Origin of the sequence: Staphylococcus microti (assembly GCF_000934465.1) — a bacterium.
GTDB lineage: Bacteria > Bacillota > Bacilli > Staphylococcales > Staphylococcaceae > Staphylococcus > Staphylococcus microti.
This window is the reverse complement of record NZ_JXWY01000033.1, coordinates 1-115,343: the sequence shown is the minus strand read 5'-3', so window position 1 is coordinate 115,343 and position 115,343 is coordinate 1. Positions and strand designations below refer to the sequence as shown.

Genomic DNA, 115,343 nt, shown 5'->3' with positions numbered 1-115,343 from the left:
GTTCGTCGATTATTTCAAAAACCTTGGCGTATCGCAATAAGTCTTTGCTTTATTTTAGCAATTGCGATGATTCTCTTTACACGTTATAACGCAACGTTCTATCAAACACCTATCGGAGAAGTCACACAAGTGGTTGACCATCAAAGTAAACATACGGTAGATGCACAACACAATCGAGATACACATTATACAGACAAACTCGCAATCAAACTTTTAAATACGTCCAAAAAAGGCGAAACTGTTCAAGTAGAACATCAATATAATGCTTCTCATACCGAGGCTCAGCCTTATCACAAAGGCGATCGTCTGTTACTACACGTCAATGCATCTAATGGCGACGCTTATATTGTTGAGAAAAAGCGAGACACACTTGTTGTAACAATTGTCAGTGTGTTCTTACTTTCACTATTGATTATTGGCGAACGCATTGGCTTACAGTCCATCGTCTCACTTCTGATGAACACGGGGGCTATTTTAATCGCTGTATGGTTATATAACCAACACCCGAACTTAAACTTATTTTTATTAATGAGCCTTGCCGTCACACTCGCGACAATATTGACACTGACGCTCGTTATCGGTTGGCAAACACGAACTGTCGTGACTGTTATCGCAACGCTACTCGGAACGTTTATTTGTGTTGGTATCGCTTGGCTCGTTATTACCTTTACAAATAGCCAAGGTATTAAATACGAAACGATGAGTTTCTTAACTGTTCAACCTAAAATGATTTTTCTAACATCCGTTCTCGTTGGGACACTCGGCGCCGTTATGGACGTGGCAATTACAATATCAAGCGGTATGTATGAAATTTTGCAACGCACGCCAACGATTAGCATGCAACGCTGGCTAAAAGCGGGTCAAAATATCGGTAAAGATATTATGGGAACGATGACAAACATCTTGTTGTTTTCATATTTAGCAGGTGGCTTACCGATGCTGTTACTGTTTTTAAAAAATGGTAATACCCTCACATATAGTATTTCTATGAACTGGTCATTAGAAATTTGTCGTGCACTGACAGGTGGTATTGGCATCGTGTTAACCGTTCCATTAACGATTCTCTTTATGCGCTTTTGGTACGAATGGAAAGGAGGTCGCGTACAATGAATGCACTCTTTATATTGACGGTCATCTTATGCGTACTGATGTGGCTTTTTGGTGGCAAAACAGGGATGGTTTCCTTTCTGACACTGTTTTTGAATTTCGTCATTTTATTTGTTACTGTGCTCTTCATCATGTTCGGCGCCCCTATTTATGTAATGAGTATTATTTTCTGCCTATTGATTGCTGCGGTGAATCTGTTTTTACTCAATGGTTTCAATATTAAGACCATTGCGGCGTTTATCGCCAGTTTAGTAACAACTGTTCTCATGCTTGGTGCCATTTATTGCTCCGTACATTTCGGACACTTACAAGGATTCACGCCTGAAGAACAAGACGAAACCTATGTCTTCTCATTAAATATTGGTATCGACATGACACAATTTATGATTTTCACCGTTATTTTAGCAGTGATTGCTGCAGTGATTGACTTAGCCATTACAATCAGTTCTCCTGTTTATGAGTTGCAGTTGACGAATCCGACGTTAACACAGCGTCAACTGTTCATTTCTGGCATGCGTGTTGGTAGAGAAATTCTCGCAACGTCTGCCAACACGATTTATCTGGCATTTTTAGGTGGCTCTTTGACGTTGTTATTTTGGTTTTTCAACTTAGATTACAGTTTCGGACACTTGATCAACGCCAAACTGTTCACACAAGAAGTCATTACAATTGCACTTGGCGGAATTGCGATTGCAATGTGTATTCCGATGACCGCCTTTGTCACGGCATGGTTACTCAAACGCAGTGCACATTTGCCTTTCCTACCTGCGCACGCCTCTACGACTTCTGCACAAAATTCAAACGAACATTAATATTATCCAAACATAGTATAAAGCGTGTCGTTCAAATGGTTCGACACGCTTTTTTATGTCATCATTTCATTTGATAACGATATAGATTATTATCCAAAACCTTGACATAACAAGTTATTTTCACAATGCCACTTCTTGCACGCTATTTGTTTTTTGAATACAATAACTAGAAAAATAATTTTTAAACAAAAGTAGTATTGCAAGCTGTACAACTAATTGGATATGATATAATTACAAGTGAACGATTCATATTATTATAGGAGTAACACATTATGTTATCAATTAAACAAATTAATTCTATTCTTAATGGTAGAACGATCAACGTTGATGCACACAATGAAGACAACATTATCAATGACTTTGAAACGATTTTTCACTACGTTAACTCTAAACAAACCGCATACTTTTCACCTAACAGAGAAACGTGGTCACGCTTTTTAGGTCGTGGTAAAGGGGCAGCCGACGGAAATGACATGATTAACCTCGAGCAGGAGGACATCGGACTCATCATTACGGAAAAAGAAGTGCAAGGGTTGAAATACCCGATCCCACAAATTATTATCGAGGATTCTGTCGCTTCTTTAAAAACATTAGCGATTTATATTCGTAATCAATATACGAATCCACTCATTGCCATTACAGGTTCAATGGGTAAAAGTTCGACACGTATGATTACCGCATCCTTATTACAAGATTATGATGTATTAGAAAACCGCGGGAACAATAACGTTCGTGGTGCGATTTACTCTAATATGTTGAAATTAGTGAAAAACCCTGACTTTGCGGTAATCGAAACGTCATTAAATGCGATTAACTATATTGAAGACACCGCTGTAAACTTACGCCCAGACGTTGCAGTTGTGACAGGTATCGGTGCTGCACACTTTTCATCATTCAAAAGCATTGAAGAGATTGCCAAGCTAAAAGCCAGATTGTTTAACGGTTTATCTGAAGATGGCATTGCGATTATTAATGGCGACACATTATTTGTAGACTTTCTGAAACAACAAGCGTCAGAAAAAACACAACATGTCTACACATACTCTATTGCGACATCATCAGACGCAGACTTAACGCCTGAATTTATTCAATATCAAAAAGGTGTTGTCCGCTTCGGCATTCAAGAAAACGACACGCTACAAACATATGAACTCAATACAATCAGTTCGGGTATGATTTCTAACACACTTGCTGCTCTACTTGCATTGAAAAAACTAAACGTGAAAGTTAATGCGGAACACTTAAAAGACTTCCAACCATTCACAAAAATACTGAATATGAAACCGGTGCAAACACAGACACACCAATTAACATTGATTGATGATACACATAACGCGTCGTTACCTGCGATGATCAATGCGATTAAAGTATTCGATACACAGACACGCTTTTTCAAAGGCAATAAAATTATTGCTCTTGGTAAAATTAATGACTTGGGACACAAATCTCGAGAAATCCACCAAGAGTTAGTGCCAGTTTTATCAGAATCGAATGCGGACTATATTTTATGCTTAGACAACGACTTGCGTCCGGTAGTTGGCAATATTAAAAACAAACACATCACTTGGTATGCAAGTAAAGAAGTCATGATGAACGACTTGAAATTCTTATGTAACGAAGATTCTGTAACGTTAATGAAGTCTTCAAGTGGTGGGACGGACTTCCCAGAAGTTGCACGTAAGTTACCACATGTGCTATCAGCAAATAGAACAAAGTATGAACATGACGAACTATTTAATGAAATGCGCCGCCTTGGACAAAGTTATTTAATTGTCGATAACGAAACATTGGAAATTGACAGAGCAGTCAACGATAGAAACTCTATGACGGTAGATGGCTTAAGCCCTCTCATTTTCTATCTCTATGCGGCTGATCAAAAAGTGACAAATACATCACGCCCACTGAAAGAATGGGGTACGAACAATAAAACATTCTATACGGGCAGAGAGATGACGATGTACGAACTGTTGAAGCATGTTACACAAAGTCCATATCCATCCGTATTGTATGAGTTATCCGATCGTCTCTTTGAAAACTTTGCGAATCGCAGTAAATATACACGTGCGTTAATCGAAAAATATGATTTTGATCCGTGTGTAACGGTCAATTTAACAGGACGTTTTATGAAGAAAGAACGCCAAACTTATTCTGTGCATGACTTATACAAAATATTGAAAGACTATCAATATGATCTCTTCCGTTTTGGCAATTCATTTATTATGGGTGGCGATTTCAAAAGCGGCTATATAAGAGGTCGCGACAAAACCATTATTTTCACATCTTACAAAGATCCAGAATCACTCAAATCACTGATTACGTTCTAATAACGACGAAAACACCCCAACACGTCAATAAAGTGGCCCCTATGTCAAGGACACTTTAAAAAAAGACCATTAACTAAATAATTAACTCCCACTATGATGGTGTCATAGGAGGAGTTAAGGCAATGTGAGCCTGTACTCAAAACTAAGAGTATGGGCTTTTGTTTTAATAAATAAAATTATGAAAATGATTAGCTTTAATGAGTTTACCTTGATGCACATCAATAGAACGGTACCTAATTGGATGGTTAGATACTATAGTGACGCAGATAATGCCGATATGTGGGCATATTTTGAGGCCTATAATACACTCAGATTGATTTGTTTATCCGAAGCTTACTTACATGATGCGCTTAAGTTTGTTCTGAAGAATCGTTCTAATAATCTTAATTATGGCTTTGATGTCTTTCTTCAGAAGCCATACTGATATATGAATAAATAAAAATTAGAAAACAAACTATGGAACTCAACAACAAGGTCCAAAATGAGTTATAATTTTCTAACATAATTCCACCCAGGAACAACCCTACTGGTCGAGAAGTAAATACAGCAGTTTTAAAGACACTATTTACTCTACCTAAATAATGTTCTGGAGTTGATTCTTGTCTTAATGTTATTATTGCGATGTTTAATATAGCCTGTGTAAAATAGGTAAAAGCTAAAAACAAAGATAGGAAATACACATTAATACTGAATGGTATTAACATTCTGAATACAAAGTCTGTAAATAAGATAAGAATAATCATTTTTTTAAATGACAATCGTAGTCGAAGATAATTTATTGCTAGAGAACCCAGTAATGCACCTAAAGAAGCTATTCCAAATACAATCCCTAGAGTTTCACTACCTTTATCTAAAATTTCTTTAACAAATAATACAATATAAAGATAATATGGGCTAATTATTAAGTTAGAGATTATTAATATTACAGCCATATTTTTAATCAAAGTATCTTTAAATATGTAGCTAATTCCAATTTTTATATCCTTTAAAATCATACTAAAAGATATTAATTTAATATTAGAAGGTTTAACATATTCAATAGTTATTAAACTTAGACTTATGATGGAGATTACAAAAGTAAAAGAATCTATGGCAATTAATACCGAATAACCTGTCAAAGAATATAAAACACCACCAATTATGGGACCTATAAACTCTGCTATATTTTGAGAAGCATATATGTAACTATTCGCCTCTGTAAGTTGGTTTTTTTCTACAATTTTAGGGATTATGGAAATTTCAGATATACTATGAAAAACAAGAGCTGTACCTGAAACCAGTGAAACGATATAGATGTGATATATACTTAAATCTCCAATATAATCAAAAACTGGGATAGAAATATATGTTATTAAACGAATGAAATCAGCATATTGCATAATTTTTTTCTTATTGAGTTTATCTATTAAAACACCTGCAGGTAATCCTAATAATGCATATGGTAAAAATACTAATGCAGAAGATATACCTAAATGTACAGGGGAATTAGTGATTTTAAGAATCATCAAAGGAAAGACAAAAACTGTGAAAGCATTGCCTAAATTTGACAAAAAAACACCTATAAAATATATAATAAACTCTTTGTTTTTCATTACTGAATTATATTTCATGAATCATCTCCTCCAATTTTTATGTGACGAAACGAATTCTATTCAACATAATTTCGTGATTTACTACGGTTACTAGTCTTACAGTATGTAAGTCATGACCCATATTAGAAGCTAAAGGAACATCTAAAGTAAATGCTTCTGAACTTAGAACCTCTAATATTTTCGTCATTATGTATATGATAATATAGCATAATAAAAACATTTAAACTATTTTGTATTATATTCAATTCTTGAATTAAATCATCTATGTTTTTAGTTAAGCGTGTCATATGAATACTTCTTGATCCTTTAGAGTACCCTCGCTTATTAAACACTGCTAAAACTAATTCAAAATCTTTTTCATCTTTTTTCTCACGTTCCATACGCTTTTCTTCTCGTTTTTCCACGCGTAAAGCCCAGATTTTGAAACTTGGGCAATCTTACACAGCCAAGATATATTAAGTAAGTTATTGTCTCTTGAAATCAAGCTATTTATCAATTCGAATTTTTCTTGCGCATAGCTTTTGAGGCACGGCGATTGATAGAATTTGCTTTTTTTAGCGCTTCTATTTGTTGATTTTGAAGCGCAATTTTATGTTTTAAGTATTCAATTTCTTCTTCAGGTGTCATTTCTGAGAATCTGAGTCTACCAGAGCTATCTTTTCTCGTATCTCGTAATCCTTCAGGTCGTTTTTTCATTGCGAGTACACGTTTTTTGAAACTTTTAACGCGCTCTCCTAAGATTGTTGTATCAAAGCCAGCTTCTCTAAAAATTTGAGAAGGAAGTTTGCCTTTTTCATATTCTTCTACAAAGTGTTCTCTGAATTCCTCTGTATATGTGATTGCTTTAGGTGTTACATTTTGTACAAACTTATTTAATTTTAAATCAGCTATTTCATTTTCAGTAAATAAACGTTTACTTATCAATTTGCACCTCTCAGTCATTAGAGTAGTTACTCAAATTATACATTAAAATAACCCTATAGACCGACGCTTTTTTAAGTGTCTAATCTATAGGGTCCAGTTTAAAATGTGTCAGGGTGTTTTTTAATAATTATTGGCCATCACGAATTTTCTTATTAATAACGATAGCATCGCCTGGGAAGAAAGAAATTTGTGTTGTTTCAGCATCATAGAACGCTTCTTTGTTCACGTGTGCTTTAATATCTTTTTCATTGTCTTTTACTTTATCAATCAATAAGACTAAATCAACAAGCTGTCCGTCTTCACTAAAGCCTAAAACGACATCGTTCTTTTCATAAAAAGTAATGCCATTTTCAGCACCGACAACTTTCAAGTTTTTGCCAAGCACTTTATCTGCATCAGCTTTTGTTGATTTTCCAACTTGTAAGCCTTCATATTTAAAATTATCAGCCGCTAATGCTTGATAGAAGTATTTATCTTTCAAAGCATCGTTATCTTTATGGTTAAACACACCTTTGTAGCTGTAATGTGCTTTTTGTGGTGCTTTCGTCTCAGCCTGTGCTGTTTGATCAGTCGCACCTACTGCAGACACGCCACCTAATAACAAGCCTGCTGACACACCTGTTGCAACTAAAGCTTTGATATATTTATTCATGCCACTCACTCCTCATATTTGTATTAACACTAAAATTTATGTCGTCTCTACCACCTAAAAGGAAGGGTTGCTGTTATATTACTAAAGTGCCGAGTACATTCATCGTTGTCATACTGTCTTAATCACAACATTTCTAAATGCGTCATTATCAAAATAAAATAATAACACCAACGCATATACTTCACTTATTATAGTAACAAACTTCACACAACTTTACATCTTTTAGGACATACACGTCACAAACAACCTTATGTTTTGTGATAAAGCGCCGAGATTCAATAAAAATTTTCAACTTCTATGTGTACAACCGTAAAAAAAGGATATATATTATACTGTATCGACAATTATGAACGTATTAAGGAGTGACGTTATTATGGCAAAAAAATCTAAAACAGGATTAAGTGTCCTATCTACATTATTATCTGGTACAACTATTGCGATTGACGGCTACAATCGTTATGTGTACCGCTCAAAAAACAAAAAATTGAGTTACCTTTCATTAGGACTTGGCGCAGCTGATATGTTGTTAGATTTCTATCTCTCATTAGGTGCAAAAAGCAAGTTTGTTAAAGTATGGTCATTATTCTCGCTTGGCCGTCAGCTCCGTTCACAAGCTGAAAAATTCAAAGCCATTCAAAATCAATAATTTAAATTTAAAAGCAGTAAACACCCTGTCAATCAAGGTATTTACTGCTTTTTATTAATGGATATATTTGTATGAATATACGCTATAACTCGGTATCGTACGGTATGTTTGAATACCTACACCACCGTTGAAATTCATTTCTGATACAAGCAAACTACCGTCTGCGTTGATACGTTCTACATATGCCACGTGACCGTAGTAGCCAAGGTCTGATTGTAAAATTGCGCCTACAGCTGGTCGGTTATTAACTGTATAACCATCTCTTAACGCATTATCATCCCACACATTCGCATTCCACCAGTATGTGCTGATTGGACGGCCTGCTGCTTGACGCTTGTTGAAAACGTGCCATGTACATTGACCCCAATCATATAAGTTCGAATGATTAAATACAGGTGAACTATAACTTGTTGATGGTGTGTTCCATGATTGCGTTTGTGTTTGCGTTGACACCGCTGTACCACTCACTTTTAACTTTTGACCTGGGTGAATTAAGAAACCACTCAAGCCGTTCAAGTTCATAATGTTTTGATATGTTGTCCCATATTTTGATGCGATAAGTGCCAATGAGTCCCCTGGTTGTACTGTGTAATACGATCCAGTGCCTGTGCTAGCATTATTCGTCGTTTGTTGTGTCGCTTGATTTGAAACTGCTGTACCACTTACTTTAAGTTGTTGTCCTGGAAAAATTAAAAAGCTGTTCAAACCATTCAAACGCATAATATTTTGATATGTTGTCCCATAGCGCGCTGCAATCGCTGCTAATGAGTCCCCGCTACGTACTGTATATGTAGAGCCTGATGTTGTTGTATTTGTATTACGCACAGGCGTGCTACCACCTGATACTTGTAAAACTTGATTTGGGAAGATCAAGTTCGAGTTCAAATTATTCAATGACTTCAGCTGTGCAATGGATATATTATGTTTCGTGGCAATTGACCATAACGAGTCGCCTGCCTGCACACGGTATGTCGCTGCATCTGCATCACTCGTTGCAGCAACTGCTGAGATTGCTGATGTACCGATGACGGCCGCAATTACTTTTTTTCGCACGTCGTCCCTCTCCTTAACTCTATATCTATTCTTTACATTTTTTCATTATACACGCAATAGATGTGAAAATATATACCTTTTATATAACATTCTCATTACAAAACATGCATCGTTTTGATCGTCCACACAACTATGTCGCACACAACGCAACAGTGTGAAACACAACTTGTGATACCCCCTGTCATGATAGGTACGAGATACATTGTATTAAATCAAAGCCACACAAATGCATTCCTTTTTATGTCACAATCTTTATTTTATAAAAATAGTATTGATTAATTAAAAAAACGCTGAGAAAAGCGAATCACTCCCTCTTCTCAACGTTTAATATGCTTCATTATTTATGTGACGTTAACGTATCTAATGCTTGTTGTAAATCTGCTACTAAATCCTCAGTATCTTCAATACCTAATGATAAACGAACAAGACCATCTGCAATGCCTTCTTTAGCACGTACATCAGCTGGAATAGACGCATGTGTCATCAAGCTAGGGACAGAAATTAAACTTTCTACAGCACCTAAACTCTCTGCCAATGTGAAATAACGTGTTTTCGTTACAAGTGCTTTCGCTTGTTCAACATCTGCCACTTCGAATGATACGATACCCGGTGACCCCTCTGTTTGCGCTTGATGCACGTCGTGATTTAAATGGTCTTTTTGACTTGGGTGGTATACTTTCAACACATTTGGATGTTCTTGTAGCATAGACACCATCGCTAATGTATTCTTTTCAATTTGATCTAATCTCAAGCCAAGCGTCTTCATACCACGTACAACTAAATAGCTATCTTGTGGTCCTAAAATACCACCTGTTGAGTTTTGAATAAATCCAATACGTTCAGCAAGTTCATCATCTTTGACTGCAACAAGTCCTGCGACCACATCACTATGCCCACCTAAATATTTCGTCGCAGAATGTAACACAATGTCTGCACCAAGTGTTAATGGTGTTTGGAAGTACGGTGTCATAAATGTATTATCAACCACTGTTAAAATATCGTGCTGACGTGCCAAGTCACTGACCGCTTTAATATCTGTCACACGCAGTAATGGGTTAGACGGTGTTTCGATAAAAATCATTTTCGTGTTATCAGCGATTTTATCAGCAATGTTTTGAACATCTGTCGTATTCACAAAGTCGAATGAAATACCATAACGTTGGAATACTTTTGTCATCGCACGATACGTACCACCGTATACGTCCGAACCAACGATAATATGGTCACCTTGATCCAACAACATAATGACCGCACTAATCGCCGCAACACCAGAGCCGAATGCAAAACCATGTTTCCCATGTTCTAAATCTGCAATCACTGACTCTAATGATGAACGTGTTGGGTTTGCGGTACGTGAATATTCAAAACCTTGACGTAATGAACCAATACCGTCTTGTTCGTATGTACTTGTTTGATAAATAGGTGTTGTTACCGCACCTGTATATGGATCTGTTGTTTGACCACCGTGAATTAATAATGTCTTTTTCTTCATAATTTAAACGCCTCCATATTGAAATATCTGTTTTGACATATAGCGATCACTACCATCTGGAAATACGACGACAATATCACCTTGCGTAATACGTTCAGCAACACGTAATGCTCCTTCTAACGCTGCACCTGATGAGCTACCGACGAGTAAGCCTTCGTTCTTAGCCAATGCTCGCACATGGCGAAATGCGACATCATCTGGCACAACTTCGACACGCTCGATCCAACGTTTATCTAAAAACGGTGGCCACGCTTCCACGCCAATACCTTCTGTGTCATGCGCCCCTTTCACACCGCCACTTAAAATAGAGCCGACCGGTTCCACAACGACAGATTTTACACCGTGTGCTTGCATCACTTCTGATACACCTGAAAAAGTCCCACCAGAACCAGCACCTGCCACAAAATAATTTATTGTCGGCAGTTCTCGCAGCAACTCTTGTGCCAATGTTTCTTTATATGCCCCAGGATTATCGTCCGTTTCAAATTGATTTGTATAATACGCACCTGTCGAATCGGCATAGTCTTGTGCTGCACAACGCGCGCCAAGCATACCTTCCGTCTTAGGCGTACGATATATCGTCGCACCGAGTGCACGCATAATCTCTATTTTCTCTTCAGCAAAGCCTTCTGGTGCAAAGATGACACAATCAATATCGTATTGTGTCGCAACAAGTGCAAGCCCAATTCCTGTATTACCTGCTGTTGCTTCTACGAGTTGCCCCCCTCGTTCAAGTGCCCCTTTCTCTAGCGCACGTTCAATCAAATGCTTACCAAGACGGTCTTTGACACTACCACCCGGATTATGCATCTCCAGCTTGGCATAAATGCGTACATGCTCTGTACTATAATGTTGTAACTGTACGAGCGGTGTATTACCTATTAAATCAATCGTATTCACAGCATGAACCCCTTTTATAAAACCTAGTTAATCAATAAGGATTATATGCTATATTTATAAATAATTCAATCTATATACTTTATATTGCGTGTTTTCCTTTTTACAATAGAGTTACATCTATACAATGTACATAGAAAGAGGTGAACATGATGACACGCGTTCAAACAAAGCTTGGAACAATTCGTGGTAGTCGACAGAATAACTATGACGTCTTTAAAGGCATTCCATACGCCCAACCGCCCATCGGTCAGAACCGTTTCCGACATGCACAACCTATCACACATGCTTGGCTAGGCGAACGGGACGCTACACAATTTAGTCCAATTCCAATCCAGCCCGTCAACACGTTAGAATCTTTCTTCTCTGTTAAAAACCGTGTACACCTCCAAGATGAAGACTGTCTTACTTTAAATATTTGGCGCCCACACAACATTCGGAGCGACCAACCACTGCCTGTCATTTTCTACCTATACGGTGGCAGTTTCGTTAATGGTCATAGCGCCCAGGATCTTTATCAACCTGACGCAATCGTTCAACAAGAACCCGTTATTGTCGTAACATGCAACTATCGACTCGGTGCACTCGGTTTTTTAGACTGGTCTGCTATCTGTCCGTCATGGGATGCCAATAATGGCCTATCCGATCAACGATGTGCCTTACAATGGATCCACGACTACATCGCAGCATTTGGTGGTGACCCTACTCGTATCACATTAATGGGGCAGTCTGCCGGCGCAATGAGCATCCAAGCATTGCTACAACAGTCAGATGTCGCACCACTCGTAAACAATGCGGTCATGCTGAGTGGCACTTTACAGCCTGACACCGTTGAACAAGCACGACGAAAAGCACACGAATTTCAAGCACTGAAAAGTCGAATGTTTCCTGATATACCATGGGAGGCTTTGTCGTCCGAATCAATTTTGACGCTGATGTCAGCGCACCAAGAACAGTACGGTAAATCCAAAGGACTCGAGCTGTTGTATCAACCGACAGCAACACCGCAAATGCCAATGACACCTTATGCCGTTTTACCATGCCCGGTATGGATGGGAGTTACAACAGCTGAAGGTGATATTTATATTAAAAATGAGCATAAAAAGTTAACACCTACACAATTTCAAAAGGTCGTAACACGTGCAGGGCTTAAAGTACTGAAAGCTGACGATATTGAAACAGCACAACAACAGCGAGATTATATTACGCAGCATTATTTTCTCGAACCATTCCAAACCTATGTGAAGACGATGCAATCCCACACAGACTTGTACACCTATCAATTTGATTGGTCACATCTCACACACCCTTTGTACGACAGTGCATATCACATACTGGACGTGGCATTTTGGTTCGGACGTCTCGATATTATCGCAGCGCAAGGCGCGGATGTTAATGCTCATGAATATCATTTAAGTCAACGTATGATTCACGACTTATGTACGTTCGCTTATACAAGCCAACTCCAGTCCCTACACATCGAATATCGCTAGCAAAACAAAAAAACACTTTCGCATAGACTCGAAATGAATCTGACGAAAGTGTTTTTCTTTATGAATTATAGTAATTGTAAAATAAAAACAGCTAAAATAACGAATGGTAACACATATTTGACTAAGGCATACCATGGATAGAAAAATTTAAAGCGGTCTTTACCAAAGCCTTGGATTAATAAATCTTTATCTAAAAATTGACCGACGACTAATGTTGTTGCCAACGCACCGAGTGGCATTAATAAGTTAGAAACTAAAAAGTCCATATTATCAAAAATCGTTCCTGCACCAAACTGTACATGACTCAATGAACCGAATGACAACATTGCTGGAATACTAATGATGAGTACCGCAATACTTGTTAATAATGCGACACGTGAGCGCTTCGTATTATCATTACGTGTTAAGTTTGACACATTTAATTCCAATAATGAAATAGAAGATGTTAACGCCGCAAATAAGAATAAAATTAAAAAGACGACATAGAACAATGTTCCGTAGTGCATTTTATCAAACACTAATGGTAAAACTTTAAACAATAAGCCCGGCCCTTCAGTCGGCTCGTATCCAAACGCTTTAAGCGCTGGGAAAATCGCCAAACCAGCAAGAATGGATATAAAGATGTTCATCACAACAATGCTAATAGCTGAAGACTTAATCGTCATTTCTTTAGGTGCATAACTTGCATAAGTAATCATCCCGGTTGTTCCGAGTGAAAGTGCAAAGAATGATTGACCTAGAGCGAAGAGCATCGACTCCATCGTAATATCCGAAATACGTGGTTGTAGCAAGTAGCGTACACCGTCCATTGCGCCATCTAATGTTAATGCTTTCGCAACAATGATGAGCAAGAAAATAAACAGCAAGGGCATCATAATTTTAGATGCTTTCTCTAATCCTTTTTGTACACCTAACATTACGATAACACATGTGAGACCGATAAAAATAAACTGCCCCATAATTGTGTAAACTGGGTTACTAATGATCGCTTCAAATTGGATATCTTGCAAGCCCGATGGTAACACGCGCAATAATTGCATCAATACGATACCGATGTAAATAACAATCCAGCCACCGATTACACTGTAAAAACCGAATAATACAAATACCGCAATATTACCGTTCCAGCCGATAAGATTGAGCCATTTCTTTCCCGTTAACTTACTGTAAATCTCCGTTGTATATGTACGGCCGACCTTACCAACTATAAACTCCATAATCAGGAGGGGTAATCCGACAAGTATTGTAAATAATAAAAACATCAGTAGGAATGCGCCGCCACCATACATACCTGCCATGTATGGGAACTTCCACATCGCACCGAGGCCAATTGCAGAACCAGCACTTGCTAATATAAATCCTGTTGACGTTTTCCATTGCGATTCTTTCAGCAATCTTTTCACCCTTTCTACTTTAAAGCGATAAAGTATTTTTAATAGTAATTGAATAGAACTATAACATACTATAAAGAAGCAATCAATAAAGTACAATTCTTTTTTCTAAAAAATATTATGAAAATTCTGTGTAAACATTGAATATCTTGCTTCTTTTGGTATGATTAGATTGAACAAAGAGGTGAAATGATGACACAAAAAATGAAAGAACGTTGCTATCTCATTGCAATTATTATTAGTACACTGTGTGCTTTATCGTCTGTATTATTCAATTTAAGTCCTGCGATCACAGCTACTGTCACTTTTGCATCTATCGTCGTATTCGCAGTCCTTTACTTTGTCGTACCAACAACAGACAAGCGTGGGAAACGTGTTCAGTAAATAAGCAGTCAGACTATTAAAGAACAGCGTGTTTCAAGAAGGGCACTATGCATCATGCCTTTCTAATAGAAACACGCTGTTTTTGTGTATTCAAATGTTAAAACTCCTATGACTTACCGAATCACTACTTTTGTAAAAACTTCTCTATATAAAACGCAGATTCCTCAATCGAACGATATTCTGTATTAATAACCGTTGCGTTCAACTTCGCAAATACTTCTTCTGCATATGCCAGTTCTTTCTTAATACGTGCCAAGTCATTGTACGTTGCCTTGCCCGAAATACCTAGCACTTTCACACGTTCCGTTCGGATGTTCATAATATATTGCGGACTCGCCGTCAGACCGAACACTTTCAGATTTTTTTGCTTAAACACTTCATCTGGAATACCTACTTCAGGCACGAGCGGGATATTCGCAATTTTATAGCCTTTATTCGCCAAATACATGCTGAGCGGTGTTTTAGACGTACGAGACACACCGAGAATCAGCGCATCTGCTTCGCCAATATCTGTAAAATGCTTGCCGTCATCATATTTTACGGAGTATTCAATTGCTTCGATACGTTTGAAATAATCATCATCGAGCTTATGAATCATTCCAGTTTCTGCAACAGGTTCGACGCCCGTTTTTTCTTGGACAAACCCCATTAATTCAGACATGTAGTCTACATATGGAATTTGATGGTCTTTCGCATACGCTTTACCCATCTCATTGTATTTAGGAGAGACAAGCGTCGTCACAACGATTGCCTCTTTTTGTACTGCCAGTTCAAGTATCGTACGTAAATCTTGCTCGCTATTAATAAATGGGAATTTCTTAATTTGTACTTGATCCAAATTCGGAAACTGCCCCATTACGGCGTGTGTCATGCGCTGGGCGGTTTCTCCTAGCGCATCCGACACGATAAAGATTGTTAACTGTTGCTTGCTCACTACTATCTTCCTCTCTCAGCCTCACTTTGTGCCGTCGCAAGAATCGCACCTGGCACACGGAATGGTGAACATGATACATAGTCAATCGCTAAGTTGTTGAAGTATCCAATTGATTTTGGATCGCCACCTAATTCACCACAAACACCGATTTTAATGCTTGGTTTCGCTGCTTTTGCTTGTGTTACCGCAATATCAATTAACGCACCGACACCGTCTTTATCAATTGTTTGGAATGGGTCTACTTCTAAAATTTGATTTGTTACATATTCGTTGATGAACTTACCAGCGTCATCACGTGAAAAACCGTATGTTAATTGCGTTAAGTCGTTCGTACCAAAGCTGAAGAAGTCACATTCCTCTGCCAACGTACCCGCTACCATACATGCACGTGGTGTTTCAATCATTGTACCAATCAAGTACGTTAATGATTGACCTGTTTCTTCCGCAAGCTTGTCGATACATTCAACGATTTGCGCTTTCAATAATTTAAATTCTTCTACTGTTGAAACAAGCGGAATCATAATTTCTGGCTTACAGTTTATACCTTCTGCTTTTAAGCGTGCCACACTGCCCATAATCGCTTCAGCTTGCATCACGTATAATTCTGGGTACGTAATCGCAAGACGACAACCACGGTGACCCAACATTGGGTTTGTTTCGTGTAACTCTGCGATACGTTTATTTAATTGTTGCTCAGAAATATTTAATTGTTGTGCTACATTGCGCACTTCATCATCGCCTTTTGGCAAGAATTCATGCAATGGTGGATCGAGTAAACGAACAATCGTAGGACGTTCACCTGATAGACGGAAGATTTGTTCAAAGTCCTCAGTTTGATAGTCACGAATTTTGTTCAATGCTTGAATACGTGTTTCTTGATCCGATGATAAAATAAAGCGACGCATTTCAACTAAACGTTCCGCACCGAAGAACATATGCTCCGTACGCACAAGGCCAATACCGATTGCATCGAATTGGTAACCCGCTTCAATATCAGGTTTTGTCTCCGCATTCATACGCACATCAAGTCTCGCAACGTCTTTCGCCCATTGCATAAATTGATCAAATGCTTCACTATTTTCCGCATTCGTCGTCTCAACCGCACCTACATAAAGGTCACCATTCGCACCATCTACAGATACTTCATCAAGTTCACGGATTACGTTACCACCATATGTCACCGTTTTATTAATTGTGTCGATATCTAAGTCCGAGCAACCTGTTACACAGCATTTACCCATACCACGTGCCACTACTGCCGCATGTGATGTCATACCACCATGCGTTGTCACAATCGCTTCACTCGCAATCATACCTTCAATATCTTCAGGAGACGTTTCTGGACGCATTAAAATCACTTTTTCCCCTTGTTCAGCGCGCAACTTCGCATCTTCAGCTGAGAACACAACACGTCCTGTTGCCGCACCCGGACTCGCTGGTAAACCTGCTTTAGAAATGACTTCCGCTTCTGCCAACGCTTCTTCTTTAAACGTTGGGTGTAACAATGTATCAATCGACTTCACATCAACTTTTGTCACAGCTTCTTCTTTCGTTAATACACCTTCTTCAACAAGGTCTACCGCTATTTGAATCGCTGCTTTTGCGGTACGTTTTCCGTTACGTGTTTGTAAAATATAAAGCTGTTCATTTTCAATTGTAAATTCAATATCTTGCATATCTTTGTAATGCGCTTCAAGTTCTTCAGACACTTTCACAAATGCTGCATGTACATCTGGCAACTGTTCTTTCAATGTTGCGATGTCTTGCGGCGTACGAATACCGGCTACAACGTCTTCACCTTGTGCATTCAACAAGTACTCACCGAATAATTTCGCTTCACCCGTCGCTGGGTTACGTGTGAATGCAACACCTGTCCCACTCTTAGGACCACTGTTACCGAATACCATTTCTTGTACGTTAACCGCTGTACCAATGTCGTGTGGAATATCATTTAAGTCACGATATACACGTGCACGATCGTTATCCCATGATTTGAATACCGCTTCAACCGCTTCTAACAATTGATCAATCGGTTCTTGCGGAAATGGTTTATATGCATTTTCAACATAGACTTCTTTATAGTGGTTACAGATTTCTTTCAAGCCCTCTGCTGGAATGTCCGCATCGTTTACATAACCATGTTCTTTCTTATAACCGTCAAAGTATGTATCAAAAGCGGTCATAGGAATGTTGTAAACAACCTCGCCAAACATTTGAAGCAAACGACGATAACAATCATAAGCAAAGCGCGCGTCATTTGTTTTCTCAGCTAACTTTTCAACATTTGCATCATTCAATCCTAAGTTTAAAATCGTATCCATCATACCAGGCATTGAAATTTTAGCCCCACTACGTACTGACACAAGCAATAAGTTATCTTCTGAAGAAAAAGCTTTACCCGTACGTTCTGAAAAAGCTTGTAATTGTTCAGTCAACTGTACTTTAACTTCATCTGATAATGATTGACCACGACGAAGATAGTCGATACACGCCTCAGTTGTAATTGTAAAACCATCTGGCACAGGTAAACCTAAACGCTTCATTTCAGAAAGGTTTGCCCCTTTACCACCTAATAAATCTTTCAAGTCCTTATGTCCTTCATCAAATGCATATACTAATTTCGACATACATGTCACCTCATCATTTTAATGTGTCATACTAATAATAAAAAGTATGTCATATTTAATCGAAAATGACAATCAAAAATATAGCGGTTTTAAAAAAGTTATGATTTTCGTCAAAATTAGAACCGGTCACAAACATCGTTTTTGCGGCTTTAAACAGCTATATTACGGCAACAAAAAAGATGCTACAACCCTGCAAATAAGGTCATAACATCTTGTATTGGTATGTCATATTTTATAGTTAAATCAATGCCAATATGTTTTTGATGATCAACATCGCGACAATGAGTATGATCACACTCGACACTTTATTCAAAATGACAATGTACTTTCCTGTTTTATCAATGCGACCGAGTTGTTTGCCTAAAAATGCCAACCCAATAAACCATAACCAAGAAACCGCAATCGTTGCACAGGCAAACGCAACTTTTTCACTCCCAATGTAGATCGAGGCACTTGTTCCAATCACACCAATCGTATCCATAATCGCATGTGGATTGAGCAAGGACACGGAAAGCGCAAAGCCAATTTGCTTACGCGCTGACATCGGCGGCTGCGTCGTCGCCTGACTCGGTTGTTCTTTCCATAGGGACCATGCCATATACAGCAAAAACATGAGCCCTACTAGATAGATTACTAACTGTAACGACGGATACTGACTCAAAATCAATGAAACACCTAAAATCGCAAGCAAGATGAGCAACGTGTCGCACAACCCCGCCGTAATGACGACAGGCAATACTTTCTTAAATGATTTATGATTTGCCCCTTGGTTGAATACAAATACATTTTGCGCCCCTAAAGGTAATATTAACCCTAACGCTAATAACAAGCCGTGTAGCGTTGCTTGTAGCATAGACATCACGCTCCTTGTGAATATTTTTGAACATGCAACGAGTTAAAAACTTTGATAAGATGTTCTTTAATTGAATTCCTTTTTCAAAAGCATACACCATGACACCTACGAAGAAATCATCCAGTCACATTTTTGAGACCAACCAGATGGGAGGCGTCCTATGAACAAACCGAAATATCAACAAATCATTGATGATCTATTACATGCTATCAACAGTGGCGAATTGGAAGCAGGTATGAAGTTACCTTCTCAACGTGCTCTAGCTGAACAATATCACGTCAATCGCTCGACTATTGTTACAGTAATGGATATTCTAAAAAGTTACGGTGTCGTCGATAGTAGAGAAAGAAGTGGCATCTATGTATCAAATCACGGTTGGAATAAGTATGTTCACAATAATTTGAACTGGCAAGATTACATAGGCAATAGCCCGACTGCCAATAATCAATTTTATATTAGAGAAATTAATCGCTGTGAATTTCTTGATAATATGGTTAGGCTTGGGACTGGAGAATTGTCTCCTGAACTCATTCCAAATGCAACTTTTAAAAAAATCATTCAAGAAGATATCGTACAACATCTATCATCAAATTACGAAGCACCTCAAGGGAGCCTTGCTTTAAGAACTCAGGTTAAACGTCTAGTTGCACGCAGAGGCATTTCTTGTAGCGTCGATGAAATTTGTATCACTTCGGGTGCTTTGCAAGGGCTCAAATTGATTGCTGACGGTTTACTTGTACCAGAGTCAAAAATTATCGTTGAAACACCTTCATATATCAATTCCATTCGTACATGGCATAAGATCCATTCCAAAATGGTTTCACTGCCCATCACGTACATTAAAAACAACATTCATGCGCTATTCAATGAGGATGTGGATTACAGTAATAGCATCTTTTACTGTAACCCTACGTTGCACAATCCTACTTCAAACACTTATTCGTTTGCGGAAAAGGAACAAATATTCGCTCAATGTAAAAAGAAAGGGATTCCCATTGTAGAAGACGATATTTATAGCGAGCTTTGGTTTGACGGTACACCGCCACAAACATTGAAATCTTTAGACTCGAGTCATCACGTTTTATATTTAGGGAGTTTATCCAAAACTGTCAGTCCCGGTTTGCGAATCGGTTGGATCATCGGTAACAAACGTGTCATACGTCATTTAGCTGATTTGAAAATGCAAAATGATTACGGTGCAAGTTCTATCTCACAGTTTATCGCTACAAAGTGGCTTGAAATGTACCATGACGACCACATCACTTACATTAAAAAGCAGTTAATGGAACGAAAACAACTTATGACAGAAGCTTTAACAACATATTTTGCTGATATTGGCAGTTGGCAGGATGTACAAGGTGGGTTTTATATTTGGTTTAAATTCCACATCCCTCTTGATATGAAAAAGTTGTTTCAATTAGCTATTGAATCAAACTTGTTAATTCATCCAGGTGAAATCTATTCTGTGAAAGAAAAGTACAGCATGCGTTTCTCATATGCTTATATCGATAAAGATCAAATACACGACAGCCTTCAGAAGTTACGACACCTTATCAATCAAAATAATATACACCCCAAAAGATAGACCCAATCTACCTTTTGGGGTGCTTCACGTTATATAAATTTATTCAATAATGATATTGTCAATCAATCGTGCTTTTGAGAACTTAACGGCTAACGAAATAAACACTCTGCCGTCGATCGTTTCACAAGGTTCTAACTCTGGATAACTGTACACGGCAACTTCTTCTATACGACCGGACGTGTGTGCTACTAAATGTTCGCGTATGACCGACACTAACGCATCACTTTGACGTTCGCCTGCTTCATAGCGTTTTTGTGCCAATAATAAGCTTTGGTATAAGTGTACCGCTTCTTGTCGCTCTGCGTCTGTCAAATACACGTTGCGCGAACTTTTCGCAAGACCGTCTACTTCACGTACAATATCAACGCCAATAATTTTAACGGCGTGGTTAAAGTCCGCAACCATCTTTTCAACAATAGCTAACTGCTGGGCGTCTTTTTTTCCAAAATATGCAAAGTCTGGTTGTACGATATTAAACAGCTTGTTCACGACCGTCACAACACCATCGAAATGACCGGGGCGTTGTGCACCTTCCAAGACCTCTGCTAGACGTCCGACCGTCAAATGGACACCCAATTCATCTGGATACATCTCTGTGACACTCGGATGAAATACATAGTCGACACCGATTTTTTCTACAGCTGCCACATCTTGTTCCAACTGTCTCGGATAAGCATCAAAATCTTCATTCGGTCCGAACTGTAAAGGATTTACAAAAACACTCGCAACGGTCACGTCATTATTCTCAACTGAACGTCGCATCATCGTTAGATGGCCATCATGTAACGCGCCCATCGTTGGCACGAAGCCAATACGTTTGCCTTGGCGCTTACATACTTTCATCAAATCTTGCATCTGTTTTACTTCCGTCACAACTTGTGTCATCGTTCTTGTTCCACCTCATGCATAATTTGTTTTTGGTACGTATATTGTTCTGACGGAAAGGCACTGCTTTTAACGTCATCACCATATTGTTTAAGTGCTGCCACACCATTTGAAAAATCGCCATACTGTTTCACAAATTTTGCGGTACGTTCTACGCCATAATTTAACATATCGTGATATACAAGCACTTGACCGTCCGTACCCTTCCCTGCACCGATACCAATGACAGGAATTTCGATTTGTTCACTAATGTGTTGCGCAAGATCACTCGGAACCGCTTCCAGTACAAGCGCAACTGCACCTGCTTGCGCAACAGCTTGTGCGTCATCAATCAATTTTTGCGCATCTTCCTTCGTTGCCCCTTGCATGCGATATCCCATTACACCGACACTTTGTGGTGTAAGTCCTAAATGACCAACAATCGGTATGCCTAGATACGTCGCTTGTTGAATAAACGATGTTAGATGTCCACCTTCCACTTTGAGTGCGTTGGCACCACTTTGTTGATAGAGCACTTTCGCATTTTTAAGGTCTGTTGCCAAATCAATACCTACCGTACCAAAAGGCATATCGACAACGACGAATGTATTCGGTGCACCACGTCTTACAGCCTTACCATGATGCAACATATCATCGAGCGTCACTTCAACCGTACTTTCATAGCCGAGTACTGTCATGCCCAAAGAGTCACCGACTAGAATCATATCAATACCGGCCGCTTCAACTTGTTTAGCACTCGGATAATCATACGCAGTTACCATTGAGATTTTTTCATGTGCGTCTTTCATTTGTTGTAAATCCCTTAACTTTTTCAATTATTGACACCTCTCACATATTAATATTTTCATCGTAAATTAAGCGCTTACTAAATTCAATTTTTTTACTTTGATTTTATGCTAAACGCCCGCTATAGTGAACATAAATACATGAAAAGGAGACAACTTATGTCAAATATTGCTGTGGTTGGGGCTGGCGCAGTAGGCACTGCCATCGCCATGCTCCTTAAACCCGAGTCAGACGTCACACTTCTCGGACGTCAAACAACGACATTGCACTATGATGATTGGGAGAAGCAAACACAAACAACAATCAACGTGCAATCATTAGAAACATGCGAAGATTCATTCGACATCATTTTTATCGCAGTGAAAACACACCAACTACAATCCGTGCTACCGCATTTGGCACGTATCTCAACCTCTGACACAATTGTCATCTTAGCGCAAAATGGCTACGGTCAGCTTGAATTACTAACAGACTACGAAGCATACCAAGCCGTCGTCTATATTAGCGGCGAAAAGAAAGGATCGCATGTCACACACTTCCGTGACCGTCGTTTACATATACAACGTACGCAAACAACAACGTCACTGGCTGAACAACTTGCCAATACTGCTTTAGAACTTGTACTTGAAGATGATATTTTACAAACCATTTGGTACAAGCTACTCGTCAATTTAGGGATTAACACGGTGACTGCGTTGAACGTAGATACTGCACGCGTCCTAAAACGCCCAGATGTCTACACTTTATGTTCAGAACTCATTACAGAGGGAATAGCCGTTGCCAAAGCATGTGGGGTAACATTCCCAGCAACAACCGTAGAAGATATTATGAATATTTACGCAGGCTACCCGGATGAGATGGGGACAAGTATGTATTATGATGTTAAAAATAAACACCCCCTCGAAGTCGAAGCGATTCAAGGTTATATTTATCGGCAAGCACAGCGTTATCAACTTCATACACCTACACTTAATCAATGTTATCAAGCGTTAAAAAGGCTAGACGTAAGTGCATAGTAAAAGGCATGAGTCCGTACGCTCATGCCTCTATTTATGAAAGGTTGTGTGCCAATTATGTTCATTGTACACACGTATCCCATGTTGTTCGAACAACGCAGTCGTCACGCCCACACCTTGTCGTTTCGTACCGTTAAATTGCCCATCGTACACTTCCGTACTCCCACACGACGGACTGCCCTCTTTCAAAATCACTGTATCAATGTCATGTTGTTGTAAAATCTTTAACGCATCTTGCGCCCCTTGCTTAAACGCTTGTGTCACATCTTTACCAGATTGTGTTGCTACTTGACTTTGTCCACTCCACACAGACACGCCGTCCCCGTTTATCATTTCAGAAGGTTCTCGTGGCACGGACAACCCGCCTAACACTTCCGGACAAATCGCAATTGCTTCGCCGTTATCCACGAGTTGTTTTAACTGGGTTTGCTGTTTATGCCCACCGTCATAGCGAACGGCTTCACCAATCAAACACGCACTAATCCCAATCATCCGATCACTTCCCATACACTCGATTTCTTTTTATATTAACATACCTGTCACGACATCAAAAAAAGCCACCCTATACACGGGTGACTTCTTCATAACAGTTGCTTAATGTTGTTTTTTAAAATTAAATGGGGCAATGGGGTTAAACGTCCATGTAACTAATAAACCGACAAGTAGCGACATGATAGCGATTTGTAACCACTCCATATCATTTGCGACAAAACCTGCAATCGCAAAACCTACAAAGCTAAGCAATGTTGTCACGATATACGTCACAAACATCTTCATCATACATTCCTCCTACTAAAATTGAAAAACGCCCAATTCATATACTGAGGCGTCATATACATCACTGATGAACATCTATTTTTCTTTTATCTCACGTATCTAGCACGGTTTTATTCGTACACTGATACACTTCAGCAATTAATCCATCGCTTACTGTAACATACCTTATCCGCTTTTGAAAGGCTTCTGTTTCAATTTACATATACTTTGATTCCAACGATTGATAGTCATACAATAATAGTACAATTCAACAAACGAGGCGATAACAATGACAAATATTTCACTAACGATTCATGACCAAACATACACTGCTACACTTAATGAAAATCCAGCTACTGAAAAGCTAATGCGTCTATTACCCCTCAAAATCAAAATGACCGATCTCAATCGTAACGAAAAATACCATACATTAGATACGACATTCCCAACACAACAAGAAGCTGTTCAACAAATTCACAGTGGCGATTTAATGTTATACGACAACGATACAATCGTTCTGTTTTATCAAGACTTTTCCACGCCATACACATACACACGACTCGGCAAACTTATCGACGCCACATCACTGAGCGACCACTTAGGTTATAACGATGTAACAGTAACCATTGCTATAGCTGAGTAATCGAAAAAGCTAGAACGCCCCACTCGGATGTTCTAGCTTTTTGATTTTATCGCTTCAATTCATTTTCTAGCCAATATACAATCTCCGCAAAAATACTTCGATTATACGAACTTTCATTTAATATTTCGTGCTGTAACCCATCGTATATATGAATCGACTTGTGCTCTGAACCAACTTCATCAAATAATTGTAACGAGTCTTTGTAACTCACTAAGCCATCTTCTTTACCATGCAAGATTAAAATATTGTCCGTCAATTTTTCAGCGTTCTTTTTCAAATATTCGACACCATCTAGCAGTGTAAAGACGAGTCCCATTGAAATACGCTTCGCATTTAAATCGTCTAATTCATATTTTTTCATGACATCCGGATCTGAACATACACCTTCGCCTAATTGATTCTCAAAATACGTTTGTGGCGAAATACTACGATCTGGTTGCCCGAACAACTCTAACTGGTAACGTGTCAACGCACCACAAGTAATGATACCGTCCACTACATTCGGATGTTTTGTGCCAAACAACGTAACCGTATAACCACCCATACTATGTCCTAACAAATACACTTTCCCTTCAAACGTTTGCTTCACATAGTCAATCACTGCCGACAAATCTTCCACAATTTCGTCAATACGACTATAAAACGTTTGTTGTCCACCTGAATGACCATGACCACGTTGATCATAACGAATGACATTGAATTGCTGTTCATTCAAATAGTGCGCAATCTCATCATAACGTTCCAACGACTCCGCCAGCCCATGTACAATAATGACATTCGCTTTAGCCTCTTCGCCGACAATATCATTCACTTTCACATGAAGCATTGTGCCGTCCTCAGATGTTAAATGTTTAATATAGTTCATATAAACCACCCCTTGGAAATTTATAAATGCTATATCTAAATAGTAATAGAAATTTGAGGTTTTTTCACTTCATAACCTGTTGATGATCGAAAAAACATTAAGATGTTCGTTAGCTTACACATCAAAATAAGTTTTGATTAATTGCTGTTTCGTTTCCGAATCCACAAACGCATATTTCAACGCTTTTTTGTTAATCAGTGGAATATCTTCAAGCGTTAACAGTTGATTGTCTAATAACAAAGCATATTCCTTAACGAGATTCGTACGTGTAACGCCTCGATTATCTGTATTAATTAAAAATGGAACGTCCAACTGTTTCAACAAAGGAATATCGATATCATTAATGTTTTGAATGGCTTTTGTTTGCAGATTGCTGCACGGACAAATTTCTAACAATACATCTTCACGCTTCAACTTACTTAACAATTCGGTATCTTTCAAAGACGAGACACCATGTCCGATACGCTTTGCACCTAGTTTAATGGCGTCATAAACATTTTTGTTGCAACCACATTCGCCTGCATGTAACGTAATATTCAACTTGTGTGCTTTCGCATAGGCAATACACTCCGCAAATTCATACATCGCATCATCTTCTTCTCCACCTGCCAAATCGACACCGACAACATATTTTTGTAATGACGGCTGTTCATGTAAATAGCGAAACACTTCAATATTCTCAGCGTTACTATGATGTTTCATACCACATACTAATAAACGTACGACAACTGAATACTGCGCTTCTGCTTTCATCGCACCTTGCACAGTCGCACTAATGACATCTAATAACGATAATCCTTTGTCCAAATGAAACTTAGGTGCAAAGCGCAATTCAATATATTTAATCCCGTCACGATGGGCTTGAGCAGCGACATCAACAACACTATCAATCAAACTCTTCTCTGTTTGCATAACCTTGAGTATTTCGTCAAAACACCCTAAATACTCGACTAAGCTTTGGCAATCATCATCGACTGACGTTTTCTCCATATCAAGAGCTATATTTTGTTCTTCAGCTTGTGTCGCTAAATATTCCGGACTGACTGATCCATCTAAGTGACAATGTAACTCTATCTTAGGTATCTCTCTGACTGTACGATTCATATGCGTTCCTTTCAAAACTATAAAAAGTTTATCTCATCACAAATTTATTGTTATAAGAATACCACAGTTTGATCGAGACACAAATAACAATACATAGATAAAATACGAACTTTCTTTTCAAACAAAAAAGGCTAAAACATACCCGTTAAAAGTGATATGTTCTAGCCTTTTATTATTATTTCATATTTTTAAATTGCTTTCTAAACCGTATGGCGATAGCGCCTAAAAATGCCAATACAAACCCCATGACTGGTGCTGTATGTGTTTCTGACTCTCCAGTATAAGGCAGTTGACGTTTCGTTACATTATTTGTCGATGACGTCCCGCTAGACTTCCCAGGACGCATATCTGTCAAATGTGCCTTATGAGTTGTCTGCGTACGCACAGTTGAGTCATCATCAGAATGATTAGGATGGTATGTTACTGGTGTGACAGTAGTCTTTTCAACCTTCGCCATTGCATTAGTTATAGACTTCACACCCACATCCGATGACCCTGATGCTGAAACCGGCACAGTCACTGGTTGTTCACTTTCTTTCTCAGTCGTATGCATAGAGGCAGGCGTATTTTGCGTCACATCATCAGAACTTTGTTGCTCCTCTTTCACTTGAACAGGTTCAGCAGGTTCTTCAACTGATGCAACATCTTCTTTAGCCGGTACATCGCCTTGTTCAACTGACGCAACGTCTTCTTTAGCCGGTGCATCGCCTTGTTCAATTGACGCAACGTCTTCCACCGGCATTCTTGGCGCCTCTTTCTCTATAAAGCCATTAATCCAATCGTATAACTCTGGTGTGATTGGCGTACCTAATGTGCCGTAATCATTACCTCTTGTTCCATACGTATGAATTGCGACAATATCACGACTGTTATCTAACAAAACAGGTCCGCCAGACTGTCCTTCAGAATTCAGCATGGAATATTCAATTGTCCCTTGCTCTTGAACTTGAATAATTGTCCCGTCCGCTTGCCACTGGTTCTTTGTTAAACGATTCTTCTCTATCGGATATCCTTGACTATACACTTTTTTACCAATCATACTGCGATCAAAAGGCTTAATATTATACGGTTGAATTAAGTCGCCAATAGACTGTCCTTTCTCATTCGGTTCAACTTCAATAATACCCATGTCATACCGTCTCCAAGGCGTTTCTTGATACTTGTCAGGTACATACATCGCCTTAATTTTAAATCTACCATACGGTTCGTTCTCCCCATCTTTTCCAGGTATGACATAGCCACCTGTCATGTAATCTCTCGGATAATTATTGTTATACAAAACATGACCGGCTGTTAAAATTAGATTTTTTCCGATAACAGCACCCGATCCATCACCACCTTTTAGACTTTCAATCTCACCCGTATAATTCGCATTATCCGTATGAACGAAAGCCGTCTCAGCTTTCATATCACTACCCGTTAACTTCTTACGTGTATCTATTAAATTTCCTTCTGCGTCATAATTCGGGTCTTTAGACGTGTCATAAACAAATGGTTCGTCTGATGCTTCATCAACATCCATATCCGATGCAACATCTTCTAAATCTTCGTCAAACGTCTCTGTTGCACTATATGTATTGCCTTGTACCTCACTTGAATTGTTTTGTTCAGCAGGTGCATTTAATGGTTGTGTCGTTAATGAATGGTCAGTAACATTATCATCGCCTGCCACTTGCTGTTCTTGCGTTACTTCTTGTGTCGTAGCCGTTACATTGGGTGTTGGCGTTTCTTCAACCTCACTCGCCTGTGCACTGGATATTGGAGAAACAAAATATAGACCCGTCATAATTAACGGCACTTTTATGTAGTTAAATTTATGCATGGCATGACTCCTTTCTCTCTTTATCATGTAGTATAGCCTTGTTTTTAATTTTAATCAACTTATTTGTTAGGTTAACCTAAATTATTTGGTTTTAGATAGCTACCTTGTAGAGCAACTCGTATAGATATCTAAAATAAACAAGTCACGACCTTTTATTCATACGCTCATTTAACCAGAAATACTATATTAAAATAATAAAAGTGCTATATCTGTGGCATGTTCTCACTGTTACTTACCGCACCTCGTTTTCTATCAAATCAATTCCATTCAGACACATGCTGTCATTCTCATATTTATATAGCAGTTTTTTATCACGGTTCAGAATCCATGGGTGTTCCTTTGCATTATCTTTGAGCGTGTATTGTTAGATTAGAGTTTTTAGTTCACTGTTAATTTACAGAAAATTCTTTTAAATTATTCAATTTTTTAAAAATTTATGCGACACTAGTGTTACTGGGTGGGAATACAATTTCATACAAAGGGGATAGATACATATGAACACATCAACACTACTTTCAATTCAACATGTGACACAACTGTATGACAATCAAAAAGGGATTCGTGATATAACATTCGATATTGATAGCGGAGACTTCGTTGCCTTAGTCGGTTCTAACGGTTCCGGCAAATCGACATTGATTAATACGATTTCAGGGGTACAATCGTATCAATCTGGTACAGTCACAATTAACGACACCTACTTGCCGTCGAAACACCCATACAGCTTTTTAGGTTTTAGTCCGCAACAACAAGTCGTCGATTGGTACTTAACAGTTTTAGATAATGTCGTATTGGGCACATTGTTAGCTGGATATAAAAATAAAGAAGCCACTCATTTGGCGACCGAAGCATTAAAAATTGTAAATTTAGAAGACAAACATCATTTGACGGTAGATCAATTATCTGGTGGTCAGCAACAACGGGTACAAATTGCACGATCCATTGCACATAACCCTGCTTTTTATCTTTTAGATGAACCAACGACTGGTTTAGATACGGAATCTGCAGAAAGCTTTCTCAGTTATTTAAGTGATGCTGTTAAAGAACGTGATGCTGCTGCAATCGTATCGTCACACGATCTCAATTTATTAGAGAAATATTGCAATAAAGTGTTGTATATCGATCACGGAGCACTCAAATATTACGGTAATATGGCAGATTTCATTGAAAATAACAACAAAACCATCAACTATACGATTGTCTATGCAGAGCCACTTAATACAACTACTGTTCATACAGTTATGGCACAACATGTGAACCAATATGACGTTATAGATGACCATACGATTAGATTCAATATCAACCATACCCAGAACGTATCAGATGTTATTCAAGCATGTGCAACATTGGGAAAAATTAAAAGTTTCAGCGAAGAAAAAAAGAGTTTACGTGATTCTTATTTATCTATCAAACAATAAGGGGATGGGTATATGTTAGTCCAAGAATTCAGAAAGAAAAGCAACTTAGGCATTAGTAGTTTAGGCATTTTAATGCACATAGAATTTAAAGCTTTTTGGCGCAACAAAAATATCTTAATCACACAAGTCGTCCAACCGACGATTTATTTTCTATTTTTAGTCATGGGGCTCGGAGGTGCTTTAGGTACTATCACATACTTTAATATGGACATCCAATACCAGTCCTACGCATTGATTGGTGTAATGGGGTTATTAATTGTAAGCCAAATGACACAAACGATATATCGAACAACGATAGATAAAAGATGGGGCTTGTTGTCACTCAAATTCTTAAGTGGCATTAAGCCATTTTACTATATCATCGGCATGTCAACATACCCTGTCATTGGTTTTACCGTCCAATCACTATTACTTTACGTACTCACACTACCATTTGATTTAAACATATCGTTTATACAGTTTGTCATTGTCATTTTAATCGGCATCATTTCGTTACTTTTTTGGACATCTATCGGCATTATGATTACTGTTTTTATCAATGATTATCAAAAAAGAGATACAATTATTGCGATGATGATGTTACCTTTGGGGTTCTCAGCACCTACTTTTTATCTCGCTGAAAACGTACCACAATACATTAATATCGTCGCATCTATTAATCCGTTAACTTATCAAGTGACAGCCATGCGTAACACATTGTTTGGTATACAAGACCATTTCTATTTGTTATTAGCTGTTGGATTAACAACTCTCTCATTGATTTGCGGCATTTGGGTACTGAAACGTAGTAATCTTGTCATTAAGGAAAACTAGATATGTTCAAGCTTTCTCTGAAAAAGGGGATTGGGTGTCTATGTCCCAGCCCCTTCCTTTTATATCAAAACAACCTAAATTCTTTATATACTATTCAGATTAAGGATTTATCGGCTTTTATTTACAATGTATTCTTGTATATTTCTCATACTGTGCTCTATATTAGCAATCATTTCACTGCTATTAGGTTTCAAACCATAAGTGGTAGAACGACTCTCACCAAATTTCATAACAATATCTCTTTGAATAAGTTTATTGATGTTTGTTTTAGCGATATATTCAGTGAAGCCTTCCAAATTTTGTATTTCTTTCATTTTAACATTTCTATTTTCTTTAATAATATATCTTAGAATATTCTTTTCCGGTTCTGTCAAATCATTGTAGCTATCAACTAAGTCAATTTTCCATATTTTTAGTTTTGTTTTTCCTTCGCTACTCTGAATCTCCGGCATACGGAACTTATTCCTTTTGGCTACATTGAATATTTTCATGCCCCCTGAACCAGCTCGCTCACTATAACCAGCTTTTCTAAATAATGTAAAAATAGTTGCATTTCTAGTTTTAGATTCTCCTCCTCTTGCAAATTCTTCTTTTGTGACTAACATTTCTCCCGGATTGTTAAATACATAATTATTTTTATAGGCTTCTACAATGATAGATGAGTTGTCCTCATAATCAGCATGTATCAGTAAATTTGCCAGTGCTTCTCGCAAAGCAACTTCAACATCACTTTTAACATCCTGACGAACTTTTGTTTCATCATCTAATACAAATTCTTCCATTACTGTATTCGTCAATCTATTTAAAACCGTATTATAAAAATTAAATAAATTTATTTCTTCACTCCCCATTTCACCCGAACTCACTCGATCAAGCCATCTTTTATCTTCAGAATAATGCGTTTTATTACGATAGTCTAAATGGAATTTAGGATAAACATCTAAAATAGCATTTTCTTTACCAAAAAATAACAATGCCCCTTTTTTCAGCTTATATTCATTCTTTTCCCTATCCCTTCCTACAGCTCCAAATTGCTTTAGAAACTCCCAGTGATCCATAGATAAAACGTCCATCTCTGAATTTCTTTCATGAATTAAAGACTTATACTTTTTAATAGTATCCAAATCTAAATCCTCAATTGTAAAATTAGATAATAATTCACTATCACTATTTGGGTTAGCATCCCTTAGATAACGTCTCATTTCTTCATTGCTCATTTTATGATCACTATCATTTCTTCTTATAAAACTATTATTTATATTACCTCTAACATGTACTGGTTTGTATTCACTCTTTGCTTCAGGTACGCGTACTCTTAAGAATTCTAAGCCTTTATATTCTAATTTTTCTATATTACTGACTTTTATATTATTGAAATTAGTAAACTGCTTATCATTAGCTGTATCAACAATAATTTGAATAAATTTTTGTGCATCAACCAAACCAGTCACTTCATATCCATAATCGCTTTCACTAACACCTAGATAAATATACCCACCTTCAGTATTGGAAAAAGAAGAATAGGTATCCCAAAAAGTCTTTGGAAACTGACCCTTTGCCTTTTTATACTCAACTGTTGTTCCTTCTTCCAAAAATTTTAATGTCATTATCCTTCAATCCTTTCTTCTCTAGTTCTAGAGGTTTTCTAGAGGTTTTCTAGAGGTTTTCTGACAGTCATTCCCTAAATGCTTTATATCTACAGTGTTTTACAGCTAAATTTTCTAGAGGTTTTCTAGAGGTTTATAGATATATCTTAATCCCCTTCAACTACTTTATTTATCATAACGCATGAGTTCATTGCTTTTAGATAATATGCTAATATAGCGATTTTTATAAACTAGAGTCTCTATTTTTCCAGTATAATCAAAACGCCATAAACAAACAACAAGATTACATCGTATACTTATTATTACCTATAACACTCTTGTCGTTTATATAACTTAAAAAGGCTAGAAACCGCAAAACAACGGTATTTCTAGCCTCTTATTTATGTTATATCCTTATTCCCACTCAATTGTGCTTGGTGGCTTAGATGTAATGTCATAGACAACGCGGTTGACGTGATCGACTTCGTTCACGATACGTGTTGAGATTTTTTGTAAGACTTCCCAATCGATACGTGCAAAGTCACTTGTCATACCGTCAATAGATGTTACCGCACGGACGCCGACTGTGTAGTCATATGTGCGGTAGTCACCCATAACCCCTACTGAGCGAATGTCTGGTAATACTGTGAAATATTGCCAGATTTCACGTTCTAAGCCTTCTTCACGAATGACTTCTCGTAAAATCGCATCTGATTCACGGACGATTTCTAACTTGTCTTCCGTAATTTCGCCAAGGACACGGATACCAAGACCCGGACCTGGGAATGGTTGACGCCAAACGAGGTGTTCTGGAATACCCAATTCGATACCAAGGGCACGCACTTCATCTTTGAACAGCGTGTTGATTGGTTCAATCAGTTCAAATTCCATGTCTTCTGGTAAACCACCTACGTTATGGTGTGATTTGATTGTTTGTGCTGTTTTTGTACCTGATTCGATAACGTCTGTATAAAGCGTACCTTGTGCAAGGAAGTCGACACCTTTCAACTTAGATGCTTCATCATCGAATACATATACGAATTCGTTACCGATGATTTTACGTTTTTTCTCTGGGTCTGAAACGCCTTGAAGTTTTGACATGAAACGGTCTTTCGCATTAACACGAATGATGTTCATGTTAAAGCCTTCTCCAAATTGTTCCATTACCATGTCGCCTTCACCTTTACGTAATAAGCCATGATCTACGAAAATACATGTCAGTTGATCACCAATTGCTCTGTGTAACAATACGGCAACGACTGATGAGTCTACACCGCCACTCATCGCACATAATACTTTGCGATCGCCTACTTTTTCACGGATTTTTTGAACTTCGATGTCGATGAAGTTTTCCATTGTCCATTGACCTGTACATTGACATACGCGACGGACAAAGTTTTCTAATAAATCATTTCCGTATTCTGTATGACGTACTTCTGGGTGGAATTGTACGCCATAAATACGACGCTTTTTATCTTCAATGGCCGCATATTGCGTGCTTGGGCTATCCGCAATCACTTCAAAGCCTTCTGGAATTTCGATTACTTTATCTGAATGACTCATCCATACAGTTTGTTCTTCTGGTAAACCGTGGAATAATTCGTCCGACTTCGCTTTAATAATCGCTTTACCGTATTCACGTTCATTTGCACGCTCAACTTTACCGCCTAAAAGTTTTGTTGTTAATTGCATTCCGTAACAAATACCTAGTACCGGTACACCTAAATCATAAATTGCTGGATCAATTGTGAACGCATCTTCTTCGTATACCGAGTTCGGTCCACCAGATAAAATGATACCTTTCGGGTTCATCTTTTTAATTTCATCTAACGAAATCTCATGATCATGCAATTCACTATAAACGCCCATTTCACGAATACGACGTGTAATCAGTTGATTGTATTGACTTCCGAAATCTAGGACAAGAATCAGTTCTTGTTCTTTTGCCATTTCCATACTGTTGTACTCCTTTAACCTTAGAATGAGTAGTTAGGTGATTCTTTCGTAATTTGAACATCGTGTGGGTGACTTTCTGCTAAGCCGGCTGCACTCATCTTCGTAAATTGTGCTTCATCACGTAGTTGTTGTAAGTTGTGAGAACCTGTGTAGCCCATACCACTCTTCACGCCACCGATTAATTGATAAATTGTGTCTTGTAATGGTCCTTTATAGTCAATACGACCTTCAACACCTTCTGGCACGTATTTCTTAGGTGTTTTATCTTCTTGGAAATAACGGTCATTAGAACCGCTTGCCATTGCACCTAATGAGCCCATACCACGGTACACTTTATATTGACGGCCTTGGAACATTTCAACTTGTCCTGGGCTTTCTTTTGTACCTGCTAATAAGCTACCTAACATAACAGCATGTCCACCAGCAGCTAATGCTTTAACGATGTCACCTGAGAACTTAATACCACCGTCAGCAATAATCGCTTTGCCGTGTTTGCGTGCTTCTGTCGCACAGTCATAAATTGCGGTAATTTGTGGTACACCTACACCTGCAACGACACGTGTTGTACAAATTGAACCTGGTCCAATACCTACTTTGACAACATCTGCACCCGCTTCAAACAATGCTTTTGTACCTGAAGCTGTCGCAACGTTACCTGCAATAACTGTAATTTCTGGATATGTTTCTTTAATATGTCTTACTTGATCGATAACACCTTGTGAGTGACCGTGTGCTGTATCGATAACAAGTGCATCTACACCTGCTTCAACAAGTTTTTGTGCACGGATTGACGTATCTTTCGCAATACCAATTGCTGCTGCAACAAGTAAACGACCGTGTTCGTCTTTTGCTGAGTAAGGATATTCATGCACTTTTTCAATATCTTTAATCGTAATAAGACCTTCTAATACGCCATTTTCAACTAATGGTAATTTTTCAATGCGGTGTGATTGAAGAATGTTTTCTGCTTCTTCCAATGTTGTACCTACTGGAGCTGTAACCAAGTCTTCTTTCGTCATAACGTCTGAAATTTTAATTGAAAAGTCTTCAATAAATCTTAAGTCACGATTTGTAAGAATTCCGACAAGTTTACGTGAATCTTTGCTTTCTACGATTGGCACACCTGAAATGCGGTATTTACCCATCAATGCTTCTGCTTCGTATACACTTTCATCTGGTGTTAAATAAAATGGGTCTGTAATAACCCCGTTCTCTGAGCGTTTTACTTTTTGTACTTCATCTGCTTGATCTTCAATGCTCATATTCTTATGAATGACACCTAAACCACCTTGACGTGCCATTGCGATTGCCATTTTTGACTCAGTAACTGTGTCCATACCTGCTGATACAATCGGAATATTCAACTTGATCTTGTCTGATAGTGTTACACTCAAATCCACTTCTTTTGGCAATACATTCGATTCTGCTGGAATTAATAAAACATCATCAAATGTTAGTGCTTCTTTTACAAACTTGTTTTCCCACATTTTTGTACAGCCTCCATTCAAATTGTTAGTTACATTATTTCACATTTTCTTGATTTTGTTGATAGTTTAGACCATTAAAAAATAAATTTAATACAATTGCTGATAACGTACCGAGTACAATACCGTTTTGTGTTAACCATGCGAATTGATCACCAAGCGCTTGAAACGCTTCTGGTACTGCAGTAATACCGGCACCTAAGCCGACAGAAATTGCAATAATTAATAAGTTATTTTGGTTTTTAAAGTTAATATCATTTAAGATGCGCATCCCATATGCCATGACCATGCCGAACATTGCCAGCATTGCGCCACCTAATACGGATAAAGGAATAATATTTGCAAGCGCGCCGAGTTTTGGAATACAACCACAAATAATTAACAAAATGACCATCCCGTAGATGACATCATTCTTTTTGGCACCTGACAATGACACAAGCCCAACGTTTTGAGAATACGCTGTGTAAGGGAACGCGTTAAAAATTGATCCTAACGTAATCGCAATCCCTTCTGCCATATAACCTTTTCGGAAGTCTTTACGCGTTAATGTCTTGCCAGTAATTTCGCTCAATGCGTGATACACACCTGTTGACTCGATTAAGCTGACCAGTGCAACGATGAAGAATACAATCGTCGCGCCTACATCAAAGCCAAAGCCTGTAAAACGGAAAGGTCTTGGTAGTTCAAACCAATGTGCTGAGCTTACTTGTCCTGTGTCTACTACGCCGAAGAAACTTGCAAGAATAGTTCCAATCACAAGTCCTAACAAAATGGCGATAGATTTTAAAAATCCACGTGCAAAACGCTGTAAAATTAAAATAATAACAAGTGTCACAGCACCTAACACAATATGTTTCGGATCACCGTAATCTTTGGCACCTTGTCCCCCTGCCAAATAGTTCATCGCAACGGGCATTAATGTAATACCGATAATCGTTACGACACTTCCCGTTACGACAGGTGGGAAGAGTTTAACGAGAGATGCAAAAAACGGTGCGATAACGATGACTAATAGTCCCGATAAAAATAACGAGCCATATAAAACGTCAATCCCTTTCGTTTGACCGATCAAAATCATCGGTGCAACTGCGGTAAATGTGCATCCTAAGACGACCGGCAGACCGATACCTATCCCTCTATATACTTGTAGGAATGTCGCAACCCCACACATAAAAATATCTACTGTTACAAGGTACGCCGTTTGTTCCGCAGAAAAGTCTAGGCTCGTCGCTACGATAATTGGCACGAGTATCGCCCCTGCATACATAGCGAGTAAGTGTTGTAAACTCAGCAAAAACCTTCTCATTATTGGTCATCTCCTAACAACGTGACCTTGTTCCCTTTGAGTGAGGCTACTTGGCAAAGTGAAGAAACGACAAGTCCTGCTTCTTCTAGACGTGCACGCCCCGGTTGGAAGCTTTTCTCGACTAATATGCCGACACCTGCTGTTTTAGCCCCTGCTTGTTGTGCTAAGCGATGTAAACCGAGTGCCGCTTCGCCATTTGCTAAGAAATCATCAATAATTAAGACGGTATCTTGATCTGATAGGAATTCATTAGAAACAATGACCGAATTTGTTTTGTTTTTCGTAAATGAATGTACATCTGTTTGATAATAACCTTGATTTAATGTGCTTGGCTTTGCTTTTTTCGCAAATAAACATGGCACATTAAAACGGTGTGCCACCATAATCGCTGGTGCAATACCAGATGCTTCTATCGTTAAAATTTTTGTAATGCCTTGGTCTTGAAATTGCGAATGAAAGACTTCCCCAATCTCGTACATCAATCCTGCATCAATTTGATGATTTAAAAACCCATCCACTTTAAGAATGCGTTCGTCAATGACCACACCGTCTTCCATGACTTTTCTCTTTAACGCGTCCAAAACTATTCCTCCTTGATAACTCAAGATATTAAAAAACCCCAAAACTAAAGAATATTGTTTCAGGTGTTTGAGTAATCATCATACAATTGTAAAATAACGCAGACATGCGCGTTAAAACGTCCTTTTCCATTGCGGTTGTTTAAGATGCACACTACGCAATGAAAAAACGAAACAAACGCCGTGTGTTACAGATGTAGTCATTACTCATAGTCATATCGTTTAAGGCGACATGGTAGAAACTTCTAAAGCCATATTCTTCAGATTATATGAGTCTATATAAATTATTAACTGATAATAGCAAATTTAACGTTTTTTAGCAATACTAGGGTGCAAAACGTTGATTTTTAGAAATCATGCAACCCTTTACAAAAGTTACCATATAATCGCATAATAAAAATGTATGCGTTTAACTTTTATTTTAAAGGGTATTTGAAAAACTAAATAATGATGAACGGGGGCGTCCAAAATGACTCATTTTAAATTAGTAAAAGGTGAAGAAGAAACAATTCAAGCTGTTGATGCATTATTACGTGATGGTTATAAAGAGCACGAAATTACGATTATCAGCAAGGACCGACTCAAAACAGACCGTTTTAATGACTCAGAGGTAAAGCAAAAACCGACTGCTGGTACGATTAGTGACAAGTTTATGCGCTTTTTTATCGGAGAAGACCCTGAAGAAGCTGCGTTTACACGTTACAATCTTACAGACAACGACAAAGAACAATTAAAACAAGCTGTCATTGACGGGGAAATTGCCATTATTGTAGATCACATCCCACACGCACAAGGCGAAGTTGCGCATTCAAACAGCGCCTACGAAACACAAGACTTTAAACATCATCCGTCTGAACACAAAGGTGACATCGAATAATTACAGGCAACACAATACAAGCACTTGGGCAATATATCATAATGCTCAGGTGCTTTTTATATGCAACATGCTGTCATACTTATATTTCATACAAAATGATTATGCTATACTAGAGCCACTACAAAGAGGTGATAGGCTATGAAATTTATTCAAATTAAATCAACACAAGATCCATGGTACGAACCAGCACTCGACTTCTACACAGGTAAGTTAGACGCCCTTGTCACTGAAGATGAATCCGTTTTTGTTCAATCACTTAAAACAGAAAAAACACAAAATGATTACGTATTTTTAGTAGGTATTGAAGAAGAACGTGTGGTCAGTTTTGCAACGGCACACTATGAAGCGACGACAAATGCTGGCTTTATCATTTATTTACTTGCAGAACACGGTGACAATCACGAAACGTATCTTGAAGAAACACTGAAACAAACCGAAGCACAAATTAACGTGCTGTCTAACCAACTACACGGTAAAGATGTAAACTTCTTTATGTTTGAGTCAACATTTGAATCGCCTGACGTTGATTCTAAAACCGCAGACGACATCGCATTTCGCAGACGTTTTCTCACACAACACGGGTTTGAAAAGCAAACGAAAATCCCTTATATACAACCATCTCTTGATCGCAATGGTAAGCCGGTGCCACTTGATCTTTATATCAAAGCAAATATCCCTTTGACGAAAGACATTTATGGTACAAGTATTAAGTCGTGCTATATTCTGAAGTATGTCTTTGCCAACCGTCTACCACGAAAAATCATTTATCCATTACTCGTTAAGATGGATTTGCGTAAAGACCCAAGCGCATAAGCTCTTGAAATCAAGCAATAAACTCGCTACAATTAGGGAGAGGTAAGACTGACGGGTCACTGAACGAACACTGACAGTCGTCTAAATTGTAGGAGAAAGGATCCGGTTATATGCTAACAAAAGAATTTGCCCAAAAATCTGGCTTAAGCGAAAAACAAGTTCGCAAAATCGTTCAGCACCTTGAAGAACGTGGTTATCATTTAGGTAAAACGGAATATCGTGGACGTGAAGCGACTGATTTTAAAGAAGAAGATATTGAATTATTCCAAGAGATTGCCGAGCGTGTCGGTCAAACGAATAGTTATGAGCTCGCATTTGAAGAACTCGAAAAAGAAAAAGACTTCTTACAAGTCATCGTTAAAGACGATGCACAACAGTTACCAGCTGATCAGCAGCTTTCTAACTTATTCAATGAGTTACACAACGAAATCAATCAAATGCGTGAAGAACGTCAAATGCTTGGTCAAATGGTCACACAAGTGCACAAACAACAAGAAGCTTTAACTGAGTTACATAACAAGTTAGAAGCACAACTCAAAGCGAACAGTGCGTCTATGGATGCCTTAACAGAAGCTCAGAAGAAGCAAACAGAACAACTTGGTACTACACAAAAACATATCGAATCGCAAATTGAAGAACAAAAAGCTTTGGCACATACAATTGAAAACAACGAGAAAAAAGGCTTTTTCCAACGCTTATTTGGCGGTTAAATAATGTATTTATATAGCAAGATACGCTAAAAATTCAATATCATGCTAGGGGTGCTCGAAGTGAGCTGAGAAAGATAGACTCTTAACTCTTTGAACCTGATATGGTTAATACCATCGAAGGGAAGCGACAACATGTTATTACATGTGTCATCGTGTGTTTGTGCCGTGTTCTACTTGTTACTGAACATATTGAAGCACGCATTATGCATGACTCAATTTCAATCATACATGTCAACTTCCTGCACCCTAACATGCAGGAGGTTTTTTTATGTTACAAACTGTTATTATCGGTGCGGGTGTGATGGGATTGTCTATTGCACGTCAACTCAATCATAAAGGGCGACACATACACATTATCGACCGGTCTACGCCACGAATGAACGCCTCATACGCTGCGGGCGGAATGTTAGGCGCACAAAATGAGTTTTTTGAAGACACTCCGCTCTATCGTCTAGCAATGGCAAGCCGTGCTATGATGCCCGAAACGGCCGAGCAACTTCGCAAAGAAACACACATGGATATTGAATTACAAACATATGGTCTCATCAAAGTTGCTACGTGTGCCGCACATATGCCAGATGTCGAGAAACAATTTGCTTTTCTGTCGTCACAAGATCATGCGATATATCAACTAACACCTGCACAATTGCGTCAGCGTTTCCCGAATTGCGATACTGAAACATGTGCTGCTTTTAAAATTCATGACGATGGACAAATCAACGCTAACCTATATACGCAAGCTTTGTTGCAATCCGTCGCAAAACGACCACATATCGACTTGCATTTGCACACTGAGGTCATGCATATTACACAAACGGATGACCATTATCATATCGCTACGTCTCGTGGTGTCTTTTATGCAGATCAACTCATTATTGCGGCAGGCGCATGGAGTGGCACGTTGCTCAAACAATTAGATATCGAACTTCCTACACAACCGGTTAAAGGCGATGTCAAACTTATTGAATCTGACTACACAGGTTTGAAGGAGACCATTTTCAATATGAATGGCTGTTATATTGTTCCTAAAAAGCCAAATCGCTTCCTTATTGGTGCAACATCTGAACTCGATAATTGGAGTACGCATAATAACCCGACAAATATTCGTTGGTTGGATCAGGAAAGCCTACATATGATACCGGCGCTACGTCAACACCGTGTCATTAAAACGTGGACGGGCATACGCCCTATCACACCAGACGGTATCCCAATTATGGGTGCGATACGTCCTAACCTTTATGTTTCAACAGGACATTACCGTAATGGTATTTTATTGTCACCTATCGTTGGACAGCTTATGGCACAATTGATAGACGGCAATTCAAATGCAAAGAAACAATTATTGCCATTTTCACCAATTAAATAAAAAAATAATGTATAGGGCTTGATTTTATAAGTACTTCCGCTTATTCTTATAATACAAATCGGAATTAAAAAGGAAGCGTCTATATGTCTACATTTTTAATCATACTTAACTTAATTATTTTCATCGCTGTACTTGCTGGCTTGTGGATTATGGCGAAAAAACATGTCAAATTCCCTAAACGCGTATTTATCGCACTCGGTCTAGGGATTCTACTAGGTGTCATTGTTCAACTTATTTACGGTGCAGAGAGCAAGATAACAACGCAAACAACGGAATGGATTGGCATCATTGGTAACGGATATATTTCCTTACTTCAAATGATTGTGATTCCACTCGTTTTTATTTCTATCATTGCGGCATTCACTAAAATCGATATCGGTGAAAAGTTTGCCAAAATGGGTTCTTATATTTTTATGTTCTTAATCGGTACAGTAGCAATTGCTGCTATCGTTGGTATTGCTTATGCGATGCTATTTGGCCTTGACGCATCAAGCATTGATTTAGGACAAGCAGAAAATGCACGTAGCTCAGAAATCGCACAAACAGCGAAAGATTTAACAGCTACGACGTTACCAGCACAAATTTTAGAACTGCTTCCTGCGAATCCTTTCTTAGACTTCACAGGTGCACGTTCAACGTCAACAATTGCCGTCGTTATTTTCGCGGCATTTATCGGTTTTGCATACTTGCGTGTCGCACGTAAGCAACCTGAAAATGGTCATGTTTTAAAACGTGGTATCGATGCAGTGTACGCACTTGTTATGGCAATTGTTACATTCGTATTGCGCTTAACGCCATACGGTATTTTAGCCATCATGTTAAATACATTAGCAACAAGTGACTTTGCAGCGATTTGGACACTCGGTAAATTTGTTATCGCGTCATACGCGGCATTGATCACAATGTATATTATTCACATGATTATTTTAGCCGTTCTTGGTGTCAACCCAATCCAATATATGAAAAAGACAACAGAAGTGATGTTATTTGCTTTCACATCTCGCTCAAGCGCAGGTGCGTTACCATTAAACATTCAAACGCAAACGAACCGCTTAGGTGTGCCACAAGCAATTGCAAACTTCTCAGGTTCATTTGGTCTGTCTATAGGACAAAACGGATGTGCCGGTATTTACCCTGCCATGCTTGCAATCATGGTCGCACCTGTTGCAGGTGTTGAAGTCGACCTTCAATTCATTGCAACACTCGTGCTCGTTGTCATCATCAGTTCATTTGGTGTAGCAGGTGTCGGCGGTGGCGCAACATTCGCCTCTATCCTTGTCCTTTCAGCGTTGAACTTACCAGTCGGTCTTGCCGGTGTGCTTATCTCAGTTGAACCGCTAATCGACATGGGACGTACAGCATTAAATGTCAATGACTCAATGCTAGCAGGAACTGGTACAGCCAAACTTACAAAACAATTAGATGAAGATATATTCAACGACAATCAATACGATGAATTAACCGCAACAAATTAATACAAACGAAACGCCGTATAATCAGTTAGCGTCATGCTATCCGAATATACGGCGTTTTTTTACTATTTTTTATTAAATCCTGAACTTTGGAGCCAGTCATTCATCTCTAAACGCTGTTTGCTACTCATAAAGTTTGCAACTTGTTCTGACCATGTCTCTGTTCGTTTACCTTGTGTTCTTTCTTTATAATATTCAGATACTGTTTGATCGTACGCATCCAATTGTTGACGTTGCGTCTCTCTATCTTTGTCATACGTATCAATATGAAAAACATGCTCCAGCGGCAAGCGTGGTTTCGGTGCGCCGTTCTCATCATCTGCTGGTACACCTATCGCCATGCCAAAGAGCGGGAACGTATACTCAGGTAAGTCTAAAATTTGTCGTACACGTGCAACTTCATTACGCAATGAACCTAAGTAAACTATGCCATATCCCATATCTTCAGCAGTCAAAGCAATATTTTGTGCCATCAATGACGCATCCACCGTTCCAACAAGTAAACCTTCTGCCGATTCAAAACTCGTTGTCATATCACGTGACTGATGTTCATTGACAATACTGTGGCGATTGTAATCGATCACGAATACAAGTAAATAACCGTTGTCCACCACATAAGGCTGTCCTGAAACTTCTTTCAGCGCTAATTTTTTCTCTACATCTTCTACGCCAATCACTGACGTCGTTTGCAAATAACTAGATGTTGATGCCATTTGCCCTGCTTCAATCAACTTTTCAACTGTTTCACGTGCTAACGGTTCCGCTTTAAATTTTCTAACCGAATGATGTTTCTTCGCTAAATCATAAACGTAGTCTGACATACGTGACACTCCTCTATGCTTTTTTCTCATGTTAGCAAATTAGCGTTTGAAACGCATGTCCCTTGCTTACTTGCATCTTTGCCCACAAACCTTTATCATAATAATATAAATTTTCTGATAAAAAGGAGTGTCTTTATGTCACAACAAGCACATCAATTAGCAGAACAAGTATTCCAAGCATACGCGTCACAACAACCGATTCCTTTCTTAAACCCTGAAGCAGCAGTAGATGAAGTACTAGGTTATCAAACGCAAGATGCTTTAATCGATAAATTGAAATCACACAATCAAACAGAGATCGCAGGCTATAAAGTGAGTATGACAAGTGCTGAAACACAAGCTTACGCCAATACCCATGAGCCGGCTTATGGCACATTACTACAAACCGTACTTAAGCAAGACGGTGCAACCGTATCATTAGATAAGCTATTCGCACCGCTCATCGAACCTGAATTAGTTTTTATAATCACAGAAGATTTACCGGCAGAACCAAGCGTTGAAGACGTACTTAACCATTCACAACTCGCACCTGCTATTGAAGTACCAGATGCACGCTACCAAGACTGGTTCCCTAACTTTACATTAGGCGATTTACTAGCAGACAACACAGCTACAGGTCTTGTCGTTGTTGGCGAACCAGTCGCACAACTCGATTACGAGCAGCTAGGTCAAGTGACAATGTCTTTAAAGTATAACGACGAAGAAATCAAAACAGGTGTAGCATCTGAAGTACTCGGCAATCCTGCGAAAGCGGTCCAATGGTTAAGTCAAAAATTAGCAAGCCATGGCAAAGCACTCAAAAAAGGCGATGTCATTTCATCTGGTACATTTATCCCACCTATCAAAGCAGAAAAAGGCACGTATACCGTTGACTATGCAAACGTAGGACGCGTCACTGTCACATTTAACTAATCCATATTAAAAGGCTTTTCGAGTCATCCTTGAAAAGTCTTTTTAACTTAGTTTAGGAAGAAGTCGCCATCGACATTTTCAATAAAGGTGTCTTTAATTGAGAATTCACAACAATCAATGCTATGATAAACATATGGCATATGTCCATGTTGTTTACTACTGTACATCATTCCAGTACAGCAACATTGCATGATAAAAGACACGTTCAATTTATTGATGTTTAATAATTGACGTTTTTATCTTTCCATGCCATAATAATACTCAAGATTAGAATTATTATTAAAAAGGAATTATAACAAAGAAGACTTTGTGGTAGTTCTAATCTAATAATAATAAGCACATATATTAGGAGGCCAATTAACATGTCATTAATCGGTAAACAAATTGAAGATTTCACAGCACAAGCATACGATGCAAAAAAAGACGAATTCGTTGAAGTAACACAAGAAGACTTAAAAGGTAACTGGAGCGTTGTTGTATTCTACCCAGCTGACTTCTCATTCGTATGTCCAACTGAGTTACAAGACGTTCAAAGCCAATACGAAAAATTACAAGAACTTGGTACAAACGTATTCTCTGTATCAACAGACACACACTTCGTACACAAAGCTTGGCATGATCACTCAGATGCAATCAGCACATTAAAATACACAATGATCGGTGACCCATCACAAACAATTACACGTCAATTCGACGTATTAGATGAAACATCAGGTCTTGCACAACGTGGTACATTCATCGTTGACCCTGACGGTGTTGTTCAAGCAGCTGAAATCAATGCAGACGGTATCGGCCGTGACGCAAGCACATTAGTACACAAAATCAAAGCTGCACAATATGTACGTCAAAATCCAGGTGAAGTTTGCCCAGCGAAATGGGAAGAAGGTAGCGAAACTTTAACACCAGGTTTAGATTTAGTAGGTAAAATTTAAGGAGGCTTTGCTGAATGCTTAATCAAGAGTTAAAGAATCAACTTGCACAACTTCTTGATTTGATGGAAGGTGACGTTGTCTTCAAACTAAGCACTGGCTCAGGTGAAACATCTCAAAAGATGGAAGAACTTGTCAATGAAGTAGCAGACATGTCATCACGCATTACAGTAGAAAAAGCAGACTTAAAACGTTCACCTAGCTTTAGTGTGAATAGACCGGGAGAGGACACTGGCATTACATTTGCCGGTGTTCCTCTTGGTCATGAGTTCAATTCTTTCGTACTTGCATTGTTACAAGTAAGTGGCCGTGCACCGAAAGAAGAACAATCTGTAATCGATCAAATCAAAGCAATTGATAAACCATTAAACTTTGAAACATTTATTAGTTTAACGTGTCAAAAATGTCCAGATGTTGTTCAAGCATTAAACCTTATGAGTGTCATCAACCCTAATATCACGCACACAATGATTGACGGGGCGGCATTTAAAGATGAAGCTGAAGACATTATGGCCGTTCCTTCTATCTTCTTAAATGGTGAACAGTTCGGCAGTGGTCGTATGACTGTCACAGATATTTTAAGCGAACTTGGTCAAGGCCCAGACGCTTCTGAATTTGAAGGTAAAGAAACATTTGATGTACTTGTTATCGGCGGTGGCCCGGCAAGTGCAAGTTCAGCAATTTATGCTGCACGTAAAGGTTTGCGTACAGGTATTGTTGCTGATCGTATCGGTGGTCAAGTGAACGATACACAAGATATTGAAAACTTGATTAGCGTGAAGAAAACAACAGGTACAGCACTTGCAGGTAACCTTGAAGCACATATTAATGAATACAATATTGATGTGATGAAAGGTGTACGTGCGGAATCTGTAAACAAAACAGATGATGGCATCGACGTAACATTAAACAACGGTGCAACACTGCGTTCAAAAACGTTAATCGTCTCAACAGGTGCACGTTGGAGACAACTTGGTGTACCAGGTGAGCAAGAACTTGCAAACAAAGGTGTTGCTTACTGTCCACACTGTGATGGTCCATTGTTCGAGAACAAAAACGTAGCAGTTGTTGGTGGTGGTAACTCTGGTGTTGAAGCAGCCATCGACCTTGCAGGTATTTGTAAGAGCGTAACATTGCTTGAATTTGGTGCTGAAATGCGTGCGGACAAAGTCCTACAAGAACGTTTAAATTCATTATCAAATACATCAGTGATCACAAATGCTGCAACAAAAGAAATCAATGGTGAGGAGCGCGTAACCGGCCTTACTTACGAAGATATGCAGTCTAATGAACAAAAACATATCGACTTAGATGGTGTCTTTGTTCAAATCGGTCTGTCACCAAACACTGAATGGTTAGGTGACACAGTTAACCGCAACAGAATGGGCGAAATTGAAGTGGACCGTCTTGGTGCAACAAATGTCCCAGGTATTTTTGCCGCTGGTGACTGTACAGATCAACGCTATAAACAAATCATTATTTCAATGGGTTCAGGTGCAACAGCTGCATTGTCAGCTTTCGATTACCTTATCCGTAACTAATAAAAAAAGAAGTCCGCATTTTCATGTGGGCTTCTTTTTTGTGATTCTTATAAGAATGATACAAGCCAATGCCACACTCTTGTAACGAGGTCTACGAGTCCATCCCACAATCTCTGCAAGAAGTTACGTGTTTCTTCGTTATCTAGCTCTTTCAACGCTTCAAGTTTATCGCCTGCTTGTTTTTGGATACTATCCCTTAATTCATTCGCTTGTTTTTTGTATGATTCTGGGTCTTGGCTCATCACATCTGATTGTGACACGTTGATCATGATATTTTGAATGACCGCAATCTCGTTATTACTTAATACATTATTCAAACCACTCTCGTTTAATGTTTGATTAACTATGTTATTAATCGTTAACTCATTGATTTGCTGATCAGACGCAACCGCATCCGCAATTTGTGCTTTCATATCAGCAATTGCTTCATTCAACGCTTCATCCGAATAACCATCTTTATTCGCATTGTTCTCACTAATACGTGCTAACTCATTCATTTCACTATGTGCATTTTGAATGTCTTCATTGTTCAACGAATTCCCTTGTGCTTCATATGCCTTGTAAATACCTGTCAGTGCACCTTCTCCCGTCACTGGGTCAATCGACGCAATACGAATCGTCGCATCTTGAATACCTGCCGTAATCGCCGCATTCATATATTGTTCTTTCGTAATACGTGTAATGTTCTCTGGTGTCTCAATCTCAACGTCTACACCGTGTGTAAAACGTTTCGGCTTAATAAGTGCACTTGAGTGAATATAATCATACTCTGTACCCGTATATCGAATGACATCGGTATTCGTCACTTGATACGTTGTCGTTCCATTGCCAACGCCTAACGCATCTTTCGTTTCTGCTAGTTGGTTTGCATTCAAATCAGCACCTTGAAGGAAAATCTCTTCTTTCGGTTTGTATTCATTCGCAGCTGACACATTATGTTCAACACCTGCAAATAATACCGAAGCCGCCACACCACTAATCAATAGTTTTTTATACATATACTCACTTCCTTATTCACACTTTTCCCTATTTTACCATGAGATATACCTTATCGTATCAATCCTCAGCCCGACAGTAAATTTTCTGAAAATAAGCTACCCAAATGGATTTAATCATGCTATAATTCACTTAATTCTTATCAGTTAACTATGTTTTAGGAGGGGTATGATGAAATATCTTAAGTTCAGTCTTATTTTGGTGATTGCGGTTTTACTCGTCGCATGTGGTAAAGATGATGCGTCTAGTGACTCTGATGCCAAAAAATTTACAATCGGTTTTGGTCCTGGTACATACGAAGAAATTTTCCGTGGTGGCGCATTGCCAATCTTGGAAAAGAAAGGTTATGACGTTGAAATTAAAAGCTTCTCTCAAACAGACCAAATCAATCCTGCCATGAAAGATGGCGATATTCAAGCGTCTGTTTTCCAAAGTACAGCTTACATGAATAGTATCAATGACAAAATTGATGCGAAAATGATTAAAAATAACGACGTACCAACTGCACCACAATCAGTATGGTCGAAAAAGCACAAGTCTCTTGATGAGGTACAAGACGGGCAAACGATTGCCGTACCAAATGACCCAGTAAACCAAGAACGTGCTTTACGCATTTTAGAGGGATTGGGTTGGATTAAACTTGATAACAAAACGACAGGTGTTAACTTTAAATTGTCGAGCGTACATCCTGATAAATACGACTTAAAATTCAGTGAAGTGGCAGCACCTCAAGTACTGCGCTCATTAGAAGATGTCGATTATGGTATTGTGAATGGTAACTATATTGCAGACAGTGGACAAAAAATTAGTGATGCTTTAGTTGTTGAAAAAACACCTGACGAACATAAAGTAATGTTAAGTATTAACGAAGCTGATAAAGACAAAGAATGGGCAAAAGCTTTACGCGAAACATATCGTGATCCAGAATTCAAAAAATGGTTCCGCGAACATAAAGAATACAGCGGTTATATCGAACCAACCGATTGGTAAAATGAAGTGTTTAGGAGTCAAGTCAAACAAGAACGATGGGCAAAACACCATTCCAAATTTCGTCGGGTTGCGAAGTTCCATCGAGCATCCTACTTTGCGAACACTGACTTGTCACAAAAACAGTTAGGCTTTTAACATCAAGTCTACAACAGCGTGTACGCGTTACATTTAAAATAAGACCTGTGCTTCATCACTGAGACACAGGTCTTATTTTATTTGATTTAACTAGCCATTTGTTACAGCAGTTGGTGCTTCACCGTAATCAATTTCATAGCCTAAGTCTTGAATCATATCGTAATCCAATTGGTTAGGTTGACCACCTGTAATTAAGTAATCGCCCACGAAGATCGAATTGGCTACCATTAATGCCGTGGCTTGTAGCGAGCGCAAGTTGACTTCACGTCCGCCTGCAATACGAATTTCTTTCGACGGATTGATTAAACGGAACAAGGCTAAAATTCTTAGACAACGCATTGGTGTAAGTTGCGCCATATCACCAAATTTTGTCCCTTTAATTGGATGTAAAAAGTTAACCGGGATACTATCTGCGTCAATTTTCTTCAGCGCAAAAGCCATGTCGACAATATCTTGATTTGACTCGCCCATCCCACAGATGACACCTGAGCAAGGTGAAATATTGTGGGCTTTCATCGTCTCAATGGTATCGACACGATCTTGATATGTATGTGTCGTCACAACTTCATCATGATAATGTTCACTTGTATTGAGGTTATGATTATAACGGTCAACACCTGCTTCTTTAAGCTTGGCAGCCTGTGCATCATTCGCTAAACCCAAACATGCACATATTTTCAACTGTGGATGTTCAGCTTTAATATGTTTGACAGAGTTTGTAATATGCTCAACTTCTTTGTCGCTTGGTCCTCTCCCACTCATCACAATGCAATAAGTGCCAATCTCATTCTCAGCTGCTACTTTTGCACCCTCGGTAATTTGATTTTCTGGTATCAATGCATAGCGCTGTTTATTTTTCATTTCTCGTGATTGACCACAGTAACCACAGTCTTCTGGACAAATCCCACTTTTTGCATTCAAAATCATATTCAATTTTACTTTATGACCATAATAATGTTTGCGCAGCTGGTATGCCTCATGCACTAAAGTCATTGTGTCCACTGTTTCGTCCACAAATAATGTATAAGCCTCTTGTGGCGTTAATGTGTCACCATTTAAAATTCGTTCTGCAATTGTCATATCAATCCCCTCCTACTCTAACAAAGTATAACATAATTGTAACTTTATTTTAATTTAAGTTTACATTAATGTTTGAATGTTTGACTCGACCATAATCGCTCTCTTATATGTCAAATGCCATTTTCTAAAATTGCTTTATTGCCATAAAAACTATATTTATTTTCTGAAAATATGCAATATTGTGTTGACGAACGTTTAAAAGTGACCTACAATAACAAACACTAGCAATTAAGTCGGAATTCAAGGAGGCCTTTATGATTACGTTTCAAAACGTCAGCAAAACTTTTAACAAAAAGAACACAACCATACACGCATTGAATGACGTCAGCTTTACTGTTGATCAAGGCGATATCTTCGGTGTCATTGGTTATAGCGGTGCTGGTAAAAGTACGTTAGTGCGACTCGTCAACCAGCTCGAAAAACAAACTTCTGGCGACGTATATGTAGATAATCACCACTTGAATACATATACACAGGCAGACTTACGCAAGGTTAAAAAAGACATTGGTATGATTTTCCAACACTTCAATCTTCTTAATGCCAAGACCGTCTTCAAAAACGTCGCCATGCCACTCATCCTTAGAAAGGTCAATCCTAAAGAAATTGAACAACGCGTCAATGAAATGCTTGCTTTTGTAGGCTTGGAAGGTAAGGCGCAACAATACCCAACTGAACTGTCGGGTGGGCAAAAACAACGTGTCGCAATCGCGCGTGCACTTGTCACAAATCCTAAAATATTGTTATGTGATGAAGCAACAAGTGCACTTGACCCTGCTACAACAGATGCGATTTTAGACTTGCTGAAAAAAACGAATGAAACGTTCGGTGTGACGATTCTTGTCATTACCCATGAGATGAGTGTTATTCAAAAAATATGTAACCGTGTTGCCGTTATGGAACAAGGTTCGGTCATCGAGTTAGACTCTGTCAAAAATGTTTTCAGTCATCCGAAAACACCAACGGCCAAACGCTTTGTATCTACGGTGATTAATACTGAACCGTCCGCACAAGTCGTACAACAGCTTTCTCATATCGATCACGCACACGTCTACCGATTGTTCATCGAAAGTGATCAAATCTCGAACGCGATTGTCCATGATTTGATTGCACAATTTGAAGTAAAAGTGAATATTATCCATGCTTTCATGGCGGAGATACAAGACGATACCGTCGGCTACCTATGGCTACAAGTTGTTGGTGAATCGCCAAAACAACAAGCTGTTCAAGACTATTTAACAACACAACATATTCAATACGAGGAGGTGACTGCCGATGCTCGGTTCGTCCATTGATTCAGCACAATTACTTGAAGCACTTTATCAAACGCTATACATGGTAACAGTCGCTCTTGTTATCGGGGCATTGATTGGGATTCCGCTTGGTATTTTACTCGTTGTGACTCGCACAAACGGCATATGGCCAAATGCGATCATCCACCATGCCTTGAACCCAATTATCAATATTTTAAGATCTGTTCCATTTATTATCTTATTAATCGCGATTGTCCCTTTTACAAAATTGTTAGTCGGTACGTCTATCGGTACAACGGCTGCAATCGTACCGTTAACTGTTTATGTCGCACCTTATATTGCACGACTCGTTGAAAACTCACTTTTAGAAGTCGATGCAGGTATTATTGAAGCAGCGAATGCGATGGGGGCTTCGCCGGTTCAAATTATTCGTTATTTCTTACTACCTGAAGCACTCGGTTCACTCATCTTGTCCATTACGACAGCAATCATTGGACTGATTGGTGCAACTGCAATGGCTGGTGCTGTTGGCGGTGGTGGTATTGGCGATATGGCACTCGTATACGGCTACCAACGTTTTGATACATTTGTCATTCTGATCACAGTCGTCGTATTAGTCATTATTGTGCAACTCATTCAATCACTTGGGAACGTCCTTGCTAAAAAAGTAAGACGCAATTAACACTAGGAGGCTTAAAAATATGAAAAAATTATTTACTGTCCTGCTCGCAGCATTATTCTTGCTTGCGGCTTGTGGGCAAAATTCGGACAACCAGAAAAAAGTAACAATCGGCATTGCTTCAAATGATTCCAAAGCTTGGGAAAAGGTAAAAGAACTGGCTAAGAAAGAAGATATTGACTTGGAGATTAAACAATTCTCTGACTACAACGTACCTAACAAAGCATTGAGTGACGGCGACATTGATATGAACGCCTTTCAACACTTTGCCTTTTTAGATACTTTCAAAAAAGAAAATAAAGGCACAGACATCACGCCAATTCGCACATCTGTCCTTGCACCTTTAGGTATTTATTCTGAAAAAGTAAAAGATATTAAAGATGTGAAAGACGGTGCAAAAGTCGCGATTCCAAACGATATTTCCAATCAAGCGCGTGCGTTGAAGTTACTGGAAAAAGCTGGCTTGCTTGAACTTAATGATGACTTTGGTCTTTCAAGCTCGATTAAAGATATTAAAAACAACCCGAAAAACTTAGACATTACTGCTGTAGATGCACAACAAACAGCACGTGCGTTATCAGATGTTGATATTTCAATTATCAACAACGGTGTTGCAACAAAAGCTGGTTTAGACGCGAAGAAAGATCCAATATTCCTTGAAGATTCAAAAGGTGATGCGACAAAACCATTCATCAATATCATTGCCGTCAACACAAAAGATAAAGACAATAAAACATACAAACGTATCGCAGAACTTTATCATTCTGAAGAAGCTAGAGACGCTTTGAAAGAAGATACTAAAGACGGTGAAATCATCATCGACTTGAAACCATCAGAAATTAAAGCAATTGAAGATAGCTTGAAATAAGCGTAGAAAAACGGTATCCAATAGAACTCGTTCAAGAGTACTGTGGATACCGTTTTATTGTTTATTTAGATTGTGCAAGCTTGTCGGTCGTACGTTTTTGAAAAATAACCGCTAGCACACCTACAATAATAATAAGCGCTGTTACACCGATTGCACCTAAGTATTTTGTAATATAGCCGACGATAATACCGACCGCTAAAAAGTCCGTATCTGAGAATGTTGTTGCCGCTGAACCTAACTCTCCCATAAACGGAATGAATAACAACGGTAGGAAAGTAATAAGCAAGCCGTTCAATGCTGAACCTGCAATTGCCCCTTTGATACCACCGCGTGCATTACCGAAGACACCTGCTGTTGCACCTAAGAAGAAGTGTGGTACAACGCCTGGTAGAATGACGACGCCACCAAGTAAGAACATCACAAACATACCTGCTACACCTGTAATAAAGCTGACGAAAAATCCGATAAGTACAGCGTTTTGTGCATAAGGGAAGACAATCGGACAGTCTAAAGCTGGCTTCGTATTAGGAACAAGTTTTTCAGAAATCCCTTTGAATGCGGGTACGATTTCTGCCAAAATCAAACGCACACCTGTTAAGATGATGAAAACCCCTGCCGCAAATGTCACACCTTGAATGACCGAGAAGACTATAAAGTTTGTGCCATCGCTCAATTCTGTATGAACGTAGTGTGGCCCTGCAAACAACGCTGCAATGATATACAGCACAATCATTGTTAATGAAATACTGATCGTACTTTCACGTAGAAAGCTTAATCCTTTAGGGAAGTTAATCTCTTCTGTTGATTTTGATTTTCCAGCAAACAGCTTGCCAACTTCACCAGCAGCCCAGTAACTCAATGTCCCGAAATGGCCAATCGCTACTTGGTCTGAACCTGTAATTTTTCTCATCGTTGATTGACCTAATGCTGGTAAGACAGCCATAATCAGACCTAAAATCAATGAACCTAAGACGACTGTCAGTGTACCTGTGATATTACCAACTGTTAGTAAAATCGCTAAGAAAGCTGCCATATAGAATGTATGATGGCCTGTTAAAAATATATATTTCAAATTCGTAAAACGTGCAATTAAAATATTAATCAGCATTCCGAACATCATAATGAGTGCAGCCGTTGTGCCATATTCTTTCAATGCGATCGAAATAATCGCTTCATTATTCGGTACAACACCTTGTACACCGAAAGCTTCTTGGAACATCTGACCAAATGGTGCAAGTGAACTTGTTACAACGCCAGCACCCGCACTTAATACGAGAAAGCCTAAAATTGTTTTAATCGTACCCGATGTAATATCTGCCGCAGACTTTTTCTGAACGACTAAACCGATGAGTGCGATTAAAGCAACAAGAATGGCTGGTTGGCTGAAAACATCGACTAAAAATCCTAATACCGCATTCATAGCGTCAACTCCTTTTTAATTACAATTGATTCATTGATTTAAGTTTCGCTTCTAACTTCTCTTGTAATTCTGTTTTGTCCAAAATATTATCTAATACAATCACTTCGCCAAGACGTTGTGCATTTTCTTCTAAATCTCTGCCACAAATAAACACATCTGCCATTTCAGGACTTGCTGTCATAATGTCACTGTGTGCGACTTCAATACTTGCCGGTGCTTGTAATTGTTTCAAAGCTTCCTGTACATTCATTTCGACCATAAAGCTACTTCCTAAACCGTGTCCACATACAACTAATATTTTCATTTTAATCTCGCTCCTCTAATAATTTTTGAATGTCTTGCTTACTTTGTGCGGCCATTAACGCTGCCACCGTATTGGTATCGCTTAACCGCATTGCTAATTGTTTTAATATCTCTAAATGTGCTGCTTCATCTACAGCGCTAAGGACAAATATCAATGTTGCGTAACGACCTGTTTCTGTAAAGTTAATATGTTCATCTAGCTTCAACAAGCTGAGTCCAACTTGATGCACATCGTCACTTGGTCTTGCATGTGCAATCGCAATTTCTGGTGCAATGACAATATACGGACCCATTTCATGCACGCTATTGATCATGGCATCGACATATGTCTGTTCGAAATACCCCGCTTCATACAGCGGCTGTGCTGCAAGTCGAATCGCTTCTTCCCAATTTTCGACGCGCGCTTGCAGTTGAATATGTTCCGCGCGAATCATTTCTGACATTTATGCTTCTCCCTCCTGACTTACAGTTTGTATACTTCGGATTATCTCCGTTCGATTCCCTTCAACTAAATGCTGTCGCTCCGTGTCATCCATCATTAGCTGACTCAACTGTCCCAACGCATTCAAATGAACTTGTGCATTGCTTGTTGCCAACACAATGACAACCTTTACAGGATCAAATCGTTCATGATGGAAATCAACCCCGTCTTTAAAATGCATGAGCGCCATACTGACAGGCACACGAACATGTTCAAAATGTGCGTGTACCAATGCGATATGAGGACTAATCACCATATAAGGACCAAAACGATCCAGTTGCGTCAAAATATCTTGTGCGTATTGTGCATCTACATGACCCGATGCGACGAGTACATCCACACTTTGCTGAATAGCAGCTTCTCGATTCTCGGCATATTGCTCAGTTACAATATGCGCTGTCGTTAAAACATCTTTCAATGTCGGCCCTGCCAGCTGATAATGTGCCACTGTCGCCTCTCGGTGCGCATTAATCATTTGATTGATTTGTTTGCGGTCCGCTTTATTCAAAAATGGCGATACAATAATCGACGGCACTGAAAACTCATGCGTTGGGACAGTTGAAATAATATAGTCAATACTTTGCGATTGTAGAAAAGACTCTGAAATATCATAGATTGAAAAAGCATCTAAAATTTCTAACTCGGGATAAATATTTTGAATACGGCTTTTCAATAATTGAGACGTCCCTACCCCTGAACCGCATAATAAAATGACTTTCATACGCGTTGCTTTTGTATGATTGACACGTTCCATTGAAGACGCAAAGTGAAGTGCCAAATACGCAATTTCATCATTATTGAATACGACCTGAGATACATTTTCTAAAAGTTTCACTTGCTGTTGAATCACACGAATTAAATCGGGATAATCACGCATAATTTCGTCCTTCAACGGATTCGTATGCACCATACCAAAACGCATGCGGTGTATCGCCGGTTGCAAATGTGTTAACAAACTTGTACGCAATTTATGATCACGTTCAAAAGGCACACCGATTTGTGCGCTGACTTGTTGAATAAACCGTTGAATCGTATGCGTCAATGTTTCAACCGCTTCTTCTGCGTGCAGTTGGGTCCCTTTTGCACCTAATAAATGAAGCGTAATAAACGCCGCTTCCGTTTTTGGAAATGCGACATCAAACGAAGCTTCTAACTGCGATGTCATCTCTAACGCTAGCTGGAACGCCTCTGTTTGTTGTAAACGCTGATATTCCGCTTCAGGTATCTCAAAATGAAACGCATCACGTGCACGATGAATCGCAATGACGATATGAAAAATTAAGCCATCTATCGCTTCTTGCACGAGCTGTAATTGTTGCTGTCTTAAGGCTGTTACGACAATTTGCCTAATTCGTTCCAATTCATCTTGCGAAAAGTGTGCAATCCCTAATTGTGGTGCTGCATGATTAAAATAAGTGTGTACAACTTGCGCATAGGCATCTCGCAAATCTCTTTCGTTACCTTCAATAACAAAACCTTTATTACGAATGTACGCTAAATTTAATCCATAGTCGTCCAGTTCATGTTGCACGCCTTTTAAGTCCTCAACAACCGTTCGCCTTGAAACGTGTAACATCTCCGCAAGCGTTGTAGAACTGACGGGATGTGTCGACTCGAACAGCTTTAACAAAATATAGTCTTTGCGTTCTTCTTTTGAATAATGCACTGTTAATACGTCATCATCCGCACTAGAAACCGGCACTTTTTTATGAATTTGAATGCCTAAACTTTTATTTCGCACGACTTCTATATGATATACCGTTTGAAATGACTCGATATAAGCCACATCATATTGAATCGTCCGTTCTGACACATGAAACTGATTGGCAAGCTCTGCGATAGTGACAAAGGTCTGACGTGAAGAAAGATACGCCACTATTTGTCTTTGACGATCACTCAACAACTGCATAACCTCCTTATATTTATTGTAAGCGTTTGCGATTACATGTGGATGTGCAATCTACTTCGCTTCACAATCCGAAACATTTCACATCTATTTTATCGCGTGCGTGTATCACAATCATTTTTATACGTTCTCATAACACAACAAAAAAATATTAAATTAGTTTACAATAATATTGAGGGGTGACTTATGAAAAATTTATATACCGTTGAGCTCAATCATCCAAATGACGAACAAATTCAATTGAATGAAGGTTTGAAGATTGTTTTAGTATTAAAAGGCACGATGCAAGTGGCTTTGCATCAACACATACAGTCCTTTCAATCTGGGGAACTATTCCTTATTAATCATCGAGAGACCTATCGTTTTCTAACCAACGAAGATGCACTTTACATTGCAATTCAATTAAAAGCATCTTACTTACAAAATTATATGCACGACTTTTCTCACACCTATTTCGTACTAAAGAAAGAAACGTTACAAGAAGTGATTTATGAACAAATGGTAAATGCGATTGCAAACATCGGCATTGTTCATATACGACAAGGTGCATTTCATCGCTTATATATCGAGCAAAAATTGATGGATTTAATGTTTATTTTAGGGCGCTATTTAGCTACTAAACGCACACTTGATAACCAAGCACATGCACACGACCAACGTTTAGAAACCGTATGTCATTACATAGAAACACATTATGCAGAACCGATTACATTGAGTACCGTTGCAGAGATGGTTGACTTGAGTCCAGCATACTTATCCAAATTGTTCACACGCCAAATGGGAACTGGCTTCAATCATTATATTAATCATATCCGTCTGGAACATTGTAAAGCTGACTTGATTGATACAAACGAACCGATTACACATATTGCATATAAACATGGATTTACAAGTTCTAATATGCTTTTAAAATATTTCAAACAAGACACGCAACTCACACCGACAGAATATCGGAATCGTTATCAACACAGTGCTGTCAATCAGACACTTATAACAAATGAAAAAACATCCCACCACACCTATTTGTATTATTTATCGCTCTTCATCAATTCAAATATGGGTACTGTTATGCAATCTCCAGATGCACAAAAAGTGATCGACATTACTTTTTCAGAGCAAACCCAACAACTTTCACACTACGATCATGTGATACAAATTGGAAATTTAGACACATTACTCATCCAAAGATTTAGAACACAACTTGTAGAAGTCAAAAATGTTCTCGGACTGGGACACGTCCTTACTAAAGACCCTATACAAACACGCCGACTCATTAGTGAAAATATTGAAAGTGACGAAATGATTCCGAACGTACACCCGTATATGAAAATAGATGAATGCCTAAATTTTTTATTAGCGCATGATATTGGTTTAGGCATGGAGATTCATCCGCCACAATCACAGGCAAATTTCCAGCAATATTGTACGAAGCTATCCTGTCTATTGGAACATATGTACAACATCGTCCCAAACAGTAAAGAGCTTAAGTTAGTCATTTATCTTAATTGCCTGAATCACACAATCTTTGAAAAAATCGTAACGTTATTTAGACACTATTTTGCAGACACGACAGTCGTGTTAAACGTCAATATCAGCCATCCAGAAAAGGCGAACCTAGCTAAATCTTTATTGCATACTTACAAACATCAAATAGACGCGATTGCTTTTTATGCCAATCAAAACGACATTGTTGACTTTACGTCTATAGAACACAATCAATATGACCAAGCTAAAAAACACATTACGTTACAACTGAAAAAACTGATTGATTGGTTAGAACTGAATCATGATACGTTACTCCCTTTTATTTTATTAAATTGGAATACTTTAACAGGCGATACGAACTTGACTAACGGCGAATATTTTAGAGCGGGTATTATTTTTGAACAATTAATCGAAATGAATCAACGCGTCAACACAATTGGTTATTGGTTGAACTATGAAATTCACCAACAGTACAATCATACAGATGCCGTCACACAGCTGAGTGGTATTGATTTATATCACCAATTTGACGGTAAACGTCCAGCTTTCTTTGCGAGTATGTTTTTCAGTAAATTGTTCAATCGTATTTTATATCGTGATGATCATTGTATTGTATTAGGCGAACCACACCATTTCCAAGTGGTTATTTGGGATGCCGAGCATTACAACCCATACTTTACATTGGATACACATCTAAGCGTTCATAGTCATAAAGAATATCAACTTAACATGACCGACGCGATACCTGGGAAATATAAAATCAAACACCTGATATTAGATAAAAATCACGGGGTACTTTATAAAGTTTGGCAACAGTACAACACACAACACGGCATGGATGAAGAAACAATCGCATACGTCAATCGCATCTCTTATCCAAAATTAGACATTAGTGAAGTCGAAGTATTACAAGGATTAACCTATCATCTCAAATTACTAACAAATGCCGTGCATGTCATTGAATTCAAGAAATACATTACACCGTAAATAAGAAGCTAGACGTGGAATCATAACACTTCTAGCTTTATAAATCGTGAAAAAGACACGTCACTTGAAATCCATGACAAAAATGAATGTAACTATTTTGTCCTCGCTGATTTTTATTCTCTCAAGTGATAAATATAATATTAAAATGATAAAAATTATATATTGAGAAAAAGTAAATTACCTTAATCTAAGTGTTGTAAAGAACAAGATGGCTATCTTACTTAAACAACACTTAGGAGGAACAAAAATGGTTCAACAGCAACATGCTCAACCTTATAAAGGGGATAATAAATTAATACTCGGGATCGTACTCGGTGTTATTACATTCTGGTTATTCGCTCAATCACTACTCAACGTTGTCCCAACACTTCAAAACACATTCAATAGTAATATCGGAACAATTAGTACTGCCGTTAGTATCACTGCACTGTTTTCAGGAATGTTCATTGTTGGTGCAGGTGGCTTAGCCGATAAAATCGGTCGTGTGAAAACGACATATATCGGATTATGGCTTAGCATTATCGGATCACTACTAATCATTTCAAGCAACTTACCTGCTTTATTAATTTTAGGTCGTGTCATCCAAGGTTTATCAGCCGCAGCAATCATGCCATCAACACTTGCAATTATGAAAGCATATTATGAAGGTAAAGATCGTCAACGTGCCTTAAGTTACTGGTCTATCGGTTCATGGGGTGGTTCTGGATTAGCATCACTATTCGGTGGCGTCGTAGCAACAAACTTTGGCTGGCACTGGATCTTTATTATTTCAATTATCGTTGCCATTATTTCAATGTTATTAATTAAAGGCACGCCAGAAACAAAATCTGTAAGTAATGTCAAATCAAAATTTGATATCACTGGACTCGTATTACTTGTTATTATGATGTTAAGCATTAATATCATTATTACGCAAACAGGTCCACTTGGATTTATGTCACCTACTATTTTAGGATTACTTGCAGTTTTCATTATTACAACAGTGATTTTTATCAAAGTCGAAAAGAAACATGCCAACCCATTAATCGACTTTAAGCTTTTCCAATCAAAACCTTATATGGGTGCAACATTATCAAACTTCTTATTAAACGGTGTTGCAGGGGTACTACTCGTCGCAAATACATTCGTTCAACAAGGCTTAGGTTTCAATGAGTCACAAACAGGTTGGCTCTCTATCACATATTTATTTGCTGTATTAATGATGATTCGTGTTGGCGAGAAAATATTACAAAAAGTAGGCGCTAAAAAACCAATGTTAATCGGTACATTCATTAATATGTTCGGTATTATTTTAATGTCACTTACATTTTTGCCGAGTACACTCTATGTAATTGTATGTATTATCGGTTACTTACTATACGGTTTAGGGTTAGGTTTCTATGCGACACCATCAACAGATATGGCCATCTCAAACTCACCTGCAGACAAAGTAGGTGCTGCATCCGGTGTGTATAAAATGGCATCATCATTGGGTAATGCTTTTGGTATCGCATTGTCAGGCGCACTTTACGGTGTTGTAACAAACGCAACAAACGTCCAAATCGGTGCAATGGCTGGTTTAGGCCTCAACGTTGTAATGGCACTGTTATCATTAATCATTATTATGATCACTGTACCGTCATACAAAAAAACAGCATAACAAGGAGGATTTTACGATGTTACAAACATTAATCAATACATTGAAAGAAAAAGGATCTCGCATGATTGACATACGTCGTCATTTACATCAATATCCAGAATTATCATTTCATGAAGAAGAAACACCAAAATATATTGCAGATTTTTATCGCGGCAAAGATTGTACTGTAGAAACAAACGTAGGACCAAATGGTTTGAAAGTGACGATTGATAGTGGCAAACCGGGTAAAACCATTGCCATTCGTGCTGACTTCGATGCTTTACCGATTCACGAAGATACTGGCTTACCTTTCGCATCTAAAAATGAAGGGGTTATGCATGCGTGTGGTCATGATGCGCACACTGCGTATATGCTGATTCTAGCTGAAACACTCATTGAGATGAAAGACCAGTTCAATGGGAAAGTTATTGTCATTCACCAACCAGCAGAAGAAGTACCACCAGGTGGCGCACAAGCTATGATTAAAGACGGCGTACTAGATGGCGTCGACCACGTATTAGGTGTTCACGTTATGAGTCATATGCCTGTCGGAAACGTTTATTATCGTGAAGGTAACATCCAAACAGGTCGAGATTTCTTCAACTTAAAAATTAACGGTAAAGGTGGTCATGGTTCGTCGCCACATACTGCTAACGATAGTATTGTCGCAGGTTCTTACTTTGTAACAGCACTTCAAACAGTTGTTTCTAGACGTCTTAGCCCATTTGAAACAGGCGTTGTAACGATTGGTTCCTTTGATGGTAAAGGGCAGTTCAACATTATTCAAGATAGCGTTGAAGTTGCAGGCGATGTGCGCGCCTTAACAGATGCAACGAAACAAACGATTAAAAAAGAAATAACACGTCTCTCAGACGGTCTTGAAGCGATGTTCGGTGTTACATGTGAACTGGACTATAACGATGATTATCCAGCACTCTACAACGATCCAGCATTCACACAATTTGTTGTTTCATCTATTGAAAATGCTGAGACAGATGCGATTCAAAATATCGAACTATGTGAACCACAGCCACCATCTGAAGACTTTGCTTACTATGCCAAGGCCTTACCTAGCACATTTATTTATGCAGGTGCTGCACCAGAAGATGGCGAAAGTTACCCACATCACCATCCAAAATTTGATATTAGTGAAAAATCATTACGTGTCGCAGCTGAAGCAGTTGGTATTACCGTATTAAACTACTTAGCATAAGAATAACCCCTATCTCTAAAGTGTTTTTAGAGATAGGGGTTTGTTCTATTTATACACGCTGCTGTCTCGCAGGTACTGTTAAAAAGATAATGATAAATGCCAGCAAGGCTAATAAGATATTTAAACCTAAGCCTGCCATCGCACCCATTTGAATATTTGTCGTATTTGCCACGGCACCATAAACTGCACCAGATAATGCAATACCAAAAGCCCCACCAAGCGAAGACGCCATTTTGTAAATACCTGATGCGGCCCCCGCTTTATCTTGTGGCGAATTAGAAATTGCTGTGTCCGTTGACGGTGTCGCATAGAACCCTAAGCCAAACCCGTAGAATAAGTAACCGATGACACACACAACAATATACATTGTGCTTGGTAAGAACGTCAGTGAAATCAACATAATCCCTACCATATTAAACGCCGCACCAATCAACATCGGCTTCCTTGCACCAACACGCTGTAATGCCACTTCGCCGACACGAATCATCGTCAGCACTGTAATCAAATACGTAATAGACAGAAAACCAGTTTGAGAGCCGTTCAACCCTAACCCTTGTTGAACAAACGTATTAGATACAAGTAATGTACCTGCCACGCCATTTAACAAGAAGTTCGATAAAGTGGCTCCCGTATACGACGTTGACTGAAACAATTTAAAATCAATTAACGGCGTATCTTGATACTTTTCTACTTTAATAAAAAGGAACGTCGTTACAATAAACATCAAGATTAAACTTAAAATAATCGGCGATAAAAAGCCGAGCGTACCACTTTGTGTAATCACAATATTGATACTCAACATCATTAGCACAAACAAGATAAGACCACGCACATCAAAACGATAGTTAGATTCGTGTGTCGCTTTCGTTTCTGGCGTGCCTTTAATCAACGCCATCGAAGCAAGTGCTACAACAATTGAAATAATGAAAATCCAACGCCAGCCAAAGTGTGTGGCTACAACGCCACCAAACAAAGAAGCAACACCTGAGCCACCCCACGAACCGATAGACCAGTAGCTTAACGCACGTTGTCGGTCTTTACCACGATAGTATGTCTTCATAATCGCAAGCGTTGACGGCATAATCGCAGCCGCAGACAAACCTTGAATAACACGTCCTAAAATTAAGAGTGCCGGCATGCTACTGACAATCATAATGAGCGAGCCAATCACACTTAACCATAACCCAATATACGTCGTTTTCACACGTCCAATTTTATCCGCAACACTACCCGCACCAACAACAAACATCCCTGAAAAAAGCGCCGTAATACTCACCGCAATACTAATCGTCCCGAGATCACTATTGAACGTTTTTTGTAAATCCGGCACGACATTCAAAAGCGATTGCGCAAACAACCAAAACGTAATTACACCGAGTACAATCCCCAATATTAGCTTATTATCCCCTTGATACGTTTGCGTCTTATCTTGTTGAACCATACTTGTTCCTCCTAAGCCTTCTATAAGATATATGAATCAATGCTTAACACACCGAAATCCACTGTGGCTGAGATGTAATGGCACAAATGCATCGCATACAAACTCGAAATCTTCTATATATCTTAAAAGCCACTTACAATTAAATTTTACTTTTATTTTATGGTAAATCTCAGCAATCATACTTTATTATCACTTTAGCACATCTTGATAAAGCATAGGTAGCGTTATTATTATGTAAACGAATACACTATGAACAAAATAAGAATACGGTTCAACCTCTTGGTAGGTGGAGATTAATAAAGCACGAGACATCCCAAAATACGCTATAGCAAAATTTATTGTTTACTTGCATAATGGCTAAAGTTGTTTTTGATGAATTAGGAGAAATAAGCGATAATAAACATCTAGGAGTTATGTAACTGGGACAGCCCAAAAATAGAGAATATTATGCACTCTATTAATAGTCACTGAAGAACGAAAAAACCTCGCACACTCTATAATGAGCTGCGAGGTTTTTATATAGTCTCTATATTATCAAAGTGGTTTAATATTGTTCAATGTGCTTAATAAAAACTCAGCTCTACACCGTTAGATGCAGAGCCTACAAACATATAGTTTTTTTCCTTATCTTAAGAATAACCTATTCGTTAGTAATTTTCAAGTATATCTCTAAAAAAATTATACACAGATATAAATCTTTCATCGTATATATCGCTATTCTTTTTAGCTCGAACCATGAATTGATTAAACTCTTTAACTCTATATTTTCTCATGTTTGCACTCATAACAATTTTATCATATACAAATAACATTGCTAAAATATCATGTATATTATAATTTCTCAATCGTTTATTTAATCGATTTTTACTAATTCCTAACTGCTTAACAAACTGTGTTATTAAAACACTTTTATCTTTACCAGCTATTTGAGTAGTCAGAACTATATTATTTAGAATAGGCGTATTATGCGCAGCTTTATTCCTTATGTTTTTTACAAATCTAACTGTTTGACATAATTCCTTATATTCTTCTACACCATAATGATTGTAAAAAAATTCAATGAACCAGCATAAATCCCCAAATTGTAAGTATTCAATAAGAAACCATATAGGTGTGTTCTGTTCATATTTTTCATAGTCTAAACACCTATAAGAGTCATATCTTAAATGTTTTAACATCTTTTGATATGGGTCTTTGATATTTGGTTTAGACAATGATTTTATATACTTAAAAAATGACTGCACCACTTTATAGCCATCTTCATCACTCATATTTGTAATTGAACGAATCACATTTAATTTAATTGAATGTTCAATGTCCAAACAAAATTTGATGATAATATACCTTAATTGCATATCAAGACTTGCTAAATCTACCAAATTTTTGAAATCTACATTTTGATGCCTCTCTATCCATTGATCCTGATGCTTAACTCTTTGCTTAGGATAATTATCCACATAACTATTAAGTTTAAAATAATAATTCTTATATTCCAATATCTCAATTGCTTCAAGCTCACTAATATGATTGAACTTAACACCTTTAAACTTCATATAAAATATAAGTGATTTAAAGGACAATGACATTTAAGACACCCCCATCTTGCCTAATACTATAAATATTATACACAAATATCTCGTTGATATGTATTATATTGAAAAAGTATCTTTAAAAACAAAAAGCTATTCTTCTTAAACATAGACCCTCCCCTTTGAAGAACGAAAAAACCTCGCACACTCTATAATGAGCTGCGAGGTTTTATATAGCTTACGCTTCGTCTTTAACGAATGGTAATAATGCCATATGACGTGCGCGTTTGATTGCTGTAGTCAACATACGTTGATATTTAGCTGAAGTACCTGTCACACGACGAGGCAAAATTTTACCACGTTCAGAAATGAAACGTTTTAATAATTCAGTGTCTTTGTAGTCGATGTGTGTAATACCGTTTGCTGTAAAATAACAAACTTTTTTACGACGACGACCACCTCTTCTTGGTCCACCTGCCATGATGTGTGCCTCCCTTCTTGTTAAGTATTTGTATTGTTAAGTTCGTTTGTTAGAATGGTAAATCATCATCACTAATGTCTATTGGCCCGTTCGCATTCGCAAATGGGTTGTCATTACGTGCTGGTTGATTGTTTTGATATGACGAATTTTGGCCTTGTTGTTGTCCACCGAAACCTTGTCCATAACTTTGGAAGTCATTTCCTGTGTTAGGACTATTTTGTGCGTGTCGTTGATTCGCTGATTTTGGCTCAAGGAATTGAACACTATCACAAACAACTTCAGTGACATACACACGGCGACCTTCTTGGTTTTCGTAACTGCGTGACTGTAAGCGACCATCAACACCTGCAAGGCTACCTTTGAATAAGAAATTATTAACATTCTCAGCTTGTTTACGGAAAACAACGCAGTTAATAAAATCTGCTTCACGTTCTCCTTGCGCATTCGTAAACGTACGATTCACTGCGAGAGTAAAAGTCGCTACACTTACGCCTGAGGGTGTCGTTCTGTATTCAGGATCTTTTGTTAATCGACCTACTAATACGACTCTGTTAATCATGCTTCACGCCCCCATTAAAATTCTATTACTTTTCTTCGTCTTCACGAACAACAATGTAACGAATGATATCGTCATTGATTTTTGCTAAACGTTGGAATTCGTCAGTCGCTGTGTTGTTTTCAGTTTGGATACGTACGATGTAGTAGTAACCATCTTTGAAATCTTCAATTTCGTAAGCTAAGCGACGTTTACCCCAGTCCTTTGTTTCTAATACTTCAGAACCGTCAGAAGCTAAAATTCCGTTGAAACGTTCAACAACTGCTTTACGTGCATCTTCCTCGATGTTAGGACGAACGATGTACATTACTTCATATTTTCTCATTGTATATTTGCACCTCCTTGTGGTCTATGCGGCTTGTTACTCATATGCAACAAGCAAGGAATAATTTTCATTACTCACATTTCAAAATTGTATCACACCCCTTGCCTTTTTACAATCATCAACTATTATTTTTTATTTTACATGACAGATAAGGTACCTATTTTCTAGTTGATACTTCTTAACACGCACTGTTCGACGAAATTACTTTTATATGTGTTCAAAATCATACTGATAGCTCTTTTTATTTTGCCGTATATCATTTTTGGACATAAAAATGATGTGATACTTACAATTCCATTTGGTATGTGCTAAACTGTCTGTGTCATTAGACATTTTGGCATCTCTTCGTGTAGTTAATATTGGTTGGCTGACCAAATATTATTCTAGCATGTTGAGATGCCTATTTTATTACAACGGTCAAACCATGACGGGCGCACACAATAAAATACCGCCTCCCAGAAATACTGAAAGACGGTGTTTGACTTATTTTCTTTACACATTAAAACGGAAATGCACGACGTCGCCATCTTGCATGATATAGTCTTTACCTTCAAGGCGCATTTTACCTGCTTCTTTCGCACCTTGCTCACCATTATTGTTTACGAAGTCTTCATAACTTGTGACTTCTGCACGGATAAATCCACGTTCAAAGTCTGTGTGAATGATACCGGCACATTGTGGTGCTGTCATACCTTCTTTAAATGTCCAAGCACGTACTTCTTGTACACCTGCTGTAAAGTATGTAGCAAGTCCAAGTAAGTCATACGTTTTACGAATTAAGCGATGTAAGCCTGGCTCTTCAATGCCTAACTCTTCTAAGAACATTTCTTTGTCTTCATCATCAAGTGTCGCAATTTCTTCTTCAATTTTTGCGCTGATTACGATCACTTCTGAGTCTTCTTTAGCTGCGTATTCACGAATTGCTGTAACTTTATCGTTGTCCGCATCGTTTACTTCATCTTCACCTACATTGGCGATATAAAGCATTGATTTTGATGTTAATAAATGTGCTTGGTTAACATACTTTTGGTCTTCATCGTTGAATTCTAAACTACGTACAGGTTTTCCTTCTTCAAGCGCTTCTTTAATTTTGCTCAAAATACGTACTTCATTCATTGCTGTTTTATCTTTTTGACGTGCCATTTTTTCAATACGTGGCAAGCGTTTTTCTACTGACTCAAGATCCGCCAAAACAAGCTCCATATTGATAACTTCAATGTCTTCAATTGGATTAACACGACCTGCAACGTGTGTCACGTTATCATCGTCGAATGCACGTACCACTTGGCAAATAGCGTCTACTTCACGAATGTGTGATAAGAATTTGTTCCCAAGTCCTTCCCCTTTTGACGCACCTTTTACAATCCCTGCAATATCCGTAAATTCAAAAGTGGTTGGCAATGTTTTCTTAGGATTTACAATTTCTGCTAATTTGTCTAAACGTTTATCTGGTACTTCTACAATCCCTACGTTAGGATCAATCGTCGCAAAAGGATAGTTCGCTGCTAATGCGCCTGCCTTTGTAATTGCGTTAAATAGCGTAGACTTCCCGACGTTAGGTAAACCTACAATACCCGCTGTTAAAGCCATTATTCATTCTCCTTATCATTCGTACTCGCAGATTCGAGTACACTTTTTAGTTTTTTATTAAATGTTTGACGTGGCAACATAATACTCCGCTGACATGCTTCACACTTGATGCGAATGTCCGCACCCATGCGAATAATTTTAAAGCGATTCGTGCCACATGCATGTTGTTTCTTCATCTCTACTATATCATTTAAACCGTATTTTGCAGACACGTTCATCACGCACCTTTCACTTATTGTTGTTCACTGTTTTGTTGATACATTTGAACGAGCGTTGGTGCAGGTGCTTTAATGCCTTCTGCTTGTAAAAAGTCTTTGAGCTCACGGCGTAAAATACGTGCCCCTGTGAAATTTTCACCCGGTGCCGTTTCGCCAGCAATACGAATGCTCGCTTCATAACCGTTGACAGCATCTACACCTAAGACTTCTGGTGCTTCCAAAAACAAATCATATTTTTGTGGGATTTGTTTAAGAAATTGATTCATCTTTTTCTCTACAGCTTCAAGATTTTCATCAATTGAAACTGGAATGTTAATAATCGCTACACCGTTTGTGACCGAGTAGTTCGTTACTTCACTCATTGTACCATTTGGAATTGTAGAAAGCTCACCTGTAATGGATAAAATACGTGTAGAACGAAGTCCGATTGCCTTTACTGTACCTTCCGCAATCGGTGCACTGTTATTCTTAATACTCACATAGTCACCGACATCAAACTGATTCTCAAAAATAATGAAGAAGCCTGTAATGACGTCTTTCACTAATGTTTGCGCACCAAAACCGATGGCTAAACCAACGACCCCTGCACCGGCTAAAATACTTTCAACACTAATACCAAATTTGCTTAAAATCGTTGTCAGTGTAATAAACCACACAAGGTAACCCGCCGCATTTTGTACAAGTGTAATCAATGTTTTAGAGCGTTTAGAACGCCCCATTCTGCCGGCTTTACTATTCACTTTGAAAAATTGTGCGATTACTTTATTCAAAACGCGTGTCACGATAAACGCGGCCAGCACATATACGCCGACAATGACTAATTGTGTCAAAAGATTAGAATACGTCTCTGGTTCAAGAAACGGTTGTACCATTCCTTTAATGATAGATTCAAATTTTTGCATAATCATACCCTTTCTCTATTAATTTACTTACTATTTGTGTTTCAACAACTGAATCAGTCGTCGATAATCTGCTTCTGAATGAAATGTAAAAGTTACTTGCCCTTCATTACGTTTCGTCGCAATTTCTACCGATGTACCATACTGTTCGCTAAGCTGTTGCTCGTGTTGGCGAATGAGTTGCGGCTTTTTCGGTTGCTTTACTTGTTCGTGTTTATCTTCGGATGTTGGCTGAGTTTCAGCGACACGTTGCTCCAAATAACGGACACTCCAAGACTCCCGGACGGCTAAATCTGCGTATTCACGCATCTTCTCAGGATCTTTCAAAGCTAACAGTGTACGACCATGTCCGCCTGACAATGTCCCTTCTCGAATCAATTGTCGAATCGCTGTTGGCAATTTTAACAAGCGTAACATATTCGCGATATACGGACGAGATTTACCAAGTCGAGCCGCAACTGCTTGTTGTGTCATGTTGTGCGCCTGCATCAATTGCTGGTAGCTCTCCGCTTCTTCCACAGCATTCAAATTCTCTCGTTGCAAGTTCTCAATAATCGCTAACTCTCTCATTTCATGATCTGACAGCTGTCTTACAATCGCTGGAATATGTGTTAGGCCTGCGAGTTGACTTGCACGGTAACGACGTTCTCCTGCAACGATGTAATAGCCTTGGATAGATTCCGTTACCACAATCGGCTGTAAAACACCGTGTTGCACAATCGACTCTGAAAGTTCTGCGAGTTTATCATGATCAAAATCTTTCCGTGGTTGATAAGGATTCGGGCGGATTTTTTCAAGTTGTACCATTTTGATTTGTTCATTACCTGACATAGATACGATATCCGACATCTTTATCACCTACTCTCGCAAAAAATTTGACTATTCTATTTTACTGGTTGCGCCCTAGATAGACAAGGGATACCCATCATTTAAAAAGACGCTCAAATTTCTATCTACTCGAAATTTTCTGATAAATGTGTTGACAACATTTTTCTATTCGTGTAAAGTGTGTTTTACCAAAACAAAACACACAATATTCGAAACACTGTAAAAAGGAAAGTAGAACGTCCCCTGCGATTACAGAGAATCTTCATTTGCTGAGAGAAGATATTGAAAGCACGTTTGAAAATGGCCTTGGAGTGTTGATGCCAATATGAGGTATCACCGGGTTCGCCCGTTATAGCGATACAGTATTAACATGTTGTTAGATGGCGTACTGGAATTCCACGTATACACCCTCACTGTATACGCATACTCTTAACGTACATCGAACAATTTGGCGTACTGGAAGAGGTTGCTTTAGTGATAAAGTAACGAACAAAGGTGGTACCGCGAAAAAGCTTTCGTCCTTTATATTCCGATTTATTGATCGGCTATAAAGGACGGAAGCTTTTTTATTTTGTTTGAGGAGGTTGTATCACGATGAAATCTACAGAACTTGCACAAATTGCACTGACAGATGATTGTACAGGTGCAATCGCTAACCCAATCTATCTTTCAACTGCATATGCACATCAAGGACTCGGTCAATCAACAGGCTACGATTATTCACGAACGAAAAACCCAACGCGCAATGCGTTTGAAGAAGCATTTGCCAAGTTGGAAGGCGGTGTTGCGACTTTTGCAACTGCGAGTGGCATGGCGAGTATTCAATTAATTTGCAATCTATTTCAACCAGAAGATGAAATACTCGTTTCTTATGATTTATACGGTGGCACATTTCGCTTATTTCAATTTTACGAGCAACAATACGGTATCAAATTTAAATATGTGCACTTTGAAGACATCACAGAAGTAGCTGAACATATTAATTCAAATACACGTGCCTTTTTTATTGAACCTATCTCGAACCCACTCATGATTGAAATTGACCCTGCACCTTATTACATACTGGCGAAACAACATGACATTTTGACAATTATAGACAATACATTTTTGACGCCGTATCTATCAACACCACTAAAAGATGGTGCGGATATCGTACTTCATTCAGCAACAAAATATATCAGCGGTCACAACGATGTACTCGCTGGGGTCGTGACAGTGAAAGATGCTGAACTTGCAGAAGAACTGAACATCTTACATAACATGATTGGCGCGACACTTTCACCATTTGATAGCTACTTATTACAGCGCGGCTTAAAAACATTGCATTTACGTGTGGAACGTTCAGAAGAAAATGCGCAACGCCTTGCAAAACGCTGCCAAACACTTGATGGCATTACAGAAGTACTGTATAGCGGACGTACTGGCATGTTGAGTTTAAGGTTAGAACCGGGCTACTCGGTTGGCGCATTGCTTGAACATATTAAAGTTTGTCGCTTTGCTGAAAGCTTAGGTGGTACTGAAACGTTCATTACGTTCCCTTACACACAAACACATGTCGATATGCCGGATGAAGAAAAAGATTTGCGTGGTATTGACCAACACTTAATTCGATTATCTATCGGTATAGAAGCTTATGAAGATATTGAAAATGACTTAATACAAGCATTAGAAAAGTCTAGAGAGGATGTGACGGTATGAGTTTAACGAAACAAACACAATTAATTCACGATGCACATCGTGACCCGACATACCAAAGTGCGAACCAACCACTTTACTACTCATCAACGTATCATCAACAACAATTAGGTGGGGAAACTGCATACGACTATGCTAGAAGTGGGAATCCGAACCGAGAAAATCTCGAGACGAAGTTAGCACAGCTTGAAAATGGCAAACACGGCTTTGCGTTCAATTCAGGTATTACTGCAATTACAGCGGTATTCTTAACCCTTCAAGCAGGCGATCACGTCATTCTTCCTGATGATGTGTATGGTGGGACTTTCCGGTTAACTGAACAAATTTTGTCCAAGTTCAACATTACTTTTACAACTGTAAATGCTGAAGACCCACGCAACATTGAACAAGCGATACAACAAAATACAGCGTTGATTTATATTGAAACGCCATCGAATCCATTGTTTAAAATTACGAACATTCCAGCAGTGATTGATATTGCACATCGTCATCACTTGCGTGTCGCTGTGGATAATACGTTTATGACACCGCTTGGTCAACAGCCTTTAGATTTAGGCGCTGACATCGTCATTCATAGCGCTACAAAATTTTTAAGCGGTCATAGCGACGTTATTGCGGGTGCAGTTATCACCAATGATGACGACATTGCCGAAGCACTTTATCTTATTCAAAATGGCACAGGAACAGCTTTATCGGTTTACGATAGCTGGACATTGGCACAACATTTGAAAACTTTAGCCGTTCGTTTTAAACAATCTGTTGAAAGTGCTGAAAAAATCCAAGCATTTCTCGCACAACATCCTGCGATTGCTGAAGTATATTACCCAGGAAATAGCGACATTCATTTACGTCAAGCACATCACGGCGGTGCGGCACTCGGTTTTCGCTTAGCAGATGAAACGAAGGCACAAGCATTTGTTGATGCACTCACAATTCCACTTGTTTCCGTGAGTTTAGGTGGTGTCGAAACAATTGTGTCACATCCCAATACGATGTCACACGCAGCGATTCCACAAGCGATACGTGAAGCACGCGGCATTACATTCGGTCTTTTCCGAATTAGCGTTGGGCTAGAAAATGTTGACGACCTCATCTCAGACTTAGACAACGCACTAAAGGAGGTATACGATGAGTCGATTATTAAATACCCTCAAGCACAAAGTTCTAGTGGCTGACGGTGCAATGGGAACCATTCTCTACTCTGAAGGCTTAGACACATGCCCAGAAGCATACAACCTGACGCACCCTGAAAAAGTAGAACACATTCACCGCTCCTACATCGAAGCAGGGGCTGACATTATACAAACAAACACATATGGCGCCAATTTTGAGAAACTTAAACAATTTGGCTTGGAACATAAAGTAAAAGCGATTCATGAAGCAGCTGTTGCCATTGCGAAACGCGCGGCGAACGATGAGACATTTATTCTCGGTACTGTCGGAGGTTTTCGTGGCGTCAAACAAGGCGACCTATCTCTCCCGGCAATTTTGTATCATACCGAGATTCAAGTAGACACCTTAGTAACAGCTGGCGTAGACGGTTTATTGTTTGAAACGTACTACGACTTGGAAGAACTACTTAAAGTCATCAAGGCAACACGTGAACGGTTTCCCGATATACCGATTATTGCACAGTTGACCGCTTCCAACACCAACTATCTCATAGATGGTACAGAAATTAACGATGCACTCCAGCAAGTGAACGAAGCAGGCGCAAATATTGTCGGACTGAATTGCCATCATGGCCCAATGCATATGAAAAATTCTTTTAGTCATATTGCATTACCAGACAACGCATATCTATCCTGCTATCCAAATGCAAGCTTGTTAGATATTGATAATGACACATTCAAATATAGTAACAATGCGCAATATTTCGGAGACACAGCAGAACAACTCATTCAAGAAGGCGTTCGTCTTATCGGTGGTTGTTGCGGAACGACACCCGAGCATATTCGACATATTAAAACATCCGTTGCTTCATTGAAACCTATCACAGAAAAGAAAGTCATTCCAATTCACAAGCAACGAGAAAAGAAAAAGAAGACAACACAACGACTCACATTGTCAGAACGTGTCCGTCAACGACCGACGATTATTGTTGAACTGGATACACCGAAACACCTTGATACGACACGTTTTTTTGATAATGTCAAAGCACTCGATGACGCAAAAATTGATGCGGTCACACTTGCAGACAATTCATTGGCTACCGTACGGGTGTCTAACATTGCAGCGGCAAGTCTTATCAAACAACGCTTTAGCATTGAACCACTCGTACATGTTACGTGTCGAGACCGTAACTTGATTGGCTTGCAGTCACATTTACTTGGGTTATCACTACTCGGTATTCACGAAATATTAGCAATTACAGGAGACCCTTCAAAAGTCGGTCATCTCCCCGGTGCAACGAACGTGTACGATGTGAATTCAAAAGGTTTAACAGAATTAGCACTGCGCTTTAACAAAGGGATTAACTCGAACGGCGATGCGCTAAAAACAGAGACACACTTTAACATCGCGGGTGGATTCGATCCACATGTTCGCAACATTAAAGCCGCTGTCCGCAAAATGGAAACAAAAATCGAAAGCGGCATGGATTATTTCATTACACAACCTGTTTTTACAAAAGAGAAAATCACAGAAATTTATGAAGCAACAAAACATCTAGATGTACCGATCTTCATTGGTATCATGCCGATCACCAGCTACAAAAACGCCTTATTCCTACATAACGAAGTGCCCGGCATTAAGATGTCTGAAGACGTACTTGCACAATTTGAAGCAGTGGCAGATGACAAAGCAGCCACATATGAACTCAGCTTATCGCTGTGTAAGTCATTGATAGATCACGTCCATCGCTATTTCAATGGACTGTATCTCATTACACCATTCGAGCGAGTCGATTATTCGCTAGAACTCGCCGCATACTCAAAATCTATTACGGACCATAATCAGGAGGTTATATTATGACAATTAAAACAACAAACTTAGGATTCCCAAGACTTGGACGCAAACGTGAATGGAAGAAAGCAATTGAAGGATACTGGAACGGCAAAATTTCAAAATCAGAATTAGATGAAACATTACAAAATTTACATCGTGAAAATCTATTATTACAAAAAAATCATCAACTCGACAGTGTACCTGTTGGCGACTTTTCACTCTATGATCACATCCTAGATACATCATTACTATTCAACATTATTCCAGAGCGTTTCCAAGGACGTGACGTAGACGACGACTTATTATTCGACATCGCACGCGGTAACAAAGAACACGTCGCAAGTGCGTTAATTAAATGGTTTAACACGAACTACCATTACATCGTACCTGAGTGGGACAATGTGACACCGAAAGTGAGCAAAAACACACTACTAGAACGCTTTAATTATGCAAAGTCACTCAACATCCCTGCACATCCTGTCATCGTTGGACCAATCACTTTCGTCGCATTATCAAAAGGTGGCGAACAATCATTTGATGAGAAAGTACGTACATTATTACCACTTTATATCGAAGTATTTGAATCACTCGTCCAAGCAGGTGCAGAACTTATTCAAGTAGATGAACCAATTTTAGCGACAGACAAAGGAACTGAGTTAGAAGACATTACACAAGCTGCTTATGATGCTTTTGCAGATGCAGAACTTGCTGATAAATTGATTATTCAAACATACTTTGAACGTGCGAACGTTAAGTTTTTAAGCAGCCTCCCTGTTAAAGGGCTCGGTTTAGACTTCGTACATGATCGTGGTCACAACTTAGAACAAATTAAAAATGGCGACTTCGACAAAACGAAAACATTATTTGCAGGTATTATCGACGGTCGTAACGTATGGGCTGCTGATATTGAAGTGAAAAAAGCATTAATTGATACTCTTTTACAGTACACAGATGACCTTTACATTAATCCATCATCTTCATTATTACACGTACCAGTATCATTAGATGACGAGACATTAGATAACGATATTCGTGATGGTTTAAGCTTTGCGACTGAAAAATTAAACGAACTCGATGCGTTAAAACGCTTGTTCAATAAGGAAGATTCAGCGAAATTCGATACATTAGCTGCACAATATGCACGCTTCCAAGAACAAGACTTCAAAAACTTAGATTATGATTTCGATAGCGTGCGTTCACAACGTGCCTCTGCCTTTGCAGAACGAAAAATCGCACAACAAGAACGCCTTAACTTACCTGACTTACCGACAACAACAATCGGTTCATTCCCACAATCACCAGAAGTACGTAAATACCGTGCAGACTGGAAAAATAAACGTATTTCTGACGAAGCATATGAAACATTCTTAAAAAATGAAATCAAGCGTTGGATTGATATTCAAGAAGAGATTGGCTTAGACGTCTTCGTACATGGTGAGTTTGAACGTAACGACATGGTCGAATTCTTTGGCGAAAAATTACAAGGCTTCCTCGTAACCAAATTTGGCTGGGTACAATCATATGGCTCACGTGCTGTAAAACCACCAGTGATTTACGGCGATGTAAAATGGACAGCACCACTTACAGTTGCCGAAACAGTGTACGCACAAAGTCTCACAGACAAACCAGTGAAAGGCATGCTTACAGGTCCGGTCACAATCTTGAACTGGTCATTCGAACGTGTGGATATTCCACGTGAAACAGTACAAAACCAAATTGCATTAGCGATTAACGAAGAAGTATTAGCACTTGAAGCAGCAGGTATCAAAGTCATTCAAGTAGATGAACCTGCATTGCGTGAAGGTTTACCGCTTCGCAAAGAATTCCATGAAGACTACTTACGTAACGCCGTGCATAGCTTCAAGTTAGCCACATCATCAGTGGCGGATCAAACGCAAATTCATACACATATGTGCTATTCACAGTTCGGTCAAATCATCCATGCGATTCACGAACTGGACGCAGATGTCATCTCAATCGAAACATCACGTAGCCATGGCGACTTGATTCGAGACTTTGAAAACATTAATTATGACCTTGGTATTGGTTTAGGTGTATATGATATTCATAGCCCACGTATCCCAACAGAAGAAGAAGTGACAACAGCGATTAACCGTGCATTACAACAAATCGACCGTTCACTCTTCTGGGTTAACCCTGACTGCGGCCTAAAAACACGTAAAGAAGACGAAGTAAAAGCTGCACTGACAGTACTCGTAGAAAGTGCACAAAAACTCCGTCAAGCCTAAGCAAAACACGCGATACCCCACCAAAACAATGTATTGGCAAACAAAGACAGAAGTGACATGATGCCCCCATCACCCTCAGTCACTTCTCGTCCACTTGCCAAGCTAAAACAACACAACCTATTTGCTACGCATGAACGATGAAAGGAGGATTGTTTATGACATATCCACTTTGGGAACAACTTCAAACACTTAAATCGACACGCTGGGTTGATTTAACACATACCTTCAATGCCGACTCACCCCATTTCTCTGCATTTGAAGGTGCACAAATCGACACACCCTTTACAGTTGAGAAAAACGGCTTTTTCGTGCAACAATGGTCGTTCGTTACACAGTATGGCACACATATTGACGCCCCCATCCACTTTGTTGAGAACCAACGTTACTTGCACGAACTCGAATTGCGTGAACTCGTTTTACCATTGATCGTTTTGGACTTTTCAGAAGACGTTGCGAAGAACCCTGACTTCCGTCTTACACGCGCACATATCGAGCAATGGGAAGCGGAACATGGCGCAATTGACGCTGACACATTTGTTGCCTTCCGTAGTGACTGGTCCAAACGCTGGCCGGACCACACCGCATTCGAGAACAAAGACGCTGATGGCCAACAACACCTGCCTGGCTGGTCACTTGATGCCTTACAATATTTGATCGAGGAACGCCATGTGAAAGCAATCGGACACGAAACATTCGATACCGATGCTTCTGTAGACATCGCCAAACACGGCGACATTATTGGCGAACGCTATGTACTCGGTCAAGACCGTTACCAAATCGAACTCTTGACCAACTTGGATCAATTACCAACACGCGGCGCAGTCATTTATAACATTGCGCCTAAACCGGACCACGCCCCCGGCTTCCCAGTCCGTAGCTTTGCCCTTGCCCCACGTTAGAATACAATCAAACAAGGTACACATTCCCCGACGTGTACCTTGTTTGATTGTTTTAATTTGTCCGACATACTGTGACTGTCACACCTATTAACGTCACAATACCCCCTAACATTGCGACAAGCGTCGGTATTTCTCCTAGCATGATATACGCTACAAAAAGTGCGACAACAGGTGTTAAATATAATGAAATGGTCGCATCAGACACCCCTACTTTTTGAATCGTGTACGCCAATGCAAGATACGGCAGTACTGTCGGTCCGATTCCTAAGTAAAGTACAGCAAACACAGTGCTTACGTGTGCTGATTGCAAATCGTTAAGACTCCCCGGCAGCCACACTATCATTGCTAATGCGCCTCCAACCATCGTATAAACCGTCAACGCCATAAAACCATATTTATCGAGCAGTGACTTCTGAAATGTGAAATAAATACTTTCACTAAAAGAAGCAAGTAAAATCAATACAATGCCCAATAGATACCCTTTAAGTGGCGCACCATTTCCTAAAGCAATCAACGCTACGCCTATAAATGCGATTACAGACCCTAACCAAGCGATTCTAGGAAACGTCTCCTTTAAAAAAGACATCGCTAGTAACGCTGAGAAAATAGGCGTCGTCGATACAAGCAAACTTGCCACACCCGCACTTACATAATATTCACCAATACTGAGTGCTGTATGATATACCGCAAAACCACATATTCCTAGTAACAATAATAAAGGAACGTCTTTTATATTTGGAAACGGTACTTTTTTAGCGATACAAATTAACATTAATATGCCACTTGCGATAATCAACCGTAATGCAGACAAATGTTCCGCTTGAAAGTCCTGTAACGCTATTTTGATAAATGGAAATGCAGACCCCCACAAAATAATAATCATCGCAAACGCACAGTAGACCGTCCAAGAATATTGACGCCTATTTATCATATCAATCATACAAACACTTCCTTAAAATAGTATGTTCTCATATTAAGGAACCTGTTTTATAATGAGTACAACCAATTGGCTGGAAGTTTACCCAACCACTTTTAAGGGGGTGCTGTATATCAAATACAAAGACATTGCGACGTATATTCGCAATAAAATCATTAAAGGGGACTGGTTTTACGGCATGAAAATTCCTTCTCAAAGACAATTAGCCGACCAGTTTCGTGTGAATAGAGTCACAGTTATTAAAAGCATAGAATTATTGGAAGCAGAGGGATTCATTTATACGAAACAAGGAAGCGGTACGTACGTCAACGACTATTTACATGAAAATTTTATTTCACAAAAATGGTCTGAGATGATGGACTGGTCATGGAACACGAGAAGCCACTACACAGTACAACTCATCAATAAATTAGAAACCGATCCAACATACATTCATCTCAGTAAAGGGGAACTCGGCAAAGATTTAATACCACATATCGCATTGAAAAATGCCATGACAACCGTATCTAATTATATTGGCGACTTGTCATTCGGCTACAATAACGGCTATGGCTACATAAAGTTAAGAGCGCTAATAGCTGAACGTTTGCGTACTCAAGGCATTCATATCACACACGATAACGTATTAATTACTTCTGGCGCATTACATGCTATTCAACTGTTAACAACCGGTTTTTTAAGTCGTCACACGCTCATTTTTTCAAATACACCTTCGTACATTGACTCTACACATGTTTTCGACGCGCTCAACAACAAGCAGATTCAAATTCCCTATCACGATCTTCATAACTTCCAGAACATCGCTGATCACGTGCCAAGCCATCAAGATAAAGCACTTTATATTGAACCGACATTTAACAATCCAACCGGTCAGTCTCTGTCACAACACACAAAAGAAACCATTCTCAAGTATAGTCAATTACACCACATCCCTATCATTGAAGACGACATTTACCAAGATATTTGGTTCGATCAACAACCGGATAAACCAATGAAAGCAATGGACCAGCAAGGCAATGTGATTCATGTTAGTAGCTTTTCAAAATCCATTGCGCCCGCCCTTCGCATCGGCTGGATTGTTGCCTCAGAAAAAGTTATTGAACAATTGGCGGACATTCGCATGCAAAGCGATTACGGTTCAAGCATCCTATCACAAATGGTCGTCTATGAAATATTAAAAAGTGGGGCTTACGATCAGCACGTGGAAAAACTGCGGGTTGTCTTAAAAAGCAAACGGGACGCGATGTTGCGACTATTAGAGACGTATTATGCCGACATCGCCACATGGGAAATACCACAAGGCGGTTTCTTTGTATGGCTTACCTTTACAAAAAATGTGGATATTAAACGTCTTTTTGCGAATCTTATCGATAAAGAAAAAATACTTATCAATCCTGGCTTTATTTACGGTAGTCAAGATAACACTATCCGCCTCTCTTATGCTTATGAAACTATGGATCACATCTCTCTTGCATTGCAAAAAATGCGTCAATATGTGTAATAAAAAATAGGAAAAGGTATATGCCCTTTCCTATTTTTTAAGTCGTTATTGATTTACTAAAGCTTTTAACAACTTATCATATTACGCCATCGCTTTTATGAGTTCATCATCAAAATTCCAATGGCATTCTACCTTAATGATTTTCCGTCCGTACCATTCAGCCTTATATTATAATTGCGTCACAAAATGAGACCAAGAGACATCAGAAATACTTTTTGCCAATTTATGATTACGTAACATACCTTTTGTGTTTAAGTCTTCAATACAGATGACATCGTGATTTTTGATAATTTCTGTACTTAACTTATTCAAGAAATCAGTACGTTGGTTCATTACTTTTATTTGAAAACCTTTCGTTCTCTCCTATACGACTTACATACCGCTATTGCTTTATTTTTCCTTTAATACTATTTACTCAATTTTACATTTTTAATATTATAAAGAAAAAGGGGGCGGTTATCATGAACGGATTTGTTGTTATTATGTTGTGTTTATTGCCATTAGTATTTGTTAATATCTTTTTTTATTTGGAAAACAAGAAGAAAAATAAGTAAGTTGCATTTCAGCAGCAAGACTTCCCGCAACGACAAAAACGGACAGCAACACCCTTTCTCTAATGGGTAACTGTCCGTTTATACTTACTTACGATATATTTTCACACGAATTTCATAATAATCATCGTGATCTTGTTCTTTTTGTTCAAATTTAATGCCGTTCGCACGAATTTCTAATAGGCTATCGGCAATAATATCACGAGCAGCAGAAATGTCATGTACGATTGCCTCTGATGTTGTAGCGTCAGCATCTACTGTTGGCTCAACTTCTGACTCACTCATTGCTTTCAACTTATCTTCCGTCTGTTTCACATTCAATTGCTGTTTGACGATCAGCGCTAACATCTCTGCTTGATGTTCTTCCGGAAGCCCTACAAGTGCTCTACCGTGACGCTCAGTAATCTGATGATCACGTATCGCTTGTAATACAGCTGGTGTCAGTTTCAACAAGCGTAACTTATTTGCGATAAAGCTTTGACTTTTGCCGACACTTTTCGCAAGTTCGGCTTGTGTAATACCTTCAAATGCGAGCAGTTTTTTATACGCCTCTGCCTCTTCAACTGCTGACAAGTTTTCACGTTGAATATTCTCAATTAACGCCACAACTGCCGTTTCTTCATCATCTAAATGACGTACTAACACTTCCGCTTCGGTCATCTGATTCATCTGCAACGCACGAAAACGACGCTCACCAGCAATGATTTCATACATATGTTCTTCAATCGGACGTACAACAATCGGCTGTAATAAGCCGTGTTCTCGAATCGATTCTGCCAACTCTTCAATACGAGCACGATCAAAAGTTTGACGTGGTTGATAGCGGTTCGGCACGATACGCTCTATACGAATCGTCTCAACGCCTTGACGTTCTGCCTCAGATACTTCTAACAACTCATCTTTATTTTTTAGTCCAAACAACTTAGAAAAAGGCTTTTTCATATGCATCTCTCACTTTCACAACTAGAGCTGTCATTATTCAACGAGTGGTGCTTTATTCGGTGTTCCCGGTTTTCGCGGATACTTTTTAGGTGTCTGACTGCGCTTTTGAATCTTAATAATTTGGCGTTCGCCCGCTTCTTCTGGCAATGTAAAGCTAAAGACGTCTTCCACACGACCGCCTAAGACACCAATCGCAAAGCGTGCTTCATCTAATTCCTCTTGTCCTTTTGAAGACTTCAATGCCAAAAAGAGTCCGTGCTTCTTAACCAGTGGTAAACACAGTTCGCTCAATACGGATAATCTCGCAACCGCACGCGCCGTTACAATATCGAAAGACGCCCGGTAGTCTTCATTTTTACCAAATGTCTCTGCACGATCATGGACAAAACGCACACCTTCTAATTCCAATGCTTCTGCCAATTGATTTAAAAAGTGAATACGTTTATTCAATGAGTCCACAATCGTCACATGCAAGTGCGGGAACACAATTTTCAATGGAATACTTGGAAAACCTGCACCCGCACCAACATCACAAACATGTAGCGGTTCACTTAAGTCACAGTAAAAACTAGGCGTGATTGAATCGTAAAAATGTTTCAAATAAACTTCGTGTTTCTCAGTAATGCTCGTCAAATTAATCTTGTCATTCCACGTTACAAGCATATCATAATACGTTTCAAATTGTTGTTTCTGCTTGTCTGATAACGTAATGCCATGTTCGTCCAATTGTTTTGCTAACCATTCTACACTCATTTATTTCACCCTCTGTATTTTCCCTTGTTCTAAATATACTAACAAGATCGAGATGTCAGCTGGGTTTACCCCTGAAATACGTGATGCTTGTGCGATATTTAATGGTTTAACTTCTGCTAATTTTTCACGTGCTTCAGATGCCAAGCTATCAATTTTAGAGTAATCAAGATCCTCTGGAATTTTCTTTTGTTCCATGCGTTTCACTTTATCAACTTGTTGTAACGACTTGTTGATATAGCCTTCATATTTTGTTTGAATTTCAATTTGTTCTTCCACATCTGACGATAACACATGCGCTTCTTCTAAAATTTCTAACACTGTCGCATACGTCATTTCTGGACGGCGTAACAATTCATTTGCCAAAATACCGTCTTTCAAGCGAGAACCACCTTCACGTTCAATAATCGCTTGTACACGTTCTGTCGGTTTAATACGAAGTCCTGCTAAACGTGCCAATTCATCTTTGATTTGTTGACGTTTCTCATTAAAACGCGCATAGCGGTCTTCTGAAATTAAGCCTAGTTCATAACCAATATCTGTTAAACGTAAATCTGCATTGTCATGACGCAATAACAAACGATATTCCGCACGTGATGTTAATAAACGATACGGTTCGTTCGTTCCTTTCGTTACAAGGTCATCAATCAACACACCAATATATGCGTCAGAACGTTGTAAAATCTTCTCTTCTTTGCCTAATACACGTCCCGCTGCATTAATACCCGCCATCAAGCCTTGACCAGCCGCTTCTTCATAACCTGACGTGCCGTTAATCTGTCCTGCCGTATAAAGATTTTTAATCTTTTTCGTTTCAAGTGTTGGCCATAATTGTGTTGGTACAATCGCATCATATTCAATCGCATAACCAGCACGCATCATATCCGCTTTTTCTAACCCCGGAATCGTCGCAAGCATTTGACGTTGCACCGCTTCTGGCAAGCTTGTTGAAAGCCCTTGTACATACACTTCATTCGTATTGCGTCCTTCTGGCTCTAAGAAAAGTTGATGACGTGGTTTATCGTTAAAACGCACAAATTTATCTTCAATAGATGGGCAATAACGTGGACCTGTCCCTTTAATCATACCTGAGTACATCGCAGACAAATGCAAGTTATCATCAATGACTTTATGCGTTTCGCCATTTGTATACGTCAACCAACATGGTAATTGATCCAAAATATACTCTGTTGTTTCATAACTAAATGCGCGACCGACATCGTCACCCGGTTGAATTTCTGTCTTACTGTAATCAATTGTTTTCGCATTTACACGTGGTGGCGTTCCTGTTTTAAAACGCACAACGTCGAAACCAATGTCTCTTAAATGATCCGCTAATGTAATAGACGGTAACTGATGGTTAGGGCCACTTGAATACTTCAAGTTACCAAGAATAATTTCGCCACGTAAGAACGTACCTGTTGTTAAAATAACCGCTTCTGCACGGTATTCTGTCCCAACATTCGTACGCACGCCTTTCACTGCGCCGTCTTCGATAATCAGTTCGTCTACCATTCCTTGCATCACTTCAAGGTTGTCTTCATCTTCTAATACACGTTTCATTTCTTGTTGATACAACACTTTATCTGCTTGGGCACGCAATGCACGGACTGCTGGCCCTTTCCCTGTATTCAACATACGCATTTGAATATGTGTTTTATCAATCGTTTTTGCCATTTGTCCACCTAGCGCATCAATCTCGCGAACAACAATCCCTTTCGCTGGACCGCCAACTGATGGGTTACATGGCATGAATGCTATATTGTCTAAATTTATCGTTAACATCAATGTACGTGCACCACGACGTGCAGAAGCCAAACCCGCTTCAACGCCTGAATGTCCCGCACCTACAACAATGACATCAAATGTTTTAATCATTCGTATTCCTCCACAAATTATTTTCCGAGACAGAACTGACTAAACAGTTGATCAATCAGCTCTTCACTTGCTGATTCACCGATAATCTCTCCTAGAAGTTCCCAAGTACGTGTTAAATCAATTTGTACCATATCCATAGGAACACCTGCTTCTGCCGCGTCAATTGCATCTTGAATTGCTTGTTTCGCTTGTTTTAACAATGAAATATGACGTGAATTCGATACATACGTCATATCTTGATTTTGTACCGTACCGTCGAAGAATAAGTCACGGATTTGTAACTCTAACGCGTCAATACCTTGTTGTGTCTGCATAGACGTCTCAATCAATGGCTTGTTACCAATCATTTGTTTCACTTCATCTATCTCTAATCGGCGGTCTAAGTCCGTTTTATTAACAATCACAATCACATCTTCGTTTTTAATGACGTCATACAGCTGGCGGTCTTCTTGCGTTAAGACTTCATTATTGTTGAGTACAAATAAAATCAAATCCGCCTCTTGTAACGCCTTTCGTGATCTTTCAACACCGATACGTTCGACAATATCTTCCGTTTCACGAATACCCGCTGTATCAACGAGCTTCAACGGCACCCCACGGACGTTCACGTATTCTTCCAAGACGTCTCGTGTCGTACCAGCTACTTCAGTTACAATCGCTTTGTTCGATTGAATCAAATTGTTCAACATGGAAGACTTCCCTACGTTTGGTTTACCGACAATTACCGTCGATAAGCCTTCTCGCATAATCTTCCCTTGAACACCTGTATCTAGCAATTGCTGTATCGCTTCTTTAATCTCTCTCGAACGTTCTAATAAAAAGTCGGTCGTCGCTTCTTCTACATCATCATACTCAGGATAATCAATATTAACCTCAACTTGTGCTAAAACTTCTAGAATCGACTGACGTTGTTGCTGAATCAATGTACTTAAACGTCCCTCAATTTGATTCATCGCCACTTTAGACGCACGGTCTGTCTTAGATCTAATAAAGTCCATAACCGCTTCTGCTTGTGACAAGTCAATACGACCATTCAAAAAGGCACGCTTCGTATATTCACCCGGTTCTGCCATACGTGCACCATGTGTCATCGTTAACTCTAAAACACGATTAATCGTTAAAATACCACCATGACAGTTTATTTCAACAATATCTTCTCTCGTAAATGTTCGTGGCGCACGCAAAACAGAGACCATCACTTCTTCTACAACGTCCCCTGTCTCTGGATCGATGATATGTCCATAATTAATCGTATGTGATGGCACCTGTTCAAGTTTTTGTTTTCCTTTATATAACTTATCTGCGATGGCTACTGCATCATGTCCAGACATGCGCACAATACCAATCGCACCTTCACCCATAGGCGTCGATATACTTGTGATTGTATCTAACTGTTCCACGTTACGTGCCTCCTTTATGCAATTTGATTATCCTTTATTGTAAAATGTTTCAGCTTTAATTGCGACTATACTGTTCAACACTAGCAATCACTGTATATTTTAGACTTCGGTTTGTCTGACATCACACAACCCGAAGTCTACCGCTACTTTATTTTCTTATTAAATACTTTCGCAATCTTCAATACATGTTCTAAACTTTTCTGTACTTCCTTAACTGACATATCCTTTGCCGGAAAACGTGCAATCACAATAATATCTTTCGGCAAAAAGTCTTCCTTATGCACTTTGAAACATTCTCTAATACTTCTCTTAATACGATTTCGTGTGACAGCATTTCCTAATTTTTTGGACACACTAATCCCTAATCGAAAATGATTCGCTTGTTGACGATCATAACTATAAACGACAAACTGACGATTAGCGACTGATTTGCCCCGTCGATATATCAGTTGAAAATCAGCATTTTTTTTAATGCGGTATGCTTTCTCCATTTAATATCACTCGTCTTTCTTATTTTAAACGGGAGTCTCTTACATATTTCTGTAATGCTCCCAAAGTTTATTAAAACGCATTTTCACTTCAGACACCTGCGATCATTTTATGTTTCTATTTAGTGAAAACAGCCTTTGATTATATCCCGAACTCTCTAACGCAATACGCTCATACGTTTTCTAAATACATCAGTTGAATAGAAAGCGGGTCCCCTACCCTATTAATAGGACGGATGAATGCATTACTTTCGCAAAAAAAAGACCACTGAATAAGTCAGTGATCTTATGCTGATAAAACTTTGCGACCTTTACGACGACGACGCGCCAAAACTTTACGGCCATTTTTAGTGCTCATACGTTTTCTAAAACCATGAACTTTACTATGTTTACGTTTATTTGGTTGATAAGTACGTTTTACCATGCAAAACACCTCCGTCTCGATTCATACAATTATCTAATCCATCACTCTAGATAAGTTAATTTCGATTTCTACATTTAAAATAGAACTGTCTTCTAAATGAAATGTCTACATTTCAAGCAACTACTACAATATAACAAAATACAATTTGTAAATCAAGTACGTTTTTCTATCTTCTTATATTTTCATTGCGCAACAAGAATAACATAAATTTGGAAAAATGTTTAGAAAGCCTGTGGATTTTTTAAAACGCTATGGCAATAAGTTATCCACTTATGCACAACCTCTTCGTCATAAGTTGTGGATAATTATTTTCTCGCTCACATTTTATCCAAATGCACACGCACATATTCACAGCCATTTGACAGTAAGGAATATTAAAAAGTATAATTGTGTGGATAAGTGGCGTAAGCCCTTATATTATCTGGGGTTAAAGTTAGCAATTTCTTCTTAATTTACTGTGTATAACCTTGTTTGTGATATGATTCATCCACAGTTTGTGATTAACGTGTGGATAATTATTAACAGCTTGTGTTTATCTTTTTGAATTGATGGGGATATTGTGTATAACTAAAAATTTATCAAGGAAGATGGCGTAAAATATGACAGAACAAGAAATTTGGGACAGTGTTCTGAAGTTGTTTCACGAAGCTGTAACCGAATCTTCTTTTAACACGTGGTTTAAAGATACTAAGATTCATTCACTATCTAACGACAAAATTGTCTTAGTCGCAAATAATCCTTTTACTGCAAATTGGCTTACTCAAAACTACGAAAGCATGATTATCGAGTATGTTGGCGCCGTTTCAGGAAAAAGTATTACAACTGTGAATGTGTTAACTGAAGAAGATTTGGATGAACTTCAAGCAGACTTCCCTACAACTCAGAATGAAGTCAAAACCGTTGATCCTGTCACACAGGGAGAACAATTCAATACAAACAACACGTTTGACACCTTTGTCATTGGTCCTGGCAACCGCTTCCCGCATGCTGCAAGTCTCGCGGTAGCGGAATCACCTGCAAAAGCGTACAATCCGCTATTCATCTATGGTGGTGTTGGATTAGGCAAAACGCACTTAATGCATGCGATTGGGCACTATGTTTTGGAAAATAACAAAGACGCTAAAGTGCTTTATACTTCTAGTGAAAAGTTCACAAATGAATTCATTCAATCTATTCGTAACAACGATACGGAGTCTTTCCGTGAAAAGTACCGTAATATTGATGTTTTACTGATTGATGACATTCAATTTATTCAGAAAAAAGAGCAGACACAAGAGGAATTTTTCCATACTTTCAATGATTTACATCAAAATAACAAACAGATTGTTATTTCAAGTGACCGACCACCGAAAGAAATTTCAACACTTGAAGAACGTCTGAAGTCACGCTTCCAATGGGGGTTAATCGTTGATATTACACCACCTGATTTTGAGACGCGTATGGCGATTTTGCAAAAAAAGACTGAAGAAGAAAATCTTGATATGCCAATCGAAGCACTAACTTATATTGCTAACCAAATTCAAACGAACATTCGTGAATTGGAAGGTGCGCTTAACCGTGTCAATGCCTATTCAAAACTACAAGGTAAACCGATTACGACAGAACTAACAGCTGATGCATTGAAAGATATTATTCAAATCACAAAATCTAAAAAAATCACGATTCAAGACATTCAAAAAGTCGTGGGCGCTTACTACGGCATTCGTATAGAAGACTTTGCTGCGAAAAAACGTACAAAATCTATTGCTTACCCGCGCCAAATTGCAATGTACTTATCACGTGAGCTTACTGATTTTTCTTTACCAAAAATCGGCGAGGAATTTGGAGGTCGTGATCATACAACAGTCATTCATGCACATGACAAGATTAAAAAAGAACTCGAAAATGATCCAACGTTGAAGCACGAAATTGAAAGTCTTGAAAAAGAGATTAGAAGTTAGTTTGTGGATAATGTGAAGAAGTTGTACACATGATACACAAGTTATCCACATGTGCGTAACCTTTAATTTCAAAGTTTTAGCTAGGTTATCCACTAATCCACAAGCCCTACTACTATTATTATGACTTTTAATAATAACTATAACTAATATAAACGACTGAAAGGAGTTTATGACACAATGGAGTTTTCTATTAAACGTGACTATTTTATTACACAATTGAACGATACATTAAAAGCTATTTCACCTCGAACAACATTACCGATTTTGACAGGTATTAAAATCAATGCAACAAATGAAGGTGTTGTATTAACAGGATCAGACTCAGAAATATCAATTGAGATTACAATTCCTAATCAAGTTGACGGTGAAGAAATTGTAACAGTGACAGAACCAGGTTCAGTCGTATTACCAGGCCGCTTCTTCGTAGATATTATTAAAAAATTACCAGGTAAAGAAGTAAAACTTATCACAAACGAACAATTTCAAACATTGATTACATCTGGCCATTCTGAGTTCAATTTAAGCGGCTTAGATCCGGATCAATACCCTTTATTACCACAGATTTCAAGCGAAGATGCGCTACAATTACCAATCAAAGTGTTGAAAAACATCATTGCACAAACAAACTTCGCAGTGTCCACGTCAGAAACACGCCCAGTACTTACGGGTGTAAACTGGCTTATACAAGAAAATGAATTAATATGCACAGCGACCGATTCGCACCGCTTGGCTGTAAGAAAGTTGAAGTTGGAAGACGAAGATATTAGTGATAAAAATGTCATCATTCCAGGGAAAGCACTTGCTGAGTTAAACAAAATTATGACGGATAGCGAAGATCATATTGATATTTATTTTGCATCTAACCAAGTATTGTTCCGTGTAGGACATATTAACTTTATTTCTCGCTTGTTAGAAGGTCACTATCCTGATACATCTCGCTTGTTCCCAGAGAACTATGAAATTAAGCTAGGTCTGGACAACAGTGAGTTTTACCATGCGATTGATCGTGCGTCATTGTTAGCGCGTGAAGGCGGCAATAACGTTATCAAATTAAGTACAGGCGATGATCAAATCGAATTATCGTCAACATCACCTGAAATCGGAACGGTAAAAGAAGAAATTACCGCAAATGATGTCGAAGGTGGCAACTTGAAAATTTCTTTCAACTCGAAGTATATGATGGACGCATTGAAAGCTATCGACAACGATGAAGTTGAAGTGGCATTCTTTGGCACAATGAAACCATTTATTTTAAAACCAAAAGACGACGATACAGTAACACAACTTATTTTGCCGATCAGAACGTATTAGAAAAATAGGCGTGTAAAAAAAGCTAAGGGATGTCACCTTAGCTTTTTTGCGTTGTGTTAAAAAGTAATACATTGCTTTAGTGCATGTAATGTTATAGAGTGCTTCAAAATTTAGTATAATTAGACTACATGGTCAGAAATTGGAGGAACAAACTATGAAACTTAAAAAGACGCTGTTAATCGGTGTTGTCATTTGCTTATTTGCCCTTGCTATTTTAGGGACGCTATCATTTAGAGCGAAATCACATGATACAGTCGATGCACAAGCGCTCAATAAAGATACAGCTTTACAACCACAACAAGGTAATAAAGAGAGCAATGTAAAAGTTGTGTTATTTGGCGATTATAAATGCCCGTACTGCGGCAACTTTGAACGTAATATTTTACCTAAAATCAAGCACGACTATATTGACACAGACAAGATAGAATTACGCTACGTGAATGTGCTGTTACACGGTGAAGAGTCAAAATTAAGTGCCCGTGCTTCTTTAGCTGTTAACAAATATGCGCCTGAAGCGTATTGGGATTTCCATAAAGCGTTATATAGCGCGCAACCTAAAGAGAAAAAAGCAGTCTCTGAAGAAAAGTGGTTAACAGAATCGCTTGTTAAAAAAGAAATACAAGCGCTTAATATTACTGCAGAGCAAAAAGAGAAAATTCTTAAAGCGTATAACCAAAAGAATTTCCATCAACAAGCACGAAACGATCATCAGCTTGCAAAACAATACCAAGTACCTGAAGTACCATCACTATACGTTAATGGCAAGCGTGTCAAAGATGTGACTGACTATAAAGTTGTTAAAGACACAATTGATGAAACACTTAAAGAACAACCAAGTAAATAACGCTATCGTGCAGCATATACGTGAGCGTTTTAAGCAAAATAACAGGACTGTGTGACAAGATATTGTTTCACATGAAACTTTTCGGTCATATGCACAAATAAATGCACGTTTGGGCATGAAATTGTGCGCTTAAAAATGGTATAATATACAAGGTGAGCAATTACGAATGGAGTGATGAATTTGGCTGAGGAAGTTATTGTCGACAGCGTGTTGACATTAGGTCAGTTTTTGAATTATGAGGGCATCATTGAATCAGGTGGCCAAGCAAAATGGTTTTTACAAGAGTATGAAGTGTTTTTAAACGGGGCACACGAAACACGTCGTGGTAAAAAACTGAATGATGGCGATGTGATTGAGATTCCAGAAGTAGGATCTTATGTAATTAAAATTGGTGCACAATGAAGTTAACAACACTCCAGTTGGAAAATTACCGGAACTATGAGCATGTGCTATTAGAATGCCATCCGGAAGTCAACATACTCATTGGAGAAAATGCACAAGGGAAAACCAACTTACTTGAGTCAATTTATACATTGGCCTTAGCTAAAAGTCACAGAACAACGAACGATAGAGAACTCATTCGTTTCGATGCTGAATATGCTAAAATAGAAGGTGAACTTAGCTTTAGACACGGTCATATGCCCTTGACGATGTTCATCACAAAAAAAGGTAAAAAAGCCAAGGTGAATCATTTAGAGCAGAGCCGTTTGACACAGTATATCGGGCATCTGAATGTTGTGCTATTTGCACCAGAAGATCTCAATATTGTAAAGGGTTCTCCTCAAGTAAGGCGTCGTTTTATTGATATGGAGTTGGGTCAAATTTCCAGTCTCTATCTCAATGATTTATCGCAATATCAGCGCATACTAAAACAGCGCAATCATTATTTGAAACAATTGCAACTGAAACAACAAAAAGATACGACAATGCTAGAAGTACTGAACCAGCAATTTGCAACGTATGCGGTTAAAGTGACTTCAAGACGACAGAAGTTCATCGACGAGCTTGAAACACTTGCAGCACCGATTCATTCGGGTATTACGAATGGTAAAGAGACCCTTACGTTACACTATTTACCGAGTATTAAGTTACAAGACACCCCGCAGGATGAGGACGGCTTAATTAACGAAGTGTTCGAGACACTTCAAGCGTCTCTGAAAAAAGAGATTGAGCGGGGTGTTAGCATGCATGGGCCACATCGTGACGATCTTGGATTTAAGGTTAACGGGATGGATGCACAGACATTTGGTTCACAAGGGCAACAACGTACGACAGCACTCTCAATCAAGCTGGCAGAAATTGAATTAATGCATCAAGAAGTGGGGGAATACCCCATTTTATTACTTGATGACGTTTTAAGTGAGTTAGATGATTCTCGACAAACACATTTGTTGAGTACGATACAGCATAAAGTACAGACATTTGTTACAACAACATCAGTGGACGGTATCGATCATGAAATTATGAAAGATGCCAAAGTGTATCGAATTGCAGAAGGAAATATTAAGAAATAGCAGAAAGTGAAGGTGGAAGCATTGGCTGATGTGAACAACACAGAAAACTATGGTGCGAGTCAGATTCAGGTATTAGAGGGGCTTGAAGCGGTACGTAAGCGCCCAGGGATGTATATCGGTTCGACTTCAGAACGCGGTCTGCACCATCTCGTATGGGAAATCGTAGACAACAGTATTGACGAAGCACTCGCAGGCTACGCAGACAAGATTGAAGTAGTCATCGAAAAAGACAATTGGATTAAAGTAACGGATAACGGCCGTGGTATTCCAGTCGATATTCAAGAAAAAATGGGACGTCCAGCTGTCGAAGTCATTCTTACAGTGCTCCATGCAGGTGGTAAATTTGGTGGCGGCGGTTATAAAGTTTCAGGTGGTTTACACGGTGTGGGTTCATCTGTCGTAAACGCACTGAGTGAAACACTTGAAGTGTATGTACACCGAGATGGTCGTGTGCATCACCAATCATATAAACGCGGGGTACCAGAATTCGATTTGAAACAAATTGATGACACAGATGAAACAGGGACAGTTATTCGTTTCAAAGCTGACGCGGATATTTTCCAAGAAACGACGGTATATGACTACGAAACATTACAAAAACGTATTCGTGAGTTAGCGTTTTTAAACAAAGGTATTGAGATTACATTACGTGACGAACGTGATGATGAAGCACCACGCGAAGATACGTACTTCTATGAGGGCGGTATTAAATCATACGTTGAGCTCATTAACGAGAAGAAAGAGCCGATCCATCCGGAACCTATCTATGTGCATGAACAACGCGATGATGTTGAAGTAGAAATTGCATTGCAATATAACAGTGGCTATGCGACGAATTTACTGACATATGCAAACAATATCCACACGTATGAAGGTGGGACACACGAGGACGGCTTTAAACGTGCGCTGACACGCGTTCTTAATAGTTATGGGTTACAGTCCAAAATTATTAAAGAGGACAAGGAGCGCCTCTCTGGTGAAGATACACGTGAAGGTTTAACTGCAGTTATCTCTATTAAGCATGGGGACCCACAATTTGAAGGGCAAACGAAGACGAAGTTAGGCAATTCAGAAGTACGTCAAATTGTAGACCGTACTTTCTCAGAGTTGTTTGAACGTTTCTTACTCGAAAACCCACAAGTTGGACGTACGATCGTTGAAAAAGGAATCATGGCATCACGTGCACGTATTGCAGCTAAGAAAGCACGCGAAGTGACACGTCGTAAAACAGCATTAGATATTTCAAGTTTACCTGGTAAGCTTGCAGACTGTTCGAGCAAAGACCCATCAGAAAGTGAAATCTTTTTAGTGGAGGGTGACTCTGCCGGGGGGTCTACGAAGTCAGGAAGAGACTCACGTATACAAGCGATTTTGCCGTTGCGAGGTAAAATTTTAAACGTAGAAAAAGCGCGTTTAGATAAGATTTTAAATAACAATGAAATCCGTCAAATGGTTACAGCATTCGGTACAGGTATTGGTGGCGAATTCGATATTTCTAAAGCGAGATACCATAAGATTGTTATTATGACCGATGCGGATGTTGACGGAGCACATATTCGAACATTGTTATTAACGTTCTTCTATCGCTTTATGCGTCCGTTGATTGAAGCGGGATATGTGTATATTGCACAGCCACCGTTGTACAAATTGACGCAAGGTAAACAGAAGTACTATGTTTTTAATGATCGTGAGTTAGACAAGTTGAAAGAAACATTGAATCCTACACCAAAATGGTCGATTGCACGTTACAAAGGTTTAGGTGAAATGAATGCAGATCAACTTTGGGAGACTACAATGAATCCAGAAAATCGTGCGATGTTACAAGTGACACTTGATGATGCGATTGAAGCGGATCAGACGTTTGAGATGTTAATGGGCGATGTCGTGGAGAATCGTCGTCAGTTCATTGAAGATAACGCTGTATATGCCAACCTGGATTTTTAACATATACACTGGAAAAGTGAGAAGGAGGATATCTTGATGGCTGAAACATCTGAATCAAGAATTAATGAACGGAATATCAGCAAAGAGATGCGAGAATCATTTTTAGATTATGCTATGAGTGTTATCGTATCTCGTGCATTGCCAGACGTACGAGATGGTTTGAAGCCTGTACATCGTCGTATACTTTATGGGTTGAATGAACAAGGCATGACACCAGACAAGCCGTATAAAAAGTCAGCACGTATCGTCGGGGATGTTATGGGTAAGTATCACCCGCATGGTGACTCATCAATTTATGAAGCGATGGTACGTATGGCGCAAGAGTTCAGCTACCGTTATCCACTGGTAGATGGGCAAGGGAACTTTGGTTCGATGGACGGCGATGGTGCTGCCGCAATGCGTTATACCGAAGCACGTATGACGAAACTAGCTTTGGAACTATTAAGAGACATTAACAAAGATACGATTGATTTTATTGATAACTATGACGGTAATGAGCGTGAGCCAAGCGTGTTACCATCTCGTTTCCCTAACTTATTAGTGAATGGTGCATCGGGGATTGCTGTAGGGATGGCAACAAACATTCCACCGCACAATATGACGGAAGTGATTGATGGCGTGTTAAGCTTAAGTCATAACCCGGATATTTCAACAGCCGAGTTGATGGAAGACATCCAAGGGCCAGACTTCCCAACGGCTGGTTTAATTCTCGGTAAGAGTGGTATTCGTCGTGCGTATGAGACGGGACGTGGTTCCATTATGATGCGTGCCAAAGCAGAAATCGAATCACGTGGTGGCGGTCGTGAACGCATCGTTGTCACGGAGATACCTTTCCAAGTGAATAAAGCGCGCATGATTGAGAAAATTGCTGACCTTGTACGTGATAAGAAAATAGAAGGTATTACAGACTTGCGTGATGAAACGAGCTTACGTACAGGTGTGCGTATCGTAATCGACATCCGTAAAGATGCAAATGCAAGTGTAATCTTAAATAACTTGTACAAGCAAACACCATTACAAACATCATTCGGTGTGAACATGATTGCGCTCGTCAACGGACGTCCACAATTGATTACGTTGAAAGAAGCGTTATATCACTACTTAGAACATCAAAAAGAAGTCGTACGTCGTCGTACAGCCTACAATTTACGTAAGGCGAAAGACCGCGCACACATTCTTGAAGGTTTGCGTATTGCGTTAGACCATATCGATGAGATTATTACGATTATTCGTGAATCTGAAACTGATAAAGTGGCGATGGATAGTTTGCAAGCACGTTTTGCCTTGTCAGATCGCCAAGCACAAGCGATTTTAGACATGCGTTTACGTCGTTTAACAGGCTTGGAACGTGACAAAATTGAAAACGAATATAACGACCTGATTGCCTACATTGCTGAGTTAGAAGAGATTCTTGCCGATGAAGAAAAACTCGTAGCACTTGTACGTGAAGAACTGACTGAACTCAAGGAACGCTATGGTGATGAACGTCGCACAGAAATTCAATTAGGTGGCGTGGATAACCTTGAAGATGAGGATTTAATACCTGAGGAACAAATTGTCATTTCACTTAGTCATAATAACTACATAAAACGTCTCCCAGTATCGACGTATCGTGCACAGAACAGAGGCGGTCGTGGTGTTCAAGGTATGAATACACTTGAAGATGACTTCGTAAGTCAATTAGTGACAACGAGTACACATGATGACGTTCTTTTCTTCACGAATAAAGGACGTGTCTATAAATTGAGAGGTTATGAAGTGCCGGAACTCTCACGTCAGTCTAAAGGTATTCCAGTCGTCAATGCGATTGACCTTGAAGCGGATGAAGTGATCAGTACGATGATTGCTGTGAAAGACTTGAACTCTGAAGATGACTTCTTAGTCTTTGTGACGAACAAAGGTTTAGTTAAGCGTTCGGCATTAAGCAATTTCAACCGCATTAACAAAAACGGTAAAATTGCGATTAAGTTTAGAGATGATGATGAACTTGTTGCGGTACGTCTCACAGATGGTCATAAGCATATTTTAATTGGTACATCACAAGCATCGTTGATTCGCTTTAAAGAGACAGACATCCGTGCGATGAGTCGAATTGCATCGGGTGTGAAAGGTATTACACTCCGTGGAGACGATGAAGTGATCGGTTTAGGTGTTGCCGACGAAGATAACACAGATGAAATTCTTGTTGTGACTGAGAAAGGTTACGGTAAGCGAACACCGATTGGCGAGTATCGTTTATCACGCCGTGGCGGTATGGGTATTAAGACAGCGAACATTACAGAGCGTAATGGTAAGCTTGTTTGTATTGCCACAGTTGAAGGTGACGAAGATATTATGGTTGTTACAGACCATGGTGTAATCATTCGTATGGAAGTGGAAGACATTTCTGTCAACGGTCGTAATACACAAGGGGTACGTTTGATTCGCTTAGATGACGATCAATTCGTATCAACAGTTGCTAAGGTTAAGCAAGAACCTGAAGAACTCGAAGAACAAGACGGAGAGACGTCTAAAGATACAGATATAACAGCTACTGACACAACGATGAATGCAGACGACGTATCAGAGCGAGAAGCATTAAGAGAAGACTTTATGGCACGTGTGAATGAAGACATTGCTAATGAAGAGGAAGAAAACGAATAGTAGACATAAAAAAAGAAGGTTGCGCACGCATTTCATTACGTGCGCAGCCTTCTTTTACTTTATTGTTCTAATTGTTTCATGGCATAAGGGATTTCATCAATAATCTTTGATGGTGGTACGACATACATATCTTTCGCAAGTTTTTCACCGATATAGCTATGTGTATAAGCAGCACTTGTCACTGCGTCAATTGTATCGTCAAATTGTCCGATAAAGCTCGTAATCATACCTGCCAACGTATCTCCCATGCCACCTGTTGCCATTGCAGGTGTACCAATTTCTAATTTATATTCATTATCTTTGAAGAAAATTTCAGTACCGTGTTTCTTTAAGACGACGGTTGCACCTATTTTATCAACAGCTGCACGGTTACGTTCATATGTCTGTTCTTCAATTGGGATACCACTCAGGCGTTCCCATTCTTTTTGATGTGGCGTATAAATGATTTTACACGGTGGGACGTCTGGTTTGAGCTTACTCATAATAGATATCGCATCGCCATCAACAATCAATGTATGGTGCGATTGAATATTTTGTAGCAAGAACGTCATTGCATTGTTCCCTTTAAAGTCGAGACCGAGTCCAGGCCCGATTAGAATACAATCTGATTGCTCGATTACTTTTGTAAGTTTTTTTGTATCGTTAATGTCAATGACCATTGCTTCTGGACAGCGTGAATGTAGTGCGACGTGGTTCGTTGGATGTGTTGCTACCGTTATGAGACCACTGCCACTGTACACACAAGCACGTGCAGCTAACATAATGGCACCCCCTAAGGTTGCATTACCACCAATGAGTAGAATACGTCCATAGTCGCCTTTATGCGTTTCTTCTTTGCGTTTCGGTATTTTAACATCCGACAATATTTCCATAGAGCAAGAACCTCCTATCTGCTATTTCCCATAGTACATCAAGTTATGATATACGTGCGTTACGCATTCGTCAATAGATAAAATAAGGCGTTTTAGCATACTATTCTAGTAACGCGCTACCTGATAACGAATATTGTCACAACTATTGTGTAACGTATGACTGAATCCTATACTGAAATAAGGATGGGATTAAATAACAAAGGGGTTGGACAATTATGTGTTTATATTTAACAGGGGAACAGCTCAGTATTGATGGTATTCGTCGCTTTTTAAATGAAGAAGGTACTGTTGAGATTACATCAGAAGCGCTACAACGTGTTCAAGAAAGCCGAGCAACCGTAGAACGCATTATTAATAACAAAGAAACGATTTACGGGATTACAACAGGATTTGGGCTTTTTAGCGACGTATTGATAGATGAAGAAAAATATAATGAGTTACAAGTTAATCTGATTCGTTCGCACGCATGTGGTGTAGGGAAGCCATTTGCTGAAAATGTATCACTCGTCATGGTGGTATTACGATTGAATACGTTATTGAAAGGACACTCTGGTGCAACGATTGAACTTGTTAGACAACTACAATTTTTTATTAACGAACGTATTGTTCCAGTTATTCCACAGCAAGGGTCGTTAGGGGCGTCTGGCGATCTAGCACCGCTCTCACATTTAGCATTGGCACTGATAGGGGAGGGTGAGGTTCATTATCAAGGACAGGTTTTAGACAGCTCGGACGTCTTAAAACGATTGAATAGAGCACCACTTGAACTACAAGCAAAAGAAGGCTTGGCACTGATTAATGGTACACAAGCGATGACCGCCCAAGGTGTTATTACATTGATTGAAGCGGAAAGTTTAGGCTACCAAGCAGAGTGGATTGCGTCATTAACACATCAAGCGTTAAGAGGGATTACGGATGCGTACCATCCAGCGATACACCAAGTCCGCAACTTTGATGAACAGACAGCTGTTGCAAGACGGATGTTAGACTGGCTTGATGGCTCTGCGTTAACAACGCGACAAGGTGAGCTACGCGTACAAGATCCATACACATTACGTTGTATTCCACAAATCCATGGTGCAAGTTTCCAAGTGTTCAACTATGTTAAAGAGAAGTTAGAGTGCGAGATGAATGCGGCGAATGATAATCCATTAATATTTGATGAAGATGATGAAACATTAGTCATTTCTGGTGGTAACTTCCACGGTCAACCCGTTGCATTTGCATTAGATTTTTTGAAAATTGGTATGAGTGAGTTAGGGAATGTATCAGAACGACGTCTTGAGCGACTCGTTAATCCTCAATTAAATGGCGGCTTACCGGCATTTTTAAGTCCGGAGCCTGGTTTACAAAGTGGTGCGATGATTATGCAATATGCGGCAGCCAGTCTTGTGTCAGAAAATAAGACGTTGGCACATCCGGCGAGTGTCGACTCGATTCCGTCATCGGCGAACCAAGAAGATCACGTATCCATGGGGACGATTGCAGCGAGACATGGCTATCAAATATTAGAAAATGTACGTCGCGTGTTAGCGATAGAAACCATTATTGCATTACAAGCTGTAGAATTAAGAGGATTAGAAGGACTGTCACCAAAGACACGCAAGCAATATGACAAGATGCGTGAAATCGTGCCATCAATCACTGAAGATAGACAATTTCATAAAGACATCGAGAAAGTGGCAAATTATCTACAAAAAGTTTCATATCATGATTAGGCTTGCAAAACAAAAAATACTCTGCTATATTATAAGTAAATTCAGATATTTAATTGTTTGTGGACTAAGTAATATCAGATTCCTTACAGAGAGTTTGTGGCTGGTGTGAACAAACATTCGATGAAGATATGAAATCTACCCACACTTGAAGAACAATTCGGGTAAAACCGTTAACTTTTGTTGAGCGCAAGCATGTTTTTTAATATGCTTGTTAAATAGGGTGGCAACGCGTAATGAGACCACGTCCCTTGTAATGAGGGGCGTGGTTTTTTATTTTGTCAGTTGTCCTCTAAAAATAAATCTCACTACTACACAAGGAAAGGATGTCAAAATATGTTAGACATTAAATTATTCAGAACCGAGCCTGAAAAAGTAAAAGAAAAGATTCAATTACGTGGAGATGATCCGGTAGTTGTTGATGAAGTGTTAGAACTTGATCAAAAACGCCGTGAACTTATTCAACAAACAGAAGAGTTAAAAGCAGAGCGTAACAAAGCATCTGAGTTAATCGCACAAAAGAAACGTAACAACGAAGATGCAGAAGAAGCAATTCAATTGCAACGTCAAGCGGGAGACAAAGTAAAAGCAATTGATGCAGAGCTTAAAGAAGTGGACAATGCATTACAAGATAAATTATCACGTATTCCAAACTTAATTCACGACGATGTACCACAAGGTGCTGACGATAGTGAAAACGTTGAACTTAAAAAATGGGGTACACCACGTGAATTTGACTTTGAAGCGAAAGCACACTGGGATATCGTAGAAGACTTAGGTATGGCAAACTTTGAACGTGCAGCACGTGTATCAGGTGCGCGTTTCGTATTCTTAACAGATGAAGGTGCTAAGTTAGAGCGTGCGTTAATGAACTACATGTTAACGAAACATACAACACAACATGGTTACACTGAAATGATGGTACCTCAACTTGTAAACCGTCATGCAATGTACGGTACAGGTCAATTACCTAAGTTTGAAGAAGACTTATTCAAAGTTGAAAAAGAAGGTCTTTACACAATTCCAACGGCAGAAGTACCATTAACAAACTACTATCGTGATGAAGTTATCCAACCTGGCGTGTTACCTGAAAAATTCACAGGTCAATCAGCATGTTTCAGAAGTGAAGCGGGATCTGCTGGCCGTGATACACGTGGTTTAATCCGTCTTCACCAATTCGATAAAGTTGAAATGGTACGCATCGAAAAACCAGAAGACTCTTGGAACGCATTGGAAGAAATGACAGGCAACGCAGAAGCGATTCTTGAAGAGTTAGGTTTACCATACCGTCGTGTAATCTTATGTACTGGAGACATCGGTTTCGGTTCAAGTAAAACATACGACTTAGAAGTATGGTTACCAAGCTACAATGACTACAAAGAAATCAGCTCTTGCTCAAACTGTGTTGATTTCCAAGCACGTCGTGCAAACATTCGCTTCAAACGCGACAAAGACGCAAAACCTGAATATGTACACACATTAAACGGTTCTGGTTTAGCAGTAGGTCGTACATTTGCAGCGATCGTAGAAAACTACCAAAATGAAGATGGTTCTATTACAATTCCAGAAGCACTTGTACCATTCATGGGTGGTCAAACAGTAATCGAACCTAAATAATTAATTATCGGTACCAATTTTTCTCTCTAAATTGATATATATAAGGCCTCTTAAAGTCGAACTTCTCTCTCACTTTAAGAGGCCTTTTTGTATTTAAGACGTCCTTCACACATGTTTTATCAGAAAATTATGTTAAATAAAATCGTTGTCATAACGGCATTTTTAGACAGTCGTGTGTATTCGGTCACTATGACGGGTGTGTCAGCGTGTAGATTTCATTAAATTTTTGTAATATAATACATTTAATTTTTAAGAAAGGGTGGACATCATGGCGTATACGACATTTAAGCAAGGTGTAAAAGATTGTATACCGACACTTCTCGGCTACGCAGGCATCGGATTTTCCTTTGGTGTTGTTGGGAGTGCGTCAGGCTTTAATATTTTTGAAATTGCACTTTTATCTATACTCATATACGCCGGTGCAGCACAGTTTATTGTTATTGCGCTCATGGTCGTACATACACCTGTATGGGTCATCGTATTAACGGCACTTATTGTAAACAGTCGTATGTTCTTGTTAAGTATGACGTTAGCACCAACGTTCAAACAAGAAACACTTTGTCATCGTTTAGGCATCGGTGCGTTGTTAACAGATGAAACGTTCGGTGTTGCGATTACACCTTATTCAAAAGGGGAGGCTATCGGACGTGCATGGATGCATGGTTTGAACGTGACAGCTTATACATTTTGGATTTTTGCCTCTGTACTTGGTGCGGTATTGGGCGATTTTGTAAGCCATCCTGAAGCACTCGGACTCGACTATGCAATTTTAGGTATGTTTGTCTTTTTGACAGCAGCACAATTTGAAGGATTACAGCAATCCAAACTGCGTATCTATCTGTTATTAATGCTCGTTGTGATTATCTTAATGCTTGTCTTTAGTCTGTTTATGCCTTCATATTTAGCGATTATATTTGCTTCAACATTAACAGCGACGATAGGGATGGTGATGGATAGATGACGTTATATTTTTTAAGTGCTGTTATTTTATCGGGGATTGTGACGTTATTAGTTCGCGTTATTCCGCTTGTATTGATTTCACGTCTTGAACTGTCAGAGAAAGTCATTAAATGGCTCTCATTTATTCCCATTACGTTGTTTACGGCACTCGTAGTAGATGGGTTAATTCAGCAACAAGAAGGTGTCTTCGGTTATACGTTTAATTGGATTTTTTTAATTGCCTTAGTGCCAACGATTTTGATCGCATTGCGTACACGAAGCTTAACGATGACGGTGATTGTTGGGATGGTCACGGTGGCCTTGCTAAGAGCTGCGACGTTATTTTGAGTATTAGTTGTTTTAAATACTAAAATCGTGTACAATAACACTTAATCTAAATAAAAACTTATTAAGAGAAGTTGAGGGATTTGGCCCGTTGACGCTTCAGCAACCACTTTTAACAAAGTACGGTGCTACTACCAACGATTGATGTCGAATGATAAGTCATATACATTTTGTGAGGCTGTATCATTGTTCATTCAATGATGCGGTTTTTTATTTTATAAAGGGAGGTACGTAGAATGACGAATTATATTGTGGATACGTTACATTTAGGTGCTTTTACGACAGAATCTGGTGAAACGATTAATGATTTACAGCTGCGTTATGAGTATGTCGGATATAAAGGGCAACCGCTTGTGTTAGTATGTCATGCGCTCACTGGCAATCATCTTACCTATGGAACAGACGATGCGCCAGGCTGGTGGCGAGAAATAATAGATGGAGGATATATTCCATTTCACGACTATCAGTTTTTAACATTTAATGTGATTGGCAGCCCATTTGGTTCGAGTTCACGTGCCAACGATGCTCATTTTCCAGAACATTTAACGATACGTGACATTGTGCGTGCGATTGAGTTAGGCGTAAAAGCACTCGGTTACACAGAAATTGATATTTTGATTGGTGCGTCTCTAGGTGGCATGCAAGTGATGGAACTATTGTACAATCGACAATTTCATGTGAAAAAGGCGGTCATTCTAGCGGCAACAGCAAAGACGTCTTCATATAGTCGCGCATTTAATGAGATTGCCCGCCAAGCGATTTATCTAGGGGGAACGGAAGGATTGAGTATTGCGAGACAGCTTGGCTTTCTAACGTATCGCTCTTCTAAAAGTTATGAAGCACGGTTTACGCCCGATGAAGTTGTCGCATATCAAAAATATCAAGGCGATAAATTTAAAAATATGTTTCATCTAAAGAGTTACTTAACACTGCTCGACGTCTTAGACAGTCATGATATTTATCGCGGTCGTGCGGATGTCAGTGCGGTTTATCGCATGATGGATACGAAGGTGTTAACGATTGGCTTTGCAGATGATTTATTGTATCCAGATGATCAGGTTGAAGCGGTCGGACGACATTTCCGCTATCATCGTCATTTTTTCGTGCCAGATAACGTCGGTCATGACGGCTTCCTACTAAACTTCAATGATTGGGCACCGTATTTATATCATTTCTTGAAAGTTTCTCGTTTTCGTCGCTAAACTTAGACGTATATCTTACATTTTGTTATAATCAAAGGAATGAAGAAAAGAAGAAGTAAGGACGCTAAGTATCAGTAGTAAAGCATGTACAAAGTGCCTTGCTTTTTTAATATAACCATACAGCTTCGTGACTTATATGCGTAGTAATGAAGCATATGTTCAAGTCATTGTATTCATGTTACAAAGCCTGTAAAATAAAGGTTATAGAAATAAAATAGTTTGGAAGTGGCGTTATTGTTTTCAAAAATTCAGTTTAAGCCAATGATATTATGCACACTTGCATGGATATTGGCTGTCTTAGTGATATACTTCGTACCGCCATTAGGATTAATTGTGGCGTTGTTTATGACACTCCCAGGCATTATATTGTGGCATCGCTCTATTCATACATTCGGATTGAGCGCATTCATTACATTTATCGTTGCCACAATGACAGGCAGTGTTTTCATGATGAGCATTATGATCATTATTTTTGTGCTAAGTGCATTAATTGGACGCATGTTACAAATGCGTGCATCAAAAGAGCGTATTTTGTATATGACAACTCTTGTGGCGAGCGTTTTGACGCTAGGTATTGTGATGCTGTTACAAAGCATACAGAAGTTACCGTACGCACAAGAATTATTACAACCGTATCAAAGTGTCGTTGACCAAACGATTGCAATGCAAGATTTAGATCAGGCCTCACAAGAAGTGTTAAACAACTCAGTACAACAGCTTGCAATACAGTTACCAGGTTTGATTGTTATTGCTTTAGCGTTGTTTATGTTTGTGACACTCATCATCATTTGCCCTATTTTACGTAAATTTAAGATTGCAACACCTGTGTTTAGACCGCTTTATTTATGGCAGATGCAACGTTCTATTTTTATTATTTATGCGATTGCACTATTAGTAGCGATTACAACAGAACCCGCAACGACAATGAATAGTGTAAGTATCAATTTCCAAATTGTCTTAGGCTTTTTACTCGTTATTCAAGGTTTGAGTTTTATTCATTTTGCATGTGTAGTGAACCGTCTACACATTAGCTTGTCTATTTTGTTTGTAACGCTAGGCATTATGTTTTATCCATTAACACGATTACTTGGTTTGTTAGATATAGGTTTGAATTTGAAAAGTATGATTAATAAACGATAAGAGGTGACAAAATGAATCGTCATGCCATAAAAAAAGCATTGGTCATCCCCTTTATATTGATGACGCTTACCGCAATTGTCAGTGTAGGTATTCTGTTGTTGTTCAACAAGATGTATGCACTCGTTGCAGGGATAGGCTTGCTTGTGATGTTGATCATTAGCGCAGTGCTTTTAAGACGTATGTATCAGCATTTTGATCGCTACATAGATAGTTTGAGCGCTAAAGTTTCATTGGGGAGCGAGCGTGCGATTCAATCAATGCCAATGGGGTTGATTGTTTTAGATGATGCTGAACAAATTGAATGGGTGAATCCGTTTATGACGGAGCGTTTGGATCGTAATGTTATTTCAGATCCAATCAATGAAGTTTATCCCAATATTTTAAAGCAATTGGAAAAGGCGAAAGAGATTGAGTTTCAAGATGGACCCTATGCGTATCGCGTGAAATATTCAGAAGATGAGAAGATTTTATATTTCCTAGATATGACGGAAGAAACTGAGATTCGTCAAGAGTACGAAGATCAACAACCGATTATTGCGACATTGTTCTTAGATAACTACGATGAAATTACGCAAAATATGAATGATACACAACGTTCTGAGATTAATGCCATGGTGACACGTGTCATTAGTCGTTGGGCGCAATCACACAATGTGTACTTCAAGCGTTACAGTTCCGATCAATTTGTCGCATATTTGAATAGACGTATTTTACGTGAAATTGAAGAAGATAAGTTTGATATTTTAAGCCAGCTACGTGAAAAAAGTAGCGGTTATCGCGCGCAGTTGACATTTAGTATCGGTGTGGGTGAAGGCTCTGAGAATTTAATTGATCTCGGCGAACTATCGCAGTCGGGTCTCGACTTAGCATTAGGTCGTGGTGGAGACCAAGTAGCGATTAAAAATATTAACGGTAACGTGCGTTTCTATGGCGGTAAGACTGACCCGATGGAAAAACGTACCCGTGTTCGTGCGCGTGTTATCTCACATGCATTGAAAGATATTTTGTTAGAAGGCGACAAAGTGATCGTCATGGGTCATAAACGTCCAGACCTTGATGCGATTGGTGCAGCGATAGGGGTAACCCGTTTTGCGATGATGAACAATCTCGATGCCTATATCGTATTGAACGATTCTGACATTGATCCGACATTGCAACGTGTGATGAACGAAATTGACGAGAAACCAGAGTTGAAAGAGCGTTTCATTACATCAGATGACGCGTGGAATATGATGACATCGAAAACGACCCTTGTCATTGTTGATACGCATAAACCAGAAATGGTTATTGATGAAAATATTTTAAACAAAGCAAATCGTAAAGTAGTCATCGACCATCATCGTCGAGGCGATAGTTTTATTTCAAGTCCGTTACTCGTTTATATGGAGCCGTATGCAAGTTCGACAGCAGAGCTAGTGACAGAGCTTCTTGAGTACCAACCGACAGAACAGCGTTTGACACGTCTCGAATCAACCGTGATGTATGCAGGTATTATTGTCGATACACGTAACTTTACATTGCGCACAGGTTCGAGAACGTTCGATGCAGCAAGCTATTTACGTGCACACGGTGCGGATACGATTTTGACACAGCACTTCTTGAAAGACGATATTGAGACGTACATTAATCGCTCAGAGCTGATTCGTACAGTAGAATTGCAAGACAACGGTATCGCCATTGCACGTGGTGCTGATAACAAAGCATATCATCCTGTAACAGTTGCACAAGCGGCTGATGAGCTGTTGAGCTTGGATGGGGTTGAAGCCTCATATGTTGTTGCAAGACGAGAAGACGATCTCGTAGGTATGTCAGCACGTTCATTAGGTGGTTTTAACGTACAATTGACGATGGAAGCACTCGGTGGTGGTGGCCATTTAACAAATGCAGCGACACAGATTAAAAATGTAACCGTAGAAGAAGCGATTCAACAACTGAAAGTAGCAATCGCTGAACAAATAAATAGGAGTGACGAATCATGAAAGTAATTTTCACACAAGACGTAAAAGGTAAAGGTAAAAAAGGCGATATTAAAGACGTACCAGTTGGTTATGCGAATAACTTTTTAATTAAAAATGGTTATGCGGTTGAAGCGACACCGGGTAACTTGAAACAATTAGAACAAAAAAATAAACGCATTGAAAAAGAAAAACAACAAGAATTTGAAGATGCGAAAGCGTTAAAAGAAAAGTTAGAAACACTTGAAGTAGAAGTGAAAGCAAAATCAGGTGAAGGCGGCAAATTGTTCGGTTCAATTAGCACTAAACAAATTGCTGAAGCGTTAAATAAACAACACGGTATTAAATTAGATAAGCGTAAAATGGATTTACCAAATGGTATTCATGCATTAGGCTACACAAACGTACCTGTGAAGTTACACAAAGATGTAGACGGCACAATCCGTGTTCATACAGTAGAACAATAATAGCGTGATGGAGCGTGTGAAGAGGCTGGGGCATATGAACATGTTCCAGCCTTAAACTTTCAACATAGCTGGAAGAAAAGCCGAGACATGATACGCAATGAAGTTAAAGGAGGTTGTTGGCATGGATGGTATGTTTGAACATAATCAGATGCCACATAGTAATGAAGCGGAACAATCTGTGTTAGGTGCGATATTTTTAGATCCTGAACTTATATCAACGACGCAAGAAGTCTTGTTGCCAGAGTCTTTTTATCGTGCACCACATCAACATATTTTCCGTGCCATGATGCATTTAAACGAAGATGGCAATGACATTGATATTGTCACAGTGTTGGACCGTTTAACACAGGATGGCGTTGTGAATGAAGCGGGTGGCGCGCAATATTTAGCGGAAATTACGTCTAGCGTACCGACAACGCGAAATATTGAGTATTATACGAACGTTGTATTTCGAGATGCATTGAAGCGTAAGTTGATTCATACAGCTGATAGTATTGCGAGCGATGGTTATAACAACGAACTAGACTTAGATACCGTTTTAAACGATGCAGAACGCCGCATTCTTGAGCTGTCATCTACACGTGAAAGTGATGGCTTTAAAGACATTCGAGATGTGTTGGGACAAGTGTATGAAAATGCAGAGCAGTTAGACCAAAATAGTGGTCAGACACCGGGGATTCCGACAGGTTATCGTGATTTGGATCAGATGACTGCAGGGTTTAACCGCAATGATTTAATTATTTTGGCAGCCCGACCTTCAGTAGGTAAGACTGCCTTCGCACTGAATATTGCACAAAAAGTTGCAACGCATGAAGATAATTACACAGTGGGCATTTTTTCGCTGGAAATGGGGGCAGATCAGTTAGCGACACGTATGATTTGTAGCTCTGGTAATGTAGACTCGAACCGTTTGAGAACGGGGACGATGACGGAAGAAGACTGGAATCGTTTCACAGTAGCGGTTGGTAAGCTATCACGAACAAAGATTTTTATTGATGATACACCGGGGATACGTATTACAGATATTCGTTCAAAGTGCCGTCGTTTAAAACAAGAGCATGGTCTGGATATGATTGTGATTGACTACTTGCAGCTGATTCAAGGAAGTGGCTCACGTTTTTCAGATAACCGTCAACAGGAAGTCTCTGAAATTTCACGTATGTTAAAGGCGATTGCACGTGAGTTGGAATGTCCAGTGATTGCGTTAAGTCAGCTCTCACGTGGCGTGGAACAACGACAAGATAAACGTCCAATGATGAGTGATATTCGTGAATCGGGATCAATCGAGCAAGATGCGGATATTGTTGCCTTTTTATATCGTGATGACTACTACAATCGTGGCGATCAGGATGAAGATGACGATGATACGAATTTTGAACCGCAAACGAATGATGAGAATGGTGAAATTGAAATTATCATTGCCAAGCAACGTAACGGCCCGACTGGTACAGTGAAGCTTCACTTTATGAAACAATACAATAAATTTACAGACATTGATTATGTGCATGCAGACATGGCATAAAAAATAATTTCAGTCTTCAAAACCGTACTTTCCGTTCTTTTTATAGAATTTTGTACGGTTTTTGTTTTGTATTTAAATGGCTTTTTCTGATTAAGTTAGGATTTTAGAGAAGATGGATTTTAGTTGAAATTGCGATAATCAGCACAACCATCAGTGTTCAAGAAGATATGACGAGCTGTGCGCATTTTGTAAAAGATGTGAAATTGAATGTTCGTTTTTTCGTTTGCATTCGTGTCGAGTTATTGGTAGAATACATGTGGTTAATTGAGAAAACTTGGAGGTGCTCTTATGTCATCAATCGTAGTAGTTGGGACACAATGGGGAGACGAAGGTAAAGGTAAGATTACGGACTTTTTAGCAGAACAAGCGAATGTGATCACACGTTTTTCAGGCGGTAACAATGCAGGTCATACTATTAAATTTGACGGTGAAACATACAAATTGCATTTAGTACCATCTGGTATTTTCTACAAAGATAAGTTATCAGTTATTGGTAATGGTGTTGTTGTAGATCCAGTGGCATTATTAAAAGAGTTAGACGGTTTAAACGAACGCGGTATTGCGACAGATAATTTACGTATTTCAAACCGTGCGCACGTTATCTTACCTTATCATCTGAAACAAGATGAGCTTGAGGAAGCACGTCGTGGCGATAACAAAATCGGTACAACGAAAAAAGGTATCGGCCCAGCATACGTAGACAAAGCACAACGTATTGGTATCCGTATGGCAGATCTTTTAGACAAAGAAGTATTTGAGAAACGCTTAAAAGAAAACTTGGCATACAAAAATGATTATTTCAAAGGGATGTTTAATGAAACGGCACCAACTTTTGAAGAAATTTTTGAAGAATATTACGCAGCTGGTCAAAGTTTAGCAGCATATGTAACAGATACAGCAAAAGTATTAGATGATGCATTCGTAGCAGATGAGCGTGTACTTTTTGAAGGTGCGCAAGGTGTGATGTTAGACATCGACCACGGAACGTATCCTTTCGTAACATCAAGTAACCCAATTGCAGGTAATGTAACAGTTGGCGCAGGTGTGGGTCCTACAAACGTATCTAAAGTGGTAGGTGTATGTAAAGCCTATACATCTCGTGTTGGTGATGGTCCATTCCCAACAGAACTATTTGATGAAGACGGTCATCACATTCGTGAAGTCGGTCGTGAGTACGGTACAACAACAGGTCGTCCACGTCGTGTCGGTTGGTTTGACTCAGTGGTATTACGTCACTCTCGTCGTGTGAGCGGTATTACAGACTTATCCATCAACTCAATTGATGTATTGACTGGATTAGACACAGTGAAAATCTGTACAGCTTATGAGTTAGATGGCAAAGAAATTACAGAGTATCCAGCAAACTTAAATGATTTAAAACGTTGTAAACCAATTTTTGAAGAGTTACCAGGTTGGACAGAAGATATTACAAGTGTTCGTACGTTAGACGAATTACCAGATAACGCACGTCGTTACTTAGAGCGTATTTCAGAGTTATGTAACGTGCACATCTCAATCTTCTCAGTAGGTCCAGACCGTAACCAAACAAATGTTGTTGAACAATTGTGGGTATAATTTAATATAGAGGTAAGACTACCGGTAACATTGCGGTAAGACTGCTTTCGTAAATAAAAAGCCTGAGATTTCAATATCTCAGGCTTTTTTATAAAATGTATTTACGTATTTAAGCACACATGGCATACGCACGTAAATAGATTTTATCGTTAGTGAATATCACGTTTTTTATGATTACCGCCTCGTACTTCAGAGACATTACCGATAGAAAGAAAGGCACTTTCATCGATTTCCATGACAATATCTTTCAGTTTTGCTTCTTCAAGACGTGTAATCACACAGAAGATGACGCGTTTATCTTCACCAGAATACGCACCTTCTCCTTTCAAATAAGTCACGCCACGACCGAGGCGAGAATTAATCGCTTCACCAATTTCTTTGTAGTCATCGCTAATGACCCATACAGATTTAGATTCATCAAAACCAAGTAGTACGGTATCAATCATTTTAGATGCAATGAAATATGCGACAACACTGAAGAGTGCATTTTCCCACGTAAAAACGAATCCTGCTGCTGCGAAGATAAAGAAATTAATAATCATTACAATTTCGCCGACAGAAAATGGCACTTTGTTTTGAATGAGAATCGATAGTATTTCAGTTCCATCAAGTGACCCACCATAGCGTAGAACGATACCGACACCAATACCTAATATCGCACCGCCAAAGATCGTGACTAAGAACTTATCACTAATCACTGGATCAATAGGATGTAGTAAAACGGTAGAGATTGATAAAACTGTAATGGCGTAAATCGTCGAAATGGCAAAAGTCTTTCCTATCTGTTTATATCCAAGAAAGAAGAAGGGTAAGTTTAAAACAAAGATAAAAAGACCCAACTTGAAGCCTGTTAAATGAGATAGAATAATGGAAATACCAACAATACCCCCATCAAGCAACTGGTTTGGTACAAGAAAAAGTTCCAAAGCCGTTCCCATTAATACAGCACCAAGTGTAATAAAGAAAAACCGTTTAATAAAATAACTCACGCCACGACGCGGTTTTTCTCTTTTGTAGGATACTGTTTGTTGCTCCGACATATCCATATATTGTCCCCCTTTTAATCATCTACAAAAAATTATACAAAAAAATACGAAAAAAATCTTGTCAACGAGATGAGTCGATGCTATAATAATTTTTGTGTTAAAGAACGGCTCCTTGGTCAAGCGGTTAAGACACCGCCCTTTCACGGCGGTAACACGGGTTCGAGTCCCGTAGGAGTCACCATGATGGTCCCGTAGTGGAGCGGTTTAACACGCCTGCCTGTCACGCAGGAGATCGCGGGTTCGATTCCCGTCGGGACCGCTAATTGCTCACCCAATCGGGTGAGCTTTTTTTGTTATATGAAAATATTAATACGTCAATTTGGGAAAGTGGAATGGTCATAACTGTTCCGCTTTTTTGTGTCTTCATAGCAAATAAAAGTAATAATTAGTAGCGAATGCGTAATAGATGTGTTATTGTTTGAGTTACAAAAATAAATATTTGTAACCGAGAAATGGAAATCATTCTAAATAACAGTGTATGGATAGAAAAATTAAAACAGAATGTCGTCGTAAGTGGCATATACAAAAAGCCCCCTAACATATGACGTGCATATAAGTTAAGGGACGATTTAAATACCTTTTTTAATAAGGTTAAACAATGTCTCAAAGCGTTGTGTATAGTCTGGTAAATCCCATGTGTCTTTAAACATAGGTAATGTGAAAGTAGCAAAAGCTGAGAGGATCATTTCAGATTGATACAAATCTTCTGCATCATAACCCATTTGTTGTTGGATGCGGATATAACAAGGTTTTAAGACTTCTCGTAGCATAAGCGGGTCTTTTTCAATGTAACGTGTGTTTAACGCAAACATTAACGGGTCTGAATGGTAAGTATTTTTTTTCGCATTTACAAAAGCCCAGAGATAATCGTGCAACCATTGCGTGCGGTCCGTATAAGCCGTGTCATCAATATCAATTTGATGAATGATATGTGACAGAAACCAGTCTTTACAAACGGCCGTCCATAGTGCGCGTTTATTGTCAAAATGCTTGTATATCGCTGCATGTGTAATATTCAATACTGATGCAATTTGAGAGAGTGAAATCTCCGCTTGCTGTGTGTCTTGAATCAGTGCTTGTGCAGTTTGAACGATTAATTGTTTTGTTATTTTTTGTTTTTCCATAAACCATATCGTATCACAAATCACTAAAATATACAGAGGTGTTTATTTATGAAGGCAGTACAACTAGAAAAATACAATAAAGATTTAAAAGTCAAAGTCAATGAAGTGGACGTACCAACGATTCAACCGAATGAAGTATTGGTGAAAGTCGCATATGCAGCGATTAATCCATTGGAAAAGTTAACAATTACAGGTAGTGTCAAACTGATTCAAGACTACCCTAAGCCATTTACGTTAGGGAACGAGCTAACAGGGACAGTTGTAAAAGTAGGAGAAAGTGTAAAAGATGTGGCTTTAGGAGAAGCGATTTATACGCGATTACCGATTGAAAAAATTGGTGCATTTGCTGAATATGTAGCGGTAGATGCACAATATATCGCACCACTTCCTAAAAATTTAGACTTTCAAACGGGTGCTGCTGCGCCGTTAACAGGTCTTACAGCATATCAAGTGTTAACAGAAGAGTTAAAAGCGGAATCTGGAAAAACTGTATTCATTTCAGGGGGGTCAGGTAGCTTTGGTCAGATGGCAGTGCCTATCGCAAAATCAATGGGGCTTAAAGTCATTATTTCAGGTAACCCGAGATTAAAAGAGACGTTTATCGCAAAAGGTGTTGATCAGTATATCGACTACACGACTGAAAACTACTGGGAAGTCTTATCTCATGTCGATTACGTGATTGATACGTTAGGGCCGAATGAGTTTGACAGAGAATTGTCTATTATGAAGCCAGGTGGCACGATTGTGAGTCTTATCAATGCGCCGAACAAAGCATTCGCAGAGAAGCACGGTTTATCAAAAGTTAAAACATTATTATTTGGTATTGCAGGACGAAAATTTGATCGTAAGGCAAAAGCGAAAGGGATGACATATCGTTTTATTTTCGTTCGTGCAGATGGTAAGCAGTTGAAAGACATAACAAATATGATTGAACGTGAACACATTGTACCAGATGTTGACCCGCAAACATTCACGATTGACCATATTGATCAAGCACTCGACTATACATTTAATCAACGTACGAAAGGCAAAGTGCTATTACAGTTTGACGCAGAGATGGAGAGAAAAATACATGGATAATACAACCTATCAAACGACACCGAATCGCTTTATTACAGCACGTGGTGCAAGATTCGCATATAGAGTGATAGGAGATGCATCTAAGCCCCCTTTGCTATTGCTTACGCATTTGGCGGCCACAATGGATGACTGGGATCCGGCTGTCTTAAATCAATTGCGTGAGCACTATCAAGTCATCGTCTTTGATAACAAAGGTGTCGGGCTGACTACTGGCACTGTTCAGTCAACGATAGAAGGTATGGCACAAGGTGTATTAACATTTATGGATGCGATGCGTCTGACACGTGTCCACTTACTAGGTCTTTCTATGGGTGGTATGATTGCACAAGAATTAGTCAAAATCGCACCTGAACGCGTAGAAAAACTTATTTTAGTAGGAACGGGGCCTAAAGGCGGTACTGGGATTGCGCATATTCGTCCAACCACGCATTTATTTACAATGAAAGCACTCATACATGGCAAAAATCCTAAGTTTTATTTATTCTTTAACTTAGTTTAGGCAGAAGTCGCCCATCCTCTAGGTGGGTGATGAATGCCGTCCAGTACAAAGGTTATCTTTGGTAACTTGAAAATTGTTATACATGGCGAATTGCCTTTTTGTTTTACTTGTGTTATTTTCAGTTTACATAAAAAGTGTTAATGTAATAATGGCATTAGATACAAATAGTCATTTAGAATTCTTTCTTTATTATCCTCTTATTTTGGTAACGAAATTGCGTAGACAAGTAATTGATAATGAAATATCTGATTACTTTAGTTGCGTAGAATCATGATAAAGACCCTATACACATTATGTTCAAATTTTACCCCAATCAAGCGAATCATCATAAATAGATAGGTGGTGTATCTAATGGAACGATTAAAAGCGTACAAATTTAGATTATATCCAACAGAGGAACAAGAGTTTTTCTTTGCGAAATCTTTTGGTTGTGTTCGGAAAGTCTATAATCTAATGCTTAATGACCGAATAAAAGCGTATCAAGAAAAAGCGAACAATCCCTCTAAGAAAATGCGTTTTCCAACACCTGCAAAATATAAAAAAGAATTCCCCTTTTTAAAAGAAGTCGATAGTCTTGCTTTAGCTAATGCACAACTTAATTTAGATAAATCCTACAAGAACTTTTTTCGTAATAAATCTATTGGATTTCCTCGGTTCAAAAGTAAGAAAAATCCTGTTCAAAGTTATACAACGAATAATCAAAATGGGACAGTTGCTTTGATTGATGATAAGTTTGTCAAAGTTCCTAAATTAAAATCCTTAATCAGAATTAAGCTTCACAGACAACCAAAAGGGATTATTAAGTCAGCGACAATATCACGTCGCACTAGCGGTAAATACTATATTTCTTTGTTATGTAAAGAAGAGATAAATGAATTGCCTAAAT

101 protein-coding genes, 2 tRNA genes, 3 pseudogenes, 3 riboswitches and 2 other annotated features (1 of these 111 running past the window's edge) are annotated in these 115,343 nt (G+C 38.9%); of the genes and pseudogenes, 55 read left to right on the top strand and 51 right to left on the bottom strand.

Going from position 1 to position 115,343, the window contains the following annotated elements:
• The 3 genes from TP70_RS05395 to TP70_RS05385 all read left to right on the top strand — a co-directional run.
• Positions 1 to 1,110, top strand: the 3' portion of a protein-coding gene (locus TP70_RS05395) for a YibE/F family protein (RefSeq protein WP_044360151.1). 3 nt of this gene lie to the left of the window's left edge; only the last 1,110 of its 1,113 coding nucleotides appear in the window; its start codon lies beyond the left edge, outside the window; its stop codon occupies positions 1,108 to 1,110.
• Entirely contained in the window at positions 1,107 to 1,919 is an 813-nt protein-coding gene (locus TP70_RS05390) for a YibE/F family protein (protein WP_044360150.1), read from the top strand. The genes TP70_RS05395 and TP70_RS05390 overlap by 4 nt, the downstream gene beginning before the upstream one ends.
• 272 nt (positions 1,920 to 2,191) lie before the next feature.
• Entirely contained in the window at positions 2,192 to 4,243 is a 2,052-nt protein-coding gene (locus tag TP70_RS05385) for a Mur ligase family protein (protein WP_044360149.1), read from the top strand.
• A gap of 383 nt (positions 4,244 to 4,626) precedes the next feature.
• Here the strand turns inward: TP70_RS05385 and TP70_RS05375 are convergent, their stop codons facing one another.
• The 4 genes from TP70_RS05375 to isaB form a co-directional block, all read right to left on the bottom strand.
• Entirely contained in the window at positions 4,627 to 5,853 is a 1,227-nt protein-coding gene (locus tag TP70_RS05375) for an MFS transporter (RefSeq protein ID WP_044360147.1), read from the bottom strand.
• Between the two features lie 104 nt (positions 5,854 to 5,957).
• Positions 5,958 to 6,239, bottom strand: coding sequence for a hypothetical protein (locus tag TP70_RS05370; RefSeq protein WP_142382305.1), 282 nt, complete (start codon positions 6,237 to 6,239; stop codon positions 5,958 to 5,960).
• 88 nt (positions 6,240 to 6,327) lie between these two features.
• On the bottom strand, positions 6,328 to 6,759 hold the full coding sequence (locus TP70_RS05365; protein WP_052502878.1) for an HTH domain-containing protein: 432 nt from the start codon (positions 6,757 to 6,759) through the stop codon (positions 6,328 to 6,330).
• A 127-nt stretch (positions 6,760 to 6,886) separates the two neighbouring features.
• Positions 6,887 to 7,411, bottom strand: a complete 525-nt coding sequence (gene isaB / locus TP70_RS05360; protein WP_044360145.1) for an immunodominant staphylococcal antigen IsaB family protein — start codon at positions 7,409 to 7,411, stop codon at positions 6,887 to 6,889.
• A gap of 373 nt (positions 7,412 to 7,784) precedes the next feature.
• Between isaB and TP70_RS05355 the strand changes: the two genes are divergently transcribed.
• Positions 7,785 to 8,057: a hypothetical protein gene (locus TP70_RS05355; protein ID WP_044360144.1), complete on the top strand. Its 273-nt coding sequence runs from the start codon at positions 7,785 to 7,787 to the stop codon at positions 8,055 to 8,057.
• 54 nt (positions 8,058 to 8,111) lie between these two features.
• Here TP70_RS05355 and TP70_RS05350 read toward each other — a convergent pair whose 3' ends face one another.
• From TP70_RS05350 to TP70_RS05340, 3 genes are all read right to left on the bottom strand, one after another.
• Complete coding sequence (locus TP70_RS05350; RefSeq protein ID WP_044360143.1) at positions 8,112 to 9,110, bottom strand: LysM peptidoglycan-binding domain-containing protein; 999 nt, start codon at positions 9,108 to 9,110, stop codon at positions 8,112 to 8,114.
• A 337-nt stretch (positions 9,111 to 9,447) separates the two neighbouring features.
• Positions 9,448 to 10,602 carry a bifunctional cystathionine gamma-lyase/homocysteine desulfhydrase gene (locus TP70_RS05345; protein ID WP_044360142.1) on the bottom strand — a complete coding sequence of 385 codons (1,155 nt, stop codon included), beginning with the start codon at positions 10,600 to 10,602 and terminating at the stop codon, positions 9,448 to 9,450.
• A gap of 3 nt (positions 10,603 to 10,605) precedes the next feature.
• Entirely contained in the window at positions 10,606 to 11,502 is an 897-nt protein-coding gene (locus tag TP70_RS05340) for a PLP-dependent cysteine synthase family protein (RefSeq protein ID WP_044360141.1), read from the bottom strand.
• A gap of 146 nt (positions 11,503 to 11,648) precedes the next feature.
• Here TP70_RS05340 and TP70_RS05335 point away from each other — a divergent pair, with 146 nt between their 5' ends.
• Positions 11,649 to 12,992 carry a carboxylesterase family protein gene (locus TP70_RS05335; RefSeq protein WP_240627015.1) on the top strand — a complete coding sequence of 448 codons (1,344 nt, stop codon included), beginning with the start codon at positions 11,649 to 11,651 and terminating at the stop codon, positions 12,990 to 12,992.
• Between the two features lie 65 nt (positions 12,993 to 13,057).
• Here TP70_RS05335 and TP70_RS05330 read toward each other — a convergent pair whose 3' ends face one another.
• Complete coding sequence (locus TP70_RS05330; protein ID WP_044360139.1) at positions 13,058 to 14,386, bottom strand: sodium-dependent transporter; 1,329 nt, start codon at positions 14,384 to 14,386, stop codon at positions 13,058 to 13,060.
• Positions 14,387 to 14,575: 189 nt separating this feature from the next.
• On the opposite strand from TP70_RS05330, the gene TP70_RS05325 reads away from it, so the two are divergent.
• Positions 14,576 to 14,767: a hypothetical protein gene (locus tag TP70_RS05325; RefSeq protein WP_044360138.1), complete on the top strand. Its 192-nt coding sequence runs from the start codon at positions 14,576 to 14,578 to the stop codon at positions 14,765 to 14,767.
• Positions 14,768 to 14,891: 124 nt separating this feature from the next.
• On the opposite strand, the gene TP70_RS05320 is transcribed toward TP70_RS05325, so the two are convergent.
• The 3 genes from TP70_RS05320 to TP70_RS05310 form a co-directional block, all read right to left on the bottom strand.
• Entirely contained in the window at positions 14,892 to 15,701 is an 810-nt protein-coding gene (locus TP70_RS05320; protein ID WP_411914110.1) for a pyruvate, water dikinase regulatory protein, read from the bottom strand.
• A gap of 2 nt (positions 15,702 to 15,703) precedes the next feature.
• Positions 15,704 to 18,328 carry a pyruvate, phosphate dikinase gene (gene ppdK / locus TP70_RS05315; RefSeq protein WP_044360135.1) on the bottom strand — a complete coding sequence of 875 codons (2,625 nt, stop codon included), beginning with the start codon at positions 18,326 to 18,328 and terminating at the stop codon, positions 15,704 to 15,706.
• Between the two features lie 238 nt (positions 18,329 to 18,566).
• Complete coding sequence (locus tag TP70_RS05310) at positions 18,567 to 19,181, bottom strand: LysE/ArgO family amino acid transporter (RefSeq protein ID WP_044360133.1); 615 nt, start codon at positions 19,179 to 19,181, stop codon at positions 18,567 to 18,569.
• Positions 19,182 to 19,341: 160 nt separating this feature from the next.
• On the opposite strand from TP70_RS05310, the gene TP70_RS05305 reads away from it, so the two are divergent.
• Entirely contained in the window at positions 19,342 to 20,766 is a 1,425-nt protein-coding gene (locus tag TP70_RS05305; RefSeq protein ID WP_044360131.1) for an aminotransferase-like domain-containing protein, read from the top strand.
• A gap of 39 nt (positions 20,767 to 20,805) precedes the next feature.
• On the opposite strand, the gene panC is transcribed toward TP70_RS05305, so the two are convergent.
• A complete protein-coding gene (gene panC, locus TP70_RS05300) occupies positions 20,806 to 21,651 on the bottom strand; it encodes a pantoate--beta-alanine ligase (protein ID WP_044360130.1) in 846 nt (281 codons plus the stop codon).
• A complete protein-coding gene (gene panB / locus TP70_RS05295) occupies positions 21,648 to 22,439 on the bottom strand; it encodes a 3-methyl-2-oxobutanoate hydroxymethyltransferase (RefSeq protein WP_240627016.1) in 792 nt (263 codons plus the stop codon). Before panB ends, panC begins: the two co-directional genes overlap by 4 nt.
• 156 nt (positions 22,440 to 22,595) lie before the next feature.
• On the opposite strand from panB, the gene TP70_RS05290 reads away from it, so the two are divergent.
• Positions 22,596 to 23,453 (top strand): oxidoreductase, encoded by an 858-nt coding sequence (locus tag TP70_RS05290; RefSeq protein ID WP_044360128.1) that lies wholly within the window; start codon positions 22,596 to 22,598, stop codon positions 23,451 to 23,453.
• A 30-nt stretch (positions 23,454 to 23,483) separates the two neighbouring features.
• On the opposite strand, the gene TP70_RS05285 is transcribed toward TP70_RS05290, so the two are convergent.
• Positions 23,484 to 23,945 carry a 2-thiouracil desulfurase family protein gene (locus TP70_RS05285; RefSeq protein ID WP_044360127.1) on the bottom strand — a complete coding sequence of 154 codons (462 nt, stop codon included), beginning with the start codon at positions 23,943 to 23,945 and terminating at the stop codon, positions 23,484 to 23,486.
• A 102-nt stretch (positions 23,946 to 24,047) separates the two neighbouring features.
• Positions 24,048 to 24,233: a hypothetical protein gene (locus TP70_RS05280; RefSeq protein ID WP_142382304.1), complete on the bottom strand. Its 186-nt coding sequence runs from the start codon at positions 24,231 to 24,233 to the stop codon at positions 24,048 to 24,050.
• Between the two features lie 265 nt (positions 24,234 to 24,498).
• Between TP70_RS05280 and TP70_RS05275 the strand changes: the two genes are divergently transcribed.
• Positions 24,499 to 24,852: a cyclophilin-like fold protein gene (locus TP70_RS05275; protein ID WP_044360123.1), complete on the top strand. Its 354-nt coding sequence runs from the start codon at positions 24,499 to 24,501 to the stop codon at positions 24,850 to 24,852.
• A 46-nt stretch (positions 24,853 to 24,898) separates the two neighbouring features.
• Here TP70_RS05275 and TP70_RS05270 read toward each other — a convergent pair whose 3' ends face one another.
• From TP70_RS05270 to TP70_RS05260, 3 genes are all read right to left on the bottom strand, one after another.
• A complete protein-coding gene (locus TP70_RS05270; protein WP_044360122.1) occupies positions 24,899 to 25,717 on the bottom strand; it encodes an alpha/beta hydrolase in 819 nt (272 codons plus the stop codon).
• Positions 25,718 to 25,831: 114 nt separating this feature from the next.
• Positions 25,832 to 26,821 (bottom strand): adenosine deaminase, encoded by a 990-nt coding sequence (gene add / locus TP70_RS05265; RefSeq protein WP_044360121.1) that lies wholly within the window; start codon positions 26,819 to 26,821, stop codon positions 25,832 to 25,834.
• Positions 26,822 to 26,996: 175 nt separating this feature from the next.
• Positions 26,997 to 28,643, bottom strand: coding sequence for a trypsin-like serine protease (locus TP70_RS05260; RefSeq protein WP_044360119.1), 1,647 nt, complete (start codon positions 28,641 to 28,643; stop codon positions 26,997 to 26,999).
• 494 nt (positions 28,644 to 29,137) lie between these two features.
• Between TP70_RS05260 and TP70_RS05255 the strand changes: the two genes are divergently transcribed.
• Positions 29,138 to 30,061 (top strand): metal ABC transporter ATP-binding protein, encoded by a 924-nt coding sequence (locus TP70_RS05255; protein WP_044360118.1) that lies wholly within the window; start codon positions 29,138 to 29,140, stop codon positions 30,059 to 30,061.
• A gap of 12 nt (positions 30,062 to 30,073) precedes the next feature.
• The gene (locus TP70_RS05250; protein WP_044360116.1) at positions 30,074 to 30,874 is read left to right on the top strand and encodes an ABC transporter permease; all 801 of its coding nucleotides are present in this window, start codon (positions 30,074 to 30,076) and stop codon (positions 30,872 to 30,874) included.
• A gap of 107 nt (positions 30,875 to 30,981) precedes the next feature.
• Here the strand turns inward: TP70_RS05250 and TP70_RS05245 are convergent, their stop codons facing one another.
• From TP70_RS05245 to xpt, 5 genes are all read right to left on the bottom strand, one after another.
• Positions 30,982 to 32,481 carry an RNA-binding domain-containing protein gene (locus TP70_RS05245; protein ID WP_044360115.1) on the bottom strand — a complete coding sequence of 500 codons (1,500 nt, stop codon included), beginning with the start codon at positions 32,479 to 32,481 and terminating at the stop codon, positions 30,982 to 30,984.
• A gap of 393 nt (positions 32,482 to 32,874) precedes the next feature.
• Positions 32,875 to 34,416, bottom strand: a complete 1,542-nt coding sequence (guaA, locus tag TP70_RS05240) for a glutamine-hydrolyzing GMP synthase (RefSeq protein WP_044360113.1) — start codon at positions 34,414 to 34,416, stop codon at positions 32,875 to 32,877.
• A gap of 20 nt (positions 34,417 to 34,436) precedes the next feature.
• Positions 34,437 to 35,903 (bottom strand): IMP dehydrogenase, encoded by a 1,467-nt coding sequence (gene guaB, locus TP70_RS05235; RefSeq protein WP_044360112.1) that lies wholly within the window; start codon positions 35,901 to 35,903, stop codon positions 34,437 to 34,439.
• Between the two features lie 34 nt (positions 35,904 to 35,937).
• On the bottom strand, positions 35,938 to 37,206 hold the full coding sequence (pbuX, locus tag TP70_RS05230) for a xanthine permease PbuX (RefSeq protein ID WP_044360111.1): 1,269 nt from the start codon (positions 37,204 to 37,206) through the stop codon (positions 35,938 to 35,940).
• Entirely contained in the window at positions 37,206 to 37,787 is a 582-nt protein-coding gene (gene xpt / locus TP70_RS05225; RefSeq protein WP_044360110.1) for a xanthine phosphoribosyltransferase, read from the bottom strand. The genes pbuX and xpt overlap by 1 nt, the downstream gene beginning before the upstream one ends.
• Positions 37,788 to 37,974: 187 nt before the next feature.
• Positions 37,975 to 38,077: riboswitch (purine riboswitch) on the bottom strand.
• Between the two features lie 176 nt (positions 38,078 to 38,253).
• On the opposite strand from xpt, the gene TP70_RS05220 reads away from it, so the two are divergent.
• The 5 genes from TP70_RS05220 (at position 38,254) to TP70_RS05200 (ending at position 43,025) form a co-directional block, all read left to right on the top strand.
• Positions 38,254 to 38,661 (top strand): general stress protein, encoded by a 408-nt coding sequence (locus TP70_RS05220; RefSeq protein ID WP_044360108.1) that lies wholly within the window; start codon positions 38,254 to 38,256, stop codon positions 38,659 to 38,661.
• A gap of 138 nt (positions 38,662 to 38,799) precedes the next feature.
• Positions 38,800 to 39,474: a hypothetical protein gene (locus TP70_RS05215; protein ID WP_044360107.1), complete on the top strand. Its 675-nt coding sequence runs from the start codon at positions 38,800 to 38,802 to the stop codon at positions 39,472 to 39,474.
• A 110-nt stretch (positions 39,475 to 39,584) separates the two neighbouring features.
• Positions 39,585 to 40,184, top strand: coding sequence for a hypothetical protein (locus tag TP70_RS05210; protein ID WP_044360106.1), 600 nt, complete (start codon positions 39,585 to 39,587; stop codon positions 40,182 to 40,184).
• 37 nt (positions 40,185 to 40,221) lie between these two features.
• Positions 40,222 to 40,324, top strand: a riboswitch (TPP riboswitch).
• A gap of 128 nt (positions 40,325 to 40,452) precedes the next feature.
• On the top strand, positions 40,453 to 41,550 hold the full coding sequence (thiO, locus tag TP70_RS05205; RefSeq protein ID WP_044360105.1) for a glycine oxidase ThiO: 1,098 nt from the start codon (positions 40,453 to 40,455) through the stop codon (positions 41,548 to 41,550).
• Positions 41,551 to 41,633: 83 nt separating this feature from the next.
• Positions 41,634 to 43,025 carry an L-cystine transporter gene (locus TP70_RS05200; RefSeq protein ID WP_044360104.1) on the top strand — a complete coding sequence of 464 codons (1,392 nt, stop codon included), beginning with the start codon at positions 41,634 to 41,636 and terminating at the stop codon, positions 43,023 to 43,025.
• 62 nt (positions 43,026 to 43,087) lie between these two features.
• On the opposite strand, the gene nfsA is transcribed toward TP70_RS05200, so the two are convergent.
• Positions 43,088 to 43,843 (bottom strand): oxygen-insensitive NADPH nitroreductase, encoded by a 756-nt coding sequence (gene nfsA, locus TP70_RS05195; protein ID WP_044360103.1) that lies wholly within the window; start codon positions 43,841 to 43,843, stop codon positions 43,088 to 43,090.
• Positions 43,844 to 43,978: 135 nt separating this feature from the next.
• On the opposite strand from nfsA, the gene TP70_RS05190 reads away from it, so the two are divergent.
• The 3 genes from TP70_RS05190 (at position 43,979) to ahpF (ending at position 47,225) form a co-directional block, all read left to right on the top strand.
• The gene (locus TP70_RS05190) at positions 43,979 to 44,755 is read left to right on the top strand and encodes a 2-keto-4-pentenoate hydratase (protein WP_044360101.1); all 777 of its coding nucleotides are present in this window, start codon (positions 43,979 to 43,981) and stop codon (positions 44,753 to 44,755) included.
• Positions 44,756 to 45,117: 362 nt separating this feature from the next.
• A complete protein-coding gene (ahpC, locus tag TP70_RS05185) occupies positions 45,118 to 45,687 on the top strand; it encodes an alkyl hydroperoxide reductase subunit C (RefSeq protein ID WP_044360099.1) in 570 nt (189 codons plus the stop codon).
• A 14-nt stretch (positions 45,688 to 45,701) separates the two neighbouring features.
• On the top strand, positions 45,702 to 47,225 hold the full coding sequence (gene ahpF, locus TP70_RS05180) for an alkyl hydroperoxide reductase subunit F (protein ID WP_044360097.1): 1,524 nt from the start codon (positions 45,702 to 45,704) through the stop codon (positions 47,223 to 47,225).
• 47 nt (positions 47,226 to 47,272) lie between these two features.
• Here ahpF and TP70_RS05175 read toward each other — a convergent pair whose 3' ends face one another.
• Positions 47,273 to 48,223 (bottom strand): DUF1002 domain-containing protein, encoded by a 951-nt coding sequence (locus TP70_RS05175; protein ID WP_044360095.1) that lies wholly within the window; start codon positions 48,221 to 48,223, stop codon positions 47,273 to 47,275.
• A 169-nt stretch (positions 48,224 to 48,392) separates the two neighbouring features.
• On the opposite strand from TP70_RS05175, the gene TP70_RS05170 reads away from it, so the two are divergent.
• Complete coding sequence (locus tag TP70_RS05170; protein ID WP_084207653.1) at positions 48,393 to 49,211, top strand: MetQ/NlpA family ABC transporter substrate-binding protein; 819 nt, start codon at positions 48,393 to 48,395, stop codon at positions 49,209 to 49,211.
• Positions 49,212 to 49,436: 225 nt separating this feature from the next.
• Here the strand turns inward: TP70_RS05170 and bioB are convergent, their stop codons facing one another.
• Entirely contained in the window at positions 49,437 to 50,426 is a 990-nt protein-coding gene (bioB, locus tag TP70_RS05165) for a biotin synthase BioB (RefSeq protein WP_044360093.1), read from the bottom strand.
• A gap of 254 nt (positions 50,427 to 50,680) precedes the next feature.
• Here bioB and TP70_RS05160 point away from each other — a divergent pair, with 254 nt between their 5' ends.
• The 3 genes from TP70_RS05160 to gmpC are packed head-to-tail and all read left to right on the top strand — an operon-like array spanning position 50,681 to position 53,223.
• The gene (locus TP70_RS05160; RefSeq protein ID WP_044360092.1) at positions 50,681 to 51,718 is read left to right on the top strand and encodes a methionine ABC transporter ATP-binding protein; all 1,038 of its coding nucleotides are present in this window, start codon (positions 50,681 to 50,683) and stop codon (positions 51,716 to 51,718) included.
• The gene (locus TP70_RS05155) at positions 51,699 to 52,358 is read left to right on the top strand and encodes a methionine ABC transporter permease (protein ID WP_044360090.1); all 660 of its coding nucleotides are present in this window, start codon (positions 51,699 to 51,701) and stop codon (positions 52,356 to 52,358) included. The genes TP70_RS05160 and TP70_RS05155 overlap by 20 nt, the downstream gene beginning before the upstream one ends.
• Positions 52,359 to 52,377: 19 nt before the next feature.
• Entirely contained in the window at positions 52,378 to 53,223 is an 846-nt protein-coding gene (gmpC, locus tag TP70_RS05150; protein ID WP_044360089.1) for a dipeptide ABC transporter glycylmethionine-binding lipoprotein, read from the top strand.
• A 61-nt stretch (positions 53,224 to 53,284) separates the two neighbouring features.
• Here gmpC and TP70_RS05145 read toward each other — a convergent pair whose 3' ends face one another.
• The 4 genes from TP70_RS05145 to TP70_RS05130 are packed head-to-tail and all read right to left on the bottom strand — an operon-like array spanning position 53,285 to position 57,336.
• Complete coding sequence (locus TP70_RS05145; RefSeq protein ID WP_044360088.1) at positions 53,285 to 54,643, bottom strand: PTS ascorbate transporter subunit IIC; 1,359 nt, start codon at positions 54,641 to 54,643, stop codon at positions 53,285 to 53,287.
• 19 nt (positions 54,644 to 54,662) lie between these two features.
• Positions 54,663 to 54,947 carry a PTS sugar transporter subunit IIB gene (locus TP70_RS05140; protein ID WP_044360087.1) on the bottom strand — a complete coding sequence of 95 codons (285 nt, stop codon included), beginning with the start codon at positions 54,945 to 54,947 and terminating at the stop codon, positions 54,663 to 54,665.
• A 1-nt stretch (position 54,948) separates the two neighbouring features.
• On the bottom strand, positions 54,949 to 55,389 hold the full coding sequence (locus TP70_RS05135) for a PTS sugar transporter subunit IIA (RefSeq protein WP_044360085.1): 441 nt from the start codon (positions 55,387 to 55,389) through the stop codon (positions 54,949 to 54,951).
• Positions 55,390 to 57,336, bottom strand: a complete 1,947-nt coding sequence (locus TP70_RS05130) for a BglG family transcription antiterminator (RefSeq protein ID WP_240627014.1) — start codon at positions 57,334 to 57,336, stop codon at positions 55,390 to 55,392. It abuts the gene before it with no gap.
• 183 nt (positions 57,337 to 57,519) lie between these two features.
• Here TP70_RS05130 and aryK point away from each other — a divergent pair, with 183 nt between their 5' ends.
• From aryK to TP70_RS05115, 3 genes are all read left to right on the top strand, one after another.
• The gene (aryK, locus tag TP70_RS05125; protein WP_044360082.1) at positions 57,520 to 59,805 is read left to right on the top strand and encodes a transcriptional regulator AryK; all 2,286 of its coding nucleotides are present in this window, start codon (positions 57,520 to 57,522) and stop codon (positions 59,803 to 59,805) included.
• A gap of 247 nt (positions 59,806 to 60,052) precedes the next feature.
• On the top strand, positions 60,053 to 61,444 hold the full coding sequence (locus TP70_RS05120) for an MFS transporter (protein ID WP_044360081.1): 1,392 nt from the start codon (positions 60,053 to 60,055) through the stop codon (positions 61,442 to 61,444).
• Positions 61,445 to 61,460: 16 nt separating this feature from the next.
• Positions 61,461 to 62,636, top strand: a complete 1,176-nt coding sequence (locus TP70_RS05115; protein WP_044360079.1) for a M20 family metallopeptidase — start codon at positions 61,461 to 61,463, stop codon at positions 62,634 to 62,636.
• 49 nt (positions 62,637 to 62,685) lie between these two features.
• Here TP70_RS05115 and TP70_RS05110 read toward each other — a convergent pair whose 3' ends face one another.
• The 10 genes and pseudogenes from TP70_RS05110 to TP70_RS05070 form a co-directional block, all read right to left on the bottom strand.
• Complete coding sequence (locus tag TP70_RS05110; protein ID WP_044360077.1) at positions 62,686 to 64,077, bottom strand: MFS transporter; 1,392 nt, start codon at positions 64,075 to 64,077, stop codon at positions 62,686 to 62,688.
• A gap of 647 nt (positions 64,078 to 64,724) precedes the next feature.
• A complete protein-coding gene (locus tag TP70_RS05105) occupies positions 64,725 to 65,630 on the bottom strand; it encodes an Abi family protein (protein WP_169743607.1) in 906 nt (301 codons plus the stop codon).
• 214 nt (positions 65,631 to 65,844) lie between these two features.
• Positions 65,845 to 66,087: a 30S ribosomal protein S18 gene (gene rpsR / locus TP70_RS05100; protein ID WP_014614919.1), complete on the bottom strand. Its 243-nt coding sequence runs from the start codon at positions 66,085 to 66,087 to the stop codon at positions 65,845 to 65,847.
• 49 nt (positions 66,088 to 66,136) lie between these two features.
• Positions 66,137 to 66,646 (bottom strand): single-stranded DNA-binding protein, encoded by a 510-nt coding sequence (gene ssb, locus TP70_RS05095; RefSeq protein WP_044360076.1) that lies wholly within the window; start codon positions 66,644 to 66,646, stop codon positions 66,137 to 66,139.
• Between the two features lie 25 nt (positions 66,647 to 66,671).
• Complete coding sequence (gene rpsF, locus TP70_RS05090) at positions 66,672 to 66,968, bottom strand: 30S ribosomal protein S6 (RefSeq protein WP_044360075.1); 297 nt, start codon at positions 66,966 to 66,968, stop codon at positions 66,672 to 66,674.
• A gap of 218 nt (positions 66,969 to 67,186) precedes the next feature.
• Positions 67,187 to 67,301, bottom strand: a pseudogene (locus tag TP70_RS11965) (IS200/IS605 family transposase); the annotation flags it as partial.
• Positions 67,302 to 67,460: 159 nt separating this feature from the next.
• Positions 67,461 to 68,558 (bottom strand): redox-regulated ATPase YchF, encoded by a 1,098-nt coding sequence (gene ychF, locus TP70_RS05085; RefSeq protein WP_044360073.1) that lies wholly within the window; start codon positions 68,556 to 68,558, stop codon positions 67,461 to 67,463.
• Complete coding sequence (locus TP70_RS05080; protein WP_044360072.1) at positions 68,558 to 68,770, bottom strand: DUF951 domain-containing protein; 213 nt, start codon at positions 68,768 to 68,770, stop codon at positions 68,558 to 68,560. The genes ychF and TP70_RS05080 overlap by 1 nt, the downstream gene beginning before the upstream one ends.
• Positions 68,771 to 68,790: 20 nt before the next feature.
• Positions 68,791 to 69,678, bottom strand: a complete 888-nt coding sequence (locus TP70_RS05075) for a mechanosensitive ion channel family protein (protein WP_044360071.1) — start codon at positions 69,676 to 69,678, stop codon at positions 68,791 to 68,793.
• A gap of 30 nt (positions 69,679 to 69,708) precedes the next feature.
• Entirely contained in the window at positions 69,709 to 70,524 is an 816-nt protein-coding gene (locus tag TP70_RS05070; RefSeq protein WP_044360069.1) for a ParB/RepB/Spo0J family partition protein, read from the bottom strand.
• Between the two features lie 189 nt (positions 70,525 to 70,713).
• Positions 70,714 to 71,029: a binding site (T-box leader), on the top strand.
• A gap of 68 nt (positions 71,030 to 71,097) precedes the next feature.
• Between TP70_RS05070 and TP70_RS05065 the strand changes: the two genes are divergently transcribed.
• The 5 genes from TP70_RS05065 (at position 71,098) to TP70_RS05045 (ending at position 78,292) form a co-directional block, all read left to right on the top strand.
• Positions 71,098 to 72,201, top strand: coding sequence for a PLP-dependent transferase (locus TP70_RS05065; RefSeq protein WP_044360067.1), 1,104 nt, complete (start codon positions 71,098 to 71,100; stop codon positions 72,199 to 72,201).
• Positions 72,198 to 73,373, top strand: coding sequence for a cystathionine beta-lyase MetC (metC, locus tag TP70_RS05060; RefSeq protein WP_044360066.1), 1,176 nt, complete (start codon positions 72,198 to 72,200; stop codon positions 73,371 to 73,373). Before TP70_RS05065 ends, metC begins: the two co-directional genes overlap by 4 nt.
• Positions 73,327 to 75,171, top strand: coding sequence for a bifunctional homocysteine S-methyltransferase/methylenetetrahydrofolate reductase (locus TP70_RS05055; RefSeq protein WP_044360064.1), 1,845 nt, complete (start codon positions 73,327 to 73,329; stop codon positions 75,169 to 75,171). Before metC ends, TP70_RS05055 begins: the two co-directional genes overlap by 47 nt.
• Positions 75,165 to 77,393, top strand: a complete 2,229-nt coding sequence (metE, locus tag TP70_RS05050) for a 5-methyltetrahydropteroyltriglutamate--homocysteine S-methyltransferase (RefSeq protein ID WP_103369494.1) — start codon at positions 75,165 to 75,167, stop codon at positions 77,391 to 77,393. The genes TP70_RS05055 and metE overlap by 7 nt, the downstream gene beginning before the upstream one ends.
• A gap of 155 nt (positions 77,394 to 77,548) precedes the next feature.
• Positions 77,549 to 78,292: a cyclase family protein gene (locus tag TP70_RS05045; RefSeq protein WP_044360060.1), complete on the top strand. Its 744-nt coding sequence runs from the start codon at positions 77,549 to 77,551 to the stop codon at positions 78,290 to 78,292.
• A gap of 52 nt (positions 78,293 to 78,344) precedes the next feature.
• On the opposite strand, the gene TP70_RS05040 is transcribed toward TP70_RS05045, so the two are convergent.
• Complete coding sequence (locus TP70_RS05040; protein ID WP_044360209.1) at positions 78,345 to 79,223, bottom strand: DMT family transporter; 879 nt, start codon at positions 79,221 to 79,223, stop codon at positions 78,345 to 78,347.
• Between the two features lie 61 nt (positions 79,224 to 79,284).
• Here TP70_RS05040 and TP70_RS05035 point away from each other — a divergent pair, with 61 nt between their 5' ends.
• Positions 79,285 to 80,730, top strand: a complete 1,446-nt coding sequence (locus tag TP70_RS05035; RefSeq protein ID WP_084207652.1) for an aminotransferase-like domain-containing protein — start codon at positions 79,285 to 79,287, stop codon at positions 80,728 to 80,730.
• Between the two features lie 171 nt (positions 80,731 to 80,901).
• Here TP70_RS05035 and TP70_RS11955 read toward each other — a convergent pair.
• The 7 genes and pseudogenes from TP70_RS11955 to rpmH form a co-directional block, all read right to left on the bottom strand.
• Positions 80,902 to 81,069 (bottom strand): annotated as a pseudogene (locus tag TP70_RS11955) (IS200/IS605 family accessory protein TnpB-related protein); the annotation flags it as partial.
• A 299-nt stretch (positions 81,070 to 81,368) separates the two neighbouring features.
• Positions 81,369 to 82,223 (bottom strand): ParB/RepB/Spo0J family partition protein, encoded by an 855-nt coding sequence (locus TP70_RS05030; RefSeq protein WP_044360058.1) that lies wholly within the window; start codon positions 82,221 to 82,223, stop codon positions 81,369 to 81,371.
• 33 nt (positions 82,224 to 82,256) lie between these two features.
• Complete coding sequence (gene rsmG, locus TP70_RS05025) at positions 82,257 to 82,976, bottom strand: 16S rRNA (guanine(527)-N(7))-methyltransferase RsmG (protein WP_044360056.1); 720 nt, start codon at positions 82,974 to 82,976, stop codon at positions 82,257 to 82,259.
• Positions 82,977 to 84,851, bottom strand: a complete 1,875-nt coding sequence (mnmG, locus tag TP70_RS05020) for a tRNA uridine-5-carboxymethylaminomethyl(34) synthesis enzyme MnmG (RefSeq protein WP_044360054.1) — start codon at positions 84,849 to 84,851, stop codon at positions 82,977 to 82,979.
• A gap of 17 nt (positions 84,852 to 84,868) precedes the next feature.
• Positions 84,869 to 86,251 carry a tRNA uridine-5-carboxymethylaminomethyl(34) synthesis GTPase MnmE gene (mnmE, locus tag TP70_RS05015; RefSeq protein ID WP_084207651.1) on the bottom strand — a complete coding sequence of 461 codons (1,383 nt, stop codon included), beginning with the start codon at positions 86,249 to 86,251 and terminating at the stop codon, positions 84,869 to 84,871.
• Positions 86,252 to 86,394: 143 nt separating this feature from the next.
• On the bottom strand, positions 86,395 to 86,742 hold the full coding sequence (gene rnpA / locus TP70_RS05010) for a ribonuclease P protein component (protein ID WP_044360053.1): 348 nt from the start codon (positions 86,740 to 86,742) through the stop codon (positions 86,395 to 86,397).
• Between the two features lie 283 nt (positions 86,743 to 87,025).
• The gene (gene rpmH / locus TP70_RS05005; protein WP_000240855.1) at positions 87,026 to 87,163 is read right to left on the bottom strand and encodes a 50S ribosomal protein L34; all 138 of its coding nucleotides are present in this window, start codon (positions 87,161 to 87,163) and stop codon (positions 87,026 to 87,028) included.
• Positions 87,164 to 87,762: 599 nt separating this feature from the next.
• On the opposite strand from rpmH, the gene dnaA reads away from it, so the two are divergent.
• From dnaA to gyrA, 7 genes are all read left to right on the top strand, one after another.
• Positions 87,763 to 89,103, top strand: coding sequence for a chromosomal replication initiator protein DnaA (gene dnaA / locus TP70_RS05000; RefSeq protein ID WP_044359889.1), 1,341 nt, complete (start codon positions 87,763 to 87,765; stop codon positions 89,101 to 89,103).
• Positions 89,104 to 89,280: 177 nt separating this feature from the next.
• Positions 89,281 to 90,414: a DNA polymerase III subunit beta gene (gene dnaN / locus TP70_RS04995; RefSeq protein ID WP_044359888.1), complete on the top strand. Its 1,134-nt coding sequence runs from the start codon at positions 89,281 to 89,283 to the stop codon at positions 90,412 to 90,414.
• A gap of 154 nt (positions 90,415 to 90,568) precedes the next feature.
• Positions 90,569 to 91,258, top strand: coding sequence for a DsbA family protein (locus TP70_RS04990; RefSeq protein ID WP_044359887.1), 690 nt, complete (start codon positions 90,569 to 90,571; stop codon positions 91,256 to 91,258).
• A 174-nt stretch (positions 91,259 to 91,432) separates the two neighbouring features.
• On the top strand, positions 91,433 to 91,660 hold the full coding sequence (gene yaaA, locus TP70_RS04985; RefSeq protein WP_084207650.1) for a S4 domain-containing protein YaaA: 228 nt from the start codon (positions 91,433 to 91,435) through the stop codon (positions 91,658 to 91,660).
• Positions 91,657 to 92,772, top strand: coding sequence for a DNA replication/repair protein RecF (gene recF / locus TP70_RS04980; RefSeq protein ID WP_044359883.1), 1,116 nt, complete (start codon positions 91,657 to 91,659; stop codon positions 92,770 to 92,772). The genes yaaA and recF overlap by 4 nt, the downstream gene beginning before the upstream one ends.
• 12 nt (positions 92,773 to 92,784) lie before the next feature.
• Positions 92,785 to 94,716, top strand: a complete 1,932-nt coding sequence (gene gyrB / locus TP70_RS04975; protein ID WP_174221463.1) for a DNA topoisomerase (ATP-hydrolyzing) subunit B — start codon at positions 92,785 to 92,787, stop codon at positions 94,714 to 94,716.
• 36 nt (positions 94,717 to 94,752) lie between these two features.
• Entirely contained in the window at positions 94,753 to 97,359 is a 2,607-nt protein-coding gene (gene gyrA, locus TP70_RS04970) for a DNA gyrase subunit A (RefSeq protein ID WP_044359881.1), read from the top strand.
• Positions 97,360 to 97,418: 59 nt separating this feature from the next.
• Here gyrA and TP70_RS04965 read toward each other — a convergent pair whose 3' ends face one another.
• On the bottom strand, positions 97,419 to 98,231 hold the full coding sequence (locus TP70_RS04965) for an NAD(P)H-hydrate dehydratase (protein ID WP_044359879.1): 813 nt from the start codon (positions 98,229 to 98,231) through the stop codon (positions 97,419 to 97,421).
• 215 nt (positions 98,232 to 98,446) lie between these two features.
• Here TP70_RS04965 and hutH point away from each other — a divergent pair, with 215 nt between their 5' ends.
• From hutH to TP70_RS04915, 10 genes are all read left to right on the top strand, one after another.
• Entirely contained in the window at positions 98,447 to 99,949 is a 1,503-nt protein-coding gene (hutH, locus tag TP70_RS04960) for a histidine ammonia-lyase (RefSeq protein WP_044359877.1), read from the top strand.
• Between the two features lie 48 nt (positions 99,950 to 99,997).
• Positions 99,998 to 100,201: a binding site (T-box leader), on the top strand.
• Between the two features lie 81 nt (positions 100,202 to 100,282).
• Entirely contained in the window at positions 100,283 to 101,563 is a 1,281-nt protein-coding gene (gene serS, locus TP70_RS04955) for a serine--tRNA ligase (RefSeq protein WP_044359875.1), read from the top strand.
• A gap of 268 nt (positions 101,564 to 101,831) precedes the next feature.
• The gene (locus TP70_RS04950) at positions 101,832 to 102,524 is read left to right on the top strand and encodes an AzlC family ABC transporter permease (protein ID WP_044359874.1); all 693 of its coding nucleotides are present in this window, start codon (positions 101,832 to 101,834) and stop codon (positions 102,522 to 102,524) included.
• Positions 102,521 to 102,850 (top strand): AzlD domain-containing protein, encoded by a 330-nt coding sequence (locus tag TP70_RS04945; protein ID WP_044359872.1) that lies wholly within the window; start codon positions 102,521 to 102,523, stop codon positions 102,848 to 102,850. Before TP70_RS04950 ends, TP70_RS04945 begins: the two co-directional genes overlap by 4 nt.
• A 55-nt stretch (positions 102,851 to 102,905) precedes the next feature.
• Positions 102,906 to 103,008: riboswitch (SAM riboswitch) on the top strand.
• Positions 103,009 to 103,083: 75 nt separating this feature from the next.
• Entirely contained in the window at positions 103,084 to 104,049 is a 966-nt protein-coding gene (gene metX / locus TP70_RS04940; RefSeq protein WP_044359870.1) for a homoserine O-acetyltransferase MetX, read from the top strand.
• Between the two features lie 225 nt (positions 104,050 to 104,274).
• A complete protein-coding gene (locus TP70_RS04935; RefSeq protein ID WP_240627022.1) occupies positions 104,275 to 105,189 on the top strand; it encodes a DUF2232 domain-containing protein in 915 nt (304 codons plus the stop codon).
• 11 nt (positions 105,190 to 105,200) lie between these two features.
• The gene (locus TP70_RS04930; protein WP_044359867.1) at positions 105,201 to 107,168 is read left to right on the top strand and encodes a DHH family phosphoesterase; all 1,968 of its coding nucleotides are present in this window, start codon (positions 105,201 to 105,203) and stop codon (positions 107,166 to 107,168) included.
• Positions 107,165 to 107,611, top strand: a complete 447-nt coding sequence (gene rplI, locus TP70_RS04925) for a 50S ribosomal protein L9 (protein ID WP_044359865.1) — start codon at positions 107,165 to 107,167, stop codon at positions 107,609 to 107,611. Before TP70_RS04930 ends, rplI begins: the two co-directional genes overlap by 4 nt.
• Positions 107,612 to 107,732: 121 nt before the next feature.
• Positions 107,733 to 109,133, top strand: coding sequence for a replicative DNA helicase (gene dnaB, locus TP70_RS04920; protein WP_044359863.1), 1,401 nt, complete (start codon positions 107,733 to 107,735; stop codon positions 109,131 to 109,133).
• 288 nt (positions 109,134 to 109,421) lie between these two features.
• On the top strand, positions 109,422 to 110,708 hold the full coding sequence (locus TP70_RS04915) for an adenylosuccinate synthase (protein ID WP_044359862.1): 1,287 nt from the start codon (positions 109,422 to 109,424) through the stop codon (positions 110,706 to 110,708).
• A gap of 149 nt (positions 110,709 to 110,857) precedes the next feature.
• On the opposite strand, the gene TP70_RS04910 is transcribed toward TP70_RS04915, so the two are convergent.
• Positions 110,858 to 111,748 carry a YitT family protein gene (locus tag TP70_RS04910; protein WP_169743608.1) on the bottom strand — a complete coding sequence of 297 codons (891 nt, stop codon included), beginning with the start codon at positions 111,746 to 111,748 and terminating at the stop codon, positions 110,858 to 110,860.
• Positions 111,749 to 111,860: 112 nt separating this feature from the next.
• On the opposite strand from TP70_RS04910, the gene TP70_RS04905 reads away from it, so the two are divergent.
• Positions 111,861 to 111,935 (top strand) — tRNA-Glu (locus tag TP70_RS04905).
• 4 nt (positions 111,936 to 111,939) lie between these two features.
• Positions 111,940 to 112,013 (top strand) — tRNA-Asp (locus TP70_RS04900).
• Positions 112,014 to 112,323: 310 nt separating this feature from the next.
• Here the strand turns inward: TP70_RS04900 and TP70_RS04895 are convergent.
• Positions 112,324 to 112,878 (bottom strand): TetR/AcrR family transcriptional regulator, encoded by a 555-nt coding sequence (locus TP70_RS04895; protein ID WP_044359860.1) that lies wholly within the window; start codon positions 112,876 to 112,878, stop codon positions 112,324 to 112,326.
• Positions 112,879 to 112,926: 48 nt separating this feature from the next.
• Here TP70_RS04895 and TP70_RS04890 point away from each other — a divergent pair, with 48 nt between their 5' ends.
• From TP70_RS04890 to TP70_RS04880, 4 genes and pseudogenes are all read left to right on the top strand, one after another.
• A complete protein-coding gene (locus tag TP70_RS04890) occupies positions 112,927 to 113,958 on the top strand; it encodes an NADP-dependent oxidoreductase (RefSeq protein ID WP_044359859.1) in 1,032 nt (343 codons plus the stop codon).
• On the top strand, positions 113,951 to 114,457 hold the full coding sequence (locus tag TP70_RS04885) for an alpha/beta fold hydrolase (RefSeq protein ID WP_052502876.1): 507 nt from the start codon (positions 113,951 to 113,953) through the stop codon (positions 114,455 to 114,457). The genes TP70_RS04890 and TP70_RS04885 overlap by 8 nt, the downstream gene beginning before the upstream one ends.
• A gap of 148 nt (positions 114,458 to 114,605) precedes the next feature.
• Positions 114,606 to 114,768 (top strand): annotated as a pseudogene (locus TP70_RS12985) (transposase); the annotation flags it as partial.
• Positions 114,769 to 114,808: 40 nt separating this feature from the next.
• Positions 114,809 to 115,343, top strand: a 535-nt coding sequence (locus tag TP70_RS04880; RefSeq protein WP_044359858.1) for an RNA-guided endonuclease TnpB family protein, incomplete at its 3' end; no start/stop codon positions are given.

Coding starts and splice junctions, on each gene's coding strand:
- TP70_RS05390 (WP_044360150.1), top strand. CDS start 1,107: ATGAATGCACTCTTTATATTGACGGTCATCTTATGCGTACTGATGTGG.
- TP70_RS05385 (WP_044360149.1), top strand. CDS start 2,192: ATGTTATCAATTAAACAAATTAATTCTATTCTTAATGGTAGAACGATC.
- TP70_RS05375 (WP_044360147.1), bottom strand. CDS start 5,853: ATGAAATATAATTCAGTAATGAAAAACAAAGAGTTTATTATATATTTT.
- isaB (WP_044360145.1), bottom strand. CDS start 7,411: ATGAATAAATATATCAAAGCTTTAGTTGCAACAGGTGTGTCAGCAGGC.
- TP70_RS05355 (WP_044360144.1), top strand. CDS start 7,785: ATGGCAAAAAAATCTAAAACAGGATTAAGTGTCCTATCTACATTATTA.
- TP70_RS05345 (WP_044360142.1), bottom strand. CDS start 10,602: ATGAAGAAAAAGACATTATTAATTCACGGTGGTCAAACAACAGATCCA.
- TP70_RS05335 (WP_240627015.1), top strand. CDS start 11,649: ATGATGACACGCGTTCAAACAAAGCTTGGAACAATTCGTGGTAGTCGA.
- TP70_RS05325 (WP_044360138.1), top strand. CDS start 14,576: ATGACACAAAAAATGAAAGAACGTTGCTATCTCATTGCAATTATTATT.
- ppdK (WP_044360135.1), bottom strand. CDS start 18,328: ATGTCGAAATTAGTATATGCATTTGATGAAGGACATAAGGACTTGAAA.
- TP70_RS05310 (WP_044360133.1), bottom strand. CDS start 19,181: ATGCTACAAGCAACGCTACACGGCTTGTTATTAGCGTTAGGGTTAATA.
- TP70_RS05305 (WP_044360131.1), top strand. CDS start 19,342: ATGAACAAACCGAAATATCAACAAATCATTGATGATCTATTACATGCT.
- panC (WP_044360130.1), bottom strand. CDS start 21,651: ATGACACAAGTTGTGACGGAAGTAAAACAGATGCAAGATTTGATGAAA.
- panB (WP_240627016.1), bottom strand. CDS start 22,439: ATGAAAGACGCACATGAAAAAATCTCAATGGTAACTGCGTATGATTAT.
- TP70_RS05290 (WP_044360128.1), top strand. CDS start 22,596: ATGTCAAATATTGCTGTGGTTGGGGCTGGCGCAGTAGGCACTGCCATC.
- TP70_RS05285 (WP_044360127.1), bottom strand. CDS start 23,945: ATGATTGGGATTAGTGCGTGTTTGATTGGTGAAGCCGTTCGCTATGAC.
- TP70_RS05280 (WP_142382304.1), bottom strand. CDS start 24,233: ATGATGAAGATGTTTGTGACGTATATCGTGACAACATTGCTTAGCTTT.
- TP70_RS05275 (WP_044360123.1), top strand. CDS start 24,499: ATGACAAATATTTCACTAACGATTCATGACCAAACATACACTGCTACA.
- TP70_RS05270 (WP_044360122.1), bottom strand. CDS start 25,717: ATGAACTATATTAAACATTTAACATCTGAGGACGGCACAATGCTTCAT.
- add (WP_044360121.1), bottom strand. CDS start 26,821: ATGAATCGTACAGTCAGAGAGATACCTAAGATAGAGTTACATTGTCAC.
- TP70_RS05260 (WP_044360119.1), bottom strand. CDS start 28,643: ATGCATAAATTTAACTACATAAAAGTGCCGTTAATTATGACGGGTCTA.
- TP70_RS05255 (WP_044360118.1), top strand. CDS start 29,138: ATGAACACATCAACACTACTTTCAATTCAACATGTGACACAACTGTAT.
- TP70_RS05250 (WP_044360116.1), top strand. CDS start 30,074: ATGTTAGTCCAAGAATTCAGAAAGAAAAGCAACTTAGGCATTAGTAGT.
- TP70_RS05245 (WP_044360115.1), bottom strand. CDS start 32,481: ATGACATTAAAATTTTTGGAAGAAGGAACAACAGTTGAGTATAAAAAG.
- guaA (WP_044360113.1), bottom strand. CDS start 34,416: ATGGAAATGGCAAAAGAACAAGAACTGATTCTTGTCCTAGATTTCGGA.
- guaB (WP_044360112.1), bottom strand. CDS start 35,903: ATGTGGGAAAACAAGTTTGTAAAAGAAGCACTAACATTTGATGATGTT.
- pbuX (WP_044360111.1), bottom strand. CDS start 37,206: ATGAGAAGGTTTTTGCTGAGTTTACAACACTTACTCGCTATGTATGCA.
- TP70_RS05220 (WP_044360108.1), top strand. CDS start 38,254: ATGACTCATTTTAAATTAGTAAAAGGTGAAGAAGAAACAATTCAAGCT.
- TP70_RS05215 (WP_044360107.1), top strand. CDS start 38,800: ATGAAATTTATTCAAATTAAATCAACACAAGATCCATGGTACGAACCA.
- TP70_RS05210 (WP_044360106.1), top strand. CDS start 39,585: ATGCTAACAAAAGAATTTGCCCAAAAATCTGGCTTAAGCGAAAAACAA.
- thiO (WP_044360105.1), top strand. CDS start 40,453: ATGTTACAAACTGTTATTATCGGTGCGGGTGTGATGGGATTGTCTATT.
- TP70_RS05200 (WP_044360104.1), top strand. CDS start 41,634: ATGTCTACATTTTTAATCATACTTAACTTAATTATTTTCATCGCTGTA.
- nfsA (WP_044360103.1), bottom strand. CDS start 43,843: ATGTCAGACTACGTTTATGATTTAGCGAAGAAACATCATTCGGTTAGA.
- TP70_RS05190 (WP_044360101.1), top strand. CDS start 43,979: ATGTCACAACAAGCACATCAATTAGCAGAACAAGTATTCCAAGCATAC.
- ahpC (WP_044360099.1), top strand. CDS start 45,118: ATGTCATTAATCGGTAAACAAATTGAAGATTTCACAGCACAAGCATAC.
- ahpF (WP_044360097.1), top strand. CDS start 45,702: ATGCTTAATCAAGAGTTAAAGAATCAACTTGCACAACTTCTTGATTTG.
- TP70_RS05175 (WP_044360095.1), bottom strand. CDS start 48,223: ATGTATAAAAAACTATTGATTAGTGGTGTGGCGGCTTCGGTATTATTT.
- TP70_RS05170 (WP_084207653.1), top strand. CDS start 48,393: ATGAAATATCTTAAGTTCAGTCTTATTTTGGTGATTGCGGTTTTACTC.
- bioB (WP_044360093.1), bottom strand. CDS start 50,426: ATGACAATTGCAGAACGAATTTTAAATGGTGACACATTAACGCCACAA.
- TP70_RS05160 (WP_044360092.1), top strand. CDS start 50,681: ATGATTACGTTTCAAAACGTCAGCAAAACTTTTAACAAAAAGAACACA.
- TP70_RS05155 (WP_044360090.1), top strand. CDS start 51,699: ATGCTCGGTTCGTCCATTGATTCAGCACAATTACTTGAAGCACTTTAT.
- gmpC (WP_044360089.1), top strand. CDS start 52,378: ATGAAAAAATTATTTACTGTCCTGCTCGCAGCATTATTCTTGCTTGCG.
- TP70_RS05145 (WP_044360088.1), bottom strand. CDS start 54,643: ATGAATGCGGTATTAGGATTTTTAGTCGATGTTTTCAGCCAACCAGCC.
- TP70_RS05140 (WP_044360087.1), bottom strand. CDS start 54,947: ATGAAAATATTAGTTGTATGTGGACACGGTTTAGGAAGTAGCTTTATG.
- TP70_RS05135 (WP_044360085.1), bottom strand. CDS start 55,389: ATGTCAGAAATGATTCGCGCGGAACATATTCAACTGCAAGCGCGCGTC.
- TP70_RS05130 (WP_240627014.1), bottom strand. CDS start 57,336: ATGCAGTTGTTGAGTGATCGTCAAAGACAAATAGTGGCGTATCTTTCT.
- aryK (WP_044360082.1), top strand. CDS start 57,520: ATGAAAAATTTATATACCGTTGAGCTCAATCATCCAAATGACGAACAA.
- TP70_RS05120 (WP_044360081.1), top strand. CDS start 60,053: ATGGTTCAACAGCAACATGCTCAACCTTATAAAGGGGATAATAAATTA.
- TP70_RS05115 (WP_044360079.1), top strand. CDS start 61,461: ATGTTACAAACATTAATCAATACATTGAAAGAAAAAGGATCTCGCATG.
- TP70_RS05110 (WP_044360077.1), bottom strand. CDS start 64,077: ATGGTTCAACAAGATAAGACGCAAACGTATCAAGGGGATAATAAGCTA.
- TP70_RS05105 (WP_169743607.1), bottom strand. CDS start 65,630: ATGAAGTTTAAAGGTGTTAAGTTCAATCATATTAGTGAGCTTGAAGCA.
- rpsR (WP_014614919.1), bottom strand. CDS start 66,087: ATGGCAGGTGGACCAAGAAGAGGTGGTCGTCGTCGTAAAAAAGTTTGT.
- ssb (WP_044360076.1), bottom strand. CDS start 66,646: ATGATTAACAGAGTCGTATTAGTAGGTCGATTAACAAAAGATCCTGAA.
- rpsF (WP_044360075.1), bottom strand. CDS start 66,968: ATGAGAAAATATGAAGTAATGTACATCGTTCGTCCTAACATCGAGGAA.
- ychF (WP_044360073.1), bottom strand. CDS start 68,558: ATGGCTTTAACAGCGGGTATTGTAGGTTTACCTAACGTCGGGAAGTCT.
- TP70_RS05075 (WP_044360071.1), bottom strand. CDS start 69,678: ATGCAAAAATTTGAATCTATCATTAAAGGAATGGTACAACCGTTTCTT.
- TP70_RS05070 (WP_044360069.1), bottom strand. CDS start 70,524: ATGTCGGATATCGTATCTATGTCAGGTAATGAACAAATCAAAATGGTA.
- TP70_RS05065 (WP_044360067.1), top strand. CDS start 71,098: ATGAAATCTACAGAACTTGCACAAATTGCACTGACAGATGATTGTACA.
- metC (WP_044360066.1), top strand. CDS start 72,198: ATGAGTTTAACGAAACAAACACAATTAATTCACGATGCACATCGTGAC.
- TP70_RS05055 (WP_044360064.1), top strand. CDS start 73,327: ATGAGTCGATTATTAAATACCCTCAAGCACAAAGTTCTAGTGGCTGAC.
- TP70_RS05045 (WP_044360060.1), top strand. CDS start 77,549: ATGACATATCCACTTTGGGAACAACTTCAAACACTTAAATCGACACGC.
- TP70_RS05040 (WP_044360209.1), bottom strand. CDS start 79,223: ATGATAAATAGGCGTCAATATTCTTGGACGGTCTACTGTGCGTTTGCG.
- TP70_RS05035 (WP_084207652.1), top strand. CDS start 79,285: ATGAGTACAACCAATTGGCTGGAAGTTTACCCAACCACTTTTAAGGGG.
- TP70_RS05030 (WP_044360058.1), bottom strand. CDS start 82,223: ATGAAAAAGCCTTTTTCTAAGTTGTTTGGACTAAAAAATAAAGATGAG.
- rsmG (WP_044360056.1), bottom strand. CDS start 82,976: ATGAGTGTAGAATGGTTAGCAAAACAATTGGACGAACATGGCATTACG.
- mnmG (WP_044360054.1), bottom strand. CDS start 84,851: ATGATTAAAACATTTGATGTCATTGTTGTAGGTGCGGGACATTCAGGC.
- rnpA (WP_044360053.1), bottom strand. CDS start 86,742: ATGGAGAAAGCATACCGCATTAAAAAAAATGCTGATTTTCAACTGATA.
- rpmH (WP_000240855.1), bottom strand. CDS start 87,163: ATGGTAAAACGTACTTATCAACCAAATAAACGTAAACATAGTAAAGTT.
- dnaA (WP_044359889.1), top strand. CDS start 87,763: ATGACAGAACAAGAAATTTGGGACAGTGTTCTGAAGTTGTTTCACGAA.
- dnaN (WP_044359888.1), top strand. CDS start 89,281: ATGGAGTTTTCTATTAAACGTGACTATTTTATTACACAATTGAACGAT.
- TP70_RS04990 (WP_044359887.1), top strand. CDS start 90,569: ATGAAACTTAAAAAGACGCTGTTAATCGGTGTTGTCATTTGCTTATTT.
- yaaA (WP_084207650.1), top strand. CDS start 91,433: ATGAATTTGGCTGAGGAAGTTATTGTCGACAGCGTGTTGACATTAGGT.
- recF (WP_044359883.1), top strand. CDS start 91,657: ATGAAGTTAACAACACTCCAGTTGGAAAATTACCGGAACTATGAGCAT.
- gyrA (WP_044359881.1), top strand. CDS start 94,753: ATGGCTGAAACATCTGAATCAAGAATTAATGAACGGAATATCAGCAAA.
- TP70_RS04965 (WP_044359879.1), bottom strand. CDS start 98,231: ATGGAAATATTGTCGGATGTTAAAATACCGAAACGCAAAGAAGAAACG.
- hutH (WP_044359877.1), top strand. CDS start 98,447: ATGTGTTTATATTTAACAGGGGAACAGCTCAGTATTGATGGTATTCGT.
- serS (WP_044359875.1), top strand. CDS start 100,283: ATGTTAGACATTAAATTATTCAGAACCGAGCCTGAAAAAGTAAAAGAA.
- TP70_RS04950 (WP_044359874.1), top strand. CDS start 101,832: ATGGCGTATACGACATTTAAGCAAGGTGTAAAAGATTGTATACCGACA.
- TP70_RS04945 (WP_044359872.1), top strand. CDS start 102,521: ATGACGTTATATTTTTTAAGTGCTGTTATTTTATCGGGGATTGTGACG.
- metX (WP_044359870.1), top strand. CDS start 103,084: ATGACGAATTATATTGTGGATACGTTACATTTAGGTGCTTTTACGACA.
- TP70_RS04930 (WP_044359867.1), top strand. CDS start 105,201: ATGAATCGTCATGCCATAAAAAAAGCATTGGTCATCCCCTTTATATTG.
- rplI (WP_044359865.1), top strand. CDS start 107,165: ATGAAAGTAATTTTCACACAAGACGTAAAAGGTAAAGGTAAAAAAGGC.
- dnaB (WP_044359863.1), top strand. CDS start 107,733: ATGGATGGTATGTTTGAACATAATCAGATGCCACATAGTAATGAAGCG.
- TP70_RS04915 (WP_044359862.1), top strand. CDS start 109,422: ATGTCATCAATCGTAGTAGTTGGGACACAATGGGGAGACGAAGGTAAA.
- TP70_RS04910 (WP_169743608.1), bottom strand. CDS start 111,748: ATGTCGGAGCAACAAACAGTATCCTACAAAAGAGAAAAACCGCGTCGT.
- TP70_RS04895 (WP_044359860.1), bottom strand. CDS start 112,878: ATGGAAAAACAAAAAATAACAAAACAATTAATCGTTCAAACTGCACAA.
- TP70_RS04890 (WP_044359859.1), top strand. CDS start 112,927: ATGAAGGCAGTACAACTAGAAAAATACAATAAAGATTTAAAAGTCAAA.
- TP70_RS04885 (WP_052502876.1), top strand. CDS start 113,951: ATGGATAATACAACCTATCAAACGACACCGAATCGCTTTATTACAGCA.